Origin of the sequence: Nocardioides speluncae, from assembly GCF_003121585.1 — a bacterium.
Classification (GTDB): domain Bacteria; phylum Actinomycetota; class Actinomycetes; order Propionibacteriales; family Nocardioidaceae; genus Nocardioides; species Nocardioides speluncae.
In genome coordinates this window covers 1-100,618 of sequence record NZ_QEOO01000020.1, presented here as the reverse complement: position 1 = coordinate 100,618, position 100,618 = coordinate 1, and the positions used below count along the sequence as shown (strand labels likewise).

Genomic DNA, 100,618 nt, shown 5'->3' with positions numbered 1-100,618 from the left:
TCGGGCCAAGCTTGCGATGGGTCACGAACACGGAGGAGAACCAGCCGGTTCACCCTGCCAGCCAGCCCCGGGCCAGCCACCACTGACACTCACAGACGCTTGCGAAGACTCACGCTGACCCGGAGCTCCGCTGGCAGCGGGGCGCGACCACGTTCGTCAGCTGTAGGTGACGGTCAGGGTGGCCTGCGGGCCGGGTTCGATCAAGACGTACGCCGTCGTACCCGGTGGCTGGGTGAAGCGGAGCCTGAGCTGGGTGGTACCCGAGCGGTTGATCGCGTCCTGGCCGGCGACGGTGAACGCGGTCGATGACGCCGTACCCGAGGTGAACCGGGGGATCGTGGCGACGGCGGTCGCGGTCGGGGCGGCCGACCAGTCCGCCGCCTCGACGGTGCAGCCGCCGAGGCAGCCGCGGTGGGCGTCCACGGCGAGGGCGTTGCCCGCCGGGCTGGCCCACGGGTCGCCGCTGTCGCTGGCGTGGGTGACGCTCAGCCGGGCGCTCTCGACCACCGCGTCGTCGGGAAGCGACGAGGTGTCGAAGGACAGCACCGTCCGGCTGTGCTTACCGTCCGCGCCCCTGCCCACCGCGAGGCCGTAGGTCCCGTCCAGCGTGCCGACCGTCGCTGCGGACCCGTCGGCGCTCGCCTTGACGTAGCCGTCACGGCTGTCGTCGTTCGAGAAGACGACCGTGCCTGGATCCGGCTCGGGGTCGGGGCCCGGGTCGGGGCCCGCGTCGAGGCCCCAGAAGCGGGCGATGTGGTGGGCGGCGCAGATGTTCACGTCGAGGATGTACGGCGCGGCCCGGCCGCACTGCGTCGTACCGCTGCCCGGGTCGACCGGCTGGCCGTGGGCCATGCCTGTGATCTCGTACGACTCGACGACCGGGTGGCCGCCGGCGTCCCGGTAGACCCGGTGTGGGTAGCCCGCCACGGTGTCCGAGGTGTCCGCGGTCGCATCGGTGCCATGCACGTTGGTCCACTGCTCGACGAGCTCGGTCCGGTTCATTGGCGCCACCGTGCTGTCGGAAGCGCCGTGCCAGACCGACAGCGTCGGCCACGGCCCGGTGTGCGACGAGGCGCCACGCACCAGGTCGCCCCACTGGGCAGGCGACTTGTCCGCGCCGGGGTGCATGCAGCCGAACGCCTGGACCAGGCTGGTCGCGCAGCGGGCCGGGATCCCGGCGACGACCGCGCCGCCGCGGAACCGCTCCGGATAGGCCGCCATCATCGCCGAGGTCATGGCGCCGCCGGCCGAGAGGCCGGTGACGAACGCGCGGCCCGGATCCACCCCGCTGTCGGCGCGCATCCGGTCCATCATCTGCACGATCGACAGCGCCTCGCCGGCGCCCCGCGAGATGTCGCCGCTCTCGAACCAGTTGAAGCACGAGTTGGCGTTGTTGGCGCTGCGCTGCTGCGGGAGGAGAAGCGCGAACCCCAGCCGGTCGGCCAGCTCGGTCCAGCCGGTCTCGTCGTCGTAGGCGGCCGCATTCTGGGTGCAGCCGTGCAGCGCGACGACAAGAGCCCGGTCGGCCGGCAGCCCGTCCGGCACGTACCGGAACATCTGCAGGTTGCCCGGGTTGGTGCCGAACCCGGTCACCTCCTCGAGCGTCGCGGCACGGGCCGTCGGCGCGGGGGAGAGGATGAATGCCGCCACGGTCATGAGGGCCATCAACACGGCTAGTGCGGCTGCTGAGGTTCGAGGGAAATGTGACATGGGTCTCACGCTCCTTCACCTGGACCGTAGTCGCGGCCGCCGGCCGGGCCTATCGCTCCCGCCCCCATGGCCGCGGGCCGGCACCTGTGGGCCAGGCACATCAGCGAGGCAGCCGCCGCTCCTCGACGGGTACGCCGCCCACCAGGTGCTCGGTCACGATCTCGGCGATGGCGGCCGCGTCGACGCCGCCGTACCAGACGTCGTCGGGCTGGACGCTGACCACCGGCGCCTGGTTGCAGGGGAACTGACAGCCGGTCTGGGTGACCAGCACGTCGTCGTCGCCCAGGCGGTGACGCATCAGCTCGATGGTGAGGGCGGCGGCGGTCTCGCCGGCGCCGCGCGCTGCGCACCGCGGACCGCGGCAGACGAGGACCTGGTGTCTGTGTCGCGGCACCTCCTCCCAGGCCGGCGAGGTCAGCGGCGACTCGCTCCCGGTCACCGGCCGCGGCTGCCGCGTGGCCTGGTCGACGAGCTCGGCCAGCTCGGACGGGTCGGCGGTCAGCAGCAGCTCGTGGGTGAGCAGCAGCTCCGGTGCGGGTCCGGCGTACTCCCGCAGCCAGTGGGCGGCCACCCGCCGCAGCCACGACCGGGCCGGTGGCTCGCCGCGACCGGAGTAGCCGGCCAGCACCACCGACGTCGCGCCGCCGTCGGCGAGGTCGGTGAGCACCCGGGTCAGCGGCGGGTCGGCGAGCTGCAGGAACGCCAGGTGTACGCCGGGCAGCCGCGCGAGCTTGTCGCGGTCGGCCGGGTCCTCGACCGACATGCCCACCACGACCACCTCATGCATGGAGCGCTCCCGTCGTGCCGTGCCAGGTGAGGTGCGGCCGGCCGGTCGATGGGTGCGGGGTGACGGTCGCCCGGACGCCGTACACCTCGTCGAGCAGGTCCGCGGTCAGCACCTCGTCGACCGTGCCCGACGACACGATCCGGCCCGCCTTCAGCACCACCAGCCGGTCGCAATACGCCGCGGCCAGCTCCAGGTCGTGCAGCGCCGCGACCGTGGTGACCCCGAGCCCGCGCACCGTCTCCAGGAAGTCGAGCTGATGGCCGAGGTCCAGGTGGTTGGTCGGCTCGTCGAGCAGCAGCAGCGACGGCTGCTGGGCGAGCGCGCGCGCCAGCTGGGTGCGCTGCCGCTCGCCTCCGGACAGCGTCTGCCAGGACCGGCCGGCGAGGTGCTCGATCCGGGCCAGCTTCATCGCGTCGGCCACGCTGGCGTGCTGGCTGCCGCCGAACATGCCCTGGTGCGGGACCCGGCCGAGCTCGACCACCTCGCGGACCCGCAGCTCCAGGCCGGTGTGGGCATGCTGCTCGACCAGCGCGATCCGCCGCGCGCGGTCCCGCCCGGACAGCGTGTGAACGACCTGGGCGTCCGCGCGGACGGTGCCGTACGTCGGCTTCCGGAGCCCGGCGATCACGTTGAGCAGTGTGGTCTTGCCGGAGCCGTTCGGGCCGAGCAGCCCGGTGAAGCTGCCGGGCTCGAACAGCGCGTCGATCTTCTCGATGATGGTGACGTCGCGGACCGACCAGGCGACGTTCTCGACCGCAATCCTCATGACCGAGCCGCATCTCGCCGCAGCAGCAGCGCGAACACCGGCGCCCCGATCGCTGCCGTGATCACGCCGACCGGGATCTCCTGGCCGGGCATCACCGAGCGGGCCAGCGTGTCCGACAGCACCATCAGGCAGGCGCCACCGAGCGCGGACAGCGGCAGCAGCCCGAGGTGCCCGGGGCCGAAGATCAGCCGGATGATGTGCGGGACGACCAGCCCGACGAAGCCGATCGCGCCGGTGAAGGCGACCATCGTCGCGACCACCAGCGCGGTGCCGACCAGCAGCGCCCAGCGCACCCGCTCGGTCGGCACCCCGAGTGATCGGGCGGCCGTGTCGCCGAACGCGAACGCGTCCAGGTGCCGCGAGAAGAACAGCACCGCGACCACCGCGACCGTGGCGACGACCAGCAGGAGTACGGCGTGTCCCCAGCGCACGCCGCCGAAGGAGCCAAGCGTCCAGGACAGAACCCGGCGCGGCGCGTCCTGCTGCCCGCTCTTCAACACCACGAACGAGGTGAACGCCGCGCAAATCTGGCTGACGATGATGCCGGCGAGGACGGCGCGTGACGGCGGCAATGCGCCGGAGCGGCCGACCGCGAGCACCAGCACCATGGCCAAAGCGGCCAGCGCGCCGACGAACGCCGCGAGCGTGAGTGCCGCCGTACCGACGACGCCGGCGATGCTGACGCCGAGCACGATCACGCTGACCGCGCCGACGGTGGCGCCGGCCGAGACGCCCAGCAGGTACGGGTCGGCCAGGTCGTTGCGGGTCAGCGACTGCAGGACAGCGCCGACGATGCCGAGCGCGGCACCGACCGCGGCCGCCGCGAGCACCCGCGGCATCCGCAGCTGCCAGATGATCTGGTCGTCGATGACCGTGACGTCGGGCGAGCCGAGCCGCAGCCGGCGCGCGACCACCTCGAACACGGTCTCCCAGGGCGCGGACACCGAGCCGACCCGCAGTCCGAGTCCCATGCTCAGCACGAGCACGACGACGAGGACCGCGAGGCCGACCGGCACCGGCGCCCGCACAGCCGCAACTGGGCGGGCGGTGCTCACGACAGGTCCAGCTCGGCGAGCTGCTCGGCGACGTGGGTGGCGCCGTCGGCCAGCCGGACGCCGGGGGTGGTCTCGGAGAACGGCACGGTGATGTAGCTGCGGTTCTTGACCGCGCGCAGCTCCTTGAGCACCGGGTCCGACTCGAGCAGCTCGATCTTCTCCTCGGCCGTCGACCAGGACGCGTCGGCGAGCACGATCACGTCCGGGTCGGTCTTCACGACCCGCTCCCAGCTGACCGTCTCCCAGCCACCCTTGACGTCGGCGAACACGTTGCTGCCGCCGACCGCCTCGATCACCAGCTGCGGCCCGCCCTCGCCGGTGCCGGCGAAGGCGTCCTTGTCGCCGGAGTCGTACCAGAAGATGTTCAGCCCGTCGGCGGGCCTCGACTTTGCCAGCGCTGCGAGTGTCTTCTCCTGCTCGGACCGGATCTCGGCAGCCCGCTCGGGGACGTCGAACACCTCGCCGACCGTCTCGACCTCGCTCCAGACCGACTCGAAGCTGACCTCGATGCCCGGCCTGTTCTCGCCGCAGTCGAACGGCGAGAGGTAGGAGCCGATGCCGAGCTCGGCCAGCCGCTCGCGGGTGCCGGCAGCCTTGGGCTCGAACGCGCTCACGTAGGAGCCGTAGACGAAGTCCGGCTCGGCGGCGAGCAGGGTCTCGTGGTCGGGGTACTCCTTGGAGAGCACCTTCACCTCGTCGTAGGCCCGCTGCCACTGCGGAGCGACCTGGTCGTCGAGGTACGCCGTGCCCGCGAGCTGGTCCTCGACGCCGAGCGCCAGCGCGATCTCGGTGGCGCCCTGGTTCATCGTGACCGCCCGCTCGGGCCGGGCCTCGATGGTCGAGGTGAAGCCACAGCTGGTGGCCTCGACCGGATAGCCGGCGGTGTCGCCGGCTTTCTTCTCGGCGGCCGGTGCACCGGCACAGCCGGTCAGCAGGGCCGCGGCGGCGGCGTACAGGGCGATTGCGTGCAGGGGTCGACTGCGCATGTCATCTCCAAACCCTCGTGGATGAGCGGTACGCCGTGGCCGGTCTCCTGGCTCCCGCGTCAACGCTCTCCGGCCGGCCTTCCCAGGTCTGCACCCAGTGGCCCCGATCCCTCGCCTGTCGGCGAGAGATCGGTCAGGTCTTCGAGCTCAGCGGTCACAGTGGCGAGGGCCGCGCCGGTATCGCACCGGCTTCCCGTACACCACGACGTTGTTCGTCCGGGAACCTAGCACGCACCCACCCCACGCCCACCCGGCCGGTGTCGACGTGTGAGGGCGCCGACCCGGCCGGTGTTGACGCTGGAGTGCGTCGACCCGGCTCTTGTTGACGTGTGAGCGCGTCGACCCGGCCGGTGTTGACGCGCCCCTGGTGAAGACGGGCCGGGTCAGCGGCGTACGGCGTGAAGACGGGCCGGGTCGGCGGCGTATGGCGTGAAGACGGGCCGGGTCAGCGGCGTACGGCGTGAAGACGGGCCGGGTCGACGTTAGGGGCGGACGACGAGGATCCGGTCGTCGTCGGCGGCGGGGTTGCCGCGGCCGTCGTGGTTGGAGGTGGTCAGCCAGAGGTTGCCGTCGGGGGCGACGGCGACGGTGCGGAGGCGGCCGTACTGGCCGACAAAGAAGTCGGTCGGGTTGCGCGCCGTACCTCCCGCGATGTCGATCCGCCAGAGCCGCTCGCCGCGCAGCGACGCCAGCCAGAGGGTGTCGTTCTCGTACGCGAGCCCGGACGGCGATGCCTCGGAGGTCTCCCAGACGACCTTCGGGTTGACGTACGCCGAGTCGCCGCCGTTGCCCTCCACCTCGGGCCAGCCGTAGTTGCTGCCCCGCTCGATCAGGTTGAGCTCGTCGAACAGGTCCGAGCCGAACTCGCTGGCCCAGAGCCGGCCGCCGTCGTCGAAGGCGAGCCCCTGGACGTTGCGGTGGCCCCACGAGAACACGGGGGAGTCGGGGTCGGGGTTGTCGGGTGCGGGGTCGCCGTCGGGCGTGATCCGCAGGATCTTGCCGCCTAGCGAGTCTCGGTCCTGGGCCAGCTCCGGCTCACCGGTCTCGCCGGTGGAGGCGTAGAGCAGGCCGTCGGGGCCGAACGCCAGCCGGCCGCCGTCGTGGATGAAACCGTTGGGGATGCCGTCGAGGATCACCTCGAGGTCGCCCAGCTCGCCGCCGTCGTACGGCGCCCGCACGATCCGGTTGTCCTCTTCGGTGGTGACGTAGAGGTAGACCAGCCGGTCGGTCGCGAAGTCGGGGGAGACCGCGACCCCGAGCAGCCCGGCCTCGCCAGCGGGTGCGGCCTCGTCGACCTCGCCGATCTCGGACACCTGCTTGTCCTTGATCGCTAGCACCCGGCCGCTGTCGCGCTCGGTGACGACGGCGGTGCCGTCGGGCAGGAAGGCCAGCCCCCACGGCACTCGCAGGCCGGTGGCGATGGTGTCGACCACAGCGGGCGCGGCGGCCGCGGTGCCGGTCGGACTACCGCTGGGAGGCGTCGAATCGTCCGGCGACTGGCTGGACGGCCGCGCGGTCACACCGCCCTCACCCGGGTCGGCGTCGTCATCGGTACATGCCGCGATCGGCAGTAGCAGGAGTGCGGCCACGGCCAGTCTCTTCACGGGACCGACCTTAGGGCTTGTCTGCTCGTCCCGCTCGCGACGGCGCCGGACGAGCAGACAAGCCCAGCGGCGTACGCCGGGAGACAGGGGTGGATCAGCCGTGGGCCGGGTGCCCACCGGTGGTACGGCGCGCGTGCGGAATCGTGGTCTCGAGGTTCTCGAGGAAGGCCTCGACCTCGTCGATCTCGGCCCGGCGGCCGGCGAGGTCGGTGGCAGCGATCATGGCGTTGCGGCGCGCGGTCTGCTGGGACTGGATGGACCAGGCGGCGACTGCTCGCACTGGACTGGCGAATAACGGTACTTGCATGAGGTCTCCGATGGAGGACTCGGTTCGGGGAATGCGGACAACCTACGCCGATCGGTCCGTTGTCGTGGGCAATACAACGTAACGAACATGTGAAATATGTGCAGATTGATCGAGTTGGCGCTGTCACGGACTTTTCACGTCACCTTCGGTCACCGTGCATCCACGCCCGCTTGGGTCGACGCATGGAGACCACATCTCGGAGGACTGTCCTCAAGGCCGGCCTGATCACCGGCCCCGCCGCCCTCGCTACCGCTCCGGTGCTCGGCCCGCTCGCCGGCATCACCAACTCCCGCGCCACCGCCGCCGCCCAGCCCCTGCCCGCCGACCCGTTCACCCTCGGCGTCGCCTCCGGTGACCCGTCGCCGGACGGCTTCGTGATCTGGACCCGCCTCGCCCTCGCCCCGGTCGACCCGGAGGGCCTCGGCGGCATGCCGGCACGCCGCTTCCAGGTCGGCTGGCAGGTCGCCACCGACCCGCGCTTCCGCGACGTGGTCCGCGCCGGCTCGGTCGGCGCCGGACCGGAGTCTGCGCACGCCGTACACGTCGAGCTGCGCGGTCTGCAGCCGGGGCGCGAGTACTACTACCGGTTCCGGCAGGGCACGTGGCGCTCGGCCGTCGGCCGGGCCCTCACCGCTCCCGCGCGCGACGCCCGCCCGGCGTCGCTCGCGATGGCGTTCGTGTCCTGCTCGAACTTCCCGGCCGCTTCTTCACCGCCTACAAGCACCTGGCCGACGAGCGGCCCGACCTGGTGCTGCACCTCGGCGACTACCAGTACGAAGGCGCCGGCAACGGAACCGGTCGCCAGCACCACGGACCGGAGACCCGGACCCTGGCCAACTACCGGCAGCGGCACGCGCAGTACAAGACCGACCCCGACCTGCAGGCCGCCCACGCCGCCGCGCCGTGGCTGGTGGTCTGGGACGACCACGAGATGGAGAACAACTACGCCGACGAGGTCCCGGAGCGGCCGGCCGACCAGCCCGGCCACATGGAGCGCCGGGCGGCGGCGTACCGCGCGTACTACGAGAACATGCCGCTACGGCGTACGTCGGTGCCGAGCGGTCCGGACCTGCAGCTGTTCCGCCGGATCCAGTGGGGCCAGTTGGCCAGCTTCCACATGCTCGACACCCGGCAGTACCGCTCCGACCAGGCCTGTAACGACGGCTACAAGGATTGCCCCGCGGCCGCCGATCCGGCTCGCTCGCTGCCCGGGATGGAGCAGGAGGAGTGGCTGGTCGACGGTTTCCGGAACTCGGATGCCCGATGGGACATCCTCGGTCAGCAGGTCTTCTTCGGCCGCCGCGACAACAACCCCGAGGCGGCGACGACGGTGTCAATGGACGCGTGGGACGGCTACCCGGCCTCGCGGGACCGGATCACCCAGGCCTGGGTCGACGCCGAGGTCCGCAACCCGGTGGTGCTGACCGGCGACGTACACGCGCACTGGGCGTCGGAGATCACCCAGGACTTCGACGACCCCGCCGCGCCGGTGGTCGGCTCGGAGCTCATCACCAGCTCGATCTCGTCGGGCGGTGACGGGTACGACGACCCGGACGGCGCGCACCCGTGGGCCGCGTGGAACCCGAACCTGAAGTTCTGGACCAACCTGCGTGGCTACGTCTCGACCACCATCACCGAGGACGCGATGGTCGCTGACTTCAAGTGCGTGCGACAGGTGACCGTGGCCGGGTCGCCGGTCTTCACCCGCGCGCAGTTCACAATCGAGGACGGCGTCCGCGGCCTGAACCGCACCGCCGACAACCCGCTGCCCTCCGCCCGCTTCGCGCCGCCCAGCGACGAGCAGGTCATCCGCGACACCATCCGCGAGGAGACCCACGCGGAGTGACCTCAGTCCGGGGCGGGCTCGGAGTGCTCGACGCCCGCCCCGGACCGCGTGGCGCCGACGCTGGCCGCGACCACGCAGGCCATCGCCAGCCACTGCAGCGGCTCGAGGTACTCGCCGAGGAGCAGCAGCGCGGCGAGGGCGGCGGCGGCCGGCTCCAGACTCATCAGGATGCCGAAGACGGCGGGCCGGATGGTGCGCAGCGCGACCATCTCGAAGGAGTACGGGACCACCGAGCTCAGCAGCCCGACCATCGCCCCGAGCAGCAGCACCTCGACGTTGCCGAGGTCGGAGGCACCCCGAGCGAGGGCGTACGGCGTGAGCATGGCGGCGGCGATCACGCTCGCGACGGCCAGCCCATCCAGGCCGGGCCAGCGGGCGCCGGTCGACGCGCTCAGCAGGATGTACGCCGCCCACGCGGCGCCGGCGAGTACGGCGTACCCGACTCCGGCGGCGGTCACGCCACCCGGCTCCAGGCCGAGCAGCACCACTCCGGCGCCGGCGAACCCGACCCAGGCCAGGTCCCGCGCCCGCCGGGAGCCGATCACCGCGATCGCGAGCGGCCCGATGAACTCGATGGTGACCGCGATCCCGATCGGGATCCGGGCGAAGGACTGGTAGATCGCCCAGTTCATCACGCCGAGACTGAGGCCGAACCCGACCACGACCAGCCAGTCCTGCCGGGACCGGCCGCGCAGTACCGGGCGGGCCAGCAGGCCGAGGAAGACCGCACTGGTGGCGAGCCGGAGCCATACCAGGGTCGTCGGCGAGATCCGGTCGAACAGGTCCTTGGCGACGGCCGCGCCGAACTGCACCGACACGATCCCGGCCAGCACGAGCCAGATGGCGGGGATACGGCGGGTCACAAGGCCACGCTGTCACAGCCGCTGGCCGACCCGGTCCTGGGGCGGCTACGGTGGCAAGCATGGCGCAGCAGACGATGGTGCTGGTCGGCACGCGCAAGGGACTGTGGATCGGACGCTCCGACGAGCGGCGTACCGAATGGGACTGGGACGGCCCGCACTTCGACATGGAGGAGGTCTACTCCTGCATGATCGACACCCGCGGTGACCAGCCGCGGCTGCTGGTCGGGTCGTCGTCGAGCTGGCTCGGCCCGCAGGTGTGGCGCTCCGACGACCTTGGCAAGAGCTGGCAGGAGACACCCAACGGCGCGGTGCGGTTCCCCGATGACACCGAGACCACGCTGGCCCGGGTCTGGCAGCTCGCGCCCGGCACCGAGGACGACGTGGTGTACGCCGGAACCGAGCCCGGCGCGATCTTCCGCTCCGACGACCGTGGAGAGACGTTCGCCCTGCTGCGGGCACTATGGGAGCACCCGCAGCGCAAGGAGTGGGGCGAGGGCTTCGGCGGCCAGGCGTTCCACACCGTGCTGCCGCACCCGAAGGACCCGAAGTCGGTGACCGCGGCGATCTCCACCGGCGGCGTCTACCAGACCAATGACGGCGGCGTCTCCTGGCAGCCGCGCAACAAGGGCATCCGCGCCGACTTCCTGCCCGAGGACCAGCGGTACCCGGAGTTCGGCCAGTGCGTCCACAAGGTCACCCGGCACCCGTCGGCGCCGGAGCGGCTGTTCGCCCAGAACCACGGTGGCGTCTACCGCTCCGACGACCACGGCGGCTCCTGGACCTCGATCGGCGACGACCTGCCGTCGGACTTCGGCTTCTCGATCGTGGTCCACCCACTCCAGCCGGAGACCATCTTCGTGTTCCCGCTGGTCGGCGGCGACAAGCGCTACCCGCCCGACGCCAAGGCCCGGGTGTGGCGGTCGCGGGATGCCGGCGCGACCTGGGAGCCGCTCGGCAACGGGCTGTCCGACTCGTTCTTCGTCGGCGTCATGCGCGACGCGATGACCGCCGACAACGCAGACCCGATGGGCCTCTACTTCGGCGCCCGCAACGGCACCGTCTGGGCTTCGGCCGACGAGGGGGAGTCCTGGCGCGAAATCGTCGAGGACCTTCCCGACGTGATGGTCGTGCGCGCCGCCGTACTCTGACGCGCCAGATCGGTGGATACTCCGAGAAGTGCTCGATCCAAGGAGGAACCATGGGTGACTTCGACGTACACCGCAGTACGACGATCAACGCCGACACGGCGACGATCCACGCGCTGATCAACGACTTCCACGAGTGGACCAAGTGGTCGCCGTGGGAGGACATCGACCCGAACCTCGACCGCACCTACTCCGGCGCGGATGCCGGCGTGGGCGCGAAGTACTCCTGGTCCGGCAACAGGAAGGCCGGGATCGGCAACATGGAGGTCACCGGCTCCGACCCGCACCAGATCGCGGTCCGCGTGCACTTCGACAAGCCGTTCAAGGCGACCAACAACGTCACCTTCCAGCTGTCCCCGGCCAAGGACGGCACCGACGTCACCTGGCGGATGACCGGCACCCAGAAGGGCCTGATGGCGCTGTTCGGCAAGATCTGGCCGATGGACAAGCTGGTCGGCAAGGACTTCGAGAAGGGCCTGGCCCAGCTGAAGGCCGCGGCCGAGAGCTGACCGGACCTAGGCACTGCGGAACGCGCGTCGGTAGCTCGTCGGCGATGAGCCGACGTGTACGCCGAAGTGCTGGCGCAGGTTCGCGGCGGAGCCGAGGCCGCACAGCTCGCTGACGCGGTCGACCGGGAGGCTGGTCGACTCGAGCAGGGCGCGGGCGCGGTTGAGCCGCTGGGCGAGCAGCCACTGCCGCACTGTCGTCCCGGTCGCCGCGCGGAACCGGCGCATGAGCGTGCGCTCGCTCATCCGTGCCTGTTCGGCGAGCCTGGCGACGGTCAGCGGCTGCTCCAACCGCTCCTCGGCCCAGCTCAGGAGCGGAGCCAGGCTCTCGTCGTCGGTCGCGGGCACCGGCTCGTCGACGTACTGCGACTGGCCGCCGGGGCGGTGTGCGGGGACGACCATGGCGCGGGCCACGCGGTTGGCCACCGCCGCCCCGTGGTCGCGGCGTAGGACGTGCAGGCAGAGGTCCATGCCGGCGCTCCGCCCAGCGCTGGTCAGCACGTCGCCCTCGTCCACGTAGAGCGCCGCGGCATCGACCTGCACGGCCGGGTAGCGGTCGGCCAGCCTCCGCGCCTGCTGCCAGTGCGTGGTCGCGCGCCTGCCGTCGAGGATGCCGGCCGCGGCCAGCACGAAGGCGCCGCTGCACAGCGAGATCATCCGAGCGCCGGCGGTGGCTGCGTCGCGAACGGCGGCAACCAGCGTCGGCGGGAGGTCGTCGTCGGCCAGCCAGGCGTGCGGGAGGGCGGGTACGACGACGGTGTCGGCGTCAGCGAGTGCGCCGAGCGGTGCGTCGGGCTCGACGACGAGACCGGGCTCGGTCCGGGTCCTGCCGTCGGCGCACAGCCGGACGTCGTACCAGGGTTCCAGCCACGGTGCGCCGAAGATCTCCCAGGCGATCCCGAGCTCGTACATCGGCATGTCGTCGACGACGGGTATCGCGATCCGATGCATGGACACAGTGTGGCAACTTCCTTGCGGAGATTGGCAAGTCTGCCACTCGTTCGCGGACGGGTCGCCTGAGCAGGATGGGCGACGTGAGTAGCGAAGACGAATGGCAGGTGGTCGAGCTCCGTCAGTACACGCTCGAGCCGCAGCAGCGAGACGTGCTGGTCGACATCTTCGACACCCACCTCGTGGAGAGCCAGGAGGAGCTCGGGATGCGGGTGCTCGGGCAGTTCTACGACCTCGACCGGCCGGACCGGTTCGTCTGGCTGCGCGGCTACCGGGACATGGCCTCGCGGCTGGCCGGCCTGACCGCGTTCTACGGTCACAGCGCGGCCTGGCGGACGTACGGTCCGGCGGCGGCCGCGACGATGATCGACAGCGACGACGTCCACCTGCTGCGGCCGACCCGGCCCGTCTCCGGGCTGCTGCCGCGGCTGCCGGTGGGAGCGACCGAGCGGTCGGATGCGAGGTTCGTCTGCTCGTTCGGTACGGCGCCGGGCGAGCTGCTGGCGTCGTTCGAGACCGAGCCGGCGGCCAACGACTTCCCGCGGCTCCCCGTCCACGAGGGCGTCGACGTGCGGGTCCAGCTCGCCCGGTCCGACGCGCCGTCGGCACCAGGACTCCTCCGGCTGGCACCGACCGCACGGTCGGCGATTCGCTGACGAGAGGTCTAGACAACCCCAGGCTGGCCGGCGTTCAGCCGCCCGCCCGCCGGTGGGCCCACGATCATTCGGCCATGCCCTCCTGCACCCAATCAGCGCGGACCCGTTCCTGGACGGCCCTCGCCCTCGCCCTGACCGGCCTCGTCGGCGGCCTGCTCGCCGCCGTACTCGCTCCGCCGGCACAGGCCGCGCCGTTGCACTACTGCGCCGACGGCAAGCCGGCGCCGTGTCTGGTCTCAGTGCTGCGCAACGGTACGCCGATCGACCGCGACGTCTACTTCGCGACGGTCGACGGCTACACGCCGCCGGAGGACAAGCACACCACCGGCTTCACCCTGTCGAAGGCCGGAGTCCCGCACGGACTCGGCCCCGCCGAGCTCAGCAGCACGTTCACGGTCACCATGAAGACCGGCTCGATCAAGCCGCGGATCATCGACGGCTGGGGCCGCAACGGCAAGAGCACCCGCTACCGCGACGGCGACGGCGACTGGGCAGTCAAGATCGTGGTCAAGCCCGCCAACATGCTGATGAGCTGTGGCGACGAGCCGGGGGAGGACCCGACCCACTGCGACGAGACCGCGGCGCCCGACGACCACATCGCCTACATCGTGATGCGGATCTCCGACGCCTCGTGGCACGGCTCGACCGAGGCCGCTCGCGACCGGCTGTGGGGGCTGGAGTCCTACAGCGACATCCAGCTGTTCTGGTACCCGCCGAACATCACCACGTCCAGCACCGGCGTGGTCACCATGGACTTCCTGATGCAGAACGCCCACAACTTCCCGGACGGCTCAACCTTCCACGGCACCGCGAACATGCGGATCCCGAACCAGGTGCTGCGCGACCTCTACGGCATCCCCGCGCCGGAGACGATGACCGACGGCAGCTTCACGAGTACGTCGACCAGCGGCAGCGTCGCGTCGTACCAGGAGAGCGGCGACGACGCCTGGCGGGTCGACCTCACCGGCGCCACCTTCTCCAGGCAGCACCTCAGGCTCAAGCGCGGCGTGATCACGCCGACCCGGCCCGACATCACCCGCACCAAGCGGGTCAGCGCGGGCACGGCGCAGCTCTGGTTCGTCACCTCCAAGCCGCGTGGTGCGCGGGTCAAGGGCTACCAGGTGCGGTGCGTCTCAGGCGGTGGCCACGTGGTGCAGGTGCTCAAGTCGACCACCCGCTCGCCCGTCTCGATCTCCGGCCTGCGGCGGGGCTCGGCGTACACGTGCAAGCTCAGGGCGCGCTCCCAGGTCGGCTGGAGCACCTGGTCGCTCGGCCACAAGGTGAAGTCGAGGGTCGGCGCCGTCGGCTGAGACATTCGTCCCTTTGGAGAGCGGGGCGCTCTAGGCTCGCCTTATGCCAGAGCAGAACCCCACTGAGAACGCCATCGACATCAAGCCCCGCTCCCGCGACGTCACCGACGGGCTGGAGAAGGCCGCAGCGCGCGGGATGCTCCGCGCGGTAGGGATGCAGGACGAGGACTTCGCCAAGCCGCAGATCGGCGTCGCGTCGTCGTGGAACGAGATCACGCCCTGCAACCTCAGCCTCGACCGGCTCGCCAAGGCGGTCAAGAACGGCGTACACGCGGCGGGCGGGTACCCGCTCGAGTTCGGGACGATCTCGGTGTCCGACGGCATCTCGATGGGCCACGAGGGGATGCACTTCTCGCTGGTCAGCCGCGAGGTGATCGCGGACTCGGTGGAGACGGTGATGATGGCCGAGCGGCTGGACGGCTCGGTGCTGCTGGCCGGCTGCGACAAGAGCCTGCCGGGCATGCTGATGGCCGCGGCCCGGCTCGACCTGGCCAGCGTCTTCCTGTACGCCGGGTCGATCATGCCCGGCAGCGTCGACGGCCGGGACGTGACGATCATCGACGCCTTCGAGGCGGTCGGCGCCTGCCTGGCCGGCAAGATCACCCGCGACGAGGTGGACCGGATCGAGCGTGCGATCTGTCCGGGTGAGGGTGCATGCGGCGGCATGTACACCGCCAACACGATGGCCTCGATCGGTGAGGCGCTCGGGATGTCGCTGCCGGGCTCGGCGGCGCCGCCGGCAGTCGACCGCCGTCGCGACGGCTACGCCCACAAGTCCGGCGAGGCGGTCGTCGAGCTGCTGCGCCGCGGGATCACCGCTCGCCAGATCATGACCAAGGAGGCGTTCGAGAACGCGATCGCGGTCACCATGGCGCTGGGCGGCTCCACCAACGCCGTACTCCACCTGCTCGCGATCGCCCGCGAGGCCGAGGTCGATCTGGATCTCGACGACTTCAACCGGATCGGCGACAAGGTTCCGCACCTGGGCGACCTGAAGCCGTTCGGCCGCTACGTGATGAACGACGTCGACAAGGTCGGCGGTATCCCGATGGTGATGAAGGCGCTGCTGGACGCCGGCCTGATGCACGGCGACTGCCTCACGGTGACCGGCAAGACGATGGCCGAGAACCTCGCCGACATCGCGCCGCCGGCCGTGGACGGCGACATCATCCGCCCGCTCGACCGGCCGATCCACAGCAGCGGCGGCCTGACCATCCTCAAAGGCTCGTTGGCGCCCGAGGGGGCGGTCGTGAAGAGCGCGGGCTTCGACGAGTCGGTCTTCACCGGCACCGCCCGCGTCTTCGACGGCGAGCGGGCCGCGCTCGACGCACTCGCCGCCGGCCAGATCCAGGCGCGCGACGTCGTGGTGATCCGCTACGAAGGGCCGAAGGGCGGCCCCGGCATGCGCGAGATGCTCGCGATCACCGGCGCTATCAAGGGCGCCGGACTCGGCAAGGACGTACTGCTGATCACCGACGGCCGGTTCTCCGGCGGTACGACGGGACTCTGCGTCGGCCACATCGCGCCCGAGGCGGTCGACGGCGGTCCCATCGCGTTCCTGCGCGACGGTGACCCGATCACCCTCGACGTCGCCAACCGGTTGCTCGAGGTCGACGTCGACAAGGACGAGCTGGAGCGGCGTCGCGAGGGCTGGGTACCGAACCCGCCGAAGTACACCCGCGGCGTACTCGGCAAGTACGCCAAGGTCGTGCAGTCCGCCGCCCACGGCGCCGTGACCAGCTAAGGGTCAAAGCGCGGCCAGCACGCGGCCCAGCGCGTCCAGGCTGCGGCGTACGTCGTCCTCGGTGGTGGACCAGTTGCTGACCGAGATCCGGAGTACGTCGCGGCCCTGCCAGCGTGAGCCGGTCATCCAGGCGGTGCCGTCGGACAGCAGTCCGGCGACCACCGCACGGGTGCGCGCGTCGTCGCCGAACGTCGCGCACACCTGGGTGAACACCACGTCGTTGAGCACCTCGCCGCCGAGCTCACGGACCCCGTCGGCGAAGGTCGTCGCGTGGGAGCAGAAGCCGTCGACGAGGTCGGCGACGCCGGTGCGGCCGAGCGCGTGCAGCACCGCCCACACCGGGAACGCGCGGCCGCGCCGCGAGAACTCCGGCACGTGGTCCATCGGGTCGCCCTGGTCGGACTGGATCAGGTAGTCGCCGCTCGTCCCGAGCGCGGCCCGCATGGCCGACCGGTCGCGGACGATCGCGATCCCGCAGTCGTAGGGGACGTTGAGGGTCTTGTGGGCGTCGGTGGTCCACGAGTCGGCGGCCTCGGCTCGGGCGACGAGCCCGCGCAGCCGCGGCGAGGCGGCCGCGAAGAGCCCGAACGCGCCGTCGACGTGGACCCACGCGTCGTACTCGCGGGCGACGGCGATCGCCTGCTCGAAGTCGTCGAAGGCGCCGGAGTGGACGTTGCCGGCCTGCAGTGCCACGACCGTCGGCCCGGCCGGGCCCGCGGCAAGCCGGTCGCGCAGATCACCGACGTCGATCCTGCCTTCCGCGTCGGCCGCGACCGGCTCGGGTACGCCGAGACCCAGGTAGCGCATCGCCAGGTCGACGGTGTCGTGCCGCTCGCGGCCGACCAGGACCCGGATCGGCGGCGCTCCGTTCAGCCCGTCGCGCGACAGATCCCACCCGGCCCGGCGGAGTACGGCGTCCCGCGCGGTCGCCAGGCAGGCGAAGTTCGACATCGTCGCACCGGTCACGAAGCCCACTGCCGACTCGGCCGGCAGGCCGAGCAGGTCGAGCAGCCAGGCGCCGGCGAGGTCGTCCACGGCGGTGTGCGCCGGGGTGACGGTGCGGAGCGCGGCGTTCTGGTCCCAGGCGCTGGTCAGCCAGTCGGCGGCCAGACCGGCGGGGTGGGCGCCGCCGATCACGAAGCCGAAGAACCGCCCCGACGGCATCGCGGTCAGCCCCGGCTCGCAGGCGGTGGCCAGCAGGTCGATCGTCGAGCCGATCTGACCGGGCCCATAGGGCAGCGATCCCAGCGCCTGCGTCACCTCTTCGACAGTTGCGGTCGGCGGGACCCGCCGCTCGTCAAGCGAGGCCAGCCAGCTGTAGGTGTGGGCGGCCGCCTGCTCCAGTCCGTCACCACGCTCGGGAGTAGTCATCCTTCGAGTCTGCCGGGCCCGGGTGCTGGCTGCACCCGGACCCGGCCAGGACGGTGTCCACTGACCGACCTACTGGCCGAAGCAGAACGCCTGCGTGCCGACGCTCCAGCACTGCACCTGCTTGGAGGCGGTGTTCCTGTTGCCCGCGCGGTCGGTGACCGTGAGCGTGGCCGTGTAGCTCGCCTGCCGGTTGGGATAGGCGTGGGTGGTGGTGGCGCCGGTGCCGGACTGGCCGTCACCGAACGTCCAGGCGTACGACGCGATGTCGTTGTCCGGGTCCGTTGACGCGGTGCCGTTGAAGGTGCACGAGCCCCACTGGCAGAACACCGTGAACGAGGCTCGCGGCGGCTGACCGGTCGGCGGCGTGCCGGCGCGGACCGTCTTGCTGACAGGGGCGGACACCTGACCCTTGTCGTCCGTCACGGTCAGCGTCACCCGGTACTCCCCGGCGGTCGCGTAGGAGTGCTTGGGAGTAGCGCCCTCACCGGAGCTGTTGTCGCCGAACGTCCAGGCGTACGACGCGATCGAGGTGCCGCCTTCACCGGGACGAGATGCCGAGCCGTCGAAGGAACAGTCCAGCGACCCCGCGCAGTCGGCCTCGAACGCCGCCACCGGCTTGTCCGGCGTCGGCTGCCCGCCGCCCAGTCCGCTGACGTCGAGGAACCGGTTCGGCGAGCCCGGTCCCGGGCTGACGACCACGCCGTCGGCCGCGTTGTCGATGATCGCTGCCTGGACCTGCGCGGCGGTGGCGTCCGGGTGACCGGACAGGTACAGCGCGGCCGCGCCGGTCACGTGCGGTGCGGCCATCGAGGTGCCCTGCATGTTCTTCGTGCCGGTGTTGTTGGAGTTGCTCGCCGAGGTGATGTTCGAGCCCGGCGCGTAGATGTCCACGCAGCTGCCGTGGTTGGAGTAGCCGGCCTCGGCGTTGTTCTCGCCCTGGGTGGCGGCCACGGTGATCACCTCGGGGACCTTGGCGGGGCTGACGTTGCAGGCGTCCTGGTTCTCGTTGCCGGCTGCAGCCACCCAGGTCACTCCGCTGGCCGAGGAGTTCTTGATGGCGCGGTTGATGCCCTCCGGGTCGGCGTTGGCGCCGCCGGAGGTCCAGCTCGCGTTGGCGACGGCCGGCTTCCGGGCGTGCTGGGTGACCCACTCGATGCCCTGGATGGAGTCCGCGTCGGGTGCATTGCCGTCGCAGCCGAGCACCTTGACCCCGACGAGCGCGACGTCCTTGGCCACGCCGTACGCCTCGCTGCTCGACGTACCGCCGGTGTGCGTGCCGTGTCCCTGATCGGCGGCGCCTTTGCAGTCGTTGACGTTGTCGTCCTCGTCGACGAAGTCGTACCCGGACTCGGCGCGCCCCTCGAACGACACGTGGTCCAGGTTCAGCTCGGTATCGGTGTTGTAGACGGTGACGCCGGTGCCCACGTTCGGGTACTTGTAGACGCCGTCGTTGGCGCCGTCGATCTGGTCCAGCCCCCACGACGGCGGGTTCGGCTGCTCCCCGGCGACCTGGGCGGCCTCGGCAACGTCGGCCGAGCGCACCCATAGCGACTGCTGGACGAACTCGACGCCCGGCTCGGCCGCGAGCCTGGCCGCCGCCTTCGCCGAGAGGTGGACCGCGAAGCCACGCAGCACGGCGGAGTAGACGTGCCGGACGCTGCCGCCGTACCGGTCCGCGAGCGTCTCCGCCTCGGCGGCGACACCGGCCCGGGCCGCGGATAGCTCGCCCCGGAGGCCGACGATGTACAGGCCCGGCACCGTGTCCGGCGCGCCCGCGTTGAGTACGACGCCGGTGCGGGGTGCCGAGTCGGGTGCCGCACCGGGCACGGCGATGACCGAACCGGTTCCGCCGAGCACGAGTGCCACGGAGGCCAGGATGGTGGAGATGGTCCTCATCGTTGCTTCCTCTCACTGACCGAAGCAGAAGGCCTGTGCGCCCACGCTCCAGCACTGGATCTGTTTGGTTGCCGTGCCTCGGTTGCCGCTCCGGTCGGTGACCGTGAGCGTGGCGGTGTAGCTCGCCTGGCGGTTGGGATAGCGGTGGGTGGTGGTGGCGCCGGTGCCGGTCTGTCCGTCTCCGAAGCTCCACGAGTACGACGCGATGTCGTTGTCGGGGTCGGTCGACCCGGTCCCGTTGAAGCTGCACGAGCCCCACTGGCAGAACACCGTGAACGCGGCCCGTGGCGGGCTGCCGACAGGTCCGGGACCGGCGGTGACCTCCTTGGTGGCCGTGCCGGTGCGGCCGTCGTTGTCGGTGACGGTCAGCTGCACCCGGTACTTCCCGGCCGCGGCGTAGGTGTGGGACGGCGTGACACCCGCCCCGGTCTGTCCGTCGCCGAAGTCCCAGGCGTACGACGCGATCGAGCCGTCCGGGTCGGTCGAACCCGAGCCGTCGAACGTGCATGACGGTTGGCTGGCCGAGCAGTCGGCGGTGAACGAGGCGGTCGGCGCGCCCGGCTGGGGCGGTGTGCCGTACTCGTCGATCAGCTCGTTGGCCCAGTCGCCCATCTGGTTGGTGAGCCGGCCCCAGGCGCCGTAGCTGGTGCAGCCGGTCCGTACCCACGACGCCACCCCCACGATCACGCCGTCGACCACCATCGGCCCGCCACTGTCGCCCTGGCAGATGCCGTCGTGACCGTCGGCGTACCCGCCGCAGACCATGTAGGCAGCGTTGAACGAGCCGAACGACCCGCAGGTGTTGGCGCCGTCGACGATCGGGTAGCTGGACACCTTCTTCAGGTGGCCGTACTCGTTCTCGCCGTCGCGGATCCGGCCGTAGCCGAGCAGCAGCGCCGACCGGCCAGGCTGGGTGAGCTGGCTGTCGCCCGACCCGGCGACGCGCGGGAACTGGTAGCCGGCCGGCACCGGGATGTCGGTGGTGGTGACCACGATGCCGACGTCCCAGCCGGTCTGCCAGCCGTTCGGCGGCGTGTAGCTCGGGTGTTGGAAGTAGTGCTGTACGGCGAGCTTGGTGCCGCCGGGACCGGTCAGGTCGTCGGACCCGTACAGCATCGACTTGGTGCCCTGCCCGTCCTTGCAGTGCGCGGCGGTGACGATCACCCGCGGCGCGACCACGGCCGCCGTACAGGTCTGGCCCTGTGGCCGGGACCCGCCATCGCGCAGCATCGCGATCACGAACGGGTGGTCGCGGACATAGGCCGGCTCGCCGCCGACGATCTGGGCGGTCGGACCGCCGGACGGCTCGGTCTGGTTCGGGGTGACCGCCTGGAACGCCGGGTCGTCCGGCTCGACCGCGGTCGCCGCCGGCATCGGCGTCATCAGGGTCAGGCCCAGTACCAGCGCGACGAGGCCGCCGGTCCGGGCGGCTCGAGTGCCTCTCATCGTGAACTCCCTTCGCATGGGGGCTCACCGCGACTGGCGGGGATCCGCACGGTGAGCCGTCCATCGAGCATCGAGAGACTGGGAACGGCTTAACAATCCGTAGGTCTACGGATCTTTACCTTGCGGAGCGGATAGGTAGGACCACGGATTGCTCGGCCGGCTGGCCGGGGCGGAGGCTGGACGCGTCTCCTGGTCAGGACAGCAGCTTGGTCCGGGACCGGACGCCCAGCTTGCGCAGCACCTTGGCCACGTGCTGCTCCACCGTCCTCGGCGAAAGGAAGAGCTCTTCCGCGATCTCCTTGTTTGTCAACCCACGTGACACCAGGCGGGCGACGTCCTGCTCCCGGGGCGACAGCTCATCGCCGTACCCACGGCGGCCGCGCCGCGACACTCCGTGCTCCTGCGGTACGCCGTGGCGGCACCGCGCCGCGTCCCGCGTCGCGCCGATGCTGTCGAAGACCTCGGCGAGCGCGGCCAGCTCCTCGCTCACGCTCCCGTCAGGTGCGACGCACCGGACGGCCCGCTCGGCCGCCGACGCCGCGAGGTACGGCGCCGGCAGCCGGGCATAGGCCGCCTCCGCGGCGCGGTACCGAACCACGGCCTCCGGGTCACCGGCCGACTCCGCGAGCCGACCGCGGCAGACCTCGAGCGCGGCATGCACCAGAGGGGCGTCGCGGCCGGTCACGCCGGCCGTCACGTCCTCGACCAGCCGTCGCGCGTCGCCGTCGCGCCCGACGGCCAGGAGGCTGTCGACCGCCACCGGCGCCAGGTCGGCCGCCCAGGCCCAGACCCCCTTGCCGCGCAGCAGTGCCAGTCCCTGGTCGGCCACCGACGCGGCCCGCGCCGGCTTGCGCTGCGACAGCCACATCCACGCCAGGGCGCCGTACCCGCTGAGCGCGATCGGCGCGATCGCCTCCTCCGGTGCCTCGACGCCGGTGTTGGCCAGGTGGGACTGCGCGGCCGCAAAGTCGCCGCTCGCCACCGCCAGCATCCCGAGGACCAGTTCCAACTCGCTCGCGACCGGCAGCAGGTCGCGGTAGTCGGCGTACAGCCGGGACGCGCGGTCCTCCAGCCCGGTCCACCCGCCGGTGTACCAGTCGAGCCGCACCTGGGTCGACTGCGCGGTGCTGACCACGAACGGGCTGCCGGCGGAGGCCGCGAGCCGGGTGCCGGTGCGGAGGAACTCGTGTGCCTCGCGGAAGTGCCCGACGGTGGTGCAGGCGTCGGCCAGGTTGCACCTTGCCCGCGCCAGCTGGCGCCGCTCGCCGATGTCCTCGGCCGTCGGCGCCAGACCGGAGAGCTCGGCGAGCACGCGGGGGTCGCCGCGGTGCAGCCGCGACCCGAGCATCGTGGCCAGCAGCGAGACCCGGACCTCGGGGTCGGCGCAGCGCGCCAGGTGGCGCTCGGCCAGCTCCATCCACTCCCGCTGCTCGGCCCACGGGGCGCTGCCGACAAACGGCGTGCCGAGCAGCGCGGCCGCCTTCGCCACCAGGTCGGGGCGCTCGGTGAGTTCGTCGATCGCGGTGCGGATCGCCGAGCGGGCCGCCTGTACGCCACCGCCCATCTGCCGTACCAGCAGCAGCCCGAGCAGCAGCCGGACCTCGCCGCGGGCCGCGACCGACAGCCGCTCGTCGGTCAGCAGCCGGTCCAGCGTGGTGACGGGGTCGTGCTGGTCGAGGCCGGTGTAGGCGACCGAGCCGAGCTTGACGGCCAGCCTGTCGACGTCCGGGCCTCGCAGGCCGGGCTCGGCCAGGAGCCGGTGCAGCAGGCCGGTCGCGGCCGCCGGATCGCCCACCTCGGTGGCACGGTCGGCCGCCTGCTCGCCGTACCGCAGCCAGTCCTCGGTCCGCCCGGCCCGACGGCAGTGCTCGGCGAGCCGGACCAGCGGCGGCTGGTCGAGCTGTTGCAGCGAGGCGATCGCGGCGTCGTGAAGCTGCTGGCGAGCCGGGCCGGTGAGGGCGTCGTACACCGCCTGCTGGGCGAGGCTGTGGCGGAACCAGTAGCGCGCGGGAGCGGACTCGAGCAGTACGCCGCCGGCCAGGGCCTCGGTCAGCGAGGCCCGCGCGGCCTCCGCCTCGATGCCGGCGACGGCGGCCAGCTGCTCGACCGCGGCCGGCACTCCGAGGACGGCGGCCGCGTGCACCAGGCGACGGGCGAGAGCCGAGAGGCCGGACAGCTGGTCGGACATCGCGTCGCGCAGCAGCACCGGGACCTCGACGTCGACCGGTAGCCGGCCTGGGGTGCGCAGCGAGCGGAGGAGCTCCTCCACCACGAACGGGACGCCGGACGTGCGCTGCTGGAGCCGGGCGGCGAAGTCGCCGGACACCGGGTCGCCGAGGATCGAGGAGGCCAGCTCACGAACCTCCTCGACCCCCAGCGGCTCGAGCCGAAGCACCATGCTGCCGACCCAGTCCGGTGGACGGTAGGCGGCGCCGAGCGGAGGGCGGCCGGCCAGGTCCTCGCGCCGGTAGGTGACAACCACCGAAAGGTTCTCTGGCGGGTCGCTCATCAGGAAGCGGAGCATCTGGCGGGTGCTGTCGTCGGCCCAGTGGAGGTCCTCGATGACCAGGACGGCCGGGCCGACGGCGCCGACCAGCTCGCGCGCGGCGCGCAGGGTGCGGTGTCGTTCGGCATGCGGGTCGCCGATCGGGTCCGGCGGCGGTGGCAGCAGATCGCCGAGCTCGGGCAGGAGCGGCCGCAGCGCGCCACCCACCGGGCTGAGAGCGGGCGCGGGCATCCCGGCCAGCCCACGGAACGCCTCGATCACCGCGCCGAAGGGGAAGGGCTCCCGGAGCGGCTGACAGTGCCCGACCATCGGGCGCAGGTGGGTCCTCGCCAGCAACTCGCGCACCAGGCGGGTCTTGCCGACGCCCGCCTCGCCTTCGAGGAGGACGACGGTCGAGCCCGTGGTGACCGAGCCGACCAGGGCGGCGAGCTCCTTGTCCCGCCCTACCAGGACCGGCGAGCTGCTGCGCGCCAGCACTGGTCCCGAGATACGCGCCATCTGACTCCCTGTCGCCATGCTTGATGAGCGTCTCTCGAGAGTAGGCGGAGCTGGGCTGGGCTGTCGACGGCGTCTGTCAGGCTGGATGGCATGGACCAGCGGATCAGCTTCGTGACGCTTGCCGTGCGTGATCTCGACGCCACTCGGAGGTTCTATCTCGACGGGCTCGGCTGGACGGCGGAGCTCGACGTACCGGGGGAGGTGCTGATGTTCCGGGCCGGTCCGCAGGTGGTGCTGTCGCTGTGGGACCTCGCGCACTTCGAGGCCGAGGTCGGACCGGTCGGGCGCAGCGAGGGGATCATGCCGATCACGCTGGCTCACAACGTCGCCACCCGCGAGGAGGTCGACGAGGTGCTGAGCGCCGCCCGTGCGGCCGGCGCCGACCCTATCTCGGGGGCAGTCGTGCGGGACTGGGGTGGATACACGGGGTATTTCGGCGACCCCGACGGCTTCCGCTGGGAGATCGCATGGAACCCGGGCCCGATCGGCCGGCTCGTTTTGCCGGCCTGACAAGATGCCCGGCATGGCGGAGCGGAAGCCAGACAAGTCGGGAGTGGCGATCTATCTCGTCGTGCTCGTGATCATCGCGTTCCTGGTGGTGGTCGCCGGGCTGTCCGACGCCGACGGCGACACGGGCGACGAGCCGGACCTGACGCCCGCGCCGTCTCGTTCACAGTCACCTTCACAGTCACCGTCGGCGACGGCGTCCCCCGAGCCGACCGAGCCGGCCGAGCCCACCAGCGAGTCGGCCGAGCCGGAGGCCGCGCCTGGTGAGCCGGCCGGGCTTCCGCACGGTGCGCAGCGCATCTTCGACGGCCGGATGCTGGTCGCCTACTACGGCACCGCCGGGACCGGCGTACTCGGCGTACTCGGGGAGGCGGCGCCGGAGACGTCGTACCAGCGGCTGGTCCGCGCGGCCGCGCCGTTCGCCCGCGACGGCAAGGAGCCGCTGCCGGTTTTCGAACTGATCGTGACCGTCGCTGACGCGGCGCCCGGCAAGGACGGCGACTACAACCACGACATCGACCGCGGCCTGGTCAAGAAGTACGTCGAGGCCGCTCACCGGCACGGCGTGCTCCTGGTGCTGGACATCCAGCCGGGACGGGCAAACTTCGCCGATGTCGCGCGGCGCTGGAAGTGGGCACTGGAGGACCCGTGGGTCGGGTTGGCGCTCGACCCGGAGTGGCGGATGGGCCGGCGCGAGGTGCCGGGCCGCACCGTCGGCTCGGTGTCGGCCGCCGAGATCAACCAGACCTCCGCCTGGCTGGCCGACCTCACCGCCGCGTACGACCTGCCCGAGAAGATCCTGATGCTGCACCAGTTCCGGACCTCGATGATCCGCGGCATCGACCAGGTGGTCCGGCGCGACCGACTGGTGATGGTGCAGCACACCGACGGCTTCGGTACGCCGCGACAGAAGCTCGACACCTACCGGGCGGTGCGCCGGCCCGACCGGTTCTATCAGGGCTTCAAGCTGTTCTACGACGAGGACATCCGCCGGATGTCGGCGCGCGACGTACTCCGGATCCGGCCGCGGATCGACTTCGTCAGCTTCCAGTAGCCGGACCACCAGCCGCGTCGGGCCAGTCCCAGCGCGGCACTTCCTGGCAGCCGTGGAGGTCGGCGTCGGACTGGGCGTGGGAGTTGACCATCGCGACCTCGGTGCCGAAGTCGAGGTACTCGCGCAGCGCCTGCCGGAACCGCGCGTCGTCGGGCAGACCGACCTCGTCGGCGGCCTTCAGGAACAGCTCCATGAACCGCTGCCGCTGCTCCTCGGTGATCGCCAGCCCGCGATGGTGCGACAGCAGTGCCGGGAAGCCGCCGTGCTGGTCGGTGTACTCGCTCGGCCCGTCGAACACCTCGCCGAAGAACGCGGTCAGGTGGTCGACATGGGTCGGCTGGCCCTCACCGAACAGCGGCCCGAGCAGCGGGTCGGCGAGCACGGTGGGGTACCAGTGCGCGATCACCTTGTGCAGCCCGGCGTGCCCACCGGCGTGTTCGTAGAGCGTCTCGGTCATCCCTGGCCCACCTTTCCACAGGTCGTACGACGATCATGGCCTGCTGCACCAAGAGGAGAGTAAGGTAGACGGTGGCGGTAGAAAGGTAGAAACCATGAGCATGAACATCAAGAGCGAGCGCGTCCACGAGCTCGCCCGCGAGGCTGCGCGGCGTACCGGTCAGTCGCAGACCAGCGTCGTCGAGGAGGCGCTGCGCAAGCTGCTGGCCGACCTTGAGCGCAACGACGAGGAGGCCGCCCGCCGGCGACGCCTTCACCAGCTGTTCGAGGAGGCTCGCGAGCAGGTCACCGATGAGGACCGGGCAGCGGCGAAGAAGTTCATGGATGAGCTGTACGACGAGAACGGGCTCCCGGCGTGATCGTTGACTCGTCGGCGCTGTTGGCGGTGGCCTTGGGCGAACCTGATGGTGCGGTCTACGTCGACGCCCTCGACCAGGCCGAATCACCGCGGATCGGTGCTGCAACGCTCCTGGAAGCGGGCATTGTGGCGGCCCGGCGGATGGACCCTCGGGTCTCTCGGCGGCTCGATGCCCTGGTTTCGACGAGTCGTGCGGTTGTCGTGCCGTTCGATGAGGAGCAGGCCCGGGTGGCACGGGCGGCGTACCGAGACTTCGGTAAGGGCTCGGGCCACAAGGCCCAACTCAACTTCGGTGACTGCCTTGCCTACGCACTCGCCTCGGTGACCGGGGAGCCGCTGCTCTACAAAGGCGACGACTTCGCTCACACCGACATCCGGTCCGCACTCGACTGAGGATCGGCGCGGTCCGGCAGCCGCGACCAGGCCAGCATCAGTGCCGCAGCGGCGAACCCGAGTAGCGCGCCGACCGCCCAGGTGAGGCGCGCATCGACGGCGAGCAGGCTGGTCGACAGCGGGGGAGCCAGCACGGTGCCGCTGATCGAGGCGGCGGCGTACAGCGACTGGTAGCGGCCGTGCATACCGTCAGGGGCCCGGTCCGCCGCGTGCGCGGTGGCGGTCGGCTTGTAGAGCATCTCGCCGAGCGTGCCGACCACGATCGCCGCGACTGCTGCCATCACTGTCTGGCTCGGCACCAGCACCAGCCAGCCCACCGCGACCAGCACGAACCCCCATGTCATCAGCCGCACCGCCGGCTGCCCGGCCAGCCGGGCCGCGAGCCACGGCTCGAACACCACGATCACCAGCCCGTTGAGCGCGATCAGGGTGCCGTAGACCCACGGCTCGGCGCCGGAGTCGCGCAGCTGCAGGGGGAGCGCGGAGTAGGTAAACCGGTACGCCGTGTCCACCAGCACGATCGCCACCAGCAGCAACACCATCCGCGGATCGGCCCGCAGTGCCGACCAGAGGCTGCGCCGGGCGGCGTCGTGCGGGACTGGTGCGCCGGTGCGCGGGATCCGGGTGATCGCGGCCAGCATCACGATGGTGGACAGCCCGTCGACCACGAAGATCAGGTCGAAGTTGTACGCCGCCAGCAGGCCACCAAGCGGCGGACCGATGACCACGCCGGCGTTGAAGGAGGCCCGCGACCAGGCCACCGCCTGCCGACGCTGCCCGGCCGGGAGGGCGCTGGTGATCAGCGCGAAGCTGACCGGGCGCCGTACCCCGCCGACGAACCCGACCGCCAGCAGCACCGCACCCAACGCCGCGGTCGGCGACAGCGGCACCGCGACCAGCAGCACCACCGAAAGGCAGGTGAACACCAGCAGCGTTCGACGCAGGCCGAACCGGTCTCCGATCGCGCCGCCGAGCAGGTTGCCGCCGATAGTGCCGACGCCGTTGAGGGCGGCCACGACGCCGGCGGCCGCGAGCGACATGTCGCGGTCCTCGACCAGGTAGAGGGTGACGAACAGCCAGGCGAGCGAGCCGACCGTGCTGACGAACTGACCGACCAGCAGGATCCGCACCCACCCGGGCAGTTCGCGCATGGCAGTCCTCTCGAGGTGGGTGCAAGGATGGCGTCATGCTGACAGGCAACGAGATCCTCAGCGAAAACCTCACCGACTGGCGCCTGCTGCAGCGGGCCCTGCACGCCCGCTTCCGGACTGGAGACTTCGCCACCGGCCTGGCCCTGGTCAACCGAATCGGCGAGGCCGCCGAGGCGGCCAACCATCACCCCGACCTCGACCTGCGCTACCCGCACCTCGACATCCGGCTGATGAGCCACGACGCCGGCGGGGTCACCGAGCGCGACATCGTGCTGGCACGGCGGATCAGCGAGTACGCCGCCGAGGCGGGCGTCGCCGCCGAGCCGGCCGCGGTGGCGATGGTCGAGCTGGCGCTGGACACCGCGAACCACGAGGCGATCGAGCCGTTCTGGCGCGCGGTCTACGGGCTCGACCCGCAGCCGGGCACCGGCAAGGACGTGGTCGACCCGACCGGCGTGCTGCCGCCGCTGTGGTTCCAGCCCACTGAGACGCACGAGACGCCGAAGCAGCGCTTCCACCTCGACGTACACGTGCCGCACGACCAGGCCGAGGCCCGGGTCGAGGCGGTGCTAGCCGCCGGCGGGGCGCTGGTCGTGGACGCCTGGGCGCCGAACTTCTGGGTGCTCGCCGACAGCGACGGCAACAAGGCCTGCATCTGTACCTGGCAGCCGCCCGCGTCGAACGCCGGGTGAGGTCGCCTCGGGCAGGTATCCGCTGGGGTTCTTCAGCGCAGTTCGCCGCTGAGGATCCGGACGCAGACCGGCACCCACGCCCGACATTCGCGGCCCGGGAAGTCCTCGCCGAGCATGTGCTCAAGGCGGTCCATCGCCTGCGTCCAGGCGCGGTACGCCGGCCGGTGCGAGGTTCGATTCCACTCTTCCCACTCGCTGTCCGGGGCCGATGCGGACGGCTCACCATCCTCGACAGTCTCGAGGATGACGATCGCGTTGAGCGCGCGCCGTGCTGCCTCCTCCAGGTCCGAAGTGACCGACGCGCGTCCGCTACCGACGTGCAGGTCTGTCATTTCCGGTGCCGCCCGTCGCCGTCGCGCGTGAGATGCCGGTACTCGCTCACGAGCCAGAGAACGGTGCTGACACACACCGCAGAGAACAGCAGCCACATCATCGCGAGCACCTTCCCTAGTCCTAGAGTCCTCTATAGGAGTGTCGCAACCCTATCCGGGCCGCCATTCGCCTTGTCAAGTCCTCTTTAGGACTAAAGTTGGCGTGTTTCTACTGCGGCAGTTGGGAGTGATGGGTGATTGCGGGAAGCGGGCGTGTGAAGAAGTACCAGCAGATTGCAGAGGCGATCCGGACTGGCATACGTGACGGTGAGTTTCGCCCTGGCGACCAGCTGCCCGCGGAGACAGTGCTCGCTGAGCGTCACCAGGCGACAGTCCCGACGGTCCGGCAGGCGAAGGCTGTCCTGCAGGCGGAAGGGCTCATCGAGTCCCGACACGGCATCGGGACCTTCGTGCGGGAGGAGTCGCGTCTCCAGCGAAGGTCGCGCAGCCGGTACGGCGAGGCGCGCGGACGCAGCGGGCTCCTCACGGACAGCCTCCGCCATGACATCGTCTCAGCCAGGTCCGAACCTGCCCCCGCCCGTATCGCCGATGTCATGGGCATCGAGCTGGACGAGGCCGTCGTGGTTCGGCGTCGGGACCTCTACGACGAGTCCGACCAGCTTCAGGAGATTGGAGCCAGCTATCTGCCTGTTGAGTTCGCGGCGGGTACGTATCTCGCTGAGCCGGATGTGGTCCCGAAGGCGCTGTTCCTCTGTGTCGAAGAGGTGACGAAGAGACGCTATGCAACTGCGACGGACCATTGGGTGGCGCGACCTGCGACCCCTGACGAGTGCGACAGGTTCGGCATCGCCATCGGTGCCTATGTTCTGCACGTGATTCACGTTGCCCGCGACGAGGGTGGCGACGTGCTGGAGGTCTCCGAATCGATCTGGCCTGCTGATCGCGTGAGGTTCATCGATGAGTACGACGTCCCATCCGAGCCGACCTCCCTCGCCGTGAAGTCGGACGTTTGACGTGGTTGCTGATCCGTACGCTGACCGCGACGTCATGACCGACCACTGGTGGTGGCGTCCCGGGTGGCAGGTGGGCACCCGGTTCTACGCCTGGCATGTCACGCTCGATGGGCAAGACGGCCTCCACGCTCTCGCTGATAGGTACGCAGAGACGCTCGCGGCGGTATCCACACTCGACGTCGTGCGTCGCGAATGGCGACACATCACCCTCCAGGGGCTTGGTCACGTCCACGATGTGCCGGACGATGCCCGAGACCGAGCCGTGGAGGCGGTCGGAGCGCGACTCACTGAGCTGGGCCCGATTCGCAGTACGTTCGAAGGAGTGGCCGTCTTCGCCGAAGCCATCGCCCTGCCGCCGAGCAATCCTGCGGCGTACGTCGAGCTCCGGAATGCCATCAGGTTGGGGATCAACGATGCATGGGGTGATGTGCCAGAGCCTGCCGAAGGATTCCGCGCTCACGCGAGCGTTGCGTACAGCAACGGCGACGGAGACGGTCGCGCGATTCGTCGACTGCTCGACACAGTTCCGACCAGGCCTGCGGTAGTCGTCATCACGTCCGTGTCGCTGATTCGAATGCATCGCGACCGGCGGATGTACGAGTGGGAACCGATCTCGACCGCCACGCTCGGCTAACCCTCGGTGGCGACCGCTTGACCAGGAACCGAGATCGGCGTACCAATATCTGGGACGGCTGACACACTGGGTTGACGCCGGCATGGCTCGGCGGTGACGGTATGCGCATGCGCAAGGACATTCTTGTACGCACGCGACGCGTGAGTTGAGACCACCACTAGTCTCACCACACGCGTCACCCCTCGTTGCCGACAGGCCGAGGGGTTTTTTGTTTCAGACGGCGACAGAAGTACCGAGATGACAGGAAGCAACTGATGAGCGAGCCCAGGGATGGGAACGCGGGCGCGACGGAGATCACCGGCGCCCAAAGCTTGATCAGATCTCTCGAGAGCGCGGGGACCGAGCACATCTTCGGCATTCCCGGTGGCGCCATCCTTCCGGCGTACGACCCGCTCATGGACTCCACGAAGATCCGGCACATCCTGGTACGCCACGAGCAGGGCGCCGGCCACGCTGCACAGGGGTACGCCGCGGCGACCGGCCGCACCGGCGTCTGCATGGCGACCTCCGGGCCCGGCGCGACCAACCTGGTGACGCCGATCGCCGACGCCCACATGGACTCGGTGCCGATGGTCGCGATCACCGGCCAGGTCGGCGCCAGCATGATCGGCACCGACGCCTTCCAGGAGGCCGACATCCGCGGCATCACGATGCCGATCACCAAGCACAACTTCCTGGTGACCAACGCGGACGAGATCCCACAGGCGGTCGCCCAGGCGTTCTACATCGCCTCGACCGGCCGTCCCGGGCCGGTGCTGGTCGACATCGCGAAGTCCGCGCTGCAGGCCAAGACCCGGTTCTCCTGGCCGCAGGAGCTGCAGCTGCCGGGCTACCGGCCGGTGACCCGCCCCCACGGCAAGCAGATCCGCGAGGCCGCACGGCTGATGCTCGAGGCTCGCCGACCCGTCCTGTACGTCGGCGGCGGCGTGATCCGGTCCGGCGCCGCTCGCGAGCTGCGGGTGCTGGCCGAGTTCACCGGCATCCCGGTCGTGACCACGCTGATGGCGCGCGGCGCGTTCCCCGACAGCCACCCGCAGCACCTCGGCATGCCCGGCATGCACGGCACCGTGGCCGCGGTCGCGGGCATGCAGAAGAGCGACCTGATCATCAGCCTGGGCGCCCGGTTCGACGACCGGGTCACCGGCAACCTCGACTCGTTCGCGCCCGGCGCCAAGATCATCCATGCCGACATCGACCCGGCCGAGATCGGCAAGAACCGGGTGGCCGACGTCCCGATCGTGGGCGACTGCCGCGAGGTGATCAGCGACCTGGTCGTGACCCTCAAGGCGGAGGCCGACGCCGGCCACACCGGCGACTACGAGGGGTGGGTGAAGTTCGTCGCCGGCATCAAGGAGCAGTACCCGCTGGGATACGACACGCCGCCCGACGGCGCGCTCGCCCCGCAGCTGGTGATCGAGCGGCTCGGCAAGATCGCCGGCCCGGAGACGATCTACACAGCCGGGGTCGGCCAGCACCAGATGTGGGCGGCCCACTACATCGGCTACGAGAACCCCAACACCTGGATCAACTCCGGGGGCCTCGGCACGATGGGGTACGCCGTACCCGCCGCGATGGGTGCCAAGGTCGGCAAGCCCGACAGCACGGTCTGGGCGATCGACGGCGACGGCTGCTTCCAGATGACCAACCAGGAGCTCGCGACCTGCGCCATCAACGACATCCCGATCAAGGTGGCGGTGATCAACAACGAGTCGCTCGGCATGGTCCGGCAGTGGCAGACGCTGTTCTACAACTCGCGCTACTCCAACACCGACCTGCACTCGAAGCGGATCCCGGACTTCGTGAAGCTCGCCGACGCCTACGGCTGCGTGGGCCTGGCCTGCGAGAGCCCGGACGACGTGGACGGCACCATCGAGAAGGCGATGGAGATCAACGACGCCCCGGTCGTGGTCGACTTCCGGGTGCACCGCGACGCCATGGTGTGGCCGATGGTCGCCGCCGGCACCAGCAACGACTCCATCAAGTACGCGCGCGATCTGGCGCCCCAGTTCGACGAGGACGACCTGTAGAGATGAGCAAGCACACCCTGTCCGTCCTGGTCGAGAACAAGCCCGGCGTGCTGGCCCGGATCGCGGGCCTGTTCAGCCGGCGCGGCTTCAACATCGACAGCCTCGCGGTCGGCCCGACCGAGCACGACGAGGTCTCCCGGATGACGATCGTGGTCAACGTGGAGGACTCGCCGCTGGAGCAGGTCACCAAGCAGCTCAACAAGCTGATCGAGGTGATCAAGGTGGTCGAGCTCGACGCGGCTGCCTCGGTCAACCGCGAGCTGCTGATGGTGAAGGTGCGGGCCGATGTCGACACCCGCGGCCAGGTGCTGGACGCCGTACAGCTGTTCCGGGCGAAGGTCGTCGACGTCGCCCCGGACGCCGTCACCATCGAGGCCACCGGCAATACCGACAAGCTCGGCGACCTGCTCCGGGTGCTGGAGCCGTTCGGCATCCGCGAGCTGGTGCAGTCCGGCACCATCGCCATCGGCCGCGGCCCGCGCTCGATCTCCGAGCGCAGCCTGCGCCCGGTGCCGGTACCGAAGCCGCCGGCCGCCGCTCACTGACCCCTCATCACCGCACGACCAACCAGCTCGATCACCAAAGAATGAAGGAGAGCCCACCGTGGCTGAGATGTTCTACGACGACGACGCCGACCTGACCCTGATCCAGGGCAAGAATGTCGCCGTACTGGGTTACGGCAGCCAGGGTCACGCCCACTCGCTGTCCCTGCGCGACTCCGGCGTCGACGTCCGGATCGGCCTGCCGGAGGGCTCCAAGAGCCGGGCCAAGGCCGAGGCCGAGGGGCTGCGGGTGCTCACCCCGGCCGAGGCGGTCGAGGAGTCCGACGTGATCGTGATCCTCGCGCCCGACCACGTGCAGCGGAAGCTGTACGCCGAGTCGGTCGAGCCCAACCTCACCGAGGGCGACACCCTGGTCTTCGGCCACGGCTTCAACATCCGGTTCGGCTACATCACCCCGCCCGAGGGCGTCGACGTGTTCATGGTCGCGCCGAAGGGCCCGGGCCACCTGGTGCGCCGGGAGTACGTCGACGGTCGCGGCGTACCCGTCCTCGTCGCCGTCGAGAAGGACGCGTCCGGCAAGGCCTGGGACCTCGCGCTGTCCTACGCCAAGGGCATCGGCGGCCTGCGTGCCGGCGGCATCAAGACCACCTTCACAGAGGAGACCGAGACCGACCTGTTCGGCGAGCAGGCCGTTCTCTGTGGTGGCGCCTCGCAGCTGGTGCAGTACGGCTTCGAGGTGCTCATCGAGGCCGGCTACCAGCCGGAGGTGGCGTACTTCGAGTGCCTCCACGAGCTGAAGCTGATCGTGGACCTGATGTACGAAGGCGGCATCGCCAAGCAGCGCTGGTCGGTCTCCGACACCGCCGAGTACGGCGACTACGTCTCCGGCCCGCGGGTCATCGACGAGCACGTCAAGGAGAACATGAAGACGATCCTTGCCGAGATCAAGGACGGCTCCTTCGCCAAGCGCTTCATCGACGACCAGGACGCCGGCGGCCCGGAGTTCAAGGCGCTCCGCGAGAAGGGTGAGCAGCACCCGATCGAGGCCACCGGCCGCGAGCTCCGCAAGCTGATGGCCTGGGTCAAGTCCCACGACGGCGACTACACCGAAGGCACCGCCACCCGCTGACAGGCGAGCGCCGACCCGGCTCGTCTTCACCTGCAGAAGCGCCGACCCGGCCCGTGTTCACCTGCAGAAGCGCCGACCCGGCCCGTGTTCACAGACCAAATGTGAACAAGGGCCGGGTCGGCGGCATTTCGCGTCGACGCGGGCCGGGTCGGCACAGTTCGGCGATCTGATCCGGTCGGGCTATGCCGCGATGCTGCCGGGTGCGGGATCCTGGAGGGTACGCCTCCGGGAGGCAGGTGATGACGACACAGGTGGTGGCCGGCCGGCGCCGGACCTCGCTCGCGCTGCCAATCACGCTCGGCCTGGTGACCGGGCTGGTCGCGATAGTTGGCAACGCGCTCGCGATGGTCGTGGCCAACTGGACCGGCTGGCTCTGGTGGTTGGTGGGAGCCGTGGTCGCCCTCGTCGTCTCCGTCGTCCAGGCGATCGTGGGAAGCCACGTCGAGGCGCGGTGGACCGGACCCGCCGCACAGCCCCCGGGACAGGCGCCGCCCGCCTGGCAGCCGCCCAGGCAGGGCAAGCAGCGGGCACGAGGTACGCCGGTCTCGATCGCCCTGCTCATCTTGCTGGTGCTCGGCCTGGTGGGCGTGCTGCTCACGTTCGGTGCGCGCTACGTGATCGGCTACGCGACCGGCGATGAGCCCGGCGTGGATCGCCTCGTCGCGCCGGCGACGGTGAACGCCGAGGGCCTGGAAGTCACCGTCAGGACCTTCGAGGAGACCCGGCACTTCACCCGGCTGAGCGTGCGCGTCACCAACCACACCACGCTGACGCAAAGGATTTCCGAGTACGAGAACCTCACGCTGGTCGGCGGCGACGGCACCGCGCTGGAGCTGAGCATGCTGCGGTCGGACTGGACCGAGGACACCAACCCGGGTGTCAGTGTCAGCGGCACCCTGCTGTTCAAGGGGCACCTGCCTGACGGCGTACGCCGAGCGCAGCTGCAGATCGCCACCGTCTTCGCGCTCGGTCTCGAGGGACCGGACCGGCTGACGGTGGCGGGGATCGAGCTGCGCCGACGCACCTAGCGGCCCGAGCGCGTCGAGACCACGGGACCCCCGTGGCCCGTGGTCTCGACGACTCTCGCTGGCGCTCGCTGCTCGTCCACCCGAAGGCGGCTACTTGACCTCGGAGCGGAGGACGAGGATGAGGCCGACCGTCAGCGGTACGACGAGCCAGATCGCTCCGGCCACGCCGAGGTTGGCCCACTGCTCGCCGCTCGGCATCCCGTTGAAGAGCGCGCTCTGCGCGTAGTTGAAGTCCACCCAGGGCTGCAGGTCGCGGAACCAGCCCTGGAGCTCGGCCAGGATCGCGAAGGCGGTCGGCAGCACCAGCGAGTAGACGAAGTACGCCACGATCGCGCCCGGCGAGTTGCGGATCAGCACCCCGAGCATGAACCCGACCGCCATCCCGAGCACGTTGGCCAGGATGATCAGCCAGAAGTCGTTGAACGTGATGTCCCAGGTCAGGTTGGTCCCAGTGATCGCCGTACCCACGAGGTTGCCGACAGCGCCGATCGCGAAGGCGACCAGCATCGAGGCCACGCCGATCAGCACCGCGGCGATCGCCTTGGCGCTGATCACCCGGCCCCGGTGCGGGATCAGCGTGAACGACGTCAGCCCGCTGCGCTGGCTCCACTCACTGGTGACCGACAGGATCGCGATCATCGGCAGCAGCACGGCCATCGGGAAGCCGAACGCGGTGGCGTACGTCGAGTACTTCAGCTCGTCGTCCGGTGCCCAGAGGATCACGGCGGCGGTGGCGAGGACGGCCAGGATGCCGATGCTCGCCATCAGCCAGAACCCGGAGCGGGTGTCGAACATCTTGCGCAGCTCCACGGACACCACGCGCGTCGTGGGGATCCGCTTGGGCGCGATCCGGGTCGTCGTGGTGGGCTTCTCGATAGCCACGGCGGTCATGCCGCTACTCCTTCTCGTTGTGTGTCTGCGGTGAGCTCGAGGAACATCTCTTCCAGGCCCGCGCCGTCGGCGGCGCGGAGCTCGGTCAGCGCCACCCCCGCGTCGAGGGCGATCTTGCCGACCAGTGCCGGGTCGGCGTCGGTGCGCAGCGCGCCGTCACCCGATCGGGTGACCGTGACTCCGGAGACGGCGAGCGCCCGTGCGAGATAGTCGGGGTCCGCGCTCCGCACATGCGTGCCGGCCGCCTGGAGCAGCTCGGTCTTGGTGCCCTGGGCGACGATCCGGCCGTTGCCGATCACCACGATGTCGTCGGCAATCACCTCGATCTCGTGGAGCAGGTGCGAGGAGAGCAGCACGGTGCCGCCGCGGTTGGCGTAGTCGCGCAGCAGGTCGCGCATCCAGCGGATGCCGGCCGGGTCCAGCCCGTTGGCCGGCTCGTCGAGGATCAGCACCTCGGGGTCGCCGATCAGGGCGGTGGCGATGCCGAGCCGCTGGCGCATGCCGAGCGAGTAGTTGCGGACCCGGCGGTTGGCCTCGTTGTCGGTCAGGCTGACCCGCTCCAGCATCTCGCCGACCCGGGCCTTGGGCAGTCCCATCGTGTGCGCGGCGATGGCCAGGATCTCGCGGCCGGTGCGGCCGGCGTGCTGCGCCGACGCGTCGAGGAGTACGCCGACCTCGAGGCCCGGGTTGGGCAGGTCGGCGTAGCGGCGGCCGGAGATGGCGGCCGACCCCGAGCTCGCCGGGGTGAGGCCGACCATGATCCGCATGGTGGTGGACTTCCCGGCGCCGTTCGGGCCCAGGAACCCGGTCACCCGGCCGGCGGCCGCGGTGAAGGACACGTCGTCGACGGCGGTGAAGGCGCCGTACCTCTTGGTGAGTGCTTCGACCTTGATCATGCCGAGAACACTCCCGCGACGGGCCCTCGGCCCACATCAGGGAAGCCAGTGGTTCGGGCCCCTACCCACCCCTGGGGATCGCCTCGGGGGCGACCCCGAGCCGGTAGTCCGGGACCCATTCCGAGCGGCGTCGGTGAAGTCCGCCGGCGTCAGGCTCGATAGTCCAGAACGGTTCGCATCATTCTGAAGTGAAAAGTGATGTCAAACGTTCTGGACTATCCGGAGCTAGCGGCCAGCCCACTCGTCGTAGGAGAGCAGGTAGTGGCGCATGGGTACGCCGTACCACCGCTCGGTGACGCCCTGGTCGCGCAGCCCGAGCTTGTGGCAGATCCGCTGGGAGGGCTCGTTGTCGGGATGGGTGACCGCATGGACCTCGCTCAGGCCGCCGGCCCAGGCGTGCTCGAGTACGGCGCGGCCGGCCTCGGTCGCATAGCCGTGCCCCCAGGAGTCGGGGTGCAGGTGCCAGCCGATCTCGCACTCGCCGGCGCCATTGGGTAGGGGCTGCAGCAGCACGGTGCCGGCCACGGTCCCGTCCCGCGGGCTGCCGTCGCGCACCTCCACCGCCCAGATCTCCTGCGGCGGGAGCAACGAGCGGAGCCGGTAGAACGCGATCCGGCTCACCGCCTGGTCGACCGACGACATCAGGTTGGGGGAGCCGTCGCCGAGCCAGCGCATCACCTCGACCCGGCTCTGCATGTCGTACAGCCGGGGCGCCTCCTCGTCGCGCCAGGGCCGGATCAGCAGGCGCTCGGTCTGGATCTCCATGCACCCATCCAACCGGCTCGCCGGTAGCCCCCATAACCCGCGGGCTATGCCCAGTTGGGATCTGCCCGCAAGCGGAACGCGGTGTCAGCCTCATCGGGCAGTTCCCCCGCCCTACCCCGCCGGACGTCCTCCCGCGTCCGGCGGGGGAAACCACCAGTGAAATGAGGAAGTCCCGTGAGTGCTTTGTTCAAAGCGCTGGCTGGCTCTGTCGTCAGTCTCGCGGTCGCCGGTACCACGGTGGTCGGTCTGACGTCGTCGTCATCATCGTCGGCCGGCCAGCCCACCCAGCCTCCTGACCCGGCCACAGCCGCGGCCAAGTCCGCCGACCGGCTGGTCGCGGCCGACCCCGCCGTACTCCGGGCCGGGCCTCACGACCGGTTCGTCCGGCAGCAGGTGACCTCGACCCCGTGGGACCTGCAGTACGTCTCCTACGAGCGGACCTACCGCGGGCTGCCCGTGGTCGGCGGCGACTTCGTCATCGTCACCGACGACGCCGGCAACGTGCTCGGCAGCACCGTCGCGCAGCGCAGCAAGGTCGACGTCGCCGTATTGCCCAGGATCGGCAAGCCGCGCGCCAAGTCGGAGGCAGTCGACGCGGTCGACGACGGCTCCGCCAAGGGCGCTCCGCGCCTGGTCGTGTACGCCGGCGGCAAGAAGCCGGTACTGGCGTGGGAGACCAAGGTCCTCGGCAAGGCGCACGGACACGACGGCCTGCAGAACGTGTACGTCGACGCGACGTCCGGCAAGTTCCTCGACTCGGTCGAGACGACCGCCTCCGGGACCGGCACTGGAATCTACAACGGCTCCGGCCTGACCATCGGCACCACCCAGTCCGGCGGCACGTACCGGATGGCCGACCCGGCCCGGCCCGGTCTGAACTGTCAGGACTACAGCACCAACCAGGTGCTGACCGGCAACGACGACACCTGGGGGAGTACGTCAGGCACCGACAAGGAGGCGGGCTGCGTCGACGTCTTGTACGCCGCCGCGGGCGAGTGGGACATGCTGAAGAACTGGTACGGCCGCGAGGGTCTGGACGGCCAGGGCAACTGGGCCGACGCCGAGGTCGGCCTCAATGACGAGAACGCGTGGTGGGACCACCCCAGCCACAACTCCGGCGGGGTCACCTTCGGCTACAACCGGGCGCGGAACTGGGTGACGGGCATCGACGTGGTGGGCCACGAGTACGGCCACGGCCTGGACGCGAACACGCCGGGCGGCATCTCCGGCCACCCGTCACAGGAGTCGGTCGCCGACATCTGGGGATCGCTCACCGAGCACTACCTCGACAACCCCAACGACGCGCCCGACTACGAGATCGGCGAGGAGATCAACCTCCAGGGCAACGGCCCGATCAGGTACATGTACGAGCCGGCCAAGATCTCCGGGCACCCCAACTGCTACTCGTCCAGCCTGCCGAGCTCGGTGCATGCCGCAGCGGGTCCGATGAACCACTGGTTCTACCTGCTCGCTGAGGGCACCAGCCCCGGCAACGGCAAGCCCAACAGCCCGACCTGCAACAACACCACGCTGACCGGGATCGGGCACCGCGAGGCCGGCAAGGTCTTCTACAACGCGATGCTCAGCAAGACCTCGGGGATGACCTACCCGAAGTGGCGGGTCAACACCCTCGCGGCCGCGAAGAACCTCGACAGCTCGTGCACGTTGCACGCCAAGGTGAAGGCGGCCTGGGCAGCGGTGAGCGTGCCGGCACAGTCGGGTGAGGCCAGCTGCACGGTCACCGGCAACGACTTCACGATGGCCCTCTCACCGACCTCCGGGTCGGTGGAGCCGGGCTCGTCCGCATCGACGACGGTGAGTACGACTGTCAGCAGCGGCTCCGCCCAGTCGGTGACCCTGCGTGCCAGCGGGCTGCCGTCCGGCGCGAGCGCGAGCTTCGACCCGGCCACCCTCCAGTCCGGCAACACCTCGCGGCTCACCGTGAGTACGGCGTCCAGCACCCCGGCCGGCTCGTACGACGTCACCGTCACCGCCGACGGTGCCGACGTCGACCGCACCGCCACCTTCCGGCTCACCGTCGGCGACGGCAGCGAGCCGCCGGCCGGCGTACCGGACATCGACGTGGAGAAGGTCAAGGCCCACGTCGCGGCGCTGCAGCAGGCGGCCGACCAGAACGGCGGTCACCGTCGGGCCGGCAGCGCGGGCTACACCGCGTCGGCGGCGTACATCGAGGACAAGCTGGAGGCTGCCGGCTACACCGTGACCCGGCAGCGGTGCACCAGCGGCTGCGTCTACCCCTCCGACAACGTGATCGCCGACTACCCGGGCGGTGACCCGAACCAGGTGATCATGCTCGGCGCCCACCTCGACGGCGTCAGCTCCGGGCCGGGTGCCAACGACAACGCGACCGGATCGGCGGCGATCCTCGAGGTCGCGCTCCGGCTGGCGCAGGACGACCCGGGCATGGCAAAGCACGTCAGGTTCGGCTGGTGGACCGACGAGGAGCAGGGCCTGAACGGCTCGGAGTTCTACGTCAACACGCTGACCTCGACCGAGCTGACCAAGATCAAGGCCTACCTGAACTTCGACATGGTGGGCTCGGTCAACGCCGGCTACTTCGTCAACAACATCACCTCCGACACCGGCAAGGTGCTCAAGGCCTTCTACGACGGCCTCAACCTCCAGCCCGAGGAGAACACCGAGGGGGCCGGTCGCTCGGACGACAAGTCGTTCAAGGACGCCGGTGTCCCGACCAGCGGTGTCGCGGCGGGCGCCAGCAACCGCAAGACCAGCGCCCAGGCCCAGAAGTGGGGCGGCACCGCGGGGTCGGCGTACGACCCCTGCTACCACGCGGCCTGCGACAAGTACCCGGCCAACGTCTCGGCGACGGTGCTCGACCGCAGCGCCGACGCCGCGGCGTACGGGCTGTGGACCCTGGCCGTCGGCGGCGAGCCGAGCGAGAACGACTTCTCGCTCTCGGCCAGCCCGGCGTCGGGGACCGTCCAGCCCGGCAGCTCGGTCCAGACCACCGTCGGGACCGAGACCACGTCCGGCGCCGCACAGAGCGTCCGGCTCTCGGCCTCGGGACTGCCCAGCGGCGCCACCGCCACCTTCGACCCGACGTCGGTCACCACCGGCAGCTCGTCGAGGCTCACCATCGCGACCTCGGCCAGCACCCCGGCCGGCTCGTACTCGGTGACGGTGACCGGCGCGGGCGAGGTCAGCCGCAGCACGACGTACACCCTCACGGTGAGCGGCACCTCGTCGGGCACGGTGACCGTGCAGAACCCCGGCAACCAGTTCGGGTTCGTCGGCTTCCAGACGTTCCCGCTGCAGATGCGGGCGACGTCCAGCTCCGGAAGCCCGGTCACCTTCAGCGCCACCGGTCTGCCTCCCGGCCTCTCGATCAGTGCGTCCGGCGCGATCAGCGGTACGCCCACCACCGCCGGCACCTACTCGGTGACGGTGACCGGTGTCGACGGCACGGGCGCGCGGGGCAGCACGACCTTCAGCTGGGCCGTGCACGGCTGGTGACGACCGTGACCGGCGACTGAAAGGGGGTTGGCAAGGGGTCGGGTCCCGGGAGGCAGGCGCCTCCCGGGACCCTCTTGCTCAGTTCACGACCACTGTCCGGTCGATCCCGAGCTCGTCGAGGAACGCCTGGTCGTGGCTGGCGACCAGCAGCGCTCCGTCGTACGCCGCGAGCGCGCTGACCAGCTGCCGCTGGCTCGCCAGGTCGAGGTGGTTGGTCGGCTCGTCCAGCACCAACAGCTGCGGGGTCGGCTCGGCCAGCAGCAGGCAGGCCAGCGACGCCCGGAACAGCTCACCGCCCGACAGCGTCGCGACCGGCCGGTCCGCGGCGGCCCCGCGGAACAGGAACCGCGCCAGCCGGCCGCGCACTTCGGATCGCTCCGCGCTCGGGGCGTACGCCGCGGCGTTCTCGGCGACCGTCAGGCTCGGGTCGAGTACGTCGAGGCGCTGGGGGAGCAGCCGCGCCGGGACGTGCAGGTCGACCCGGCCCGACCGCGGCTCCACGCGGCCGAGAGCAGTGTGCAGCAGCGTGGTCTTGCCGGCCCCGTTCGGCCCGGTGACCGCGATCCGCTCGGGTCCGCGGACCTCCACGTCGACCCGGGCGCCGTTGCGGAGCACCACCTCGGACAGCGTCAGCACCTCCCGGCCGCGCGGCACGGCGGAGCCGGGCAGGTCGACCCGGATCACGTCGTCCGGGCGGAGCTGGTCCTCCGCCTCGGTCAGCCGGTCCCGGGCATCCTCGAGCCGCGACTCGTGGGTCCCGCGCAGCTTCGCCGCGGAGACCTCCGCGGCGCGCTTGCGCAGCTTCATCACCGCCCGTGGCTCGCGCTTGTTGTCGTACATCTTCTGCGCGTAGCGCTTCCGCCGAGCGAGGACGACATGCGCCTCGACCAGGTCGTTGCGCTGTCGGCGGACGTCGGAGCGGGCCGCGGTGACCGCATGCTCGGCCGCCGTCTGCTCGGCCTCGACCGCCTCGGCGTACGCCGTCCAGCCGCCGCCGTACCAGCTGGCGATGCGGGCGCCGGTGCGCCCCGGCTCCGGGCGCAGCTCGGCGATCCGGTCGACGTGCTCGAGCAGCTCGCGGTCGTGGCTGACCAGGACCAACGTGCCGCGGTAGCCGGCCACGACGTCGTACAGGCGCTCGCGGGCCGGCCGGTCCAGGTTGTTGGTGGGCTCGTCGAGCAGCAGTACGTCGGGCCGGTCCAGCAGCAGCCCCGCGAGCGCCAGCCCGGTGGTCTCGCCGCCGGAGAGCTCGCCCAGCCGGCGGTCGAGCACGCTGCCGGGCAGCCCGAGCCGCTCGAGGGTCGCGACCGCGCGCTCCTCGACGTCCCAGTCGTCGCCGATCACGTCGTACAGGTCGGGGTCGGTCGCGCCGGCCTCGATCGCGTGCAGTGCGCGGCGCGCGCGGGCGATGCCGAGGTGCTCGTCGACCCGGTCCTCGGGCCGTAGCAGCAGGTCCTGCCGGAGCAGCCGGACCCGCCCGGGCACGGTGACCGTGCCGCGATGCGGGGTCAGCTCGCCGGTCATCAGCCGCAGCAGCGTGGACTTGCCGATGCCGTTGCTGCCGACCAGCCCAGTGCGGCCGGACGGCACCAGCAGGTCGAGCCCGTCGAGGACGGGGTCGCCGTCGGGCCAGTTGAAATGAACATCGTTGAACGAGATAGCAGACATGAGGGCTCCCGGAAATGGGGTGGCGGAATGGGCACGCGGCACTCAGTCACAGGAACACGGAGCCAGAGTACGGCGCGGCCCACAAGCGCTGCATCTGCTTTTTCGCGGACGCACCGTCGCGCCACGTGTTAGGTTCTCGCGTTCGATCACGGGTGATGTCTGACGTGCTGAGCGCGTCGAGGGGGAGTAATGCGAGTTTCGTCTGTTGCTGCGCTGTGTGTGCTGGGCCTGATCCCGACGTTGACACCGCAGCAGGCCCAGGCCGCAGTGCCGACGCGGGTGGGATCCGGCTACGTCATCGATCTGGCCACCAACCCCGCGGGTGACGAGGCCATGCTGATGTACCTCGACAACCACCTCAACATGGGCGTATCGACGCGCCATGACGGCGGATCATGGTCCACACCGCACCCCCTCGGGCAGGTGCGCGCGGGGCTCGACATTGGAGCCGACGGTGTGGCCACTGTGGCGTACGGCACCGACGAGGGTGTCTCGGTCGTGACCGGCTCCGGCGCGACCTGGTCTGAGCCGATCTCTATCGACCCCACGGGATCGAACGTCCATGCTTGTCCTGACGTTGATGTGAACGCAGACGGTGCTGCGGTCATCGCCTATCCGGCGGGCTCGGATGCGACGGCACGGGCGGTATACCGATCCGCGGCCGGAGTCTGGAGCGCTCCCAAGGTGTGGAGCAAGGAGCCGGACGGTACGACGTTGAGCGGCGGACTGGAAGCCGTGCTGGACGAGAGCGGCCGGGCCACCGTGGTCTGGGGGCAGAACAAGTTCGGCAACGAGTCTCTGGCGACGGCTACAGCAGACAGCACTGGTGCCTTCTCTGACGCCAGCGCTTGGCCCGTCGGCAGCTCCGAGTTCGAATTGGGGGCCAACGACAACGGGCAGGTTGCCCTCACCTGGCCCGAGCCCGGTACGGAGTCCACCCCGGGTGCGGTCGCGGTCAGGGTCAAGCAACCGGGACAGCCGTTCGGCGAGACCGAGACGGTCGCACTCGCCGGGGAGAGTGGCCGGATCGGCCAACCGATCCTCTCGGTCGGCCCGAGCTCGGTCGCGGTCGGCTGGACGGTCTACGAGGAGCGTCCGGACGGACCCGAGGCCCAATGGCTCAGGATTCGCACACGCGGGCTCGCGTCGGGCGCGTGGAGCTCGACTGCCGGTGTGGCATCCATGCCCACGCCGCAATGGGGCCAGGTCCTCGACAACCAGCGCCTCGTCCCGGGACCGAACGGGACGTTCCTGACGACCTGGGTCGAGGGCGACCAGGGAACGCCGCTCCTGCGGGCCCGCCGGATCCTCACCGCCGGCCAGCTAGCGCTCCAGCCAGCTTTCACCGTTCACGCGTCGAATGAACGCCTGGCCTACTCCGACGGTCTCTTCGACACTCCCTACGCACTGGCAGGATCGGCCGGCCCAGGCGGCGCGACCCTTGCCTGGTCGAACTTCGACTTCGGTCCCACTGGACCCGAGGACTTCGTGTTCACCCAGGTGATCGACGGCGTGGGCCCGACGAGCCGGATCGCGGCCCCTAACGCCGTACGGCTGCTCCCGAAGCGATCGATCCCGGTCACTTGGACAGGCACAGACAGCCTTTCCGGAGTGGCGTCCTATGACGTCAACGTCCGGATCGCGCCCGTGGATGGCGCCTTCGCGGCCGCCAAGCCGTGGCTGAACCGGACCACCTCGAAGAGCAAGACCTATGCAGGCCTACGGGGCCGCACCTATTGCTTCCAGGTCCGGGCGCGGGACCGGCACGAGAACCTCGGCGCTGGTTCGCCGGAGAAGTGTGACGCCGTACCGCTGGATGACCGTGACCTCACGCGCAGCAGCGGCTGGACGCCGACGTCAGTGTCCGGTGCTTACGAGCGGACCGCCCTCACGGCGATCCGAAAGGGCGCCTCGCTCAAGCGCGTCGTCCTCGCCAAGCGGATCACGCTGGACGCCTGGGCGGGCAAGGGCCGAGGCACGGTCGAGGTTTGGTTGGGCAGCAAGCGGCTCGGACGGGTCTCGCTTGAGGCAAACCGCACGACGCGGCGACACCTGACCTTCGCGGTCGCCAGCGTTGCCAGGAGGCAGACGCTGAAGGTGGTCGTGGTGAGCTCCGGCAAGCCGGTTCGAATCGATGCGGTTGGAGCCAGCGCCCGCTGACCCGTCAACGTGCTGGTGGCGCGGCGTCAGACCGTCTCGAAGGCCGCCATCATCATCCGGTCCTCGTGCTCGAGGTTGTGGCAGTGCAGGACGTAGCGGCCGCGGTGCTGGGTGAAGCGGACGGCGACCTCGACCTCCTCGCCGGGCCGGACGTCGACGGTGTCCTTCCACCCGTGGTCGAAATCGCCAAGCTCCTTGCCGTGCCGCGACAGCACCTGGAACGGGTCGAGGTGCACGTGGACCGGGTGGAACATGTCGGAGCGGAACCGCCAGATCTCGACCTCGCCGAGCGGGACGCGAGCCTGGGGCTCCTCCGGGTCGAACAGCTTGTTGTTGACCGTCCACGCGTCGCCCGACGAATCGCTGGACGGGTCGCCCTTGCCGAACTTCCACAGCCGGCGCCGGGCGCCGGAGGTGTCGAGCGGCTCGATGGTGCTGAGCCGGCCGAGCTTGTCGGTGGGTGCGCTGTCGTCGGTGGCCTTGCGGGCCACCACGAACCGCATGATCTGGGCGGTCGAGCCGCTGCCGATCCGGTTGACCATCGTGACCTCCTGACCGACGTCGTACGACGAGAAGTCGACGACCACATCGAAGCGCTCCGCCTGCGCGACCACCAGATGGTCGTGGCCGATCGGCTTCTCCAGCAGGCCGCCGTCCGAGCCGACCTGGACGAAGGTCCGCCGCGGCGGTGCCGGGTCCAGCGCGAGGTCGAGGCGGCGGGCGTTGCAGCCGTTAAGGATGCGGAACCGGTAGCGGGCGGCGTCGACCTCGAGCACCGGCCACGGCGCCCCGTTGACCAGGATCACGTCGCCGAGCACGCCCTCGACGTGGCCGTCGTCGGCGCCGAACTGCGGGTCCCGGCTGTTGCTACCGCCGCCGTGGTGGCCGCTGTGGTCGCCGTGGTCGGCGTACCGCCCGGGGACGGCGGCGGGGTAGGCGAACTGGCCGTGCTCGTCGAAGGACCGGTCCACGATCACCAGCGGGATCTCGCGCTCGTCCTTGGGCAGCGGCAGCGCGTCGTCCTCGTCGTCGCGAATCAGGTGGACGCCGACCAGGCCGCGGTAGACCTGCTCGCCGGTGAAGTCCATCCGGTGGTCGTGGTACCAGAGCGTGCTGGCCCGCTGCGTCATCGGATAGGTGTAGCTGCGGTCGGCGCCGGGCTCGACCAGGTCGGTCGGGAAGCCGTCGCTGTCGCTCGGCGTGTGCCCGCCGTGCAGGTGGACGACCGACGGCACCGGCATCGCGTTGCGGTGCTTGATCGTGGCGGGGCGGCCGGTCCGAGTCTCCAGCAGCGGACCCGGGAAGGTGCCGCCGTAGGTCAGCGCCGTGGTGCGCACCCCGGGCAGGATCTCGAGCTCGACCTCGCGCTGCACGATCTCAAACACGTCGCCGGCCGCGCTTGTGGAGGCCGGGCGCAGCGGCTGCGGGACCGGCAGCGGCACCTGGAACCGCTTCGGCAGCTCCAACCCGCTCTTCACCAGCTCGCCAGTCTGGCTCGGCGACCAGTCCGAGCAGCCGGACACCGCCAGCCCGGTCGCGCCGGCGGCGCCGGCCAGCAGCGCGCGTCGCGAGAGCCTCACTGGGCCACGCCCTGGCTGGTGGGGACAGGCGGTACGGCGGGCGCCTTGCGACGTCGTACCAGGTAGGTACGGCGGAGCCGGGCGCCCGGCAGCCAGGCCCAGATCGCTAGCCAGACCATCACCGCCACCAGGGCGACGCCGAGCGGGATGTGCAGGGCGAGGTTGCGAGTGCTCCCGACCGCGATCTGCATGATCACCGCGACGAGCAGCAGCACGTGCAGCCCGACCGGCCACAGCCGGGAGCCAGCGGCGCCATGGGCGACGACGGCGAGCAGCGCCAGCGCAGTGACCAGGAACATGCTGCCGCCGACGCCGGAATGCACGGTCAACGCGTCGTAGTTGCCGGACATGAAGCTCCCGGCGAGCACAGGCTGGACGGCGGCCATCAGGCCTTGGAAAAGCAGCACCAGGCGGACGAACCAGATCGTGATCGACAACGCGAGCGTCCTTCCGTGGGGGGCTAGGTGTAGACAGGCTACACAGTCAAGCGTAGACAGGCTACACATAGGCCAAGCGGGCCGTCTTGCGGGTGGTGGCCAAGGCGGGCAATCCACACCAGTCGGGTACAGTTGCGCGCGGGCACAGCGTCGTGCACGGATCGCCGCGACCACCTGATTCGGTTGGCCGGTCCGGACCCCTCACCCGACTCGCACCCAAGAGGAATGCTGCTGTGAGCAAGCCCGTCGTACTCATCGCCGAAGAGCTGAGCCCCGCCACTGTCGAGGCGCTCGGCCCGGACTTCGAGATCCGCAACTGCAACGGCGCCGACCGAGCCGAGCTGCTGCCCGCCATCGCCGACGTGGACGCGATCCTGGTCCGCTCGGCCACCAAGGTCGACGCCGAGGCTCTGGCCGCCGCCAAGCAGCTCAAGGTGATCGCCCGCGCCGGCGTCGGCCTGGACAACGTCGACGTCAAGGCCGCCACCCAGAGCGGCGTCATGGTCGTCAACGCCCCGACCTCCAACATCGTCTCCGCCGCCGAGCTCGCAGTCGCGCTGATGCTCGCCGCCGCGCGGCACGTGAGCCCGGCTCATGCCGCGCTCAAGAACGGCGAGTGGAAGCGCTCGAAGTACACCGGCATCGAGCTCTACGAGAAGACCGTCGGCATCGTCGGCCTGGGCCGGATCGGCGTCCTGGTCGCGCAGCGGCTGAGCGCCTTCGGCATGAAGGTGATCGCCTACGACCCGTACGTCCAGGCCGGCCGCGCAGCGCAGATGGGGGTCCGCCTCGTTGACCTCGACACGCTGCTCGCCGAGTCCGACTTCATGTCGGTCCACCTGCCGAAGACCCCGGAGACCGTCGGCCTGATCGGCGCCGACGAGCTCGCCAAGGCCAAGCACGAGCTGGTCCTGGTCAACGCCGCGCGCGGCGGCATCGTCGACGAGGGCGCGCTGTACGACGCGCTCAAGACCGGCCGGATCGCCGGCGCCGGGCTGGATGTCTTCGCGAGCGAGCCGTGCACCGACAGCCCGCTGTTCGAGCTGGAGAACGTCGTCGCCACCCCGCACCTCGGCGCGTCCACCGACGAGGCCCAGGAGAAGGCCGGCATCGCGGTGGCCAGGTCGGTGCGGCTCGCGCTGTCCGGCGAGCTGGTCCCGGATGCGGTCAATGTCCAGGGCGGCGTGATCGCCGAGGACGTCCGCCCGGGCATCCCGCTCACCGAGAAGCTGGGCCGGATCTTCACCGCGCTGGCCGGCGAGGTCGCCCAGCAGCTCGACGTCGAGGTGCGCGGCGAGATCACCGAGTTCGACGTGAAGGTGCTGGAGCTGGCGGCGCTCAAGGGCGTGTTCTCCGACATCGTCGAGAACCAGGTCTCCTACGTGAATGCGCCGCTGCTCGCAGCCGAGCGCGGTACCGCCGTACGCCTGGTCGCCGACCCGGAGAGCCCCGACCACCGCAACCTGATCACGATCCGTGGCACCCTCGCAGACGGCGCCCAGCTGTCGGTGAGCGGCACCCTGATCGGGATCCACCAGAAGGAGCGGATCGTCGAGGTCAACGGCTTCGACGTGGATCTGGAGCCCACCGAGCACCTCGCGTTCCTTCGCTACGAGGACAAGCCCGGCATGGTCGGCACCGTCGGCGGCATCCTCGGCGAGGCCAAGGTCAACATCGCCGGCATGCAGGTCGCCCGTGACGCCAAGGGCGGCCAGGCCCTGGTCGCCCTCTCCGTCGACAGCGCCGTACCTGCCGAGGTGCTCGAGCAGATCCGTACCTCGATCGACGCCTCCTCGGTCCGCGCCGTCGACCTCACCTGAAACGCGCCGCCCGGATAGTCCAGGCCGTTTGACATCACATTTTCGCGGATAGTGATGTCAAACGTTCTGGACTATCCCGATCCCGCGGCCGTTGGGGGAGTACGACGGCGGCCACACCCGCGGTTGCGCGGCGTACGACGAAGCCAGGGCGGCCATGACCCGGCTGCTGACGGGATAGTCCAGAACGTTTGACATCACATTCTCGCGAAAAGTGATGTCAAACGTTCTGGACTATCCGGGCATGGCCGCAGATGAGGCGGGGTCGACCAGGATCTTGGCGTGCTGCTCGGGGTTGCCGAGGGCGGTGAAGGCGGCGTCGATGCCGGGGAGGCCGACCTGGCCGGTGATCAGTGGTGCCGGGTCGACCTTGCCGTCGGCGAGCAGGTGCAGCGCGTCGCGGAAGTCGAGCGGGGTGTAGCCGATCACGAACCGCAGGTCGATCTCCTTGTTGATCGCCATCGCGGGCCGGAACTGGTCGGGACTCATGCACACCCCGACCACCACGACGCGAGAGGCGAGCGGCGCGGTCGTGATGACCTGGTCGATGATGCCGGGCACGCCGACGCACTCGAACACGACCGGGCTCTTCGGCTGTGCGGCGCCCACCTTCTCGGCGGCTCGATAGGCGCGCCACCAGTGCGGCACCCGGGTCAGCCTGTCCATCGCGTCGACGGCGTAGTCCAGCAGCTGCGAGGCCTGCGTGAGGTGGCCGTGGTCGGCGGCCGAGGCGAACGGCTGCTCGGTCGCCGGGTCGACCACGACGTCCGCGCCGCAGGTGCGGGCCAGCTCCCGGCGGGCGGGGGACAGGTCGCTCGCGATCACGGTGCGTACGCCGTGTGCCTTGAGCATGCCGATCACGGCCAGCCCGACCGGACCGCAGCCGATCACGACCGCGACCCGGCGCCGGCCCACCTGGCCGCGGCGTACGGCGTGCAGCGCGACCGCCATCGGCTCGGTCAGGGCGGCGTGCTCGAGGGACAGCCCGTTCGGAACCGCGAAGGTCAGCGACTCCTGCGTCAGCACCTGCTCGGCGAAGGCGCCCGGCGCCTGCGCGGAGAGCCCGGTCGGGTGCACGCTCTTGCCACGCCGCAGCAGCGGCATCGCGACCACCGGCGTGCCGGGCTTCAGCCGCGCTCGGCTCGACGGCCCGTAGTCGATCACCTCGCCGCTGAACTCGTGGCCGAGCACCACCGTCTGGTCGGAGCGCATCGCGGCGTCGTACCCGGCCTCGGCGGTGACGTCGGCCAGCTCGTCCGCGTGGTGGCGAGCGTGCAGGTCCGAGCCGCAGATGCCGGCCCGGGCCACCCGCAGCAGCGCCTGGCCGCGCTCGGGCACCGGCTCAGGTACGTCGGCGAGCTCCAGCTGGGCGTGAGTGCAGGTGATCGCCTTCATGGGGTCAGGCTACGGTCAGCCGCCGGCTCGCCGGCGCGTCGGGCGAGTCCTGGGCGGCGGTCCAGGCCTCGGCGAGCCGGGCGACCCCGTCGGCCAGCTCGTCGGCCGGCCGGGTCCAGGGGATCCGCACGAACCGGCCCAGCCCGCCGTCCACCGAGAACACCGGCCCGGGCGCGACCGCGACCCCGCGGCGCTCGGCCTCCAGCACCACGGTCGAGGCAAGCGGCGCGGGAAGCTCGCACCACAGCGCCAGCCCACCTCCGGGCAGGCGGAACCGCCACTCGGGCAGCAGCTCGCGCATCGCCGTGACGAGCCGGTCCCGTTGCTCACGCAGCCGGGCCCGCTGCGCGGCGAGGATCGCCTCGCGCTCGCGGAGCAGGTGCACCAGCACCAGCTGCTCGAGCACCGGCGCGCCGAGGTCGAGGGTCACCCGGCCGCTCAGCAGCGACTCGACCCGGGCCCGCGGCGCCCGGATCCAGCCGATCCGCAGCCCACCCCAGAACGCCTTGCTCGCGCTGCCGAGGCTGATCGTGTCCGGCGCGTACGCCGCGAACGGGCGGGGCATCGGCTGGCCCTCCAGGGCCAGCATCTGGTGCGCCTCGTCGACCACCGCGAGCGTGTGCGAGGCGGTCAACACAGCGGCGTACTGCTCGCGCTGGGCGTCGGTCATCAGGTGCCCGGTCGGGTTCTGGAAGTCCGCGACCAGGTAGGCCAGTCGCGGCGCCGCCTGGCGCACGGTCGCCGCGACCGCGGCGAGGTCCCAGCCCTCCGGGTCGACCGGCACGCCCACCAGCCGGGCGCCCTGCCGGCCGAGGGCGGCAGTGGCGTTGGGGTAGACCGGGTTCTCGACCACGATCCGGTCGCCCGGCCGGGTCTGCGACTGGGCGACGATCGCGGCCGCGGACAGCGAGCCGGCCGTCACCATGATCTGGTCCGGGTCGGTGGCCAGTCCGCGCTCGTCGTACGTCGTCGCGATCGCCTGCTGGAGCACGGGCAGGCCGGCCGGGTAGTAGCCGTGGTCGGTGAGGTAGCGCGGCAGCTCGGCGAGCGCCGCGTCGTACGCGGCCGCGAGGCCGGGCGGCGCGATGGGCGCGGCGCAGCTGAGGTTGATGACGTCCTCGCCGGTGTGCGGGTTGAGGGCGCGGTCGGCGATCGCGCCGCGGCCGCCGGGGACCCGGGTGAACGTGCCCGACCCGCGCCGCGCCTCGGCGTACCCGCGCTCCTGGAGCTCGGCGTACGCGCGGGTGGCGGTGGTCCGGCTCACCTCGAGGGCGACGGCGAGCTCCCGCTCGCTGGGCAGTCGCGACCCGGTCGTGATCCGGCCGTCGCGGACCAGCAGCCGGAGCGCGTCGGCCAGGCCGAGATAGGAGGGGGAGCGGTCGAAGTCGCCGACCAGGGTGGCTACCCGGGACGCGCTGAGTACCTCACTCATGCAGGCCACTGTTTCATGATTGGCTATTTATGAGAAGGCCAATCGCTGGAAAGATGGTGCACATGGCTGCCACCACCACCACGCCCCGGATCGCGCTCGCCGACCTCGGACCTGTCGACCAGCTCCGTGCCGGCCGGCTCGGCCGCCGGCTGCCGCAGCTGTTCATCGGCCTCGCGCTGTACGGCGTCAGCCTGGCGCTGATGGTGCGCGGCGACCTCGGGCTCGCGCCCTGGGACGTGCTGCACTCCGGCGTGATCCGCTACGTGCCGATCACCCTCGGCCAGGCCGTGGTGGTGATGAGCTTCGTGGTCCTGCTGTTCTGGATCCCGCTGCGGGAGAAGCCGGGGATCGGCACCCTGGCCAACGCGCTCGTCGTGGGCTTCGCGGCCGACGGCACGCTGGCCCTGCTCGACCGGCCCGATCAGCTCTGGGCGCGGGTTCTGCTGCTGGCCTCCGGTGTCCTCCTGTGCGGGCTGGCCACCGGCCTCTACATCGGCTCCCAGTTCGGCCGCGGTCCCCGCGACGGGCTGATGACCGGCCTGGCGCGGCGTACCGGCTGGTCGCTGCGGCTGGTCCGCACCGGCCTCGAGGTGGCCGTGGTCGTGATCGGGTTCGCACTGGGCGGAGTGGTCGGCCTCGGAACTGTCATCTTCGCGCTCGCGATCGGACCGCTCGCCCAGCTGATGCTGCCGTGGTGCCTGGTCGACATCGCCGAGCCTGTGAAGGCTCACAGCCAACCGCAGCCGGATCCGGCTAATTGCACCAACCAGGGCGGCTGACGTAGCCGCCGGTAACAGTGACCGACTTCACTTGTGCCGTCCGCAATCGGATCCCTCGGATGGAGCCAGCATGAAGTCTCTGCCTGCCCGCGCCCTCGCCGTCGTCCTGACGGTCGCCGGCCTGGCCCTGGTCTCACCAGGCGCCACCACTGCCGCCCCCACGCCCATTGCCGAAGCGGCGGCTGCCTCGCCGCGGACCTGGGAGGCGCCCGGACCCTACGCCGTGACCGTCACCCCGCGCGGCTCCACGCACACGATCTACCACCCGACGAACCTCGGCTCACAGCACCCGATCCTGATCTGGGGCAACGGCACCGGCGCCGACGTCTCGCAGTACGAGTTCGCGCTCAAGCACCTCGCGAGCTGGGGCTTCGTGGTCGCCGCCGCCAACACCGGGCAGTCCGGCTCAGGCGCGGAGATGCTCGACGGCGCTCAGTTCCTGATCGCCGAGGACAAGCGCGTCGGCAGCCCGTTCTACGGCAAGATCGACGAGACCAAGGTGGGCGCGTCCGGCCACTCACAGGGCGGCGGCGGTGCCATCGTCACCGGCGCGGACCCGCTGGTCGACACCACGATCCCGATCCAGCCCGGACCGCAGGGCAACACCACCCAGCTCCGTGGCCCGGCGTTCTTCGTTGCCGGCCAGCTCGACTACATCGTGCCGTCGTTCTATGTGCGGTCCCGCTACTCGTGGAGCAGCCAGGTGCCGGCGGTGTTCGGCGAGCTGAAGGGCGCCGACCACTTCTTCCCGGGCGAGACGCGGACCCGCGTGCTCGGGCCGGTGACCGCGTGGTTCCGGTTCTGGCTGATGGGCGACGAGGCGGCGCGCGGCGTCTTCTTCGGTACGTCGTGCGGTCTCTGCGCCGACACCGCCGCCTGGTCGTCGACCGCCCGCAACCAGCGAGCGCTCGCGATCCCTGGCTGAGCCCGGAGCCACCGATAGCCGCCTACCGAGCGCCCCCATGCGGGCGCGCTGCCTGCGTTGGCGGAGACTCGACGGGCCTCCGGCCCGCCTTCGCTCCGCCGCCTTGCCATCACACCCGCCTGGTGACGCTCGCCACGGCGCCTATCGGTGGATCCGGGCTGACCGTTGACGCCGCCGAATCCGGTCCCCTAGCGTTCCAGAACTGCAACACGTTCTAGGAGTCGCTTTGGTGAACAATCTGCCCGTCGGCACCGAGCTGACCACCCACTCTCGGGACCCGCTCGACCTGGTCGAGCGCCTCAGAAAGTGGCTGGCCGAGCGCCTCGGTTCCGACGGGCCGGTTGCCGTCTCGGAGGTCCGCGCGCCCGCGGGGAGTGGCATGTCGAGCGTGACCGTCCTCTTCCGAGCTAACTACCGGGCCCACGGGGTTGACCACGCGTCCGAGCTCGTGCTGCGGCTACCGCCGGACGACGCCGGGTTCGCGGTGTTCCCCGACTACGACCTGCGCCGCCAGTACGACGCGATGGCCGCCGCCGCGCCGTACGCACCGGTCCCACCACTGGTCGGGATCGAGGACTCGACCGACCTGCTCGGTGCGCCGTTCCTGGTCATGGGTGCCGTAGCCGGACGGGCGCCGACCGACAACCCGCCCTACGTCTTCGGTGGCTTCCTGGTCGATGCGGCGCCGGCCGAGCGGAGGGCGCTGCAGGACGCGACCGTCGACCTGCTGGCCGCCGTGCACCGAGTGCCCCTCGACCGGCTGCCCGGTCTCGTCGAGGAGGCGGGCGCAGACCCGCTGCGCACCCATATGGACGGCCAGCGTGCCTACTACGCCTGGACCCACGCCCGCGACGATCTGCGGGTCCCGCTCCTGGAACGCGCCTTCGACTGGCTCGAGGATCACTGGCCGGCCGACACCGGAGACTCGGTGCTGAGCTGGGGCGACGCGCGGCCCGGCAACGTCCTCTACGACGACGACCTCACCCCGGTCGCCGCGCTCGACTGGGAGATGGTCTCGGTGGCGCCGCGGGGTCTCGATCTGGGCTGGCTGGTGCTCATCCACCAGTTCTTCCAGGACATCGCCGAGGTCTTCGAGCTGCCCGGCCTCCCGGACTTCTGCCGGGCCGAGGACGTGCTCGACCGGTACGAGCAGGCATCCGGCGTCCGGGTGCCCGATCTCGACTGGTACGTCGTGTACGCCGCGCTGCGGCACGGGATCGTGATGAGCCAGATCAAGCGGCGGATGATCCACAACGGCGAGGAACCGGCGCCGTCCGAGCCCGACGACTACGTCATGCACCGGGCGCTCCTGGAGAGGCTGATCGGATGAGACCCGCACCCCTCGATGAGTTCCCGATCCACCAGGCCCCGCTCTCGATGGCCCGCGTCGCCTCCAGCGACCGCGGCTTCTACGACCGCTGCTACTTCAACGCGCTGGACCAGGACGGCTCGGCGTTCCTCGTCACCGGTCTCGGCACCTATCCGAATCTCGGCGTCGTCGACGCCTATGCCTCGGTGCGGGTCGGCGACCTGCAGCACAGCGTGCGCTTCTCCGACGCGCTCGACGAGCGGTCGCTGGAGCAGCGTGTCGGCGGCTACCGCGTCGAGGTGGTCGAGCCGCTGTCCGAGCTGCGGGTGATCTGCGAGCACGAGCTGGTGTCGTTCGACCTCACCTGGCGAGGGTCCTTCCCGGCGGTTCTCGAGCAGCCGCACCTGCTGCTCTCCGGCGCTCGGCCGACCCTCGACGCACAGCGCTTCGCCCAGGTCGGCACCTGGGAGGGCGTGCTCGCGGCGGCCGGGTCCGAGCATCGCGTCGAGCCGGCCACCTGGGTCGGTACCCGGGACCGGTCATGGGGAATCCGGCCGTCCGGTGAGCCCGAGCCGCCGGGCCGGACCGCGGACGAGCCGATGGAGGGGTTCTGGTGGCTCTACGCGCCGCTCCGCTTCGACGACTTCGCCCTCGTCGTCATCGTGCAGGAGTCACCTGACGGCTTCCGCACGCTCAACGACGCGACCCGGATCTTCGCGGACGGGCGGATCGAGCAGCTGGGCTGGCCGCGGGTGGAGATCGACTACCTGCCCGGCACTCGCCAGCCGCAGTGCGCCCGCCTGCACCTCACCGTGCCGTCCGGAGACCCCTTGGTGGTCGAGATCGAGCCGCTGCCGGGGATCGGCCTGCACGTGGGCTGCGGCTACGGCGGCGACCCCGAATGGGGCCACGGCCAGTGGCGGGGCCGCGACTGGCGGGACGCCGCGACGTACGACCTGGGCAGCGAGGAGATCCGCGCCCGGCTGCCGTGGGGTGTCACCGACCACGCGGCGCGGGCGACCATCGGCGGCGAGGTCGGCTGGGGCCTGTTCGAGCATGCGTCGATGGGCCGCCACGACCCGAGCGGCTTCGCCGACTGGGCCAGCGTGCGCTGAGGCTCTAACGCTTGGTGGCAATCAGGGTGGCGGCGTCGGGGGCGACCATGACCTCGACGGTGGTGAACCGCTTGTCGGTCAGCCACTCCTCGCGGAGCGTGTCCACCCGGCCACCGGTGATCGGCGGCCACATCTCACACGGCACGAAGTCGTCGAGGACCACCAGGCCGCCGGGCTCGACCAGGCCGGCGATCGAGTCGACGCCGACCTCGGACGGCTGACCGGCGTCCAGGAACAGCAGCGAGTACGGACCGCGGTCGAGCAGCGTCGACCAGTCCGCGGCGAGCACCTCGACCTGGGGGTCGTCCTCGAAGATCTCCGCGGCTGCGCCGGCGAGCTTGGGGTCCAGCTCGGCGGTCAGGATCCGGGCCCCGTCCGGTACGCCGGAGCGCAGCCACGCCGTACCGACGCCACAGCCGGTGCCGAACTCCGCCAGCGTGCCGCCGCGGGTGGCGGCGAGGGTGGCGAGGAGGCGGCCGGTCTCGTTGCGGCAGAACGACACATAGCCCGCTTTGCGAGACACATCGAACGCGCGGGAGACGATGTCGGGAAGCTCGGGAGGTGCACTCATGACGCAGGCGAGTCTGTCACGACGCTCCTGAGCGGTCTCGCATCCTGAGCCGGCCGTCTCAGCGGTCGGTCACAGCAGGCCGTGCTCGAATGCGTACGCCGCCGCGGCGGTCCGCGAGCCGACATCGAGCTTGCCGAAGATGTTGCTCAGGTGCCGCGCGACCGTCTTCTCGCTCAGCACCAGCTCGGCCGCGATCTGGGCGTTGCTGCGGCCAGTGGCGACCAGCCGGAGAACCTCGCCCTCGCGGGCGGTCAGTCCGCCGGGCAGCTCGGCGCTGGGGGTGCCGTTCGTGCCGGCCGCACCGATGGCCCGAGAAGCCTCGGCCAGTGCCGGCTCGGCGCCGAGTGAGGTGAGGGCTGCGCAGGCCGCGTCCAGCTCGCGCTGGCCGGACTCGGCATCGCCGAGCCGGGCCAGCGCCCGGGCGGTGAGGACGCCGACCCGGGCGACCTCGAAGGTGCCGTCCAGCTGCGCCCACAGCCGGCGGGCGTTCCGCAGGTAGGGGAGTGCGCCGGCCGCGTCGTCGCGGGCCAGCTCGACGGCGGCGGCGGCGAAGGCGGCCCTGGCGAGCAGCGCGCTCGACCCGAGCCGGCGCGCGAGCTCGTCCAGCTCGGTCGCCGCTTCGGCAGCGGGCTCCACCTCGCCCGCGGCGAGCAGGACCTCGACGGCACCCGGCAGCAGCGCGATCCGCCGCACCGGCTCGGCGGCCTCCGCGAGCGCTCGCCGTACCGCCGCGACGGCCGCGGGCAGACCGCCGCGCGCCGCCCACAGCTGAGCCAGGCCGGGCTGTGGGTCGTAGCCGTGGGCGCTGGCGAGCTCGTACGACGCGGCCGCACCGTCGTACCTGCCGAGCAGCCGGAGCAGGTCGCCGCGCTCGGCGGCGGCCAGCCCGATCGCGTCGGTCGCCTCCATCTGGCGGTAGCGCGAGATCGACCGGTCGAGCTCGTCGAGGGCCTCGGGCCAGGCGCCGCGAAGCCGCATCACCTGAGCGCGGTGCAGCGAGCACTGGCCGGTGAAGGCGACCAGCTCGGGCTGCCGGGTGCACCAGTGGTGGAGGGCGCGGGTCCACTCCGCGACCCGGCCCAGGTCTCCGATCTCCTGCACGCCCTCGATGGCGGTGCAGTAGACGTGTCCCGAGATCAGCACGCCGGTCTCGCCCGCGAGCACCGACACCATCGACTCGTCGAGCAGCGCCACCCCGTCGGCGACCCGACCGCCGTAGATCGCGAGCCGGCCCTCCGAGCAGGTCCCCAGCGCCAGCAGGTCCGGGTCGGCGAAGGCGCGTCCGACGGCGACGGCGCGGGCGGCCGCTTCGGCCGCGTCGGCCCAGCGTGCGGAGGAGAGGTGGCCGAACATCTGCAGGAACGCCACGTAGCCGCTCTCGACGACCGGCTCGGTCGACGACTCCAGGAGGCGCTGGGCACGCGCACCCCAACCAGCGGAGAGCGCGGGCTCGCCGCCGGAGGCGTACGTCATCGCAAGCCGGAAGGCGCACCGGACCGTGCCGGCCACGTCGCCGTTCTCCTCGAAGCGGCGGAAGCAGTCCTGCAGCAGGTCCTGGCTCTCCTCGCGGCGTCCCAGGAGGAAGGCCGCGGTGGCCGCGTCGAAGAGCTCCGTCGCTCCGAGCTGGTCCGCGTCGGCGCCGGACCACACGCCCAGCGCCGCGGTCCAGTCGCCGCGCTCGTAGTCGTCGCGGGCGCGCACCAGGTCGTCGACCATCCCCACCACAGCAGGCTACGCCGCCTGCAGGACCGTGTTACGCGATCGCGAGGAGATCTGCTTGGCGACGTACGCCGCGTCGCGACCGACGCCCGGGAGCACCATCGAGGAGAACGCGTACTGGAAGGAGAGCCCGCAGAAGAACAGGCCGGGGACGTCGGGTGAGACGCCGCGGTACTCCTGCGGCCAGCCGTCCGCACCGATGACCGGCAGGTCCAGCCAGTCGAACACCTGCTGGAACCCGGTCGCCCAGACCACGGTGGCGCAGTCGACGACGGTGCCGTCGCTGAGGACCGGACGGCCGTCGCGGACGCCCTCGACACGCTCGGTCAGGCGGCGGACGTGGCGTGCCTCCAGGTCGGACCGCTTGACCCGCAGCATCGGACCGCCGTGGAAGCGGATCTCGGGCATCACCTTGCGGCCGATCGGGGTCCGCCGGGTGAGGACGTGCCGCCAGGCGAAGATCAGCACCGGGAAGACCAGTCGCATTCGTGCCGACTCCAGGCGGAACGGGATCTGGCCGCAGTCGCGACCGGCCAGCGTGGTCTCGTGGTGCTCGGCCAGCTCGTAGGCGATGTCGGTCCCGGAGTGCGAGGCACCGACCACCAGGACCGGCCCGGGGCCGAGCTGGCCGGGCCGCCGGTACTCACTGGAGTGCAGCTGCAGGATCGACGGATCCAGGTCGGCGGCGAAGTCCGGGATGCTCGGGGTCCGGCCGAAGGTTCCGGTCGCGATCACGACGTTGGCGCACGAGATCGTGCCCGTGTCGGTGGTGACGGTGAACCGCTCGCCGTCGCGCTCGATCCGCCTGACCCAGGTGCCCATCCGCACCGGCAGGTCATGGTGCTTGGCGTAGCTCTCGAGGTACGCCGCGACGTCCTCCTTACCCGGGTACGACCACGGCCGGCCGGGGAAGCGCAGGCCCGGCAGGCCGTCGTACCTGGTGGGGGAGTAGAGCCGCAGGCTGTCCCACTGCTGGCGCCAGTTGTCGCCGACCCGTGGGCTGCGGTCCAGCACCACGCATTCATGGCCGCACCGGCCCAGGTGGTACGCCGTTGCCAGGCCGGCCTGGCCGGCGCCGACGATGACGGTGTCGATGGTCTCGTGTCGGGTCTCGTATGGGGTCGTGTTCATGGTCTGCCTCCGGTGTCGTCGAGAACGTGCTTCGACGCTAGGAACCCGGAGGCCCGCTCCGCGTCGGGCGGACCATGCATTTCGCCGCGCGTGGCGGATGGGTATTTCTGCCCAGTCCGTCTCGCATCCTGAACAGTTTGTTCAACCCCCGGACGCGACAAGTCGGACCGTCGTACGGTGGTCGCACCATGCGGAGCGTGTTCGTACTCATCGACCGCCGCGGCGAGGCCTGACAGAAGGCCACCTCGTCGCGGTGTTCGGCGTGGACGGCCTTCGACTCAGTTGATCAGGACTGCTCGATCAGCGCCCCGCGGCGGGTGCGCAGCCGAAATCCACGCGTAATCCGCCACTTCCGGCCTCGTTGCCGACACCTCATGCGATCCGTGAGTTCGCGTCGTCGACGGCAGGCCCGCTGCGGGGCACTCCACCCGCTGACACCACCACAACTTCCTCAGGAGAATCCGATGTACGACATGTACCCCGAGTGGGGACCCACCAGCAACGACCCGAGTGACCCGCGCAGCCGCGAGGCCGTCCAGCAGGCGCTTGACCTGCGAGACAACGGCGGCGAGCGCCCCGACGACAACTAGGTTCTTCGACTATGAGCAACGCAGCAGCGGGGGACGCCGCGGTCCAGTCCGGGGTGGTCAAGCTCGCGGTCATCCCGGGTGACGGCATCGGGCCGGAGGTGACCGCCGAGGCACTCAAGGTGCTCGAGGTCGCCGCGCCGGACGGGGTGAAGTTCGAGCAGACCCGCTACGACCTGGGCGCCGAGCGCTACCTGGCCACCGGCGAGGTACTGCCCGACTCGGTCCTCGACGAGATCCGCGGCCACGACGCGATCCTGCTCGGCGCGGTCGGCGGCAAGCCCGGCGACCCGAACCTGCCGGCCGGCCTTCTTGAGCGCGGCCTGCTGCTGCGGCTGCGGTTCGAGCTCGACCACTACGTCAACCTGCGCCCGTCGCGGCTGTTCCCCGGAGTACCGTCGCCGCTCGCCTCGCCTGGCGAGGTGGACTTTGTCGTGGTCCGCGAGGGGACAGAGGGCCCCTACACCGGCAACGGCGGCGCACTCCGCGTCGGCACCCCGGCCGAGGTCGCGACCGAGGTCTCGGTCAACACGGCGTACGGCGTGGAGCGGGTGGTCCGTGACGCCTTCGCCCGCGCTCGGCGCCGGCCCCGGCGCAAGCTCACGCTCGTCCACAAGACCAACGTGCTGGTGCACGCCGGCGCGGTCTGGTCGCGGCTGGTGCGCGAGGTCGGCGCCGAGTTCCCGGACGTGACGGTCGACTACCTGCACGTCGACGCCGCGATGATCTTCCTCGCGACCGACCCGGCGCGGTTCGACGTGATCGTCACCGACAACCTGTTCGGCGACATCGTCACCGACCTCGCCGCCGCCATCACCGGCGGCATCGGCCTCGCCGCCTCCGGCAACATCAACCCGGACCGGACCGCGCCCTCGATGTTCGAGCCCGTCCACGGCTCGGCCCCCGACATCGCCGGCCAGCTGAAGGCCGACCCGACCGCCGCGATCCTCTCCACCTCGCTGCTGCTCGACCACCTCGGCTACGCCGACGCCGCGACTGCTGTCGAGGAGGCCGTGATCGCCGACCTCGCCGACCGCCAGCCCGGCGCCGTACGCCGCACGCCGGAGGTAGGCGACGCGATCGCCGCGCTGCTGGCCTGAGCCGGGTGGCGGAATCCCCGGTCGGCCGGGGATTCCTGACGTTGTCGGGCGTTGCAACGGCCCACAACGTCAGGAAATGCCTGACAACCCCGGGCTCTGCTGCCGTCCAATTCCCGCTCGACTAGAGGTCGGATACCGTGACCCTCATGCAGATCAGCACCACCCCCTCGACGTCGCAGGTCGACGACGCCCGCCTCGCGGAGATCCTCGCCAACCCCGGCTTCGGGGTGCACATGACCGACCACATGTTCACCGTCGAGTGGACGCCCGACGAGGGCTGGCACAAAGCCCGGATCACGCCGTACGGCCCGCTCGCGATGGACCCGGCGACCGCCGTACTGCACTACGCGCAGGAGACCTTCGAGGGGATGAAGGCCTACCGGCGCGACGACGGCTCGGTGTGGACCTTCCGACCGGAGGAGAACGCCAAGCGGATGCAGCGTTCGTCCCACCGGCTGGCGTTCCCGGAGCTGCCGGTCGACGACTTCGTCGCCGCGGTTGACGAGCTGGTCAAGGTCGACCAGCGCTGGGTGCCGGAGTCCGAGGGCGAGAAGAGCCTGTACATCCGGCCGATGATGATCGCGACCGAGGCGTTCCTCGGCGTGCGGCCGGCCCAGCACGTGACGTTCATGGTGATCGCGTCACCCGCCGGCGCCTACTTCAAGGGCGGCATCAAGCCGGTCACGCTCTGGCTCACCACCGAGTACACCCGCGCCGGCCGCGGCGGCATGGGTGCGGCCAAGACAGGCGGCAACTACGCCAGCTCACTCGTCGCCCAGCAGGAGGCGATCGCGCAGGGCTGCGACCAGGTGGTCTTCCTTGACGCGCAGGAGCTCACATACGTCGAAGAGCTCGGCGGCATGAACCTCTACTTCGTGTACGACGACGGCCGGATCGTCACCCCCGAGACCGGCACCATCCTCGAAGGCATCACCCGCTCCTCGATCATCGAGCTGCTCGGCAAGTTCGGCCACCAGGTCGAGGAGCGGCGGTTCTCGATCGACGAGTGGCGCGACGGCGTCACCAGCGGCGCGATCACCGAGATCTTCGCCTGCGGTACGGCGGCCGTGGTCACCCCGGTCGGCAGCCTCAAGTGGGATGGCGGCGAGGCGCCCGCGCCGGCCAGCGACGAGCTGACGATGAAGGTGCGCCAGGCCCTGGTCGACATCCAGTACGGCCGGGCCGACGACGCCTTCGGCTGGATGCATCGCGTGGTCTGATCGGGGCAACCCGACCCACGATTAGGCATCCTTCGAACTGATGCCGACCTCTTCGGCGGGACCGCTAGGGTCTTTACGTTCGCCCAAGCCAGCCAGTTCTCGGGGAGTAGTCGATGACGCCCAACTCTGACCCTTCGTCCGATCGCACCCAGGGTCCCTACGGCCCGCCGGGTGCACAGGGTCAGCCGGGAGGCTGGCAGCCACCGGAGTCCACGCAGTACCGCCCGGCGCCCGGGGGACCCGGCGTTCCGCCGCAGGGACCTCCTCCGGGCGCTCCACAAGGCCCGCCCCCGCATGGCACACCCCCGCAACGGTCCGGCGACCGCGTGCCCCGCAAGGCCTGGCTCGCGATCATCGGCGGCGTGGCGGTGCTTGGGCTGCTGCTCGGTCTGCTGTTCGCGGTCAGCAGCGGCGGTGGCCCGGCGATCGAGAACGACGACGGCAAGATCGTGAACGCCGAGGAGTTCCTGCGCGCCGCGGAGCGCGACTGGCGCTCCAGCCTGCCGACCGACGGTGTGAAGATCGCCGACGGCGCGGGCTGCTTCTTCGTGCTCGACGACGACGACCTGATCACCGGCCAGATCGCCTGTGGCGGCGCCCGCCGGATCAGCGCCGGCGACGGCCAGGTCTGGGACGTCGGGACGTTCACGGTCGAGGAGAGCGACGGCGATCAGGAGGCGGCCGGGCTGGCGTTCACCGAGGCCGGCGTCGTCCGCCCGGATGGACAGCTGGTCAACGCCGACGGCGACGAGGCGGCCGAGGCACTGGACGACGTCGAGGCGCCGCCGCTGCCCGCCGCGGAAGCCGGTACGGCGCTGCCCCAAGCGCCGGCCGGCCTGGAGCTGACCGACCAGACGGAGCCCGGTGACGCGGGCATCGTGATCACGCCCGGCGGCACGCTCACGGTGTCGAGCGTGGCGTCCACCGCGACGTACACGGTCGAGGGTGAGGACGGCTCGCTGGAGGCGTTCGCGCCGGCCGAGGGCGAGGAGTTCCGCGTGGTGTCCTACGAGTTCACCGAGTCCCAGGACGTCGAGTCGACGCCGCCGCCGGTCACGCTCTCGCTCGAGTCGGGCGGCCAGGTCAAGCAGATCATCGATCTCTCCAACCCGTCGGAAGCCGGTGTCGAGCCGGGTACGCCGCCGCAGCTGCTGGTATCGGTGCCTGCCGACGACCCGGAGACGGCCCTGGCCGTGTCCAGCGCCGGCCACGACCAGCAGGTCGACCTGACCACCGGCGAGCGCCGTCCGGACGCGGTCGCCGACACCTACTACCGCAAGGTGACCCGCCAGGACGTCGCCAAGTCGCTGCGCTTCCAGCCGCAGCCGTTCACCGACACCCACGACACGCCGCACCGGATGAACGTGACCGTCGACGTCGACGCGGTCGAGCTGGTGCCGTACGTCCCGGAGGAGCTCGGCAACCAGGGCTGGGCCGACGAGGGCAAGGCGTGGCTGGTGGTCCACTACACGTGGGGGATCAAGGCCGACTGGCTGTTCGCCTCCCTCACCAAGGAGCTGCACACCTGGCAGGCGGCGGTCGGCAAGCGGTCGCTGGGGAAGGCCCAGGTGCGGCCCGGCGACGGCATCGACGACCTCGTCGCGGTGATCGAGGTGCCGGCCGACACCGACCAGGTCACGATCTCGGCGGCGGTGAAGGCGACGATCACGGGCCTGGACGTCAACAAGCGGTTCGCGAACTTCCCCGCGGAGTCCTTCGACGTCGGGTTCCCGCAGTAGGCCGCGGTGGCCTGAGGTGCGACCGGCGCGCAGGTAATCTCACTGCGTGACGACATCTTCGCGGCACCTGCCGCCCTCGGAGATTCGGGTCGGGGAGTACACCCTCCTCAGCCGGATCGGTGAGGGCGGCATGGGGGTGGTGCACCTCGCGCAGAAGCCGGGCGGCGACCGAGTGGCACTCAAGGTCCTGCGCCCACACATCGTCGGCGACGACGAGGCCAGAGCCCGGCTCGCCCGCGAGGTCAGCTCGCTGCGCCGGATCCAGTCGCACCGGGTGGCCGCGATCGTCGACGCCGACCCGTGGGGCGAGATCCCGTACGTCGCCACTCGCTACGTCCCCGGCCTCTCCCTCCACGAGCACATCCGCGACGAGACCCCGATCGCCGGACCCGACCTGGCGTGGTTCGCGCTCTGTCTGGCCGAGGCGCTGCGCGAGGTGCACGCCGTCGGCGTACTGCACCGCGACGTGAAGCCGTCCAACGTGCTGCTCGAGGGCCGGACCCCGATCCTGATCGACTTCGGCCTGGCCCGGGTCGCCGACGACCCGCGGCTCACCCACACCGGCTGGCTGTTGGGTACGCCGGGCTACCTGGCGCCCGAGATCCTGCAGGGCCACAACGCCTCGCCCGCCTCCGACGTCCATTCCTGGGCTGCGACGGTCGCGTTCGCCGGCACCGGCCGGCCGCCGTTCGGGCGCGGCCCGTCGATCGCGATCATGGACCGGGTACGCCGTGGCGAGCACGACATCGACGGCCTGCCCCACGAGGTCCGCGCCATCGTCCACGACGCGCTGCACCCGTCGCCGGGCCGCCGGCCCCCGCTGGCAGCGCTCGTCCAGGCGCTGACCACCCTCGCCGAGCGCAAGCAGCCGCGCACCCCGGAGCCGCCGATGACGGTGCCGATGGCGCTCGCGGCCGCCGCGGCGATCGACGAGGCACCGACCGTCGTCGAGTCCGAGGTGGACGCTGAGGCACCGACCCGGCACGAGCCCACCTGGATCGAGCAGGCGGCGGCCGAGCCGACGCTGGTCGACCGGAGCGCGGCCGAGCAGACCCTGGTTGAGCCGGTGGCACCTGTCACCCCGGTCGCGCCGCTGTCCCGGACCGGGCCGCCGGCGGTCCAGGGGCCGCCGCCGTTCGCTGCGGACCTGCCCACCCGGGCCGGGATTGCACCGGCCCGCCAGCCCTACCGGACTCCGCCGCCGCGCCAGCTGCCACCGCCGCCTCACCACCAGTACCCACCCCCGCCACCGCCGCCGGTGCCGACCACGGTCCGGCTGCGCCGAGGGGCGCTGCTGGGCGCCGGGCTCGCGGTCGGTGCTGGGGCGGTCGCGGCGGCGCCGTACGCCGCGATCACGCTGATGATGCTGGCCGTTTGGTTGCTGCGAGCCGGGTCGCTCGCGTTCGGCCGGCTGGGAGTGAAGCGTCGCGCCCGCGGGCCGAAGTGGCACGACTACGCGGGCCTGGTGGTGTCGCTGCCGTGGTGGACGCTGATGGCCATCCCAGGTGCGCTGATCCTGCTGTTCTGGTCGTGCGGGCTGGCGGTCGCCGCCGGCCTGCTCTGCTACGCCGTGACCGCACCGCTGCCGTGGGCGCTCGCGGTGACCGGTGCCGTGTTCGTGGCGGCCACCTGGTGGGGCCCGGGCGGCTCCCGGGTCCGCGGTCCGGTACACCGTGTGGTCGATCCGGTCAGCGGTCAGGTCGCGTCGTGGGCGGTGGCGACGGCGCTGATTCTGGCCTTGGCACTCGCGCTCGGCCTGGCGACCCGCGACGGCATCAACTGGTCGCCGGACGACACCGGCCCGCTGAACAAGGGCTCGTTCCTGCGCCGCTGACGGCGCCAGCCGGTGGTCTCGACGACGGCCCCAGCATCGCGGCCGCGTGGCCGCGACCTCGATGCTGCGGTTGCTAGCGCTCGCTGCTCGACCACCCAGACGGTCAGGGCAGCGAGAGGCGCGGGGCCGGCACGTTCGACTGCGCGAGAGCGGCGTGGTGCTCGGCGGCGAGCGCACGCAGCGAGGAGAAGATCGCGTCGAAGAGGATCGCGCTGGCCGCGGCGACGACCGGCTGCTTGTCCTCGGCGGTGTTGACCACGGCCTGGTAGTCGTTGCGGGCGACGTGGGTCGCGGCCTCGCCGTACGCCTTGAGCCGCTCGGTCGACAGCGGCAGGCCGAGGCCGGCGGCGGCGTTGAGAGCGCGGGCCAGGCCGGCGAGGTGCGGCGACGGCTCGCCGATCCGCCAGCCGAGCTCCTCGACCAGCCGTTCGGCCTCGCTGGTGTCGATGGTGCTGTCTCCGTCGAATCGCTTGGCGGTCGCCTCGTTGACCATCTCCAGCGTTTCGCCCGTCGAGTCGGTCGGCAGGTCGATGGCGTCGAGCACGCGCTGGATCTCAGCATGCGAGAGGCCGCCGACCTCAAGAAGCGCGCGGACCAGCCGGAGCCGGTCGAGGTGGCCTTGGTCGTACTCGGCTTGGGTCGCGCTCGTCGCGCGTCCCGCTGGCAGCAGGCCGGAGCGGAGATAGAACTTCACGGTGCCAACAGGCAGGCCGGCTCGTTCGCTCAACTGGCTGATGCGCATCAGTACGTCAGGTCCCTCCTGGATACCCCCTGACCATCCCTCCCAGGAAGGCCGGGAGTTAGTAAAGCGAACAAATGGGGTCCGGCACTAGTCAATCCAGGGCACTAATTTCGCAATCCGGATCGCGAGACCGCTACAACCGGGACTTGGGCCGTGTCAGACTGGCCGAATGCAGCACCAGCGTCCCCAGATCATTCCTTAGCGCGCCGTCGCCCACCGGGTAGACGACGCGCCAACCTTCCGTTCTCGGGAGGTTTTTTTGTTGCTCCAACCAATTCAATTCCGCCCGAACAAAGCCACAACCGAAGGACCGTTGATGGACCTGCAAGGCTCGTTCCACGTCTACGACACGACCCTGCGCGACGGTGCGCAGCAAGAAGGTCTCAACCTGTCTGTCGCCGACAAGCTGTCGATTGCCCGGCAGCTGGACACGCTGGGCGTCGGCTACATCGAGGGCGGGTGGCCCGGCGCGAACCCTAAGGACACCGAGTTCTTCCGCCGGGCCCGGACCGACCTCGACCTCAAGCACGCCGAGCTGGCGGCGTTCGGCGCCACCCGGCGGGCCGGGGTGGCCGCGGCCGACGACCCGCTCGTGGCCGCGCTGCGCGACAGCGGGGCCGGCGTGGTCACGCTGGTCGCGAAGTCGCACGACCGGCACGTCGACCTGGCTCTACGGACCACACTTACCGAGAACCTCGCGATGATCCGCGACACCGTCACCCACCTCCGCGAGGAGGGGCAGACGGTCTTCCTCGACGCCGAGCACTTCTTCGACGGCTACCGCGCCAACCGGGCGTACGCGCTCGAGGTGCTGCGCACGGCGTACGACGCTGGTGCGGAGGTGATCGCGCTGTGCGACACCAACGGCGGCATGCTGCCCCGCTGGGTGGCCGACGTCGTCCACGACGTGGTGGACGCGACCGGGGTCCGGGTCGGCATCCACTGCCACAACGACACCGGCTGCGCGGTCGCCAACACGCTGGCAGCGGTCGACGCGGGCGCCACCCACGTGCAGGGCACGATCAACGGGTACGGCGAGCGCACCGGCAACGCCGACCTGGTGGCGGTGGTCGCCAACCTGGAGCTCAAGCTGGACCGGAAGGTGCTGCCCGAGGGGCTGCTCCGCGACGCGACCCGGGTCGCGCACGCCGTCGCCGAGGTGACCAACTTCCCGCCCGCGTCCCGGCAGCCGTACGTCGGCGTCAGCGCCTTCGCCCATAAGGCCGGCCTGCACGCGAGCGCGATCAAGGTCGACCCGAACCTCTACCAGCACATGGACCCGGTCGGCGTCGGAAATGACATGCGGCTGCTGGTCTCCGACATGGCCGGCCGCGCCTCGATCGAGCTGAAGGGACGCGAGCTCGGCTACGACCTGTCCGGCGACTCGCCCGACGACAAGGAGCTGGTGACCCGGGTGACCGAGCGGGTCAAGGCGCTGGAGTCACGGGGCTACACCTTCGAGGCGGCCGACGCGTCGTTCGAGCTGCTGCTGGTCGAGGAGGTCGAGGGCGTGCGGCCGTCGTACTTCGAGGTCGAGTCGTGGCGGGTGATCACCGAGACCCGCCCGGGCGACGAGGCCGTCTCCGAGGCGACGGTGAAGCTGACCGCCGGAGGTGAGCGGTTCGTGGTCACCGGCGAGGGCAACGGTCCCGTCAACGCACTCGACCAGGCGCTCCGGCTCGCCATCGGCCAGGCCTGGCCGGAGGTCGGCAAGTTCGAGCTGATCGACTACAAGGTGCGTATCCTGGACCAGGGTCACGGCACCGACGCGATCACCCGGGTGCTGATCGAGACCAGCGACGGCGAGTCGTCCTGGGTCACCGTCGGCGTCGGCCACAACGTCATCGAGGCGTCCTGGGGCGCCCTGATCGACGGCATGACCTTCGGCCTGCGCCGCCACGGCGCCTAGAACCTGAAGGCGAGCGCACCTACGAAGTCGGCGTTGGAGGTGTTGACGTAGTCGTCGACCTTGGCCTGGGACAGACCCTTGCCGGAGCACACGGTGACCACGAGGTACTCACCCGTCGACTGTGAGCGCCAGCGGCCGATCGTGTAGCCGTCCACCCAGGTGCCGGCGTTCCACTTGATGTAGGTGTCCTTCATCTTGTTGGCCGCTGTGGTCGCCTTGCTGGCGCTGCTCATCACCAGGATCATCTGCGTCATCCGGAGCTTGCCGCCGAGCGCCTGGTAGTTGACCTCGACCGCGTACTTGCAGCCCCAGCCCCGCAGGTGGGCATCGGTGGCGATCTTCCGGCAGGTGCGGTCCCACGCACTGCGCTGGGTGGCGTGGTACTTCTTGTCGCCGAAGCCGGCCTTCCAGTCGTCCTGGTACTCCGCGGCGGTCAGCTTCTCCGGGGTCGGCGGCGGTGCCTCGGTGGTCGGGTCGTCGCTCGGGTCCTCGCTGGGGTCGTCCGTGGGCTCGTCCGTGGGTTCATCGGTCGGCTCGTCGGTCGAGTCGTCCGTGAGTTCCTCGGTCGGGTCGCCGGTGGGTTCCTCGGTCGGGTCGTTGTTCTCCTTGGCGGAGTCGCTGGAGTCGTTGTCCTTGGAGTTGAACCAGACGATGCCGCCCACCGCGAGGCCGCCGAACAGCAGCACGGCCAGGGCCAGGAAGGCGATCATCATCCCCTTGCCGCCGCCGGAGCGGCGGGGTGCGCCGGGGCCCTGCATTGGCTGGCCGTACGACGGCTGCGGGTTGTACGGCGGCTGGCCGGGAGGCGGTCCGTAGGGGCCCTGACCGGGCGGGAAGCCCTGCCGCGTCGGATCGGTCTGGGGCGGCTGTCCCGAGGTGTCCTGGCCGTACATCGGCGGGTACGACGGCTGGCCGTAGTCCGGCTGGCCACTCGGGCGGCCGTAGATGGTCGGGCCTTCACCGCCCGGCGGCTGGCCCGGCTGACCGGGCTGACCGGGCTGGCCCGGCTGCTGTGCGCCGGGCTGTGACCCGGGCGGGCCGAACTGGGTGGGACGGTCGTCGTCCGGGCCTTGCGGCTGGTTCGGCTGCGGAGGCCAGGGAGGGTTGGACACAGATACTCCTCGTCGGGATGGGACAGGTCGAACCCTACCCAGTCAGTGGTGCGACCAACCCATTCTCGGGCCACTGCACTGCCGCCGCCACGTCTGACGAGACGGCATTGCGCACCCAGATACGCCGTACCGTCTGCTTCATGTCCGAACTGCACCACCTGACTGCCCTGGAGCAAGCCGACGGCCTGTGCGCGGGGGAGTTCTCCTCAGCCGACCTGGTGGAGCACTACCTCGCCAGGATCGAGCGCTTCGCGTCGCTCGGTGCGTTCGTCACCGTCACCGGTGAGCAGGCGCGGGAGCGGGCGGCCAACCCGCTGGTTGAGGAGGTCGCTCTGCGACCGTCTCGAAACCAAGGGTCTACTCGGCTGGCGGGGGTGCCGACGGCGATCAAGGACCTCAACCTCACCGCTGGGGTGCCGACCAGGTTCGGCTCGGCGGCGATGGCAGACTTCGTGCCGGAGATCTCCGACGAGGTGACGCTGCGGATCGAGGCGGCTGGCCTGGTCAGCCTCGGCAAGACGAGCACGCCAGAGTTCGGCTCGCCCTGCTACACCGAGCCCGAGGGAGCACCGCCCGCGGTCACGCCGTACGACGTCACGCGCGGCGCCGGCGGCTCGTCCGGGGGCGCGGCGGTCGCGGTCGCCGCGGGCCTGGTGCCGGTGGCGCACGGGTCGGACGGCGGCGGCTCGATCCGGATCCCGGCGTCGTGCTGTGGCCTGGTGGGCCTCAAGCCGAGCCGGGGTCGGGTGAGCGGCGCGCCGATGCACGGCGACCCGGTCGGCCTCGTCGTGAGCGGCGCGCTGGCGCGGACGGTGAGGGACGCGGCGGCCTTCCTCGACGTGCTCGCCGGCAAGACTGCGGGCGACCCGTTCTGGGCGCCGCCCGAGGCCGAGCCGTTCCTGGCCGCGTGCGACCGGGAGCCGGGCCGGCTGCGGATCGCCCGGTTCAGCACGCCGGTGATCGCCGAGGTCGACGTCGACCCCGAGTGCCTCGCGGCCTGGGAGAACGCCAGCCGGCTGCTGGAGTCTCTCGGCCACGAGATCGTCGACGTGCCGGTGCCGATCGACGCCGAGACCGCACTTCCGGCCTTCGAGACCTGCTGGTCGGTGCTGACCGCGCTCGCGATCGTGCCGCCGGAGCGCGAGCCGCTGCTCCGGCCGCTCACGCGGTGGCTGACCGACCGCGGCCGCGCGGTTAATGGGCCAGAGTTCGGGCTGGCGATCGGCGAGCTTCGGCGGGCCGCGGCCGGTGCGCTGACCGCGCTCGCGCCGTACGACGCGGTGCTGACGCCGACCCTGGCCGCCGTTCCGGCGCCGGTCGGCTCGCTGCGCGACGACGCGGACCCGGCCGCCGACTTCGAGGCGCAGAAGCGGTTCACGCCGTACACCTCGGCCTGGAACGTCACCGGGATGCCGGCGGTATCGCTGCCCACCCACATGAGCGCGGAAGGACTGCCGGTCGGGGTGATGCTGGCCGCCCGGCCGGCCGAGGAGGCCCTGTTGCTCTCGCTCGCTGCCCAGATGGAGGCCGCCGCGCCCTGGCACGACGTACACCCGCCGCAGTGGTGAGCTAGAGGTCGACGCTCACGGTCCGGTAGCGGCCGCGCAGCTCGTTGAGCAGGGCCGGTGTCACCGGCTCGCCGGCGGCGTGCGCCTCGGCGACGTCGCGGAAGTAGCCCTCGTAGCCGGCTGGCGTGAACATCATCGTCAGCGAGGCCTCGGCGGCCGAGGCGTTGCGGAACCCGTGCGCCCGGCCGCGCGGCACCGCGACCGAGCCCCCGGCGCCGACCAGTTCGACACCGCCAGGGACGTCGAACGCGACCTCGCCCGCGGTGACCAGGAAGTACTCCTCGTGGCCGTGGTGGACGTGCGGGGCGGCGCCCAGCGCGCCGGCAGGCAGCACGGTGTCGACCACGGACAGCGTGCCGCCGGTCTGCTCGCCGGCGATCCGGACCGTGAACTCGCCGAACGGCAGTGTCAGCCGCTCGGCCTGCTCGGTCCGGGTCAGCGCGATCTCGTCGAACGTCATAGCGTCGGCCAGGCCGGGACGCCGGCGGTGAAGTCGTCCCGCTCCAGCCGGCCGGCGCCCTCGGGCAGCACCCAGGTCACCGGGACCCCGGTCACCCGCGGCAGATCGTCGAGGTTGCAGCGTTCCGCGAGTTCGGGGTCGGCGGGCCAGGAGCCGATCACCAGGCCCGCGGGCTCCAGGCCACGGTCGCGCAGCGTGGCGACCGTCAGCTCGGTGTGGTTGAGGGTGCCGAGCCCGGCCCGGGTGACGACGTACACCTCGACGGGGAGGCTCTCGGCCAGCTCGGCGGCCAGGTCGAGGACCGTGCCGCCGTCGGTGTCCAGCCGCACCAGCAGCCCGCCGGCCCCCTCGACGATCACGGTGTCGTGGAGCTCGGCCAGCACCCGGATCCGGTCGGCGTACTCCTTCACCGGTGGGATCGTCACGCCGCGCCGCCGAGCGGCGGTGTCGGGGGCGAGCGGATCCTCCAGACGGGTGTACTCCTGGGTCGCGCAGCCGGTCAGCCGGTAGATCTCGTCGATGTCGGCCACCTCGTCCGGGTACTCCGGACCGATCCCGGTCTGCACCGGTTTCACCACGCTGACCGTGCCCCGCTCGCGCGCGGCGACGGCGAGGGCCGCGGTCGCGATGGTCTTGCCGACGCCGGTGTCGGTGCCGGTGACCACCACGACTCTGCCGACTTCTTGGGAGCTCACGCGAGCTCCTTGACGACTCGCTCGAGTACGCCGCACGCGTGCCGCCAGTCGTCGGCGCTCACGCCCGCGCTGGCGGTGATCCGGAGCCGGCTGATCCCGTCGGGCACCGACGGCGGCCGGAAGCAGCCCACCCGGACGCCGTCCGTGAGGCACGCCGCCCGGGCGGCGACGGCCGCGTGCGGCGTGGGCATCGGCACGGAGAGCACGGCGCCAGCAGGCACGCCGACGCCCAGCCGCGCGGCGAGCTCGCTCGTCCGCGCGGTGACCAGAGCAGGCAGCGCCGGGTCGTCCCGGAGCATCCGGAGCGAGGCGAGCGCTCCGGCGGCGCTGGCCGGGGCGAGCGCGGTGTCGAAGATGAACGGCCGGGCCTGGTTGACCAGGTGCTCGACCAGCTGCGGCGAGCCGAGTACGGCGCCGCCCTGGGCGCCGAGTGACTTGCTGAGGGTTGCGGTGACCACGACGTGGGGGTGCCCGGCGAGGCCGAGCTCGCGAACCAGCCCGTGCCCGCCGGCGCCGGCGACGCCGAGCCCGTGCGCCTCGTCGACGACCAGGAGTGCGTCGTACTCCTCGCAGGCGGCGGCGAGGTCGGCAAGCGGCGCCGCGTCGCCGAGCACCGAGAAGATCGACTCGACCAGCACCAGTGTGCGACGGCCGTCGGCGGCCGCGAGCTCGCGCCGTACCTCCTCGACGTCGTTGTGCGGAGCGACCGCGACGGTGGCCCGGGAGAGCCGGGTGGCGTCGATCAGCGAGGCGTGGATGTGAGCGTCGGAGACGATCAGCGTCTCCCGGTCGGCGAGTGCGCTGACGATGGCGAGGTTGGCCTGGTAGCCGGTGGAGAACACCAGCGCCGCCGGCTGGCCGAGGAAGTCCGCAAGCTCCTGCTCGAGCTCGGTGTGCAGGGTGGTGGTGCCGGTGACCAACCGGGACGCGCCGGACCCGGCGCCCCACTCGCGCGCGGCCTCGGCGGCGGCGGCCGCGACCGCCGGTGACCGGGAGAGGCCGAGGTAGTCGTTGCCGGCCAGGTCGACGACCGGGTCGCTGGGCCCGCGCGAGGTCAGCCGGCGGGTCAGGCCCTGCTGCTCGCGGGCCTCGGCCTTGGCGGCGAGCCACTGCTCCCAGGCGCGCTTCGGCGGCTTCACTGGGCCACCACCGCAGCGCGGATCGCCGCGCAGATCCGGTCCAGCTCCTCGTCGCTGCAGACGTACGGCGGCATCGTGTAGACGAGATCCCGGAACGGCCGCAGCCAGACGCCCGCGGCGAGTGCCGCGTCGGTCGCCTTGACCATGTCGACCGGGCGGTCCAGCTGGACGACGCCGACCGCGCCGATCGTGCGGACATCCGCGACGCCGGGAAGGTCGCGGCAGGCCGCCAGGCCGTCGCTCAGCCGTCGCTCGATGCGGGCGATGTTGCCCTTCCAGTCCGAGCCGGTCAGCAGATCGAGGGAGGCGCTGGCGACCGCACAGGCCAGCGGGTTGCCCATGTACGTCGGCCCGTGCATGAGTACGCCGCTCTCCGAGGCCGACAGCCCGTGCGCGACCCGCGTCGTACACAGGACGGCGGCGAGCGTCATGTAGCCGCCGGTGAGCGCCTTCCCGACGCACATCACGTCCGGAGCGACCCCCGCAGCGTCGGCCGCGAACATCGAGCCGGTGCGCGCGAACCCGGTCGCGATCTCGTCGAAGATCAGCAGGAGGCCGTGCCGGTCGGCGACCTCGCGCATCACGACGAGGCACTCGGCCGGGTAGGGGTACATGCCGCCCGCGCCCTGCAGCAGCGGCTCCACGATGATCGCCGCGACCTCGCCGGCGTGCTCGGCCGCAATCTTCCGGAACGACTCTGCCCACGCCGCCACCGCTGGTTGAGTCCGGTGGTTTCGAGACGGTCGCAGAGCGACCTCCTCAACCGCCGGACCAGCCGCTGGTTGAGGATGTTGCGCAGCAACCGTCTCGAAACCCGGTGAGGCAAGCGGCGGGCGCTCCGCGAAGACCTGGGGGGCGAGCACGTCGGTGAACATCGAGTGCATGCCGCCGACCGGGTCGCACACGCTCATGCAGCCGAAGGTGTCGCCGTGGTAGCCGCCGCGCACCGTCAGCAGCCGGGTTCGCTCGGGCCGGCCGACACCGCGCTGGTACTGCAGCGCCATCTTGATCGCGACCTCGACGCTCACCGAGCCGGAGTCGGCGAGGAAGACGTGCTCCAGGCCGTCGGGGGAGAGGTCGATCAGCTGCCGGGCGAGCCGGACCGCGGGCTCGTGGGTGAGCCCGCCGAACATCACGTGCGCCATCTCGCCGAGCTGGCGGCGTACCGCCTCGTCGAGCACCGGGTGCCGGTAGCCGTGGATCGCCGCCCACCACGACGACATCCCGTCGATCACCTCGCCGACGCCGTCGAGAGTCAGTCGTACGCCGTTCGCGCCGGTGACCAGTCGGGTCGGCGTCGGCTCGGTCATCGAGGTGTAGGGATGCCAGAGGTGCTCGCGATCGCTGGCGAGGACCTGGTGGCCGAGCACGGTGTTCATCGCTGCATCAGGCGTTGGCCGCGACCTCGGTGCCGGCTCCGCGCCGCCGGATGGTCGGGTCGTGGGTCTCTTCGACCTCCTCGACGGCGTCCGCCGCCCCGAGGATCACGAACCCGTTGTCCTTGATCAGCGCGAGGTCGTTCTCAGCCGCTTGGCCTTCGGAGGTGAGGTAGTCGCCGAGGAAGATCGAGTTCGCGACGTGCAGCGCCATGGCCTGCAGGGAGCGCAGGTGCATCTCTCGGCCACCCGCGATCCGGACCTCCTTGTCGGGGCACACGAACCGCGCCATGGCCAGGATCTTCAGGCAGCGGCTGGGGGTGAGCTCCCAGGTGTGCTCCAGCGGCGTGCCGTCGAAGGGCATCAGGAAGTTGACCGGGATCGAGTCGGACTCCAGCGCGCGGAGCGCGAACAGGGCCTCGACCAGTTGCTCGTCGCTCTCGCCGAGCCCGGCGATCAGGCCCGAGCAGGGAGACAGCCCGGCGCCCTTGGCCTTCTCGACGGTGTCGACCCGGTCGGCGTACGTGTGGGTCTGCACGATGTTGTCGTGGTTGCTCTCGGCGGTGTTGATGTTGTGGTTGTAGGCGTCGACACCGGCGTCGGCCAGGCGCTCGGCCTGACCCTCCTTGAGCAGGCCCAGGCAGGCGCACACCTCGACGTCGGGGTGCTCCTCCTTCAGCGCGCCGACCATCTCGGTGACCTTGTCGATGTCGCGGTCGCTCGGTCCGCGGCCGCTGGAGACCATGCAGACCCGGGTCGCGCCGCCGTGCAGGCCGGCGCCGGCCTGCTTGAGGGCCTCGTCCTTGGAGAGCCAGGAGTACTTCAGGATCGGGGCGGTCGAGCCGAGGGCCTGCGAGCAGTAGTTGCAGTTCTCCGGGCACAGGCCGGACTTGAGGTTGACCAGGTAGTTGACCTTCACGGTGTTGCCGAAGTACTCCCGGCGTAGCCGTCCCGCAGCCGCGACCAGGTGCATCAGCTCCGTGTCGTCGGCGCGAAGCACCGCGAGGGCGTCAGCTTCGGTGGCGGCACCACCGGCGAGAATCGTGTCGGCAAGCTGGTCGAACTGCGTGGTCATGGCGCTCCTTGCGTGGGTCCGCCGGACAAAGCCCGGGCGCCCAAGTATGACGTGCCCCTCGTCCCAGGACGGGCCCACGTCGGCATAATCACACGGGTGACCTATCTACTCGCCGGTACCGTCGTCGGGATCCGCAAGGTCGAGGTCGACGACGTCGACGAGCTGGTCCGGCTGGCTCGCGAGAGCGTCGAGCTGCACCGTCGATGGGCGACGCCGCCGCAGACCGAGCAGGCGTGGGCGGCCTGGTTCGTGACCCGCGACCCGCAGGCCTGGGCGGGCCTGGTGATCTGCGAGATCGCTGCGGGCGCGATCGTCGGGCAGGTGAACGTCAACAACATCGTGTACGCCGCTTTCCGTTCTGCGGCGCTTGGCTATAACGTCTTTGCGTCCTCGGCGAGGCGTGGCTTCATGACTCAGGGGCTGGGGCAGGTGATTCGCTACGCCTTCGCCGAGGACGGTCTGGCCCTGCATCGCCTCGAAGCCAACATCCAGCCGGACAACGCCGCCTCGATCGCGCTGGTCAAGCGGCTCGGGTTCCGCCTCGAAGGGCTGTCGCCCGACTTCCTGTTTCTGGACGGCGCGTGGCGCGACCATGAGCGCTGGGCGATCACCTCGGAGATGGTCTGAAAACTCGGACGTCGTCAAATGTTAAGGACCGTGACCTTCTTGTCGCGCGTGCGCGGGAGTTCCTACGGTCAGCGCAACACCTACTCGGAGGAGCATGAAATGCGCATCCTGTCCAAGCTCGCAGTCGCGTTGATCGCGTCGGCTGTGACTGTCTCCCTGGCGGCGCCGACAGCGCAGGCCAGCCGTCCGGACGGCAACGGCGACCCCCACGTCAACGTCATCGGCGGCACTCCCGCCGACAAGGGCGAGTACCCCTGGGCCGTCTGGCTCGACGGCTGTGGCGGCTCGCTGATCCGGCCCAACGTCGTACTCACCGCCGGCCACTGCGTCGACTCCACCGGCCCGACCACCGACTGGAACGCTCAGCTCGGCATGGTCGACCGGGAGGACCCGGAGAAGATCGAGGTCGCCTCGACCTACCAGCACGACGGTGGCGACATCGGCACCGACTGGGCGCTGATCCAGCTCGCCGAGCCGGTTGCCGACGTGCCGCTGCTGACCCTCAACGAGGACCCGGCGCTCGATGAGGGCACATTCACGATCATGGGCTGGGGCACCACCGAGCAGGGCGACCTGTCGCAGGTCCTGCTCGAGGCCGAGGTGCCGTTCGTCGACGACGAGACCTGCATCGCGTCCGGTGGCTCGTACGCCGACCTGGTCCCTGAGGGTGAGATCTGCGCCGGCTTCGCCGAGGGTGGCATCGACACCTGCCAGGGCGACTCCGGTGGCCCGATGGTGATCAAGAACGAGGCCGACGAGTGGGTCCAGATCGGCATCGTCAGCTGGGGCGAGGGCTGCGCCGAGCCGAACAAGCCCGGCGTCTACGCCCAGGTGAGCAACTTCGCGGCCGAGATCAACGCCAAGGCCGACGAGCTCGCCGGCGGCGAGACGCCCGAGCGTCGCTGACCTAGGTGGTCTCGACGACGGTTGCTGCGCAACCTGCTCGACCACCCGGTGGTCGAGCAGCGAGCGCCAGCGAGTGTCGTCGAGACCACTGGCAGTTTCAGACCTCGACGGTGCCGCCACTGCGCCAGTACACGCCGGCCTCGCGAGTCAGGAACTGCTCGTCGACGAGGTAGCGGCGGAGCGCGGCGAAGTCGGGGTGGTAGGTGGCCAGCGCCTCGTTGACCTGCTTCTCGTCGTAGGTCAGGCCGGGCTCGAACGCCTGTGCCACGTGGTCGAGCACGACCAGCCGCTTGGTGCGCTTCGAGGGAATGCTCAGCAGCTGTCCGTCCTCTGCGACGAACCTGCGGAGCACGCTCTGATCGCTCTCAGCGGTCATGGGTTCGACGGTACGCCGGGGCGCGGGGCGGCTGCCAGCCGATTGCCCGTGCGTTGCCCATAGGTGCAGGGTGAGGTGCATGGCGCTGCGGACCAAGACGACCTGGTGGGGTGTGGCGCTCGACTCCGACGACGCCTCGGCTCTCGCTCACTTCTACGCGCGGCTGCTGGGCTGGCAGGTCTTCAACGACGACGGCCGCGAGGCGGACATCGCACCGTCCGAGGACGCCGGCCATTACCTGGCGTTCAAGACCGAGGAGCACTACGTCCGCCCGGTCTGGCCGACCGAGGCCGGCCGGCCGCAGATGATGATGCACCTCGACATCGCGGTCGACGACCTGGACCACTCGGTCGCCTTCGCGGTCGAGTGCGGCGCCGAGCCGGCGGCGTACCAGCCACAGGACGACGTCCGGGTGATGCTCGACCCCGCCGGCCATCCGTTCTGCCTCTACCTCGACCTCGACCCGTAGGACTGACCGCCGCTCCCAGGTGCCCTCTTCGGCGTTGGTGATCCGGGTGTGTCACTAAACGCGATCTTGGTGACACACCTGGATCACCAACCGGGTTACGGCCCTTGTCCGCGTCCCGACCGCGACGCACGATGGACGCATGGCTCGCTACCAGGTTGTGGTCGCACACCGCTCGATGACCTGCGCCAAGCCCCGAACCCTCGACGTCCGGGCGTGCGACCCCGCCGAGGCGTTCCAGTGCGCCCGGTTGCGGCTGACCGCGCTCGGCGACACCCACGACATCGCCGGGCTGACGATCCGCCGACGCGGCCACCGGCACCGGATAACCTACCCGTGGCCCGCCGCCGGTGGCGGTGATGGTGGGACTGCCGGCGTCCGCGAGCCGCGCCGTCCGCTCCCGTCGCCGCCGACCCTGCGGATCGCCATCTAGCGACAACTAGCCGGCGTCGACCTCGGCGCCGTGGAGCTCGGCGAGGTAGACCGCGCCCGCTAGGTCGAGCCGGGTCGCTCGGAGCTTGGCCGCCGTGAGATCGGCGCCGCCGAGCGTCGCCCCACGAAGGTCGGCCTCGGCCAGGTCGGTTCCGGACAGAGCCGCGCCGCCGAGGTTCGCGTCGCGGAGGTTGGCGCCCGCGAGCACGCTCATCGAGAGGTCGGCCTCGCGCAGGTCGACGCCGGACAGGTCCAGCTTGGTCAGGTTGCTGCCGCGGATGGTGACGCCGTGCCACCGGCCGCCGGAGACGGTCAGCGGCCGGAGCGTGCACTCGGTGAACACCGACCCGTCGAGCTTGCAGCCGTCGAAGGTGGCGCCGAAGAAGTTGGTCCGCCGGAAGTCGCAGGCGACGAACGCGGTCGCTTTGTGGACCGACCCGTTGAAGCGGCAGTTGTGGAACACGCACCGATCGAACCGGGCGCCTGCCGTGATCACCTCGCTCAGGTCGACGCCGTGGAACGCGCACTCGGTGAACACCGCCGCGCCCAGCTCGTCGCCGTACCAGTCCTCGTCTCGGAACGTCTGTTTCTCGCCACCTGTCACGCCGAACGACGCTAGCAACGGCCACCGACAGACAATCCAGATGTGACATCTTCCCTAAAGGTGTCACAGCCGCTACGGTCGCTTCCACTCGTCGGATCTGGAGGGAGATCACGATGCGATCTCGTTGGTTGTTCTCGGGTGCCGCGGGAGCCTTCGGCGCCGCCGTACTCGTCGTGTCGTTGACCGCGCCAGCGCCCGCCGGAGGGGCACCGCCGAGCGCCGCGCCGGCGATCCCGGCGGCCGCAGTCCCCAGTTCGTTGGCAGCATTGACCGGGCAACAGTTGGCCGCGTCCTGGACGCCGCCGCTCAGTACCCGCGGCCGGTACGTCGTGGATGCGAACGGCAACCGGTTCAAGCTGAAGTCGGCGAACTGGGAAGGTGCACAGGGGCGGTGGGAGGGCAGCGGGGACATCAACGACCCCAACACCCACCGCGACCGGACGCCGTCGTACAACATCCCGCTCGGCCTGGACCGGGTGCCGATGACACGGCTCCTGGCCGACTTCCGCGGGCTCGGCCTCAACAGCATCCGGCTGCCGTACTCCAACGAGATGCTGCACATGACCGTCCCGGTCCCCGACCACGCGGTCGCGGCCAACCCGGCGCTGAAGGGCAAGACCCCACTCCAGGTGTTCGACGCCGTGGTCGCCGCGCTGACCGACGGCGGCTTCGCGGTGATCCTGAACGACCACACCACTACCGCCCGGTGGTGCTGCGGCCTCGACGGCAACGAGCGCTGGAACAGCAGCCAGAGCGCGGAGCAGTGGATCGCCGACTGGGTGATGCTGACCAACCGCTACAAGTCCAACAAGCGGGTCGTGGGCATGGACCTACGCAACGAGGTGCGTCGCGACTTCTGGAACGACCCGAACTGGACGTGGGGCAACGACCACGACCTCTTCAAGGCCTACCAGCAGGCCGGACTCGCGATCCAGAAGGCCAACCCCGCGGTGCTGCTGATCCTCGAAGGCATCAACTGGGTCGGCATCCCGTCGGACCTGTTCTTCCATGAGCGGCCGCACCTCAAGCCGGTGGCGAACCTCTCGCACACGTTCCCGCGCACCGACAAGGTCGTGTACGCCGCCCACTTCTACGGCTACACCGGCTCCAACCACACCGGCGCCACCGGCTCCGGTGAGACCCACGACTGGCGCTACCGCGGGCTCTCCGTCGCCGACCTGCGGGCCGCCGTGGATCGCGAGGCGCTGTTCGTGCACGGCGGCAACCAGCACTACACCGCGCCGGTCTGGATCAGCGAGTTCGGCACCGGCGGCGTCTTCAACAACGACGGCCAGGAGCGGGCATGGTGGGGCAACTTCACCGACATCCTGATCGACCACGATGTCGACTTCGCGTTCTGGCCGCTGGTGGGTCGGGCCGAGAACGGCGACCCGGTCAACGACTGGAACCTGCTGAGCTACGAGCCCGACGGCACCAAGATCGGCATCGACGACCCGCGGGACTGGCGCTACGCCGGCTGGCAGAAGCTCATGAACACGCCCAGCAAGACCGGCCCGGTCACCAAGCCCGCCCGCTGGAACATGCTCAACCTCGACTACGAGGACTACCAGGCGTCGGCGACCATGCGCGGCCAGGGCGACTGGGACTCCGGCGCCCGCAAGGGCAGCTGCCCGGACAGCCAGCGGCTGATGGGCCTGAGCCGCAGCAACAGCCGTGGCCTGTGCACCGACCGTACGATGCCCAGCCTCGCGGGGCCGCGGGTCGTGGTCACCGACGAGCGGTACGTCACCACCGACTGGGCGAGCGGCTACAACAAGCTGCAGTGCCCGGACCGACACCTGGCGGTGGGCTACAGCGTCCGCAGCAACGCCATGTCTGCACTCGTCTGCGCGCAGACGACGGCGTCGCTGCCCACCGACGGCCGCAACGTGTGGTTCGACCACAGCGACAACCGGCCGCCCGGTGGCGGCTCGACCGGCAGCGACTGGGCACCCGGCTACTACAAGGGCCAGTGTGCCGACGACGAGTACGTCGCCGGCGTGGCCTACACGTGGAGGTGGAACCACGGCGGGGTCCCGGACGCCCTGCTGTGCCGGCGGCTCTCCTAGTCCGCTTATGAGCCGGTCAGCCCTCCGCGTTGGTTGCGTCTGGGCTGGTCGGGTCGGCGCCGGCCGCGAACGCCTCCGCGTGCGCTCGGGTCCGGTCGGCGCCGACCGCTCCGGCCCACCGCGCCACCTCGGCCGCGAGCAGCCGCGCGCCGTGTTCGTCGCCGCGCTCGCGGGCCAGCTGAGCGAGCAGGATCTGCTGGGCGAGGGTGCCGGTGATCGAGCCGGCCCGGGCGGCGTACTCGGTCGAGCGCTGCCACTGGTCGAGGGCGAGGACGGCGTCGCCCTCGTCGTGCGCGTGGTCGCCGAGATGCCGGAGCGCCTCGAAGCAGAGCAGATCGTCGGCGGCTTCCTTGCCGACCGCGAGCGCTGCAGTCAGGTGGGCGGGGCCGGCGGCGCGGTCGCCGTACACGTTGTCGGCGATGGTGCCGAGGTAGAACTCCGCCCAGCCGCGGCGGCGTACGTCGGGTGCACGGTCGCGCAGACCCTCGGCGGTGCGGCGCAGGGCTCCGATCCGCGCGGGGTCGCGGCCCTCGGCCGAGCCGAGGACGGTGTGGGCGTCGAAGATCTCCCTGGTGTAGCGCTGGCGCAGCCGGAGGAACTCGGCGTCCCAGGTGACGCCGGGGTCGTCGCAGCCGGCAACGGCGGCCTCGGCAGCCGCGAGCTCGGCGTCCACGTCGGCTGATCCGCCCAGATAGCCGGAGGTCAGCGCCACCTCGGCCCGGGCGAGAGCGACCTCGGGATGGTCACTCGCCGCGCCGTCGAGCAGGGCCAGGGCATCCGCGAAGCGGGCCGCCCGCAGCAGGGCCCGGGCGGCGTCGACGAGCGACTGCCGGGAGACGGTCACGGACGGGGAGGTGGTGGTTGCTGTCATGAAGCTGAGAATAGTTAGACGAAAAACTATCCACCAGGAAACTATCTGCTGACTAAACTACCTGTCATGCGCGACTCCGTTGACGACCACGTCGAGGCCTGGGCCCGCGAGCTGCCGGGGCTGGATCCGCTGAAGGAGCAGATCCTGGCCAGGATGTCCAAGATCGTCCGGCACCTGTCGACGACCCGCTCGGAGACGCTGGCCGCGGGCGAGCTGGCGATGTGGCAGTACAAGACGCTGCTGATGCTGCGGCGCGAGGGCGCGCCGTACGAGCTGAACCCTTCGCGACTCGCCGAGATCCTCGGCCTGACCCGCGGCGCGCTGTCCGCCCGGCTCACCGGGCTCGAGGAGCTCGGCCTGGTCGAGCGCCGGCACGAGACCGGGGACCGCCGCCGGGTCCGGGTTCGCCTCACCGAACACGGACACGCGGCCATCGAGGACCTCCTGGGGCAGGAGGAGGACGACGAGACTCGGCTGCTGACGCCGCTCACCGAGCGGGAGAAGAAGCAGCTGGCTGGTCTGCTCCGCAAGGTCGTGGTGGCCTTGGAGTCCTGATCCTCCCCGATTCGACGCGAGCGCTGGCGGGGTTGGTGTAGACAGGTCCCGGCATCCTTTGGCGTCCATCACGGGAGGACTCGTTCACATGGTCAAGAGCGTCGGCAACGGCGACCACGCGGTGGTCTGCCTGCATGGCTGGTTCGGCTGGGCGGAAGGCTGGGGTTACTTCCCCGACGCCGTCGACGGCGGCCGGTTCACCTACTACTTCCCCGACATGCGCGGGTACGGCGCCCGCCGCGACGAGACCGGCGACTTCACCATGAAGGAGTACGCCGCCGACGCGCTCGCCGTCCTCGACGAGGCCGGGGTCGAGCGGTTCTCGATCGTGGGGCACTCGATGGGCGGCAAGGCCGCGGCCGCGCTGCTGGCGCTGGCGGGCGACGACCGGGTCAACGCCCTGATCGGCATCGCGCCGGTCTCGCCCGCGCCGTTCCCGCTCGACGACGACGGCCGCACGCTCTTCTTCGACGCCCCGGCGCAGGAGGGCAACCGGCGCGGCATCATCGACTTCACCACCGGCAGCCGCAACGGCGCCGGCTGGCTCGACGCGATGACCCGCAACAGCCTGGCCACCTCCACGGTCGAGGCTTTCGCGGGTGCGGTCGCCTCGTGGGCCGACGAGGACTACACGGGCGACGTCGGCACTCCGAGCACGCCCGTCACCTGCCTGGTCGGCGAGAACGACCCGGCCCTGACGGTCGAGTACATGGACGCCTTCTGGGTCAAGCAGTACCCCAACGTCACCGTGGAGACGCTGCCGGGCTGCGGTCACTACCCGATGCACGAGATCCCGGTCTGGCTCGCTACTCGGATCGAGGGCATCCTCGGGGCGTGAGGGCGGAGCCCGGCACCGAGCTGATCCACGACCCGCAGACCTACGTCGAGGGCGCGCCGCTCGCCGTACTCGACCGGCTGCGGGAGGCCGACCCGGGCGTGGTGTGGGTGGACGAGCCGGCCGCGCCCGGCTTCCCGGGCGGGCCGGGCTACTGGCTGGCGCTCAGGCACGCCGACGTGAAGGCCGTCATGCGTGACGCGGCGACGTTCTCGTCGTACGCCGGCGGCACCCAGGTGCGCGACCCGGCGACGCCCGCTGACCTGGCCTACGTACGGCGGATGATGCTCAACCTGGACCCGCCCCAGCACTCGCGGCTGCGGCGGCCGGTGCAGCGCTCCTTCACGATGCGCGCCGTGGCCCGGCTCGAGGAGCAGATCGCCGGCCACGTCGCCGACATCCTCGACCGGGCCCTGACAACGCCGGGGGAGACTGTCGACTTCGCCCGCGATGTGGCGGCCGACCTGCCGCTGCTCGCGCTGGCCGACGTGCTCGGCGTACCCGCGCAGGACCGGATGCTGCTCTACGACTGGTCCAACCGAGTGATCGGCTTCCAGGACCCCGACTACGCCACCAGCGCGGCCTTCGACCCGGCGACCGGCACCGACCTTGCCCGCGAGGCGCTGGCGCAGCGGCCGACACCCGACGCCGACGGCCGGATGCCTGACCCGCGCACCCGCGACGGCATGCTCGACCTCTACGCCTACGCCCACCTGCTCGCGCGCCACCAGCGCGACCGGCCGGACGCCGCCGGCGACAGCGTGATGTCGACCCTGCTCGCCGAGCAGGCGGGAGGGGAGGCGGCGATCTCGGTCGAGGAGTTCGAGAACATGTTCTGGCTGTTCGCCGTCGCCGGCAACGAGACCCTGCGCAACGGGCTGCCCGGCGGCATGCACGCCCTGCTCACCCATCCCGACGCCCAGCGCCGGCTGCGCGCCGAGCCCGGGCTGCTGGACTCCGCGGTCGAGGAGATGCTGCGCTGGTGGACGCCGGTGATGATCTTCCGGCGGACGGCGACCCGGGACTGTCACATCGGCGACCAGCCGGTCGCCGCCGGCGACAAGGTCGTGGTCAGCTTCCTCGCCGCCAACCGCGACCCGCGCGTCTTCCAGGACCCGGCGAGCTTCGACATCACCCGCGGCAGCCGCGAGCACCTCACCTTCGGCCACGGCCCGCATCTGTGCCTCGGCGCGCACCTGGCCCGGGTGCAGATGCGGACGCTGTTCGGCGAGCTGCTCCGACGTACGACGTGGCTCGAGCCGGCCGGCCCGCCCGCACTGCTCCGCTCGTCCTTCCAGCGCGGCATCAAGCGGCTCCCGATTCGCTGGACCTGACGGGTAGGTTGAACGACATGTCTGGTCCGCTGCGGGTCGCCGCCCTCCTCGTGGTGCCCATGGTGCTGCTGGTCGGCCTCGCCCCGGATCCGACGACGACCGTGCTGGCCGCCTCGGCACTCCTGCTGGTCACGGCGCTCGTTGGGTACGGCGCGAGCCGGGTGGTCGTCGGCGCCCCGCACCCTGACCTCCGCTGGCTGACGGCGTACGACGTCGCGCCCACCTCGCGGATCCCCGACCCGGTCCGTCACCCCGTTCGACCGCGTGCTCCAGGACTGGCCTGACGCCTTCCGTCAGACCAGTCCGTCCCTCACCTAGGAGCACCTCATGTCCGTCCTCGATCCACTGACCCATGCCCTGGCGGCCGTCCTGGCCGCCGCCCACGCCACCGTCACCTCGTTCGGCCTAGACCCCGCCTCCGGCCTCGCCTGGCTGCTGAGCATCGCCGCCATCGTCGTCGTGGTCCGGCTGGCGCTGCTGCCGCTCACGGTCCACGGCGTCCGGCTCGCCCACGCCGGCGCGCACGCCCGCCCCGAGTTGCGCAAGCTCACCGAGCGGTACCGCGGCCGCACCGATGCCGAGAGCCTGCGCGCCTTCATGGCCGAGCGTCGGCAGATCGCCGGCGACCACGGGATGTCCCGGCTCGGCTGCCTGCCGCTGCTCCTGCAGCTGCCGGTCTGGCTGGCGCTCTATCGGCTGCTCGCCGAGGCTGCCGCCGGTCACTCGCTCGGGGCTATGGGGGCCACGCTCGTCGCGTCCCTCGGCGCCGCGACGGTGGCAGGCGTCCACCTGGCGGAGCGCGGCTACCTCGGCGGCGGGCCGGCTCACCTCGCCGTCGTCGCATCGCTGGCCGTGGTGGCCGCGGCGGCGTCGTACGTCACACAACGGTTCTTCGTCGCGCGTAACACCGTCACCGACGAGCTACCCGAGGCGATGGCCCGTGCACAAGCGCTGATGCCGACCCTCTCCGCAGTCGGTCTCCTGGTCGCCGGCGGCGTGGTGCCCGTCGCGCTGCTCGTCTACTGGGCCTGCAACAACCTGTGGACCCTCGGTCAGTCCGCAGCCATCGCCCGCTGGTGGCCGACTCCGGGTTCGCCGGCGGCGGCCCGCATCGAGTCGTCCCCCTGAGCGTGCGCGATAGCGCTCGGAATCGGGGACGACCCGGTCATAGTTCGCGTAATGTCTGCGGACATGGCAACTCCGCCCGCCGCTAGCCGCAAGACGTACTCGCCAACGGAGCTCGCGCGGCTGTGGGGCGTTGAGCTCAGCGCGGTCATCGACTGGATGAACAGTGGCGCCCTGCGCAGCGAGGGACGCCGCGTCAGCCTCGACGAGGTCAAGCGGTTCGAGGCGGCCAACCGGGCGCTCATCGAGTCGGCTCGCAAGCCCTGACGAGATCAGCCGCCGGCCCGAGGTGCTAGCCGAGGTCGACGAGCGCGCCGAACTGCTGCGCCAGAAGGACGGCGCCGGGCAGGTCGAGCCGCGTGTCCCGCAGCTTCGCTGCCGTGAGATCCGCGCCGGCCAGCACGGCGCCGCGCAGGTCGGTGCCCGACAGGTCGGTGCCGCGGAGCGTGGCGCTGGTCAGGTTGGTCCAACGCAGGATCGAGCCCGTGAGAACGCTCTGCGACAGGTCCGCCTCGCTGAGATCGACCCCGGTCAGGTCCAGCATGTTGAGGTCCGCGTCCCGCATCGTCACACCGTTCCATCGGCCGCCCCTGATGGTCAGCGGTCGCAGCGTGCACGAGGTGAAGGTGGACTCGTCGAGCTTGCAGCCGTCGAGGGTGGCGCCGAAGAAGCTGGTCCGGCGAAAGTCGCAGGCCACGAACGCCGTCCCGCGGTGCATCGACCCGTTCAGCCGGCAGTTGTGGAAGACGCATCGGTCGAACCTCGCGCCGGACGTCGTCACCTCGGTGAGGTCGACATTGTGGAACGCGCAATCGGTGAACACCGCCGTGCCCAGGTCGTCGCCACGCCAGTAACTATCGCGGTACGTCGCGCCTACTCCGTCAGTCACGACGGCGAACATTAACAGGACAATTCGACCATGCTCATATCGACGCGCGCAGGGTCTCGCACTCCTCGATGAGTCGCTGGCGCAGGGGAGCGCCGCGCTCGGCGAAGGCGCGCTGAGCGGCGGCGTACTCCTGCTTGCCTTCGGCGGTCTCGATCCTGATCGGGTCGTAGCCGAGATCGGCGAGGTCGTACGGCGAGGCGCGCATGTCGAGGACCCGGATGTCGCGGGCCAGTTCGAAGCAGTCGGCGACCAGCTCCGAGGCGATCATCGGGGAGAGCCGGAAGGCGTGCTTGTAGAGGTCCATGCCGGCGTGCAGGCAGCCGGGCTGCTCGTACGCCGCGCGGTCGTCGCGGCCGGGGGAGAGGACGTTGAGCGGGCGCGCCTCGGCCGTGAAGAACCGGAAGGCGTCGAAGTGGGAGCAGGCGATCCGGTGCGACTCGACGACCTCGTCGGTGCCGGTTGCGCCGAGCCGCAGCGGCCAGTCGGAGTGCCGGACCTGGTCCGGGGTCAGCCGGTAGACCATCGCCCACTCGTGCAGCCCGAAACACCCGAGCTGGGCCGGCCGCGCTGCCGTGGCCGTGAGCAGCGCGTCGAGGGAGGTGAGCAGCGGCCGCTGGGACGCGACGTACTCGTCGGAGACGGTGACGGCGTCGCCGAGGTCGGCATATCCCTTCGCCAGCTCGCCGCCGCGGAGCGCGACGCCGTAGCCGGGGTGCCAGCGGCGCAGCTTGGCGGGGCGCTGGGAGTAGTAGGTGAACAGGAAGTCGTGGACGGGGTGCTTCACGCCCGACTCGCGCCGCGCCAGATGCGGGCGTGTGAACCCGTCGACCCGGGCCTCGTGGGCGGCGGCCCGCGCCTGCCAGTCAGCGGGGTCCAGCACAAGCACCGGGCAAGGATAGGCTCAGGTAGTGCGCATCGCGAGATTCACGACCGGGGACGAGCCGTCGTACGGCGTGGTGACCGGCGAGGTGGACCAGTTCGGACAGCCCGCTGACGACAGCGTGATCGTCGCGCTCGCGGGTGACCCGCTGTACGTCGGGATCAAGCTGCTGGAGCAGGAGCACAAGCTCGCCGACGTCCGGCTGCTCGCGCCGACCCTGCCGCGCAGCAAGGTGGTCGGGATCGGCCGCAACTACCGCGCTCACGCCGCCGAGCTCGGCAACGAGGTGCCCGACGAGCCGCTGATGTTCATCAAGCCGAACACCAGCGTGGTCGGCCCCGGCGACCCGATCTCCTACCCGGCGCAGACCAGCGAGCTCCACTTCGAGGGCGAGCTCGCGATCGTGATCGGCCGGATCTGCCGCGACGTACCGCCGGAGAAGGCGACCGACGTGATCCACGGCTACACGATCGGCAACGACGTCACCGCCCGCGACCTGCAGCGCAAGGACGGCCAGTTCACCCGGGCCAAGGGCTTCGACTCGTTCTGTCCGCTCGGACCGTGGATCGAGACCGACCTGGACCCACAGACCTTCGCCGACGGCGTCTCGATCCAGACCTACCTCAACGGCGACCTCAAGCAGGACGGCTCGACCAAGGACCTGATCTTCGACATCCCCACGCTGGTCGCGCACGTCACCAGCGTGATGACGCTGCTCCCCGGCGACGTCATCCTCACCGGCACCCCCGAGGGTGTCGGTCCCATGGAGATCGGCGACGAGGTCGAGGTCTCGATCGCCGGCATCGGCACTCTCACGAACAAGGTGGCCCAGCGTTGAGCAAGGTTCGCGTCCGTTTCTGTCCGTCCCCGACCGGCAGCCCGCACGTCGGCCTGGCGCGGACGGCGCTCTTCAACTGGGCGTTCGCCCGCCATCACGGCGGCGACTTCGTCTTCCGGATCGAGGACACCGACAAGGAGCGCAACACCGAGGAGTCGTACGACGCACTCCTCGACGTGATGCGCTGGCTCGGCTTCGACTGGGACGAGGGGCCGGAGATCGGCGGCCCGCACGCGCCGTACCGGCAGAGCGAGCGCAGCGACCTCTACCAGGACGCGCTCGCCAAGCTCGCGGCCGCCGGCCACACCTACCGCTGCTTCTGCACCAACGACGAGGTCGACGCGCGCCGCAAGGCGGCCGGCTCCAAGGTGATGGGGTACGACGGCTTCTGCCGTGAGCTGGGCGACGACCAGGTCGCCGCCTTCGAGGCCGAGGGCCGCTCGGCCGTGGTCCGGTTCCGGATGCCCGACGGCGAGATCCGTTTCGACGACCTGGTGCGCGGCGAGATCTCGTTCCAGACCGAGCACGTCCCCGACTACGCCGTCGCCCGCGCCAACGGTGACCCGCTGTACACGCTGGTCAATCCGGTCGACGACGCGCTGATGGAGATCACCCACGTGCTGCGCGGCGAGGACCTGCTGTCCAGCACCCCCCGCCAGATCGCGCTGTACGCCGCACTCGCCGAGGTCGGCATCGGCAACGGCACGACGCCGCAGTTCGGCCACCTGCCCTACGTGATGGGCCAGGGCAACAAGAAGCTCTCCAAGCGCGACCCCGAGGCCAACCTGCTCGGCTACCGCGAAGCCGGTTTCCTGCCCGAGGGCCTGCTCAACTACCTCGCACTGCTCGGCTGGTCGATCGCCGCCGACCGCGACGTGTTCACGATGGACGAGATGGTGACGGCGTTCGACATCAAGGACGTCAACCCCAACCCGGCCCGCTTCGACCTGAAGAAGGCCGAGGCGATCAACGCCGACCACATGCGGATGCTGTCGCTCGACGACCTCACCCACCGGGTGCTGCCGCTCCTGAAGCAGGCCGGTGTGGTCGGCGACCCGGTCCACGACGCCGACGCGCAGCTGCTCGAGCTGGCGATGCCGCTGGTCGCCGAGCGGATGAACAAGCTCACCGAGGCCACCGAGATGCTGGACTTCCTCTTCGTCGACGAGGACGCCTTCACCCGCGACCCCGTCGACATCGAGAAGGTGCTCACCGAGGACGGCAGGCAGGTCGTGAAGGCGGCGTACGACGCACTGGCGGCGCTGCCGACCTGGTCGACCGCGGCGATCGACGAGGCACTCCGCGTCGCCCTGGTGGACGAGCTCGGGCTGAAGCCGCGCAACGCGTTCGGCCCGGTCCGGGTCGCGGTGACCGGCCGCCGCGTCTCGCCGCCACTGTTCGAGTCGCTGGAGCTGCTCGGCCGCGAGCGTGGCCTCGGGAGACTGCAGAGTGCACTCGCCTGAACCGGTCGCGGTAGCCGCGACGCCACCTGCCGGCCACGAGCTCGGCTACCACGAGCTGCACAAGGCGGGTCGTGCTGGTTGGTGGCGACCGGTGGTCGGCGTCGTGGTCGGGCTCACGGCGTACATGCTGATCCTGCCGGGGCTGTGGCTCGCGGTGTTCCTGGCCGGCCTGGTCGCCTCCGGGCACACCGTCGACGGCGCGCTGGACAAGACGCTGTCGCTGGAGCACCTCACGCCGACCGGCCTCGCCTACATCAACGTCGCGCTCGCCTCGGCGATCCCGATCGTCTTCTTCCTGACCTGGGCCTTGCACGGCCTGCGGCCCGGCTGGGTCACCTCGGTGCTGCCGCGGATGCGCTGGCGCCTCCTGGCGACCTGCATCGGGCTCGCACTGGTCACGCTGATCGTGACCCTGCTGGTCGCGTCGGTGATGCCGTCAGGCGCGGCCGGCGACGAGGTGTCCGGCGAGCTCAACGACTTCACCGCCCGGACCCGCGACTTCCTGCTGGTGATCCTGCTGCTCACCCCGCTGCAGGCGGCGGGGGAGGAGTACGCCTTCCGCGGCTACCTCACCCAGGCCTTCGGCGGGCTGTTCGGCCGGACCGCGGCGATCGTGATCCCCGCGGTGCTGTTCGCGCTCGCCCACGGCCTCGGCCAGGCGCCGCCGGTCTTCTTCGACCGGCTGGCGTTCGGGCTGGTGGCCGGGCTGCTCGTCGTACTCACCGGTGGGCTGGAGGCCGGCATCGCGATGCACGTGCTCAACAACTGGGTCGCGTTCGGCGTCTCGCTGGCGTACGGCGACATCTCCACGGCGCTCGCGAGCGACGGCGAGGGCAGCTGGTGGATGATCCCGGTAACGCTCACCCAGTCGCTGCTCTACCTCGGTCTGGTGCTCTGGGTGACCCGGTCGATGGGCCTCCGGAACACCGCCGAGCCAGGCGTTTTGGCGGCCTCTACGCGGCGCGTGTATGGTTTCTCCTCGGCTCCCTGAGGGGGTCTGACCATGGGATATGGTGTAATTGGCAGCACGACTGATTCTGGTTCAGTTAGTCAAGGTTCGAGTCCTTGTATCCCAGCGAAATCCCAGCTCACAGCCCGTCTGTCGGCAGGCTCACACGGCTGGGATTTGGTGCGAAAAGCTGGCGTTGGCTAGAGTTTCGCGGGTTGCCTCGAGCAGCTCACGCCCCCGTTGTGTAGTGGCCTAGCACGCCGCCCTCTCAAGGCGGTAGCGCCGGTTCGAATCCGGTCGGGGGTACAGATCCGAAAAGGGTCCTGACCAGCGGAAACGCTGGAAGGGCCCTTTCGACATTTCCGTCAGAATCGGCCTCGGGCAACGCTGGGGCAACAGCAGAATCGCCTTGGCCAACAAGGCGGAGGTCAGCGCGCCGGATGCGGGCCGTCTCGCGGACCCATCGACGGTCGTCGCCACCGCCATCTTCATCGTGCCCGGGACGGTGCTGCTGGACTGGGTGTGTTGCGGTCTGGCGCGGTCCCGGCCTGGGCCGCCATGCGACGAGCGTGTCGCAGCCCTCCGCTTCGTGGCCGCCGTGATCATTCCTAACCACACGCTGGACGGCATCGCCTGGGGCATGAACGCCCTCGGCTTCGCGGCCGCCGCGGTCGCGATCATCCGCTACCCAACGCAGCGCACTCAGTGGTAACCCTGACCGCGAAACAGGTGCCTGCCCCGTCGCGTAAGTGGCTGACTTTCCACGACCGTTGAGCCATACCACTGAAAGGGAAGCTCCCATGAACACACTGCTTCGACCTCCGAGCTCGAGAGCCATCGGCCCCGCCGCACTCGTCGTCGCCGGGTTCGCGCTCCTGGTCGCACTCGGCGGCGCCGCGTACGCCGTCGACCTCGCCAAGAACAGCGTCGGCACCTGGCACCTCAAGGACGGTGCCGTGACGTCGGCGAAGGTCCGCGACGGCACGCTGCGCCGGACCGACTTCCGGGACGGGACGCTGCTCAGGGGCCCGGCTGGCCCTGCAGGGCCCTCCGGTGCGGTGGGGCCGACCGGCCCTGTCGGTCCCAAGGGCGCCACTGGGGCCACCGGGCCCGCCGGCCCCGTCGGACCCAAAGGCGCCACCGGTGCGACCGGTCCCGCAGGCCCGATGGGGCCGCCAGGGATCTCGGGTCGTCAGTTGGTGTATATGGGGGGCTCGATTCCGGTTGGGAGTTCGCAGGGAGACGCCACGGCGCGCTGCCCCAGCGGCAAGGTGGCAGTCGGCGGGGGCGGGTCGCCCAGTGGGTGGCCCATGGTGATGGGCCACTCCTTTCCGGTGGAGCCCTTCCAGACGCTTCCAGGTGGATGGTCCGTCTCGTTCAGGACCCACGACGGTGCACCGGCAACCGGCAGCTCACGGGAATTCACGGTGTACGTCGTCTGCGTGAAGGTGGCGCCGTGATGGCCGGGTTCAGGCGGCAGCAAGGTTGATCGCGGTCGGCATGATGCCGACGCGGAGGACACGCTGCGCGAGCACGGTACATACGCGTGGTCGGTCAAGGGCGACACCGTCACCATCCGATGGCTCCGCACCACCCTCCCTTCCTACGAAGGAATCTCCGAAGAGACGTTCCAGCGAGCTCTTTGCACGGCAGAGAACTTCACAAGGGTGGCCTCGTGATGAGCAGCTCGGCAGCCATGAGGCATCTCGTACCCACTCATCTAGGAGGTTGATCGTGAATGACGACACGGAGACCGCCGTGGGATTCGACCAGGCGATCGAGGCGTTCCGGGAGGCACAGGCGTCGTTCGTTCGGGGCAACCCGCGCGCCTCGCTGGCCCTGTACTCGCAGGAGGACGACGTCACCTTGGCCAACCCGCTCGGCCTCCCCGCTCGTGGACCCGCGGCCGTCGCGGCCGTCGATGACGGGGGAGACCGTCGGGTCGGCCAGCCCGGCGGCGAACACCCAGTGGCCGCCGGCCCGGAGCTTGTCGTTGAATGGTGCTACTCCTCTATTTCGCGCCACCCCCGTTGGGCGGCTTCACCAGTCCTACGAATGCCACCGACCCGATCCGACATATCAGCAGGATCAGTCGGCTCGGTCGACCAGCACCGCCTTGTGGTCCGAGGGGTTGGTGAGCAGCCGCACCGAGAGCGGCAGACCCGGCCCGTGCACGTCATCGATCTTCCGGGTCGACCCCAGCGTTCCCTGCTCGGCATCACGGCCCTCCCAGGCGGAGGTGAGGCCGGCCAGCCGGAGCCCGTGGAAGTTCGAGTCCCCGACGGCGTAGACCGTGTGGCCCAGCGCGAGCCGCTCGTCGACGAGGGCCTGCAGGCGGCCGACCTCCTGGCGGTGCCGCTCGGCGAGCAGCGGTCGGTCGTCCCGATAGGCGCCGAGCGCCTGCACGCCGGGCACGAGGTGGTAGCAGATCAGGCTTACCGTGCGGTCCCGCTCGCGGTCGTCGTACGTCGCCACGGTCGCGCGGTGCGGCGGCTCGATGCGCAGCCAGCGGTCCGGCTTGTCGGCCCTGCCGACCCTGCTCAGCGCGACCGACCGCGCGTCGACCAACGCGAACCGCTCACGGCGCGCACCGACCACGCAGTCACCGAGTACCGGGTTCGTCCAGACGTAGCCATCGCGCCGCCGCCCGATCTCGCGCCGGCGCGCGACAGCCACGGTCCCCGTCTCCGTCAGCAGCCGGAGCCGCCAGGGATGCCACTCCTGGAGCCCGACCAGGCCAGGCTCGTGCTCAAGCACCCCGCGCAGCGCCCGGCGGGCGTTCGCCGTGCCGAGGGCGCGGTTCACGTTCGCCGTGGCCACGACGGTGTGGGAGGTCACGCGGCCACCTTGTCACTCGGCCTGGGCGAAGCGGCGAAAATGAACCTGCGCGCGTCGTCTCCACGCGGCAGACTTTGCCTATGGTGCTGGTGGAAGGCCCACCCCGGACCGCGCTTCTCAACCAAGTCGCTTCCGTGGCTCGACAGCGCCCGTGGCGCGTCATCGTGGCGATGGCCGGCTTGACCTGCCTGCTCGGCTGGCTCCCGTTCCTGGGGCGGCCGCTGAGTCCGGACGAGGGTGGCCTGCTGATGGTCGCCCGGCAGTGGGCGCCGGGGGACTCGCTTTACGGCGACTACTGGGTCGACCGCCCGCCGCTCCTCATCGCGCTCGTGGCTGCGGGCGACCTGCTGGGCGGCGGCTCGGGGCTTCGGCTCCTGGGCATGATCGCGGTCTTCGCCTCGGTGCTGCTCGCGGGTCTGCTGGGTCGCGCGGTATCCCCGGGCGTTCCCGCCGCGGCACTGCTGCCCGCTGCGACCGCCGCGGTCCTGCTCGGTACGCCGCTCTTCGGGGGTTCGGTCGTGAACGCCGAACTGCTGGGGCTGCCGTTCCTGCTCACCGGGATGTACGCCGCCCTCGCGTCGCGCCGGTCGGCCGGCGCACGCCAGGCGTTGCTGTGGGGGATTGCAGCGGGAGCAGCGGGCGCCGGCGCCCTCATGATCAAGCAGAACCTGCTGGATGTCTTCGTCTTACTCCTAGCGCTGCTGGTCACCGGTGACCTCCGGCAGCGGAGCCGCCTCCGGGGTGAGACGGCGCTCGGCGCCGCCCTCGGGTCAGCCGGCTTCGTGTGTGTCGCCCTGGCCGGCGCCGCCGCCCTGGGCACCAGCCCCGCCGAGCTCTGGTCGGCCGTCGTCTCCTTCCGAGGAGAGGCCACGAGCGTCCTGCTCGAGTCGCCGGCGTCGGGTCGTCGCTTCTGGCTGATGTGCCTGGCCTTGTTGGGGAGCGGGGCGCCGCTGCTCGTCGGCGTACTCCTGCTGCGGATCCGTGGGCTCGCTGCCGGCCCGCCCGCCCAGCTCGACCTGCGCCTGCCGGTGCTCGCGCTGCTGGTCTGGGAAACGGCGGCCGTGCTGATGGGCGGGAGCTACTGGCTGCACTACCTGATCGGGCTCGTCCCTGGGCTCGTGCTGCTGGCCGCCATGAGCGGCCTGCCGGACCGTATGTGCGGACCTGTGGGCCTGGCCTACGGCCTCACGGCCGTCTCGACGCTCTGCGTGATCGGCTGGGTCGGCCTGTACCCGATCGACCGGTCGGAGCAGGAGGTGGCCTCCTGGCTGGCCGCGGCGGCGCAGCCGGGTGACACCGCGGTGGTCGCGTTCGGGGTCCCGTCGATACTCGAGTCGGCCGGCCTGGAGAGCCCGTACCCGAACCTCTGGAGCCTGCCCGTGCGAGTGCGCGACCCGCAGCTGCACGACTTCAGGGCCGTGCTGGCCGGACCCGAGCGACCCACCTGGCTGGTGATCTCGGGCGTGGGGCTCTGGACCTGGGGCGTCGATCCCGCCGCCGCCCAGCCCCTCATCAAGCTCCACTACGAGTACGTCGACGACGTCGGCGGGTACCGGATCTTTCGGGCCCTGGAAGGCAGCTCCTGATGGCGATCCTTGAGGATCGACCCGTCGACCGAGCGCCGATGCCGCCGACCCGTCCGGCAGCGCGGGCTCGGGCACTGGTGGCGTACGTCGTCGTGCTGGGGGTGTGGATCCACTTCATCGGCATCCCCAACGACATGGTGGGCGTGACCCTCTGGCTGTGGCTGATGACCGTCGCGTGGAACGCGGACGCCCCGCGCGAGCGGCACCTGGAGTTCTTCAGCGACTGGTGGCGGCCGGTGCTGCTGCTGGCGCTCTACTGGTTCCTGCGGGGGCTGGCCGACCACACCTTCATGCCCGTGCACATCACGGCCCCGATCCGCGCAGACGAATGGCTCGGCGGCGGCACCACCCCGACCGAGCTGCTGCAACGTGAGCTGTGTGGTGAACCGTGCGACCGTGACGGCGCCCCGCGGTGGTACGACGTCGTGCTCACCACGGTCTACGCGTCACACTTCTGGGCCGCGCTGACGATCGCCGCAGTGCTGTGGATGCGCAACCGCGCCGAGTGGGTGAGGTGGATGCGGCGCTATATCGTGACGCTGTTCTCCGGGCTGGTGATCTACTTCGCCTACCCGATGGCGCCGCCATGGATGGCCTCCAAACTAGGACTCCTCGACGAGGTCCACCGGATGAGCGGCCGTGGCTGGTCGGAGCTCGGGCTGCACCGGCAGAGCATGGTGCTGATGGGGATGGCCAACAAGGTGGCAGCGATGCCGTCGTTGCACGCGGGCATCGCGTTCCTGATCGCCTTCTATGCGGTGACGCGGCTGCGCTCGCGGCTGCGGTGGCTGCTGCTGCTCTATCCGCTGGCGATGTCCATGGCGCTGGTCTACTTCGGCGAGCACTACGTGGTCGACGCCGTGGCCGGTGCGTTAGTGGCGGCTGTTGCCCTGGTCGGGTGCTCCGCCTACGAGCGCGCTCGCGGCCCAGGCGGCGGTGAGCAGCTGCCGATCGTCCGGCGGAGGTTCTCCCGCGCAGTCCATGAACGACGCCTCCTCGGCGAAGGCCACGCGGGCGCGGCGCGACCGCTTCCTCAAGAAGTTCGCCGGGAGGTAGGTCGCGCTCGACGGCGAGATGGCCGATGAAGCGCGGAAACTGATGGCCGTTCACCAGCCATCGACCTCGGTCATGGTCTGGCCGCCTGACGTCTCCGGTGACCGGGGATGGCTGCGGACCTCGTGGGATTCCCTGAGTGTGCCGAGGTCGGGTGCGATCTAGGCACGTCTGGCGTGATGCAGGATCGTTGCGCTGGCTCCCAACATGGTTTCGTGTTGGGCTGCTGGCACGTCATGGTCGTCCCGGCTGCGGGGGCCAGGTCACGATCGACGCAGCTCACGCGGCCGCGAGCAGCTGTCGATCGGCTGGCGGGGGTTCTCCTGTGTGGTCCGGGAACGACGCCGGCTCGGCGATCACGGCGCGGGCGCGGCGCTTGCGCAGGGTCGTCACTGCTGAGTGGACGGCGATGGCACACCACAGGACGTTCGAGCCGACGCTCGGCCACGCGCCGTACACCGCGCTGGCAGCGCCGGCGAGCGCGCCGGCGACGAAGTTCAACAGGGAGTACCGCAGGGATGTCGCGTCCCACCGGCCACGACTCAGCAGGACGTAGGCGCTGATGCCGCCGATCGTCCCGATCCAACCCATGGCTGACGCGAGCATTCCGTGTTCCTCGTTGTACTCAGACCGGGCCGGCCCTCGGCCCCATGAGAACAATGGTGAGCACGTTCGGCCATTAGCACAATTGCACGCTGCTGCACTCCGGATTTAGCATTGCTGAAGTGAAGATCGATCCCCGGAGACTGCAGTTCCTCCTTGCCGTGGCGAGGTACGGCGGCGTTCTCGCGGCCGCCGATGAGCTCGCGGTCACGCCCTCGGCGGTGTCCCAGCAGATCGCCAAGCTCGAACGCGAGACAGGTCAGACCCTGCTCCGGCGGGCGCCGTCCGGCAGCGTGCTGACGCCGGCCGGGCTGGCGCTCGCCGAAGCGGCCGAGGACGTCGAGCGAGCGCTCGCGCTGGCACACTCGCGACTCGCGGAAACAGCGGCTACCGTCAGCGGTTCTGTCAGCATCGGCGGGTTCCAGTCGTTCCTGACCAGCGTGCTGGCTCCAGCCCTCCCGGAGTGGCGGCAGCAGTATCCGGAGTTGCGGGTCGAGACCGTGGAGGCCGATGAGCCGGACCTGATGCGGGCATTGCGAGCGGGCTCGCTCGACGCGGTCGTGGTCGAGCTCGACGCCGGCGAAAGCTACTTGCCGCCGCGGGGGATGACCGACGTACCCCTCCTCGACGAGCCGTGGAAACTGGTCATTCCCGCGGGGGCCCTAATCTCCCACGAGGTCATCGATCTGAGCCGGCTCGGGATGCCGTGGCTCGGCCTGGACCCCGCCGCCGCGAGCGCCAAGGCCATCCACCGGGTACGCCGCGAGCTTGGCGGCGAGGAGTCGACCCAGCACACCTTCTTCAGCTACCAGAACGCGCTCGCGCTCGTCGCCGCCGGTCAAGGCGTCACTCTCGCACCCGCTCTGGCTTTGGAGTCCCTCCCGACCGAGGGCGTCGACCTCGTTGACATCCCCGGCCTGGGCATGCGGCGTGTCGTACTGCGCCACCTGACCCGAAGCAGTGCCGCCAGTCCGGCACTCACCACCGCCACCGCCCTGATCCGCGAAGCCGCGGCGGCGTTCTCCTACGAGTCCTCAGGCCTATGACGGCCGGACCGGCCCGTGGTGGGGCGCCTCGCTGCGGTCGCCGGGACCGTCTCAAGGCGGTCGCGCCGGTTCGAATCCGGTCGGGGTACGTTTCTGAGAAGGGGCTCTGACCAGCAGGTTCGCGGGTCAGGGCCCCTTCGTCATGTCCGTCGGTTGAACCCGTCGAGCAACACTGGGGCAACGGCGGGAAGACGACCCAGAGTTCCCGCCGTTCCTGAGCCGCCTTCCGCGCCGCATCCATCTGCACCTCACGACGCTGCAGGACGCTCCTGGTGCGCCACCAGGAGCAATCTCCGGCTACTCGTCGGCAGCCCGGCTCACCCGGCCAGACGCGGGCAGTGCCGGAAAGCAGGGAAATTGGGATCGGGCTCGATGAGCTGAAGGTAGAGCGGTCCCGCGGGGGTCGAGCCGATGACGATGAACACACCTGTCCCGACGACCTTGGACGCAGGGTGGTCGAAGTTGAAGTCGACGAGCAGGCCAGGTCCCGCGGCGCCTGTGAAGGGCACGGTGCCGCGAATGAAGCCGTTGGCGTTGAGGGGCTTGGCAAAGTTGTCGGCGTTGCTACCACCGCTGATGCCCGGAGGCTCCAGGTGGTCGTGGCCAGAGCACCACTGCGCGACGATCTCGTGCACGGTTGCCGATGCTGGTGCTGTCGGCAGGATCGCGGCTGTCAGTGCGATCACCGCAACCGCGAGCGTCTGAATCGCGAATCGCTTCATGCTGGACTTCCAATCGGGAGCGGAACAGAACCATTCGGCCCCTCGACACCAGTTGCCTCCCCCAAGGCCCTTCAAGGTCCGAGAGGCTCGCATCCTCGGCCCACACTGCGCCTGGCCAGCCGCGGTGGTCAATGACGCGATGTGACTAGTCCTTTCCTGCCGGGCCGAAACAGCCGGCTCCCCGCACGCGCAGCCCCCGCCAGCCGCCGTCGCCGGCCCGATCGTGGTTGGGATCCTCGACGGTGGAGTTGGCACGCACCCGTGGTTCGTGGGCGAGCCGATCGTCAGCTGTCGGGGGAGTCGCAGAGCGCCTGGTCGACCAGTTCGCTCGCGGCCTGCTCCTGGCGAAGCGCGTTGTCGAGGGAGTCGCCGAGCGCGGTGGACATAGAGACGGTGACGGCGCGGCTGCCGTCGGCGGTGGCGCCGTTCAGCGTGATGAAGCCGGCGTCGCCGCCCTCGTGGCTCCAATAGCTGCCGCCGCAGGACAGCGGTCGGCTGACCAGTCCGAGGCCGTAGCGCCCGCCGGGCCAGAACACCTCCATCTCGTCGCCGACCGGGACCGTGCGCTGCATCTCGGCCAGCGCACCTCGGGACAGCAGGTCACCGCCGAGCAGGGCTTGGAAGAAGCGGTTCACGTCGGCGGTCGTGGAGACGTAGCTGTTGGGGTCGGGGAGAACCACCTTGGTGACGTCGACCCGGTCGCCGGAGGGGAACACCTGGTAGGCGTTGGCGTGCGGACGGCGCAGCCCGGGCGTGCGGCCCGGCAGGTAGGTGTGGTCCATGCCGAGTGGCCGGAGGACCCGGTCCCGGACCTCCTGGTGCCAGGGGCGGCCGGTCACCTTCTCGATGATCAGGTCGAGCAGGACGTAGCCGGTGTTGGAGTAGGCCCACCCAGCGCCGGGTGCGAAGTCCGGGCGGTGTTTCATGGCCAGGGCGACGATCTGCTCGGGGGTGTACGCGTCGTACCGGCGCTCGGCGTACTCCTCGGGCGTGGTGTAGCCGGGCAGGTCGTCGTCGTGGATGCCGCTGGTGTGCTGAAGGAGATGACGGACGGTGATCCTGCGGCCGTCGTTGCCGTTGCCGTCGACCAGGCCCGGCAGCCAGCGGTGCACCGTGTCGTCGAGCGAGAGCCTGCCCTCGTCGGCCAGCTGCAGGACCACGGTGGCCACCACCGCCTTGCCGGTGCTGGCCATCCGGAAGTAGCCGGTGCGGGGGACCGGCCGGTCGGTGCCGGCCTTGGCCACACCGCTGGTGGCGACCAGGTGCCGGCCGCGAGCGGTGGTCACCCGTGCTTGTACGCCGGTGACGCCCAGCGCGTGGATGGCGTCGGTGTCGCGGCGCAGGTCGCGCTGTTGGTAACCGGACTCGGCGGCCTCGGTGGGCTCGCCTCCGGACAGCTGGCTGGCGACGGCCGCGCCGGAGGTGAGCAGGGCGACGACCGCGGCGGCGGTGATGATCGGGCGTGTGATTCGCATACCCAAGACGCTAGGTAGCCGACCGCCTTCGGGTCGCTACCGCAGGTACCCGAACAAAAGGTACAGCTGGCTGTAGTGTCGCCGGCTCGGCCGCTGCCTAAGGTGAGTCGCATGTTGCGTCCTGGAAGCTGGATCAGGCCGGCGGGTGTGAGTCCCGTCCCGGTAGGTACCGGAGCGCCGGGTAGCAGGCCCCAGTCCGTTGGAG

The 100,618-nt window shown here is 70.7% G+C and carries 94 protein-coding genes, 2 tRNA genes, 2 pseudogenes and 1 riboswitch; of the genes and pseudogenes, 53 read left to right on the top strand and 45 right to left on the bottom strand.

Going from position 1 to position 100,618, the window contains the following annotated elements; all coding sequences use genetic code 11:
* Positions 1-156 precede the first annotated feature (156 nt).
* The 7 genes from DDV73_RS12175 to DDV73_RS12145 form a co-directional block, all read right to left on the bottom strand.
* Positions 157-1,656, bottom strand: coding sequence for an extracellular catalytic domain type 1 short-chain-length polyhydroxyalkanoate depolymerase (locus DDV73_RS12175; protein WP_206050831.1), 1,500 nt, complete (start codon positions 1,654-1,656; stop codon positions 157-159).
* A gap of 154 nt (positions 1,657-1,810) precedes the next feature.
* A complete protein-coding gene (locus DDV73_RS12170) occupies positions 1,811-2,497 on the bottom strand; it encodes a (2Fe-2S) ferredoxin domain-containing protein (RefSeq protein ID WP_109507518.1) in 687 nt (228 codons plus the stop codon).
* Positions 2,490-3,263 carry an ABC transporter ATP-binding protein gene (locus tag DDV73_RS12165; RefSeq protein WP_109507517.1) on the bottom strand — a complete coding sequence of 258 codons (774 nt, stop codon included), beginning with the start codon at positions 3,261-3,263 and terminating at the stop codon, positions 2,490-2,492. The genes DDV73_RS12170 and DDV73_RS12165 overlap by 8 nt, the downstream gene beginning before the upstream one ends.
* Positions 3,260-4,234, bottom strand: a complete 975-nt coding sequence (locus DDV73_RS12160; protein WP_109507526.1) for a FecCD family ABC transporter permease — start codon at positions 4,232-4,234, stop codon at positions 3,260-3,262. The genes DDV73_RS12165 and DDV73_RS12160 overlap by 4 nt, the downstream gene beginning before the upstream one ends.
* Positions 4,235-4,314: 80 nt before the next feature.
* Complete coding sequence (locus DDV73_RS12155) at positions 4,315-5,304, bottom strand: ABC transporter substrate-binding protein (protein ID WP_109507516.1); 990 nt, start codon at positions 5,302-5,304, stop codon at positions 4,315-4,317.
* Positions 5,305-5,324: 20 nt separating this feature from the next.
* Positions 5,325-5,524, bottom strand: a riboswitch (cobalamin riboswitch).
* A 262-nt stretch (positions 5,525-5,786) separates the two neighbouring features.
* Positions 5,787-6,908, bottom strand: a complete 1,122-nt coding sequence (locus tag DDV73_RS12150; protein WP_109507515.1) for a PQQ-dependent sugar dehydrogenase — start codon at positions 6,906-6,908, stop codon at positions 5,787-5,789.
* Between the two features lie 94 nt (positions 6,909-7,002).
* The gene (locus tag DDV73_RS12145; RefSeq protein ID WP_109507514.1) at positions 7,003-7,188 is read right to left on the bottom strand and encodes a hypothetical protein; all 186 of its coding nucleotides are present in this window, start codon (positions 7,186-7,188) and stop codon (positions 7,003-7,005) included.
* Positions 7,189-7,397: 209 nt separating this feature from the next.
* Between DDV73_RS12145 and DDV73_RS29165 the strand changes: the two are divergent.
* Both DDV73_RS29165 and DDV73_RS12140 read left to right on the top strand, forming a co-directional pair.
* Positions 7,398-7,787 (top strand): annotated as a pseudogene (locus DDV73_RS29165) (PhoD-like phosphatase N-terminal domain-containing protein); the annotation flags it as partial.
* Positions 7,788-7,816: 29 nt separating this feature from the next.
* Positions 7,817-9,061, top strand: coding sequence for an alkaline phosphatase D family protein (locus DDV73_RS12140; protein ID WP_240617256.1), 1,245 nt, complete (start codon positions 7,817-7,819; stop codon positions 9,059-9,061).
* Positions 9,062-9,063: 2 nt separating this feature from the next.
* Here the strand turns inward: DDV73_RS12140 and DDV73_RS12135 are convergent, their stop codons facing one another.
* Positions 9,064-9,924 carry an EamA family transporter gene (locus DDV73_RS12135; RefSeq protein ID WP_240617255.1) on the bottom strand — a complete coding sequence of 287 codons (861 nt, stop codon included), beginning with the start codon at positions 9,922-9,924 and terminating at the stop codon, positions 9,064-9,066.
* 59 nt (positions 9,925-9,983) lie between these two features.
* Between DDV73_RS12135 and DDV73_RS12130 the strand changes: the two genes are divergently transcribed.
* Positions 9,984-11,072, top strand: coding sequence for a WD40/YVTN/BNR-like repeat-containing protein (locus tag DDV73_RS12130; RefSeq protein ID WP_109507513.1), 1,089 nt, complete (start codon positions 9,984-9,986; stop codon positions 11,070-11,072).
* A gap of 50 nt (positions 11,073-11,122) precedes the next feature.
* Positions 11,123-11,578 carry an SRPBCC family protein gene (locus tag DDV73_RS12125; RefSeq protein ID WP_109507512.1) on the top strand — a complete coding sequence of 152 codons (456 nt, stop codon included), beginning with the start codon at positions 11,123-11,125 and terminating at the stop codon, positions 11,576-11,578.
* A 6-nt stretch (positions 11,579-11,584) separates the two neighbouring features.
* On the opposite strand, the gene DDV73_RS12120 is transcribed toward DDV73_RS12125, so the two are convergent.
* On the bottom strand, positions 11,585-12,526 hold the full coding sequence (locus DDV73_RS12120) for a helix-turn-helix domain-containing protein (protein ID WP_109507511.1): 942 nt from the start codon (positions 12,524-12,526) through the stop codon (positions 11,585-11,587).
* 83 nt (positions 12,527-12,609) lie between these two features.
* Between DDV73_RS12120 and DDV73_RS12115 the strand changes: the two genes are divergently transcribed.
* The 3 genes from DDV73_RS12115 to ilvD all read left to right on the top strand — a co-directional run bounded on the left by DDV73_RS12115 (position 12,610) and on the right by ilvD (position 16,236).
* On the top strand, positions 12,610-13,182 hold the full coding sequence (locus DDV73_RS12115) for an NIPSNAP family protein (RefSeq protein WP_240617254.1): 573 nt from the start codon (positions 12,610-12,612) through the stop codon (positions 13,180-13,182).
* Positions 13,183-13,256: 74 nt separating this feature from the next.
* Positions 13,257-14,492 (top strand): fibronectin type III domain-containing protein, encoded by a 1,236-nt coding sequence (locus DDV73_RS12110; protein WP_109507509.1) that lies wholly within the window; start codon positions 13,257-13,259, stop codon positions 14,490-14,492.
* Positions 14,493-14,535: 43 nt separating this feature from the next.
* Positions 14,536-16,236, top strand: a complete 1,701-nt coding sequence (gene ilvD, locus DDV73_RS12105) for a dihydroxy-acid dehydratase (RefSeq protein WP_109507508.1) — start codon at positions 14,536-14,538, stop codon at positions 16,234-16,236.
* 3 nt (positions 16,237-16,239) lie between these two features.
* On the opposite strand, the gene DDV73_RS12100 is transcribed toward ilvD, so the two are convergent.
* From DDV73_RS12100 to DDV73_RS12085, 4 genes are all read right to left on the bottom strand, one after another.
* Entirely contained in the window at positions 16,240-17,607 is a 1,368-nt protein-coding gene (locus DDV73_RS12100) for a pyridoxal phosphate-dependent decarboxylase family protein (RefSeq protein ID WP_109507507.1), read from the bottom strand.
* Positions 17,608-17,676: 69 nt separating this feature from the next.
* Positions 17,677-19,503 (bottom strand): S8 family serine peptidase, encoded by a 1,827-nt coding sequence (locus DDV73_RS12095; RefSeq protein ID WP_109507506.1) that lies wholly within the window; start codon positions 19,501-19,503, stop codon positions 17,677-17,679.
* Positions 19,504-19,515: 12 nt separating this feature from the next.
* Positions 19,516-20,949, bottom strand: coding sequence for a PKD domain-containing protein (locus DDV73_RS28710; RefSeq protein ID WP_206050830.1), 1,434 nt, complete (start codon positions 20,947-20,949; stop codon positions 19,516-19,518).
* Between the two features lie 193 nt (positions 20,950-21,142).
* Positions 21,143-23,953, bottom strand: a complete 2,811-nt coding sequence (locus tag DDV73_RS12085; RefSeq protein WP_109507504.1) for a helix-turn-helix transcriptional regulator — start codon at positions 23,951-23,953, stop codon at positions 21,143-21,145.
* A gap of 90 nt (positions 23,954-24,043) precedes the next feature.
* Between DDV73_RS12085 and DDV73_RS12080 the strand changes: the two genes are divergently transcribed.
* Together DDV73_RS12080 and DDV73_RS12075 are read left to right on the top strand one after the other, a co-directional pair.
* A complete protein-coding gene (locus DDV73_RS12080; RefSeq protein ID WP_109507503.1) occupies positions 24,044-24,463 on the top strand; it encodes a VOC family protein in 420 nt (139 codons plus the stop codon).
* Between the two features lie 13 nt (positions 24,464-24,476).
* The gene (locus DDV73_RS12075; RefSeq protein WP_109507502.1) at positions 24,477-25,514 is read left to right on the top strand and encodes a hypothetical protein; all 1,038 of its coding nucleotides are present in this window, start codon (positions 24,477-24,479) and stop codon (positions 25,512-25,514) included.
* Here the strand turns inward: DDV73_RS12075 and DDV73_RS12070 are convergent.
* A complete protein-coding gene (locus DDV73_RS12070) occupies positions 25,501-25,971 on the bottom strand; it encodes a group II truncated hemoglobin (protein ID WP_109507501.1) in 471 nt (156 codons plus the stop codon). The two genes, DDV73_RS12075 and DDV73_RS12070, sit on opposite strands and share 14 nt — an antisense overlap.
* A 94-nt stretch (positions 25,972-26,065) precedes the next feature.
* Here DDV73_RS12070 and DDV73_RS12065 point away from each other — a divergent pair, with 94 nt between their 5' ends.
* Complete coding sequence (locus DDV73_RS12065) at positions 26,066-26,329, top strand: type II toxin-antitoxin system VapB family antitoxin (RefSeq protein WP_109507500.1); 264 nt, start codon at positions 26,066-26,068, stop codon at positions 26,327-26,329.
* The gene (locus DDV73_RS12060) at positions 26,326-26,721 is read left to right on the top strand and encodes a type II toxin-antitoxin system VapC family toxin (RefSeq protein ID WP_109507499.1); all 396 of its coding nucleotides are present in this window, start codon (positions 26,326-26,328) and stop codon (positions 26,719-26,721) included. The genes DDV73_RS12065 and DDV73_RS12060 overlap by 4 nt, the downstream gene beginning before the upstream one ends.
* On the opposite strand, the gene DDV73_RS12055 is transcribed toward DDV73_RS12060, so the two are convergent.
* Positions 26,691-27,872 carry an MFS transporter gene (locus DDV73_RS12055; protein WP_109507498.1) on the bottom strand — a complete coding sequence of 394 codons (1,182 nt, stop codon included), beginning with the start codon at positions 27,870-27,872 and terminating at the stop codon, positions 26,691-26,693. The genes DDV73_RS12060 and DDV73_RS12055 overlap by 31 nt on opposite strands.
* 35 nt (positions 27,873-27,907) lie before the next feature.
* Between DDV73_RS12055 and DDV73_RS12050 the strand changes: the two genes are divergently transcribed.
* A complete protein-coding gene (locus DDV73_RS12050; protein ID WP_109507497.1) occupies positions 27,908-28,564 on the top strand; it encodes a 4a-hydroxytetrahydrobiopterin dehydratase in 657 nt (218 codons plus the stop codon).
* A gap of 32 nt (positions 28,565-28,596) precedes the next feature.
* Here DDV73_RS12050 and DDV73_RS12045 read toward each other — a convergent pair whose 3' ends face one another.
* Positions 28,597-28,896, bottom strand: a complete 300-nt coding sequence (locus DDV73_RS12045) for a hypothetical protein (protein ID WP_109507496.1) — start codon at positions 28,894-28,896, stop codon at positions 28,597-28,599.
* Between the two features lie 254 nt (positions 28,897-29,150).
* On the opposite strand from DDV73_RS12045, the gene DDV73_RS12040 reads away from it, so the two are divergent.
* The 6 genes from DDV73_RS12040 to DDV73_RS12015 all read left to right on the top strand — a co-directional run bounded on the left by DDV73_RS12040 (position 29,151) and on the right by DDV73_RS12015 (position 35,230).
* Positions 29,151-29,909: a GntR family transcriptional regulator gene (locus DDV73_RS12040; RefSeq protein WP_161962366.1), complete on the top strand. Its 759-nt coding sequence runs from the start codon at positions 29,151-29,153 to the stop codon at positions 29,907-29,909.
* A gap of 34 nt (positions 29,910-29,943) precedes the next feature.
* Positions 29,944-30,543: a 2'-5' RNA ligase family protein gene (locus DDV73_RS12035; protein WP_154402742.1), complete on the top strand. Its 600-nt coding sequence runs from the start codon at positions 29,944-29,946 to the stop codon at positions 30,541-30,543.
* Positions 30,544-30,797: 254 nt separating this feature from the next.
* On the top strand, positions 30,798-32,570 hold the full coding sequence (locus DDV73_RS12030; protein ID WP_109507493.1) for an acetolactate synthase large subunit: 1,773 nt from the start codon (positions 30,798-30,800) through the stop codon (positions 32,568-32,570).
* Between the two features lie 2 nt (positions 32,571-32,572).
* Positions 32,573-33,115: an acetolactate synthase small subunit gene (gene ilvN / locus DDV73_RS12025; RefSeq protein WP_109507492.1), complete on the top strand. Its 543-nt coding sequence runs from the start codon at positions 32,573-32,575 to the stop codon at positions 33,113-33,115.
* Positions 33,116-33,173: 58 nt separating this feature from the next.
* On the top strand, positions 33,174-34,202 hold the full coding sequence (gene ilvC / locus DDV73_RS12020) for a ketol-acid reductoisomerase (protein WP_109507491.1): 1,029 nt from the start codon (positions 33,174-33,176) through the stop codon (positions 34,200-34,202).
* Between the two features lie 239 nt (positions 34,203-34,441).
* Positions 34,442-35,230, top strand: coding sequence for a hypothetical protein (locus DDV73_RS12015; RefSeq protein WP_109507490.1), 789 nt, complete (start codon positions 34,442-34,444; stop codon positions 35,228-35,230).
* Between the two features lie 90 nt (positions 35,231-35,320).
* Here the strand turns inward: DDV73_RS12015 and DDV73_RS12010 are convergent, their stop codons facing one another.
* From DDV73_RS12010 to DDV73_RS12000, 3 genes are all read right to left on the bottom strand, one after another.
* Entirely contained in the window at positions 35,321-36,121 is an 801-nt protein-coding gene (locus tag DDV73_RS12010) for an ABC transporter permease subunit (RefSeq protein ID WP_109507489.1), read from the bottom strand.
* The gene (locus DDV73_RS12005; protein WP_109507488.1) at positions 36,118-37,017 is read right to left on the bottom strand and encodes an ABC transporter ATP-binding protein; all 900 of its coding nucleotides are present in this window, start codon (positions 37,015-37,017) and stop codon (positions 36,118-36,120) included. The genes DDV73_RS12010 and DDV73_RS12005 overlap by 4 nt, the downstream gene beginning before the upstream one ends.
* A gap of 225 nt (positions 37,018-37,242) precedes the next feature.
* Entirely contained in the window at positions 37,243-37,782 is a 540-nt protein-coding gene (locus DDV73_RS12000; RefSeq protein WP_109507487.1) for a GNAT family N-acetyltransferase, read from the bottom strand.
* Between the two features lie 174 nt (positions 37,783-37,956).
* On the opposite strand from DDV73_RS12000, the gene DDV73_RS11995 reads away from it, so the two are divergent.
* Positions 37,957-41,277, top strand: a complete 3,321-nt coding sequence (locus DDV73_RS11995) for a M28 family peptidase (RefSeq protein WP_109507486.1) — start codon at positions 37,957-37,959, stop codon at positions 41,275-41,277.
* A gap of 78 nt (positions 41,278-41,355) precedes the next feature.
* On the opposite strand, the gene DDV73_RS29715 is transcribed toward DDV73_RS11995, so the two are convergent.
* On the bottom strand, positions 41,356-42,084 hold the full coding sequence (locus DDV73_RS29715; RefSeq protein ID WP_420818474.1) for an ATP-binding cassette domain-containing protein: 729 nt from the start codon (positions 42,082-42,084) through the stop codon (positions 41,356-41,358).
* Positions 42,085-42,450: 366 nt separating this feature from the next.
* A pseudogene (locus DDV73_RS29710) lies at positions 42,451-42,945 on the bottom strand (ATP-binding cassette domain-containing protein); the annotation flags it as partial.
* 189 nt (positions 42,946-43,134) lie between these two features.
* Here DDV73_RS29710 and DDV73_RS11985 point away from each other — a divergent pair.
* On the top strand, positions 43,135-45,105 hold the full coding sequence (locus tag DDV73_RS11985; RefSeq protein WP_154402741.1) for a hypothetical protein: 1,971 nt from the start codon (positions 43,135-43,137) through the stop codon (positions 45,103-45,105).
* Between the two features lie 26 nt (positions 45,106-45,131).
* On the opposite strand, the gene DDV73_RS11980 is transcribed toward DDV73_RS11985, so the two are convergent.
* On the bottom strand, positions 45,132-46,685 hold the full coding sequence (locus tag DDV73_RS11980; protein WP_109507483.1) for a multicopper oxidase family protein: 1,554 nt from the start codon (positions 46,683-46,685) through the stop codon (positions 45,132-45,134).
* Entirely contained in the window at positions 46,682-47,122 is a 441-nt protein-coding gene (locus DDV73_RS11975; RefSeq protein WP_109507482.1) for a hypothetical protein, read from the bottom strand. The genes DDV73_RS11980 and DDV73_RS11975 overlap by 4 nt, the downstream gene beginning before the upstream one ends.
* Positions 47,123-47,355: 233 nt before the next feature.
* On the opposite strand from DDV73_RS11975, the gene serA reads away from it, so the two are divergent.
* Positions 47,356-48,942 carry a phosphoglycerate dehydrogenase gene (gene serA, locus DDV73_RS11970; protein WP_109507481.1) on the top strand — a complete coding sequence of 529 codons (1,587 nt, stop codon included), beginning with the start codon at positions 47,356-47,358 and terminating at the stop codon, positions 48,940-48,942.
* A 57-nt stretch (positions 48,943-48,999) separates the two neighbouring features.
* Here serA and DDV73_RS27930 read toward each other — a convergent pair whose 3' ends face one another.
* The 3 genes from DDV73_RS27930 to yczR are packed head-to-tail and all read right to left on the bottom strand — an operon-like array spanning position 49,000 to position 51,766.
* The gene (locus DDV73_RS27930) at positions 49,000-49,137 is read right to left on the bottom strand and encodes a hypothetical protein (RefSeq protein ID WP_154402740.1); all 138 of its coding nucleotides are present in this window, start codon (positions 49,135-49,137) and stop codon (positions 49,000-49,002) included.
* A 36-nt stretch (positions 49,138-49,173) separates the two neighbouring features.
* Positions 49,174-50,334 carry a zinc-binding dehydrogenase gene (locus tag DDV73_RS11965; RefSeq protein ID WP_109507480.1) on the bottom strand — a complete coding sequence of 387 codons (1,161 nt, stop codon included), beginning with the start codon at positions 50,332-50,334 and terminating at the stop codon, positions 49,174-49,176.
* A 4-nt stretch (positions 50,335-50,338) separates the two neighbouring features.
* Complete coding sequence (yczR, locus tag DDV73_RS11960) at positions 50,339-51,766, bottom strand: MocR-like transcription factor YczR (protein WP_109507479.1); 1,428 nt, start codon at positions 51,764-51,766, stop codon at positions 50,339-50,341.
* Positions 51,767-51,828: 62 nt separating this feature from the next.
* Between yczR and yczE the strand changes: the two genes are divergently transcribed.
* The 4 genes from yczE to DDV73_RS11940 all read left to right on the top strand — a co-directional run bounded on the left by yczE (position 51,829) and on the right by DDV73_RS11940 (position 55,894).
* Entirely contained in the window at positions 51,829-52,545 is a 717-nt protein-coding gene (gene yczE / locus DDV73_RS11955) for a membrane protein YczE (protein WP_109507524.1), read from the top strand.
* A 70-nt stretch (positions 52,546-52,615) separates the two neighbouring features.
* Positions 52,616-53,470, top strand: coding sequence for a poly(ethylene terephthalate) hydrolase family protein (locus DDV73_RS11950; RefSeq protein WP_206050829.1), 855 nt, complete (start codon positions 52,616-52,618; stop codon positions 53,468-53,470).
* A 229-nt stretch (positions 53,471-53,699) separates the two neighbouring features.
* Positions 53,700-54,800, top strand: a complete 1,101-nt coding sequence (locus DDV73_RS11945; RefSeq protein ID WP_206050828.1) for a phosphotransferase family protein — start codon at positions 53,700-53,702, stop codon at positions 54,798-54,800.
* Positions 54,797-55,894, top strand: a complete 1,098-nt coding sequence (locus tag DDV73_RS11940; protein ID WP_109507477.1) for an Rv3169 family protein — start codon at positions 54,797-54,799, stop codon at positions 55,892-55,894. The genes DDV73_RS11945 and DDV73_RS11940 overlap by 4 nt, the downstream gene beginning before the upstream one ends.
* A 4-nt stretch (positions 55,895-55,898) precedes the next feature.
* Here the strand turns inward: DDV73_RS11940 and DDV73_RS11935 are convergent, their stop codons facing one another.
* From DDV73_RS11935 to DDV73_RS11925, 3 genes are all read right to left on the bottom strand, one after another.
* The gene (locus tag DDV73_RS11935; protein WP_109507476.1) at positions 55,899-56,465 is read right to left on the bottom strand and encodes an O-methyltransferase; all 567 of its coding nucleotides are present in this window, start codon (positions 56,463-56,465) and stop codon (positions 55,899-55,901) included.
* A 69-nt stretch (positions 56,466-56,534) separates the two neighbouring features.
* Positions 56,535-58,181, bottom strand: a complete 1,647-nt coding sequence (locus tag DDV73_RS11930) for a response regulator transcription factor (RefSeq protein WP_206050833.1) — start codon at positions 58,179-58,181, stop codon at positions 56,535-56,537.
* A gap of 15 nt (positions 58,182-58,196) precedes the next feature.
* Complete coding sequence (locus DDV73_RS11925) at positions 58,197-59,315, bottom strand: flavin-containing monooxygenase (RefSeq protein WP_109507474.1); 1,119 nt, start codon at positions 59,313-59,315, stop codon at positions 58,197-58,199.
* Between the two features lie 464 nt (positions 59,316-59,779).
* Here DDV73_RS11925 and DDV73_RS29485 point away from each other — a divergent pair, with 464 nt between their 5' ends.
* The 5 genes from DDV73_RS29485 to DDV73_RS11905 all read left to right on the top strand — a co-directional run bounded on the left by DDV73_RS29485 (position 59,780) and on the right by DDV73_RS11905 (position 65,795).
* Positions 59,780-59,905 carry a hypothetical protein gene (locus DDV73_RS29485; protein WP_276310116.1) on the top strand — a complete coding sequence of 42 codons (126 nt, stop codon included), beginning with the start codon at positions 59,780-59,782 and terminating at the stop codon, positions 59,903-59,905.
* A gap of 11 nt (positions 59,906-59,916) precedes the next feature.
* Entirely contained in the window at positions 59,917-61,002 is a 1,086-nt protein-coding gene (locus DDV73_RS11920; protein WP_109507473.1) for a 3-isopropylmalate dehydrogenase, read from the top strand.
* A gap of 146 nt (positions 61,003-61,148) precedes the next feature.
* Complete coding sequence (locus DDV73_RS11915) at positions 61,149-62,222, top strand: branched-chain amino acid aminotransferase (RefSeq protein ID WP_109507472.1); 1,074 nt, start codon at positions 61,149-61,151, stop codon at positions 62,220-62,222.
* 326 nt (positions 62,223-62,548) lie between these two features.
* A complete protein-coding gene (locus DDV73_RS11910) occupies positions 62,549-63,961 on the top strand; it encodes a hypothetical protein (RefSeq protein ID WP_109507471.1) in 1,413 nt (470 codons plus the stop codon).
* Positions 63,962-64,007: 46 nt separating this feature from the next.
* Positions 64,008-65,795 carry a serine/threonine-protein kinase gene (locus DDV73_RS11905; protein WP_109507470.1) on the top strand — a complete coding sequence of 596 codons (1,788 nt, stop codon included), beginning with the start codon at positions 64,008-64,010 and terminating at the stop codon, positions 65,793-65,795.
* Positions 65,796-65,898: 103 nt separating this feature from the next.
* Here the strand turns inward: DDV73_RS11905 and DDV73_RS11900 are convergent, their stop codons facing one another.
* The gene (locus DDV73_RS11900) at positions 65,899-66,537 is read right to left on the bottom strand and encodes a MerR family transcriptional regulator (RefSeq protein ID WP_109507469.1); all 639 of its coding nucleotides are present in this window, start codon (positions 66,535-66,537) and stop codon (positions 65,899-65,901) included.
* A gap of 316 nt (positions 66,538-66,853) precedes the next feature.
* Between DDV73_RS11900 and cimA the strand changes: the two genes are divergently transcribed.
* Complete coding sequence (cimA, locus tag DDV73_RS11895) at positions 66,854-68,446, top strand: citramalate synthase (protein ID WP_109507468.1); 1,593 nt, start codon at positions 66,854-66,856, stop codon at positions 68,444-68,446.
* Here cimA and DDV73_RS11890 read toward each other — a convergent pair.
* On the bottom strand, positions 68,443-69,558 hold the full coding sequence (locus tag DDV73_RS11890) for a PT domain-containing protein (RefSeq protein ID WP_109507467.1): 1,116 nt from the start codon (positions 69,556-69,558) through the stop codon (positions 68,443-68,445). The two genes, cimA and DDV73_RS11890, sit on opposite strands and share 4 nt — an antisense overlap.
* Positions 69,559-69,698: 140 nt before the next feature.
* Here DDV73_RS11890 and DDV73_RS11885 point away from each other — a divergent pair, with 140 nt between their 5' ends.
* Entirely contained in the window at positions 69,699-71,126 is a 1,428-nt protein-coding gene (locus DDV73_RS11885) for an amidase (RefSeq protein ID WP_109507466.1), read from the top strand.
* Between the two features lies 1 nt (position 71,127).
* Here the strand turns inward: DDV73_RS11885 and DDV73_RS11880 are convergent, their stop codons facing one another.
* From DDV73_RS11880 to bioB, 5 genes are read right to left on the bottom strand one after another with little or no spacing between them, the layout of a single operon-like run.
* Positions 71,128-71,586: a cupin domain-containing protein gene (locus tag DDV73_RS11880; protein WP_109507465.1), complete on the bottom strand. Its 459-nt coding sequence runs from the start codon at positions 71,584-71,586 to the stop codon at positions 71,128-71,130.
* Positions 71,583-72,281 (bottom strand): dethiobiotin synthase, encoded by a 699-nt coding sequence (gene bioD / locus DDV73_RS11875; protein WP_109507464.1) that lies wholly within the window; start codon positions 72,279-72,281, stop codon positions 71,583-71,585. The genes DDV73_RS11880 and bioD overlap by 4 nt, the downstream gene beginning before the upstream one ends.
* Complete coding sequence (locus tag DDV73_RS11870; RefSeq protein ID WP_109507463.1) at positions 72,278-73,420, bottom strand: 8-amino-7-oxononanoate synthase; 1,143 nt, start codon at positions 73,418-73,420, stop codon at positions 72,278-72,280. Before DDV73_RS11870 ends, bioD begins: the two co-directional genes overlap by 4 nt.
* Positions 73,417-74,799: an adenosylmethionine--8-amino-7-oxononanoate transaminase gene (bioA, locus tag DDV73_RS11865; protein WP_109507462.1), complete on the bottom strand. Its 1,383-nt coding sequence runs from the start codon at positions 74,797-74,799 to the stop codon at positions 73,417-73,419. The genes DDV73_RS11870 and bioA overlap by 4 nt, the downstream gene beginning before the upstream one ends.
* Positions 74,800-74,806: 7 nt before the next feature.
* Entirely contained in the window at positions 74,807-75,871 is a 1,065-nt protein-coding gene (gene bioB / locus DDV73_RS11860; RefSeq protein WP_109507461.1) for a biotin synthase BioB, read from the bottom strand.
* A 96-nt stretch (positions 75,872-75,967) separates the two neighbouring features.
* Here bioB and DDV73_RS11855 point away from each other — a divergent pair, with 96 nt between their 5' ends.
* Together DDV73_RS11855 and DDV73_RS11850 are read left to right on the top strand one after the other, a co-directional pair.
* Positions 75,968-76,498, top strand: coding sequence for a GNAT family N-acetyltransferase (locus DDV73_RS11855; RefSeq protein ID WP_206050827.1), 531 nt, complete (start codon positions 75,968-75,970; stop codon positions 76,496-76,498).
* 99 nt (positions 76,499-76,597) lie between these two features.
* Positions 76,598-77,404 (top strand): S1 family peptidase, encoded by an 807-nt coding sequence (locus DDV73_RS11850; protein WP_109507459.1) that lies wholly within the window; start codon positions 76,598-76,600, stop codon positions 77,402-77,404.
* A 97-nt stretch (positions 77,405-77,501) separates the two neighbouring features.
* On the opposite strand, the gene DDV73_RS11845 is transcribed toward DDV73_RS11850, so the two are convergent.
* Positions 77,502-77,780, bottom strand: a complete 279-nt coding sequence (locus DDV73_RS11845; protein WP_109507458.1) for a DUF2087 domain-containing protein — start codon at positions 77,778-77,780, stop codon at positions 77,502-77,504.
* A gap of 79 nt (positions 77,781-77,859) precedes the next feature.
* On the opposite strand from DDV73_RS11845, the gene DDV73_RS11840 reads away from it, so the two are divergent.
* A complete protein-coding gene (locus DDV73_RS11840) occupies positions 77,860-78,249 on the top strand; it encodes a VOC family protein (RefSeq protein ID WP_109507457.1) in 390 nt (129 codons plus the stop codon).
* A 139-nt stretch (positions 78,250-78,388) separates the two neighbouring features.
* Positions 78,389-78,679, top strand: a complete 291-nt coding sequence (locus tag DDV73_RS11835) for a hypothetical protein (RefSeq protein ID WP_109507456.1) — start codon at positions 78,389-78,391, stop codon at positions 78,677-78,679.
* Between the two features lie 6 nt (positions 78,680-78,685).
* Here DDV73_RS11835 and DDV73_RS11830 read toward each other — a convergent pair whose 3' ends face one another.
* Positions 78,686-79,282: a pentapeptide repeat-containing protein gene (locus DDV73_RS11830; RefSeq protein ID WP_109507455.1), complete on the bottom strand. Its 597-nt coding sequence runs from the start codon at positions 79,280-79,282 to the stop codon at positions 78,686-78,688.
* 113 nt (positions 79,283-79,395) lie between these two features.
* Here DDV73_RS11830 and DDV73_RS11825 point away from each other — a divergent pair, with 113 nt between their 5' ends.
* Positions 79,396-81,351: a glycoside hydrolase family 5 protein gene (locus DDV73_RS11825; protein ID WP_109507454.1), complete on the top strand. Its 1,956-nt coding sequence runs from the start codon at positions 79,396-79,398 to the stop codon at positions 81,349-81,351.
* 16 nt (positions 81,352-81,367) lie between these two features.
* Here the strand turns inward: DDV73_RS11825 and DDV73_RS11820 are convergent, their stop codons facing one another.
* Entirely contained in the window at positions 81,368-82,222 is an 855-nt protein-coding gene (locus tag DDV73_RS11820; RefSeq protein WP_170126022.1) for a hypothetical protein, read from the bottom strand.
* 66 nt (positions 82,223-82,288) lie between these two features.
* Between DDV73_RS11820 and DDV73_RS11815 the strand changes: the two genes are divergently transcribed.
* The 6 genes from DDV73_RS11815 (at position 82,289) to DDV73_RS11790 (ending at position 86,338) form a co-directional block, all read left to right on the top strand.
* Positions 82,289-82,777 (top strand): MarR family winged helix-turn-helix transcriptional regulator, encoded by a 489-nt coding sequence (locus DDV73_RS11815; protein WP_109507453.1) that lies wholly within the window; start codon positions 82,289-82,291, stop codon positions 82,775-82,777.
* An 88-nt stretch (positions 82,778-82,865) separates the two neighbouring features.
* On the top strand, positions 82,866-83,615 hold the full coding sequence (locus tag DDV73_RS11810) for an alpha/beta fold hydrolase (RefSeq protein ID WP_109507452.1): 750 nt from the start codon (positions 82,866-82,868) through the stop codon (positions 83,613-83,615).
* Positions 83,612-84,946: a cytochrome P450 gene (locus tag DDV73_RS11805; RefSeq protein WP_109507451.1), complete on the top strand. Its 1,335-nt coding sequence runs from the start codon at positions 83,612-83,614 to the stop codon at positions 84,944-84,946. Before DDV73_RS11810 ends, DDV73_RS11805 begins: the two co-directional genes overlap by 4 nt.
* Before the next feature lie 17 nt (positions 84,947-84,963).
* A complete protein-coding gene (locus tag DDV73_RS11800; RefSeq protein ID WP_109507450.1) occupies positions 84,964-85,230 on the top strand; it encodes a hypothetical protein in 267 nt (88 codons plus the stop codon).
* 43 nt (positions 85,231-85,273) lie between these two features.
* Entirely contained in the window at positions 85,274-86,074 is an 801-nt protein-coding gene (gene yidC, locus DDV73_RS11795; RefSeq protein WP_109507449.1) for a membrane protein insertase YidC, read from the top strand.
* A 63-nt stretch (positions 86,075-86,137) separates the two neighbouring features.
* Complete coding sequence (locus DDV73_RS11790; protein ID WP_109507448.1) at positions 86,138-86,338, top strand: hypothetical protein; 201 nt, start codon at positions 86,138-86,140, stop codon at positions 86,336-86,338.
* A 25-nt stretch (positions 86,339-86,363) separates the two neighbouring features.
* On the opposite strand, the gene DDV73_RS11785 is transcribed toward DDV73_RS11790, so the two are convergent.
* On the bottom strand, positions 86,364-86,960 hold the full coding sequence (locus DDV73_RS11785; RefSeq protein WP_240617252.1) for a pentapeptide repeat-containing protein: 597 nt from the start codon (positions 86,958-86,960) through the stop codon (positions 86,364-86,366).
* A gap of 34 nt (positions 86,961-86,994) precedes the next feature.
* Complete coding sequence (locus DDV73_RS11780) at positions 86,995-87,846, bottom strand: 3-methyladenine DNA glycosylase (RefSeq protein ID WP_109507446.1); 852 nt, start codon at positions 87,844-87,846, stop codon at positions 86,995-86,997.
* 22 nt (positions 87,847-87,868) lie between these two features.
* On the opposite strand from DDV73_RS11780, the gene DDV73_RS28705 reads away from it, so the two are divergent.
* The 7 genes from DDV73_RS28705 (at position 87,869) to DDV73_RS29480 (ending at position 92,550) form a co-directional block, all read left to right on the top strand.
* Entirely contained in the window at positions 87,869-88,678 is an 810-nt protein-coding gene (locus DDV73_RS28705; protein ID WP_109507445.1) for a fumarylacetoacetate hydrolase family protein, read from the top strand.
* Positions 88,675-90,141, top strand: a complete 1,467-nt coding sequence (gene gltX / locus DDV73_RS11770; RefSeq protein WP_109507444.1) for a glutamate--tRNA ligase — start codon at positions 88,675-88,677, stop codon at positions 90,139-90,141. The genes DDV73_RS28705 and gltX overlap by 4 nt, the downstream gene beginning before the upstream one ends.
* The gene (locus tag DDV73_RS11765; protein ID WP_240617251.1) at positions 90,128-91,132 is read left to right on the top strand and encodes a CPBP family intramembrane glutamic endopeptidase; all 1,005 of its coding nucleotides are present in this window, start codon (positions 90,128-90,130) and stop codon (positions 91,130-91,132) included. The genes gltX and DDV73_RS11765 overlap by 14 nt, the downstream gene beginning before the upstream one ends.
* Positions 91,133-91,145: 13 nt before the next feature.
* Positions 91,146-91,217 (top strand) — tRNA-Gln (locus tag DDV73_RS11760).
* Positions 91,218-91,323: 106 nt separating this feature from the next.
* Positions 91,324-91,396, top strand: a tRNA-Glu gene (locus tag DDV73_RS11755).
* A gap of 103 nt (positions 91,397-91,499) precedes the next feature.
* Positions 91,500-91,802: a hypothetical protein gene (locus tag DDV73_RS11750; RefSeq protein ID WP_109507443.1), complete on the top strand. Its 303-nt coding sequence runs from the start codon at positions 91,500-91,502 to the stop codon at positions 91,800-91,802.
* Between the two features lie 88 nt (positions 91,803-91,890).
* The gene (locus DDV73_RS29480; protein WP_154402739.1) at positions 91,891-92,550 is read left to right on the top strand and encodes a collagen-like protein; all 660 of its coding nucleotides are present in this window, start codon (positions 91,891-91,893) and stop codon (positions 92,548-92,550) included.
* A gap of 628 nt (positions 92,551-93,178) precedes the next feature.
* Here the strand turns inward: DDV73_RS29480 and DDV73_RS11735 are convergent.
* On the bottom strand, positions 93,179-93,928 hold the full coding sequence (locus tag DDV73_RS11735; protein WP_109507441.1) for a hypothetical protein: 750 nt from the start codon (positions 93,926-93,928) through the stop codon (positions 93,179-93,181).
* Between the two features lie 134 nt (positions 93,929-94,062).
* Here DDV73_RS11735 and DDV73_RS11730 point away from each other — a divergent pair, with 134 nt between their 5' ends.
* Together DDV73_RS11730 and DDV73_RS11725 are read left to right on the top strand one after the other, a co-directional pair.
* Positions 94,063-95,514: a hypothetical protein gene (locus DDV73_RS11730; protein ID WP_154402738.1), complete on the top strand. Its 1,452-nt coding sequence runs from the start codon at positions 94,063-94,065 to the stop codon at positions 95,512-95,514.
* A complete protein-coding gene (locus tag DDV73_RS11725) occupies positions 95,514-96,599 on the top strand; it encodes a phosphatase PAP2 family protein (protein WP_109507439.1) in 1,086 nt (361 codons plus the stop codon). The genes DDV73_RS11730 and DDV73_RS11725 overlap by 1 nt, the downstream gene beginning before the upstream one ends.
* Positions 96,600-96,846: 247 nt before the next feature.
* Here the strand turns inward: DDV73_RS11725 and DDV73_RS11720 are convergent, their stop codons facing one another.
* The gene (locus DDV73_RS11720) at positions 96,847-97,173 is read right to left on the bottom strand and encodes a CBU_0592 family membrane protein (RefSeq protein WP_154402737.1); all 327 of its coding nucleotides are present in this window, start codon (positions 97,171-97,173) and stop codon (positions 96,847-96,849) included.
* Positions 97,174-97,292: 119 nt separating this feature from the next.
* Between DDV73_RS11720 and DDV73_RS11715 the strand changes: the two genes are divergently transcribed.
* Positions 97,293-98,216 carry a LysR family transcriptional regulator gene (locus DDV73_RS11715; RefSeq protein ID WP_109507437.1) on the top strand — a complete coding sequence of 308 codons (924 nt, stop codon included), beginning with the start codon at positions 97,293-97,295 and terminating at the stop codon, positions 98,214-98,216.
* Between the two features lie 317 nt (positions 98,217-98,533).
* Here the strand turns inward: DDV73_RS11715 and DDV73_RS11710 are convergent, their stop codons facing one another.
* Positions 98,534-98,938 carry a hypothetical protein gene (locus DDV73_RS11710; protein WP_109507436.1) on the bottom strand — a complete coding sequence of 135 codons (405 nt, stop codon included), beginning with the start codon at positions 98,936-98,938 and terminating at the stop codon, positions 98,534-98,536.
* Positions 98,939-99,222: 284 nt separating this feature from the next.
* A complete protein-coding gene (locus DDV73_RS11705; protein WP_109507435.1) occupies positions 99,223-100,413 on the bottom strand; it encodes a serine hydrolase domain-containing protein in 1,191 nt (396 codons plus the stop codon).
* Positions 100,414-100,618: the final 205 nt, after the last annotated feature.

Excerpts from the sequence above, each read along its gene's own strand:
- DDV73_RS12005 (WP_109507488.1), bottom strand. The coding sequence starts at position 37,017 with ATGATCAAGGTCGAAGCACTCACCAAGAGGTACGGCGCCTTCACCGCC.
- DDV73_RS12050 (WP_109507497.1), top strand. The coding sequence starts at position 27,908 with ATGCTGACAGGCAACGAGATCCTCAGCGAAAACCTCACCGACTGGCGC.
- DDV73_RS29480 (WP_154402739.1), top strand. The coding sequence starts at position 91,891 with ATGAACACACTGCTTCGACCTCCGAGCTCGAGAGCCATCGGCCCCGCC.
- DDV73_RS11825 (WP_109507454.1), top strand. The coding sequence starts at position 79,396 with ATGCGATCTCGTTGGTTGTTCTCGGGTGCCGCGGGAGCCTTCGGCGCC.
- DDV73_RS12055 (WP_109507498.1), bottom strand. The coding sequence starts at position 27,872 with ATGCGCGAACTGCCCGGGTGGGTGCGGATCCTGCTGGTCGGTCAGTTC.
- DDV73_RS11940 (WP_109507477.1), top strand. The coding sequence starts at position 54,797 with ATGAGACCCGCACCCCTCGATGAGTTCCCGATCCACCAGGCCCCGCTC.
- DDV73_RS11710 (WP_109507436.1), bottom strand. The coding sequence starts at position 98,938 with ATGAAGCGATTCGCGATTCAGACGCTCGCGGTTGCGGTGATCGCACTG.
- DDV73_RS11985 (WP_154402741.1), top strand. The coding sequence starts at position 43,135 with ATGCGAGTTTCGTCTGTTGCTGCGCTGTGTGTGCTGGGCCTGATCCCG.
- DDV73_RS12080 (WP_109507503.1), top strand. The coding sequence starts at position 24,044 with ATGGACCAGCGGATCAGCTTCGTGACGCTTGCCGTGCGTGATCTCGAC.
- DDV73_RS11920 (WP_109507473.1), top strand. The coding sequence starts at position 59,917 with ATGAGCAACGCAGCAGCGGGGGACGCCGCGGTCCAGTCCGGGGTGGTC.
- DDV73_RS12100 (WP_109507507.1), bottom strand. The coding sequence starts at position 17,607 with ATGACTACTCCCGAGCGTGGTGACGGACTGGAGCAGGCGGCCGCCCAC.
- DDV73_RS11705 (WP_109507435.1), bottom strand. The coding sequence starts at position 100,413 with ATGCGAATCACACGCCCGATCATCACCGCCGCCGCGGTCGTCGCCCTG.
- ilvN (WP_109507492.1), top strand. The coding sequence starts at position 32,573 with ATGAGCAAGCACACCCTGTCCGTCCTGGTCGAGAACAAGCCCGGCGTG.
- DDV73_RS11790 (WP_109507448.1), top strand. The coding sequence starts at position 86,138 with ATGGCAACTCCGCCCGCCGCTAGCCGCAAGACGTACTCGCCAACGGAG.
- DDV73_RS12015 (WP_109507490.1), top strand. The coding sequence starts at position 34,442 with ATGACGACACAGGTGGTGGCCGGCCGGCGCCGGACCTCGCTCGCGCTG.
- DDV73_RS11835 (WP_109507456.1), top strand. The coding sequence starts at position 78,389 with ATGGCTCGCTACCAGGTTGTGGTCGCACACCGCTCGATGACCTGCGCC.
- DDV73_RS12070 (WP_109507501.1), bottom strand. The coding sequence starts at position 25,971 with ATGACCGAGACGCTCTACGAACACGCCGGTGGGCACGCCGGGCTGCAC.
- DDV73_RS27930 (WP_154402740.1), bottom strand. The coding sequence starts at position 49,137 with ATGTCAAACGTTCTGGACTATCCCGTCAGCAGCCGGGTCATGGCCGCC.
- DDV73_RS12175 (WP_206050831.1), bottom strand. The coding sequence starts at position 1,656 with ATGACCGTGGCGGCATTCATCCTCTCCCCCGCGCCGACGGCCCGTGCC.
- DDV73_RS11925 (WP_109507474.1), bottom strand. The coding sequence starts at position 59,315 with ATGAACACGACCCCATACGAGACCCGACACGAGACCATCGACACCGTC.
- DDV73_RS11725 (WP_109507439.1), top strand. The coding sequence starts at position 95,514 with ATGGCGATCCTTGAGGATCGACCCGTCGACCGAGCGCCGATGCCGCCG.
- yczE (WP_109507524.1), top strand. The coding sequence starts at position 51,829 with ATGGCTGCCACCACCACCACGCCCCGGATCGCGCTCGCCGACCTCGGA.
- DDV73_RS11885 (WP_109507466.1), top strand. The coding sequence starts at position 69,699 with ATGTCCGAACTGCACCACCTGACTGCCCTGGAGCAAGCCGACGGCCTG.
- DDV73_RS12085 (WP_109507504.1), bottom strand. The coding sequence starts at position 23,953 with ATGGCGCGTATCTCGGGACCAGTGCTGGCGCGCAGCAGCTCGCCGGTC.
- yidC (WP_109507449.1), top strand. The coding sequence starts at position 85,274 with ATGTCCGTCCTCGATCCACTGACCCATGCCCTGGCGGCCGTCCTGGCC.
- DDV73_RS12120 (WP_109507511.1), bottom strand. The coding sequence starts at position 12,526 with ATGCATCGGATCGCGATACCCGTCGTCGACGACATGCCGATGTACGAG.
- DDV73_RS11900 (WP_109507469.1), bottom strand. The coding sequence starts at position 66,537 with ATGCGCATCAGCCAGTTGAGCGAACGAGCCGGCCTGCCTGTTGGCACC.
- DDV73_RS11720 (WP_154402737.1), bottom strand. The coding sequence starts at position 97,173 with ATGCTCGCGTCAGCCATGGGTTGGATCGGGACGATCGGCGGCATCAGC.
- DDV73_RS12170 (WP_109507518.1), bottom strand. The coding sequence starts at position 2,497 with ATGCATGAGGTGGTCGTGGTGGGCATGTCGGTCGAGGACCCGGCCGAC.
- DDV73_RS12075 (WP_109507502.1), top strand. The coding sequence starts at position 24,477 with ATGGCGGAGCGGAAGCCAGACAAGTCGGGAGTGGCGATCTATCTCGTC.
- DDV73_RS12035 (WP_154402742.1), top strand. The coding sequence starts at position 29,944 with ATGACCGACCACTGGTGGTGGCGTCCCGGGTGGCAGGTGGGCACCCGG.
- DDV73_RS29485 (WP_276310116.1), top strand. The coding sequence starts at position 59,780 with ATGTACGACATGTACCCCGAGTGGGGACCCACCAGCAACGACCCGAGT.
- bioB (WP_109507461.1), bottom strand. The coding sequence starts at position 75,871 with ATGACCACGCAGTTCGACCAGCTTGCCGACACGATTCTCGCCGGTGGT.
- DDV73_RS12165 (WP_109507517.1), bottom strand. The coding sequence starts at position 3,263 with ATGAGGATTGCGGTCGAGAACGTCGCCTGGTCGGTCCGCGACGTCACC.
- DDV73_RS12010 (WP_109507489.1), bottom strand. The coding sequence starts at position 36,121 with ATGACCGCCGTGGCTATCGAGAAGCCCACCACGACGACCCGGATCGCG.
- DDV73_RS11915 (WP_109507472.1), top strand. The coding sequence starts at position 61,149 with ATGCAGATCAGCACCACCCCCTCGACGTCGCAGGTCGACGACGCCCGC.
- bioA (WP_109507462.1), bottom strand. The coding sequence starts at position 74,799 with ATGAACACCGTGCTCGGCCACCAGGTCCTCGCCAGCGATCGCGAGCAC.
- DDV73_RS11815 (WP_109507453.1), top strand. The coding sequence starts at position 82,289 with ATGCGCGACTCCGTTGACGACCACGTCGAGGCCTGGGCCCGCGAGCTG.
- ilvD (WP_109507508.1), top strand. The coding sequence starts at position 14,536 with ATGCCAGAGCAGAACCCCACTGAGAACGCCATCGACATCAAGCCCCGC.
- DDV73_RS12130 (WP_109507513.1), top strand. The coding sequence starts at position 9,984 with ATGGCGCAGCAGACGATGGTGCTGGTCGGCACGCGCAAGGGACTGTGG.
- DDV73_RS11840 (WP_109507457.1), top strand. The coding sequence starts at position 77,860 with ATGGCGCTGCGGACCAAGACGACCTGGTGGGGTGTGGCGCTCGACTCC.
- DDV73_RS11935 (WP_109507476.1), bottom strand. The coding sequence starts at position 56,465 with ATGAGTGCACCTCCCGAGCTTCCCGACATCGTCTCCCGCGCGTTCGAT.
- DDV73_RS11800 (WP_109507450.1), top strand. The coding sequence starts at position 84,964 with ATGTCTGGTCCGCTGCGGGTCGCCGCCCTCCTCGTGGTGCCCATGGTG.
- DDV73_RS11810 (WP_109507452.1), top strand. The coding sequence starts at position 82,866 with ATGGTCAAGAGCGTCGGCAACGGCGACCACGCGGTGGTCTGCCTGCAT.
- DDV73_RS12045 (WP_109507496.1), bottom strand. The coding sequence starts at position 28,896 with ATGACAGACCTGCACGTCGGTAGCGGACGCGCGTCGGTCACTTCGGAC.
- DDV73_RS28710 (WP_206050830.1), bottom strand. The coding sequence starts at position 20,949 with ATGAGAGGCACTCGAGCCGCCCGGACCGGCGGCCTCGTCGCGCTGGTA.
- DDV73_RS12000 (WP_109507487.1), bottom strand. The coding sequence starts at position 37,782 with ATGGAGATCCAGACCGAGCGCCTGCTGATCCGGCCCTGGCGCGACGAG.
- DDV73_RS12110 (WP_109507509.1), top strand. The coding sequence starts at position 13,257 with ATGCCCTCCTGCACCCAATCAGCGCGGACCCGTTCCTGGACGGCCCTC.
- DDV73_RS11820 (WP_170126022.1), bottom strand. The coding sequence starts at position 82,222 with ATGACAGCAACCACCACCTCCCCGTCCGTGACCGTCTCCCGGCAGTCG.
- DDV73_RS12065 (WP_109507500.1), top strand. The coding sequence starts at position 26,066 with ATGAGCATGAACATCAAGAGCGAGCGCGTCCACGAGCTCGCCCGCGAG.
- DDV73_RS12095 (WP_109507506.1), bottom strand. The coding sequence starts at position 19,503 with ATGAGGACCATCTCCACCATCCTGGCCTCCGTGGCACTCGTGCTCGGC.
- DDV73_RS11880 (WP_109507465.1), bottom strand. The coding sequence starts at position 71,586 with ATGACGTTCGACGAGATCGCGCTGACCCGGACCGAGCAGGCCGAGCGG.
- DDV73_RS12030 (WP_109507493.1), top strand. The coding sequence starts at position 30,798 with ATGAGCGAGCCCAGGGATGGGAACGCGGGCGCGACGGAGATCACCGGC.
- DDV73_RS29715 (WP_420818474.1), bottom strand. The coding sequence starts at position 42,084 with ATGAAGCTGCGCAAGCGCGCCGCGGAGGTCTCCGCGGCGAAGCTGCGC.
- DDV73_RS11930 (WP_206050833.1), bottom strand. The coding sequence starts at position 58,181 with ATGGTCGACGACCTGGTGCGCGCCCGCGACGACTACGAGCGCGGCGAC.
- DDV73_RS11965 (WP_109507480.1), bottom strand. The coding sequence starts at position 50,334 with ATGAAGGCGATCACCTGCACTCACGCCCAGCTGGAGCTCGCCGACGTA.
- DDV73_RS11950 (WP_206050829.1), top strand. The coding sequence starts at position 52,616 with ATGAAGTCTCTGCCTGCCCGCGCCCTCGCCGTCGTCCTGACGGTCGCC.
- DDV73_RS11850 (WP_109507459.1), top strand. The coding sequence starts at position 76,598 with ATGCGCATCCTGTCCAAGCTCGCAGTCGCGTTGATCGCGTCGGCTGTG.
- cimA (WP_109507468.1), top strand. The coding sequence starts at position 66,854 with ATGGACCTGCAAGGCTCGTTCCACGTCTACGACACGACCCTGCGCGAC.
- DDV73_RS12160 (WP_109507526.1), bottom strand. The coding sequence starts at position 4,234 with ATGGGACTCGGACTGCGGGTCGGCTCGGTGTCCGCGCCCTGGGAGACC.
- DDV73_RS12155 (WP_109507516.1), bottom strand. The coding sequence starts at position 5,304 with ATGCGCAGTCGACCCCTGCACGCAATCGCCCTGTACGCCGCCGCCGCG.
- DDV73_RS11845 (WP_109507458.1), bottom strand. The coding sequence starts at position 77,780 with ATGACCGCTGAGAGCGATCAGAGCGTGCTCCGCAGGTTCGTCGCAGAG.
- yczR (WP_109507479.1), bottom strand. The coding sequence starts at position 51,766 with ATGAGTGAGGTACTCAGCGCGTCCCGGGTAGCCACCCTGGTCGGCGAC.
- DDV73_RS12125 (WP_109507512.1), top strand. The coding sequence starts at position 11,123 with ATGGGTGACTTCGACGTACACCGCAGTACGACGATCAACGCCGACACG.